The sequence below is a fragment of the Ningiella ruwaisensis genome (assembly GCF_004798935.1).
GTDB lineage: Bacteria > Pseudomonadota > Gammaproteobacteria > Enterobacterales > Alteromonadaceae > Glaciecola > Glaciecola ruwaisensis.
Map to the genome: position 1 here is coordinate 57672 of NZ_RAHT01000007.1, position 115343 is coordinate 173014.

Annotated in this window: 100 protein-coding genes (2 of these 100 cut by a window edge); 44 read left to right on the top strand and 56 right to left on the bottom strand. The window is 42.7% G+C overall.

Going from position 1 to position 115343, the window contains the following annotated elements; all coding sequences use genetic code 11:
- Both serC and gyrA read right to left on the bottom strand, forming a co-directional pair.
- Nucleotides 1–1024, bottom strand: partial view of a 3-phosphoserine/phosphohydroxythreonine transaminase gene (serC, locus tag D6V41_RS14390; RefSeq protein ID WP_136252239.1) — the 5' portion only. The gene continues 83 nt to the left of window position 1, outside the view; only the first 1024 of its 1107 coding nucleotides appear in the window; it begins with the start codon at nucleotides 1022–1024; its stop codon lies beyond the left edge, outside the window.
- A 96-nt stretch (nucleotides 1025–1120) separates the two neighbouring features.
- Nucleotides 1121–3772: a DNA topoisomerase (ATP-hydrolyzing) subunit A gene (gene gyrA / locus D6V41_RS14395; protein ID WP_136252240.1), complete on the bottom strand. Its 2652-nt coding sequence runs from the start codon at nucleotides 3770–3772 to the stop codon at nucleotides 1121–1123.
- A gap of 467 nt (nucleotides 3773–4239) precedes the next feature.
- Between gyrA and ubiG the strand changes: the two genes are divergently transcribed.
- The 4 genes from ubiG to yfaE all read left to right on the top strand — a co-directional run bounded on the left by ubiG (nucleotide 4240) and on the right by yfaE (nucleotide 9210).
- On the top strand, nucleotides 4240–4968 hold the full coding sequence (gene ubiG / locus D6V41_RS14400) for a bifunctional 2-polyprenyl-6-hydroxyphenol methylase/3-demethylubiquinol 3-O-methyltransferase UbiG (protein ID WP_136252369.1): 729 nt from the start codon (nucleotides 4240–4242) through the stop codon (nucleotides 4966–4968).
- A gap of 498 nt (nucleotides 4969–5466) precedes the next feature.
- Complete coding sequence (gene nrdA, locus D6V41_RS14405) at nucleotides 5467–7788, top strand: class 1a ribonucleoside-diphosphate reductase subunit alpha (protein ID WP_136252241.1); 2322 nt, start codon at nucleotides 5467–5469, stop codon at nucleotides 7786–7788.
- Between the two features lie 19 nt (nucleotides 7789–7807).
- A complete protein-coding gene (nrdB, locus tag D6V41_RS14410) occupies nucleotides 7808–8938 on the top strand; it encodes a class Ia ribonucleoside-diphosphate reductase subunit beta (RefSeq protein WP_136252242.1) in 1131 nt (376 codons plus the stop codon).
- Between the two features lie 35 nt (nucleotides 8939–8973).
- Nucleotides 8974–9210, top strand: a complete 237-nt coding sequence (gene yfaE, locus D6V41_RS14415) for a class I ribonucleotide reductase maintenance protein YfaE (protein WP_241664554.1) — start codon at nucleotides 8974–8976, stop codon at nucleotides 9208–9210.
- A 59-nt stretch (nucleotides 9211–9269) separates the two neighbouring features.
- Here the strand turns inward: yfaE and purC are convergent, their stop codons facing one another.
- Genes purC through dapA form a run of 3 tightly spaced genes read right to left on the bottom strand, consistent with a single transcriptional unit; the run spans nucleotide 9270 to nucleotide 11968 of the window.
- Nucleotides 9270–9983 (bottom strand): phosphoribosylaminoimidazolesuccinocarboxamide synthase, encoded by a 714-nt coding sequence (gene purC, locus D6V41_RS14420; protein WP_136252243.1) that lies wholly within the window; start codon nucleotides 9981–9983, stop codon nucleotides 9270–9272.
- A 12-nt stretch (nucleotides 9984–9995) separates the two neighbouring features.
- The gene (gene bamC, locus D6V41_RS14425) at nucleotides 9996–11084 is read right to left on the bottom strand and encodes an outer membrane protein assembly factor BamC (RefSeq protein WP_136252244.1); all 1089 of its coding nucleotides are present in this window, start codon (nucleotides 11082–11084) and stop codon (nucleotides 9996–9998) included.
- On the bottom strand, nucleotides 11084–11968 hold the full coding sequence (gene dapA / locus D6V41_RS14430; protein ID WP_136252245.1) for a 4-hydroxy-tetrahydrodipicolinate synthase: 885 nt from the start codon (nucleotides 11966–11968) through the stop codon (nucleotides 11084–11086). The genes bamC and dapA overlap by 1 nt, the downstream gene beginning before the upstream one ends.
- A gap of 138 nt (nucleotides 11969–12106) precedes the next feature.
- On the opposite strand from dapA, the gene D6V41_RS14435 reads away from it, so the two are divergent.
- The gene (locus tag D6V41_RS14435) at nucleotides 12107–12661 is read left to right on the top strand and encodes a glycine cleavage system transcriptional repressor (protein WP_136252246.1); all 555 of its coding nucleotides are present in this window, start codon (nucleotides 12107–12109) and stop codon (nucleotides 12659–12661) included.
- Nucleotides 12639–13106 (top strand): thioredoxin-dependent thiol peroxidase, encoded by a 468-nt coding sequence (gene bcp / locus D6V41_RS14440; RefSeq protein WP_168711050.1) that lies wholly within the window; start codon nucleotides 12639–12641, stop codon nucleotides 13104–13106. Before D6V41_RS14435 ends, bcp begins: the two co-directional genes overlap by 23 nt.
- Before the next feature lie 110 nt (nucleotides 13107–13216).
- Here bcp and D6V41_RS14445 read toward each other — a convergent pair whose 3' ends face one another.
- Nucleotides 13217–14323, bottom strand: coding sequence for an AI-2E family transporter (locus D6V41_RS14445; protein WP_136252248.1), 1107 nt, complete (start codon nucleotides 14321–14323; stop codon nucleotides 13217–13219).
- Between the two features lie 138 nt (nucleotides 14324–14461).
- Here D6V41_RS14445 and bepA point away from each other — a divergent pair, with 138 nt between their 5' ends.
- Nucleotides 14462–15934, top strand: a complete 1473-nt coding sequence (gene bepA / locus D6V41_RS14450) for a beta-barrel assembly-enhancing protease (RefSeq protein ID WP_241664555.1) — start codon at nucleotides 14462–14464, stop codon at nucleotides 15932–15934.
- Here the strand turns inward: bepA and D6V41_RS14455 are convergent.
- Complete coding sequence (locus D6V41_RS14455) at nucleotides 15924–16412, bottom strand: TlpA family protein disulfide reductase (RefSeq protein WP_136252249.1); 489 nt, start codon at nucleotides 16410–16412, stop codon at nucleotides 15924–15926. The two genes, bepA and D6V41_RS14455, sit on opposite strands and share 11 nt — an antisense overlap.
- A gap of 41 nt (nucleotides 16413–16453) precedes the next feature.
- On the opposite strand from D6V41_RS14455, the gene arsC reads away from it, so the two are divergent.
- Genes arsC through D6V41_RS14470 form a run of 3 tightly spaced genes read left to right on the top strand, consistent with a single transcriptional unit; the run spans nucleotide 16454 to nucleotide 17856 of the window.
- The gene (arsC, locus tag D6V41_RS14460) at nucleotides 16454–16810 is read left to right on the top strand and encodes an arsenate reductase (glutaredoxin) (protein ID WP_136252250.1); all 357 of its coding nucleotides are present in this window, start codon (nucleotides 16454–16456) and stop codon (nucleotides 16808–16810) included.
- A gap of 6 nt (nucleotides 16811–16816) precedes the next feature.
- On the top strand, nucleotides 16817–17410 hold the full coding sequence (gene wrbA / locus D6V41_RS14465; protein WP_136252251.1) for an NAD(P)H:quinone oxidoreductase: 594 nt from the start codon (nucleotides 16817–16819) through the stop codon (nucleotides 17408–17410).
- Nucleotides 17395–17856: a DUF2069 domain-containing protein gene (locus D6V41_RS14470; protein ID WP_136252252.1), complete on the top strand. Its 462-nt coding sequence runs from the start codon at nucleotides 17395–17397 to the stop codon at nucleotides 17854–17856. Before wrbA ends, D6V41_RS14470 begins: the two co-directional genes overlap by 16 nt.
- A gap of 12 nt (nucleotides 17857–17868) precedes the next feature.
- Here the strand turns inward: D6V41_RS14470 and hda are convergent, their stop codons facing one another.
- A complete protein-coding gene (gene hda / locus D6V41_RS14475; RefSeq protein ID WP_136252253.1) occupies nucleotides 17869–18717 on the bottom strand; it encodes a DnaA regulatory inactivator Hda in 849 nt (282 codons plus the stop codon).
- A 29-nt stretch (nucleotides 18718–18746) separates the two neighbouring features.
- The gene (locus tag D6V41_RS14480; protein WP_136252254.1) at nucleotides 18747–19994 is read right to left on the bottom strand and encodes a DUF2066 domain-containing protein; all 1248 of its coding nucleotides are present in this window, start codon (nucleotides 19992–19994) and stop codon (nucleotides 18747–18749) included.
- A 161-nt stretch (nucleotides 19995–20155) separates the two neighbouring features.
- On the opposite strand from D6V41_RS14480, the gene purM reads away from it, so the two are divergent.
- From purM to fadE, 4 genes are all read left to right on the top strand, one after another.
- Nucleotides 20156–21220 carry a phosphoribosylformylglycinamidine cyclo-ligase gene (gene purM, locus D6V41_RS14485; protein ID WP_136252372.1) on the top strand — a complete coding sequence of 355 codons (1065 nt, stop codon included), beginning with the start codon at nucleotides 20156–20158 and terminating at the stop codon, nucleotides 21218–21220.
- Nucleotides 21221–21240: 20 nt separating this feature from the next.
- Entirely contained in the window at nucleotides 21241–21897 is a 657-nt protein-coding gene (gene purN, locus D6V41_RS14490) for a phosphoribosylglycinamide formyltransferase (RefSeq protein ID WP_421907814.1), read from the top strand.
- Complete coding sequence (locus D6V41_RS14495) at nucleotides 21878–22597, top strand: DUF3108 domain-containing protein (RefSeq protein WP_136252256.1); 720 nt, start codon at nucleotides 21878–21880, stop codon at nucleotides 22595–22597. Before purN ends, D6V41_RS14495 begins: the two co-directional genes overlap by 20 nt.
- Before the next feature lie 187 nt (nucleotides 22598–22784).
- The gene (gene fadE / locus D6V41_RS14500) at nucleotides 22785–25259 is read left to right on the top strand and encodes an acyl-CoA dehydrogenase FadE (protein ID WP_136252257.1); all 2475 of its coding nucleotides are present in this window, start codon (nucleotides 22785–22787) and stop codon (nucleotides 25257–25259) included.
- 70 nt (nucleotides 25260–25329) lie between these two features.
- Here fadE and D6V41_RS14505 read toward each other — a convergent pair whose 3' ends face one another.
- The 5 genes from D6V41_RS14505 to D6V41_RS14525 all read right to left on the bottom strand — a co-directional run bounded on the left by D6V41_RS14505 (nucleotide 25330) and on the right by D6V41_RS14525 (nucleotide 29300).
- Nucleotides 25330–26337, bottom strand: coding sequence for a PDZ domain-containing protein (locus D6V41_RS14505; RefSeq protein WP_136252258.1), 1008 nt, complete (start codon nucleotides 26335–26337; stop codon nucleotides 25330–25332).
- A 16-nt stretch (nucleotides 26338–26353) separates the two neighbouring features.
- Nucleotides 26354–26956 carry a hypothetical protein gene (locus D6V41_RS14510; RefSeq protein ID WP_136252259.1) on the bottom strand — a complete coding sequence of 201 codons (603 nt, stop codon included), beginning with the start codon at nucleotides 26954–26956 and terminating at the stop codon, nucleotides 26354–26356.
- On the bottom strand, nucleotides 26943–27515 hold the full coding sequence (locus tag D6V41_RS14515; protein ID WP_136252260.1) for an RNA polymerase sigma factor: 573 nt from the start codon (nucleotides 27513–27515) through the stop codon (nucleotides 26943–26945). The genes D6V41_RS14510 and D6V41_RS14515 overlap by 14 nt, the downstream gene beginning before the upstream one ends.
- Before the next feature lie 154 nt (nucleotides 27516–27669).
- Entirely contained in the window at nucleotides 27670–28665 is a 996-nt protein-coding gene (gene add, locus D6V41_RS14520; RefSeq protein ID WP_179952562.1) for an adenosine deaminase, read from the bottom strand.
- Entirely contained in the window at nucleotides 28665–29300 is a 636-nt protein-coding gene (locus D6V41_RS14525) for a response regulator transcription factor (protein ID WP_136252261.1), read from the bottom strand. The genes add and D6V41_RS14525 overlap by 1 nt, the downstream gene beginning before the upstream one ends.
- A gap of 210 nt (nucleotides 29301–29510) precedes the next feature.
- Between D6V41_RS14525 and cmoA the strand changes: the two genes are divergently transcribed.
- The 6 genes from cmoA to D6V41_RS14555 all read left to right on the top strand — a co-directional run bounded on the left by cmoA (nucleotide 29511) and on the right by D6V41_RS14555 (nucleotide 36262).
- Nucleotides 29511–30266, top strand: coding sequence for a carboxy-S-adenosyl-L-methionine synthase CmoA (gene cmoA, locus D6V41_RS14530; RefSeq protein ID WP_136252262.1), 756 nt, complete (start codon nucleotides 29511–29513; stop codon nucleotides 30264–30266).
- 2 nt (nucleotides 30267–30268) lie between these two features.
- On the top strand, nucleotides 30269–31261 hold the full coding sequence (gene cmoB / locus D6V41_RS14535; RefSeq protein ID WP_136252263.1) for a tRNA 5-methoxyuridine(34)/uridine 5-oxyacetic acid(34) synthase CmoB: 993 nt from the start codon (nucleotides 30269–30271) through the stop codon (nucleotides 31259–31261).
- A gap of 165 nt (nucleotides 31262–31426) precedes the next feature.
- Nucleotides 31427–32326, top strand: coding sequence for a kinase (locus D6V41_RS14540; RefSeq protein WP_241664556.1), 900 nt, complete (start codon nucleotides 31427–31429; stop codon nucleotides 32324–32326).
- Nucleotides 32311–33156 carry an HAD-IIB family hydrolase gene (locus D6V41_RS14545; protein ID WP_179952563.1) on the top strand — a complete coding sequence of 282 codons (846 nt, stop codon included), beginning with the start codon at nucleotides 32311–32313 and terminating at the stop codon, nucleotides 33154–33156. The genes D6V41_RS14540 and D6V41_RS14545 overlap by 16 nt, the downstream gene beginning before the upstream one ends.
- A 15-nt stretch (nucleotides 33157–33171) precedes the next feature.
- Nucleotides 33172–34398 carry a glycosyltransferase family protein gene (locus D6V41_RS14550; RefSeq protein WP_136252264.1) on the top strand — a complete coding sequence of 409 codons (1227 nt, stop codon included), beginning with the start codon at nucleotides 33172–33174 and terminating at the stop codon, nucleotides 34396–34398.
- A 64-nt stretch (nucleotides 34399–34462) separates the two neighbouring features.
- Nucleotides 34463–36262: a sugar phosphorylase gene (locus tag D6V41_RS14555; protein WP_421907813.1), complete on the top strand. Its 1800-nt coding sequence runs from the start codon at nucleotides 34463–34465 to the stop codon at nucleotides 36260–36262.
- A 17-nt stretch (nucleotides 36263–36279) separates the two neighbouring features.
- Here the strand turns inward: D6V41_RS14555 and D6V41_RS14560 are convergent, their stop codons facing one another.
- Both D6V41_RS14560 and D6V41_RS14565 read right to left on the bottom strand, forming a co-directional pair.
- Complete coding sequence (locus D6V41_RS14560; RefSeq protein WP_136252265.1) at nucleotides 36280–37083, bottom strand: DUF2189 domain-containing protein; 804 nt, start codon at nucleotides 37081–37083, stop codon at nucleotides 36280–36282.
- 103 nt (nucleotides 37084–37186) lie between these two features.
- A complete protein-coding gene (locus D6V41_RS14565) occupies nucleotides 37187–37717 on the bottom strand; it encodes a hypothetical protein (RefSeq protein ID WP_136252266.1) in 531 nt (176 codons plus the stop codon).
- 155 nt (nucleotides 37718–37872) lie between these two features.
- Here D6V41_RS14565 and D6V41_RS14570 point away from each other — a divergent pair, with 155 nt between their 5' ends.
- From D6V41_RS14570 to D6V41_RS14595, 6 genes are all read left to right on the top strand, one after another.
- Nucleotides 37873–39105 (top strand): pyridoxal phosphate-dependent aminotransferase, encoded by a 1233-nt coding sequence (locus tag D6V41_RS14570; protein ID WP_136252267.1) that lies wholly within the window; start codon nucleotides 37873–37875, stop codon nucleotides 39103–39105.
- A complete protein-coding gene (yfbR, locus tag D6V41_RS14575) occupies nucleotides 39102–39737 on the top strand; it encodes a 5'-deoxynucleotidase (RefSeq protein WP_136252268.1) in 636 nt (211 codons plus the stop codon). Before D6V41_RS14570 ends, yfbR begins: the two co-directional genes overlap by 4 nt.
- A gap of 7 nt (nucleotides 39738–39744) precedes the next feature.
- Nucleotides 39745–41094 (top strand): anti-phage deoxyguanosine triphosphatase, encoded by a 1350-nt coding sequence (locus D6V41_RS14580; protein ID WP_136252269.1) that lies wholly within the window; start codon nucleotides 39745–39747, stop codon nucleotides 41092–41094.
- Between the two features lie 92 nt (nucleotides 41095–41186).
- Nucleotides 41187–42188, top strand: a complete 1002-nt coding sequence (gene msrP, locus D6V41_RS14585) for a protein-methionine-sulfoxide reductase catalytic subunit MsrP (RefSeq protein ID WP_136252270.1) — start codon at nucleotides 41187–41189, stop codon at nucleotides 42186–42188.
- A 69-nt stretch (nucleotides 42189–42257) separates the two neighbouring features.
- A complete protein-coding gene (locus D6V41_RS14590; RefSeq protein WP_136252271.1) occupies nucleotides 42258–42875 on the top strand; it encodes a protein-methionine-sulfoxide reductase heme-binding subunit MsrQ in 618 nt (205 codons plus the stop codon).
- A 136-nt stretch (nucleotides 42876–43011) separates the two neighbouring features.
- Entirely contained in the window at nucleotides 43012–43506 is a 495-nt protein-coding gene (locus D6V41_RS14595) for a hypothetical protein (RefSeq protein ID WP_136252272.1), read from the top strand.
- 105 nt (nucleotides 43507–43611) lie between these two features.
- Here D6V41_RS14595 and dps read toward each other — a convergent pair whose 3' ends face one another.
- From dps to yceD, 15 genes are all read right to left on the bottom strand, one after another.
- Nucleotides 43612–44124, bottom strand: a complete 513-nt coding sequence (gene dps / locus D6V41_RS14600) for a DNA starvation/stationary phase protection protein Dps (protein ID WP_136252273.1) — start codon at nucleotides 44122–44124, stop codon at nucleotides 43612–43614.
- A 215-nt stretch (nucleotides 44125–44339) separates the two neighbouring features.
- Complete coding sequence (locus D6V41_RS14605) at nucleotides 44340–44930, bottom strand: pyridoxamine 5'-phosphate oxidase family protein (RefSeq protein WP_136252274.1); 591 nt, start codon at nucleotides 44928–44930, stop codon at nucleotides 44340–44342.
- Entirely contained in the window at nucleotides 44927–45718 is a 792-nt protein-coding gene (locus D6V41_RS14610) for a TatD family hydrolase (protein ID WP_136252275.1), read from the bottom strand. The genes D6V41_RS14605 and D6V41_RS14610 overlap by 4 nt, the downstream gene beginning before the upstream one ends.
- 31 nt (nucleotides 45719–45749) lie before the next feature.
- A complete protein-coding gene (locus D6V41_RS14615; protein WP_136252276.1) occupies nucleotides 45750–46775 on the bottom strand; it encodes a DNA polymerase III subunit delta' in 1026 nt (341 codons plus the stop codon).
- Nucleotides 46776–46799: 24 nt separating this feature from the next.
- A complete protein-coding gene (gene tmk / locus D6V41_RS14620; protein WP_136252277.1) occupies nucleotides 46800–47435 on the bottom strand; it encodes a dTMP kinase in 636 nt (211 codons plus the stop codon).
- Nucleotides 47436–47469: 34 nt separating this feature from the next.
- The gene (gene mltG / locus D6V41_RS14625; RefSeq protein ID WP_136252278.1) at nucleotides 47470–48516 is read right to left on the bottom strand and encodes an endolytic transglycosylase MltG; all 1047 of its coding nucleotides are present in this window, start codon (nucleotides 48514–48516) and stop codon (nucleotides 47470–47472) included.
- The gene (pabC, locus tag D6V41_RS14630; protein ID WP_136252279.1) at nucleotides 48509–49399 is read right to left on the bottom strand and encodes an aminodeoxychorismate lyase; all 891 of its coding nucleotides are present in this window, start codon (nucleotides 49397–49399) and stop codon (nucleotides 48509–48511) included. The genes mltG and pabC overlap by 8 nt, the downstream gene beginning before the upstream one ends.
- 78 nt (nucleotides 49400–49477) lie before the next feature.
- Nucleotides 49478–50716, bottom strand: a complete 1239-nt coding sequence (gene fabF, locus D6V41_RS14635; protein WP_136252280.1) for a beta-ketoacyl-ACP synthase II — start codon at nucleotides 50714–50716, stop codon at nucleotides 49478–49480.
- A gap of 76 nt (nucleotides 50717–50792) precedes the next feature.
- Entirely contained in the window at nucleotides 50793–51032 is a 240-nt protein-coding gene (acpP, locus tag D6V41_RS14640; protein ID WP_136252281.1) for an acyl carrier protein, read from the bottom strand.
- Between the two features lie 355 nt (nucleotides 51033–51387).
- Nucleotides 51388–52131: a 3-oxoacyl-ACP reductase FabG gene (gene fabG / locus D6V41_RS14645; protein WP_136252282.1), complete on the bottom strand. Its 744-nt coding sequence runs from the start codon at nucleotides 52129–52131 to the stop codon at nucleotides 51388–51390.
- Nucleotides 52132–52154: 23 nt separating this feature from the next.
- Nucleotides 52155–53072, bottom strand: a complete 918-nt coding sequence (gene fabD, locus D6V41_RS14650) for an ACP S-malonyltransferase (RefSeq protein ID WP_136252283.1) — start codon at nucleotides 53070–53072, stop codon at nucleotides 52155–52157.
- Nucleotides 53073–53133: 61 nt separating this feature from the next.
- Complete coding sequence (locus tag D6V41_RS14655) at nucleotides 53134–54108, bottom strand: beta-ketoacyl-ACP synthase III (protein WP_136252284.1); 975 nt, start codon at nucleotides 54106–54108, stop codon at nucleotides 53134–53136.
- A 5-nt stretch (nucleotides 54109–54113) separates the two neighbouring features.
- Nucleotides 54114–55130, bottom strand: a complete 1017-nt coding sequence (gene plsX / locus D6V41_RS14660) for a phosphate acyltransferase PlsX (protein WP_136252285.1) — start codon at nucleotides 55128–55130, stop codon at nucleotides 54114–54116.
- 16 nt (nucleotides 55131–55146) lie between these two features.
- Entirely contained in the window at nucleotides 55147–55317 is a 171-nt protein-coding gene (gene rpmF, locus D6V41_RS14665; protein ID WP_136252286.1) for a 50S ribosomal protein L32, read from the bottom strand.
- Nucleotides 55318–55326: 9 nt separating this feature from the next.
- Complete coding sequence (gene yceD, locus D6V41_RS14670; protein ID WP_136252287.1) at nucleotides 55327–55848, bottom strand: 23S rRNA accumulation protein YceD; 522 nt, start codon at nucleotides 55846–55848, stop codon at nucleotides 55327–55329.
- A 49-nt stretch (nucleotides 55849–55897) separates the two neighbouring features.
- Between yceD and D6V41_RS14675 the strand changes: the two genes are divergently transcribed.
- Nucleotides 55898–56584, top strand: a complete 687-nt coding sequence (locus tag D6V41_RS14675; RefSeq protein ID WP_136252288.1) for a Maf family protein — start codon at nucleotides 55898–55900, stop codon at nucleotides 56582–56584.
- On the opposite strand, the gene D6V41_RS14680 is transcribed toward D6V41_RS14675, so the two are convergent.
- Nucleotides 56565–57707: a hypothetical protein gene (locus D6V41_RS14680; RefSeq protein WP_136252289.1), complete on the bottom strand. Its 1143-nt coding sequence runs from the start codon at nucleotides 57705–57707 to the stop codon at nucleotides 56565–56567. The two genes, D6V41_RS14675 and D6V41_RS14680, sit on opposite strands and share 20 nt — an antisense overlap.
- Before the next feature lie 260 nt (nucleotides 57708–57967).
- On the opposite strand from D6V41_RS14680, the gene D6V41_RS14685 reads away from it, so the two are divergent.
- A complete protein-coding gene (locus D6V41_RS14685) occupies nucleotides 57968–61198 on the top strand; it encodes a PAS domain-containing protein (protein WP_168711051.1) in 3231 nt (1076 codons plus the stop codon).
- Nucleotides 61199–61228: 30 nt separating this feature from the next.
- On the opposite strand, the gene D6V41_RS14690 is transcribed toward D6V41_RS14685, so the two are convergent.
- From D6V41_RS14690 to D6V41_RS14735, 10 genes are all read right to left on the bottom strand, one after another.
- Nucleotides 61229–63367 (bottom strand): hypothetical protein, encoded by a 2139-nt coding sequence (locus D6V41_RS14690; RefSeq protein ID WP_136252291.1) that lies wholly within the window; start codon nucleotides 63365–63367, stop codon nucleotides 61229–61231.
- 123 nt (nucleotides 63368–63490) lie between these two features.
- Complete coding sequence (locus D6V41_RS14695) at nucleotides 63491–64720, bottom strand: nucleoside recognition domain-containing protein (RefSeq protein WP_136252292.1); 1230 nt, start codon at nucleotides 64718–64720, stop codon at nucleotides 63491–63493.
- A 108-nt stretch (nucleotides 64721–64828) separates the two neighbouring features.
- Nucleotides 64829–65953 carry a pyridoxal-phosphate-dependent aminotransferase family protein gene (locus tag D6V41_RS14700; RefSeq protein ID WP_136252293.1) on the bottom strand — a complete coding sequence of 375 codons (1125 nt, stop codon included), beginning with the start codon at nucleotides 65951–65953 and terminating at the stop codon, nucleotides 64829–64831.
- Between the two features lie 670 nt (nucleotides 65954–66623).
- Entirely contained in the window at nucleotides 66624–67148 is a 525-nt protein-coding gene (locus D6V41_RS14705; protein ID WP_136252294.1) for a gamma carbonic anhydrase family protein, read from the bottom strand.
- A 10-nt stretch (nucleotides 67149–67158) separates the two neighbouring features.
- Nucleotides 67159–68025: an acyl-CoA thioesterase gene (locus D6V41_RS14710; RefSeq protein ID WP_136252295.1), complete on the bottom strand. Its 867-nt coding sequence runs from the start codon at nucleotides 68023–68025 to the stop codon at nucleotides 67159–67161.
- A 61-nt stretch (nucleotides 68026–68086) separates the two neighbouring features.
- The gene (locus tag D6V41_RS14715) at nucleotides 68087–69937 is read right to left on the bottom strand and encodes a protein kinase domain-containing protein (protein WP_136252296.1); all 1851 of its coding nucleotides are present in this window, start codon (nucleotides 69935–69937) and stop codon (nucleotides 68087–68089) included.
- On the bottom strand, nucleotides 69934–70845 hold the full coding sequence (gene rlmJ / locus D6V41_RS14720) for a 23S rRNA (adenine(2030)-N(6))-methyltransferase RlmJ (protein ID WP_136252297.1): 912 nt from the start codon (nucleotides 70843–70845) through the stop codon (nucleotides 69934–69936). The genes D6V41_RS14715 and rlmJ overlap by 4 nt, the downstream gene beginning before the upstream one ends.
- Nucleotides 70846–70938: 93 nt before the next feature.
- Nucleotides 70939–72684 (bottom strand): dihydrolipoyllysine-residue acetyltransferase, encoded by a 1746-nt coding sequence (locus tag D6V41_RS14725; protein WP_136252298.1) that lies wholly within the window; start codon nucleotides 72682–72684, stop codon nucleotides 70939–70941.
- A 32-nt stretch (nucleotides 72685–72716) separates the two neighbouring features.
- The gene (locus tag D6V41_RS14730) at nucleotides 72717–73694 is read right to left on the bottom strand and encodes an alpha-ketoacid dehydrogenase subunit beta (protein ID WP_136252299.1); all 978 of its coding nucleotides are present in this window, start codon (nucleotides 73692–73694) and stop codon (nucleotides 72717–72719) included.
- Entirely contained in the window at nucleotides 73694–74893 is a 1200-nt protein-coding gene (locus tag D6V41_RS14735) for a thiamine pyrophosphate-dependent dehydrogenase E1 component subunit alpha (protein WP_136252300.1), read from the bottom strand. Before D6V41_RS14735 ends, D6V41_RS14730 begins: the two co-directional genes overlap by 1 nt.
- Nucleotides 74894–75233: 340 nt before the next feature.
- Here D6V41_RS14735 and D6V41_RS18485 point away from each other — a divergent pair, with 340 nt between their 5' ends.
- The gene (locus tag D6V41_RS18485) at nucleotides 75234–79472 is read left to right on the top strand and encodes a S8 family serine peptidase (RefSeq protein ID WP_168711052.1); all 4239 of its coding nucleotides are present in this window, start codon (nucleotides 75234–75236) and stop codon (nucleotides 79470–79472) included.
- Here D6V41_RS18485 and D6V41_RS14745 read toward each other — a convergent pair.
- The 4 genes from D6V41_RS14745 to D6V41_RS14760 form a co-directional block, all read right to left on the bottom strand.
- Nucleotides 79445–80461: a hypothetical protein gene (locus D6V41_RS14745; protein WP_136252302.1), complete on the bottom strand. Its 1017-nt coding sequence runs from the start codon at nucleotides 80459–80461 to the stop codon at nucleotides 79445–79447. The genes D6V41_RS18485 and D6V41_RS14745 overlap by 28 nt on opposite strands.
- A 199-nt stretch (nucleotides 80462–80660) precedes the next feature.
- A complete protein-coding gene (locus D6V41_RS14750) occupies nucleotides 80661–81800 on the bottom strand; it encodes a hypothetical protein (RefSeq protein ID WP_136252303.1) in 1140 nt (379 codons plus the stop codon).
- A gap of 65 nt (nucleotides 81801–81865) precedes the next feature.
- The gene (locus D6V41_RS14755; RefSeq protein WP_136252304.1) at nucleotides 81866–83920 is read right to left on the bottom strand and encodes a GumC family protein; all 2055 of its coding nucleotides are present in this window, start codon (nucleotides 83918–83920) and stop codon (nucleotides 81866–81868) included.
- The gene (locus tag D6V41_RS14760) at nucleotides 83904–84110 is read right to left on the bottom strand and encodes a hypothetical protein (protein ID WP_136252305.1); all 207 of its coding nucleotides are present in this window, start codon (nucleotides 84108–84110) and stop codon (nucleotides 83904–83906) included. The genes D6V41_RS14755 and D6V41_RS14760 overlap by 17 nt, the downstream gene beginning before the upstream one ends.
- Nucleotides 84111–84373: 263 nt before the next feature.
- On the opposite strand from D6V41_RS14760, the gene D6V41_RS14765 reads away from it, so the two are divergent.
- The 7 genes from D6V41_RS14765 to D6V41_RS14795 are packed head-to-tail and all read left to right on the top strand — an operon-like array spanning nucleotide 84374 to nucleotide 91725.
- Nucleotides 84374–85549: a glycosyltransferase gene (locus D6V41_RS14765; RefSeq protein ID WP_136252306.1), complete on the top strand. Its 1176-nt coding sequence runs from the start codon at nucleotides 84374–84376 to the stop codon at nucleotides 85547–85549.
- Complete coding sequence (locus D6V41_RS14770; RefSeq protein WP_136252307.1) at nucleotides 85546–86751, top strand: glycosyltransferase family 4 protein; 1206 nt, start codon at nucleotides 85546–85548, stop codon at nucleotides 86749–86751. Before D6V41_RS14765 ends, D6V41_RS14770 begins: the two co-directional genes overlap by 4 nt.
- Nucleotides 86748–87365, top strand: coding sequence for a sugar transferase (locus tag D6V41_RS14775; RefSeq protein ID WP_136252308.1), 618 nt, complete (start codon nucleotides 86748–86750; stop codon nucleotides 87363–87365). The genes D6V41_RS14770 and D6V41_RS14775 overlap by 4 nt, the downstream gene beginning before the upstream one ends.
- Nucleotides 87362–88003, top strand: a complete 642-nt coding sequence (locus tag D6V41_RS14780; protein WP_136252309.1) for an acetyltransferase — start codon at nucleotides 87362–87364, stop codon at nucleotides 88001–88003. The genes D6V41_RS14775 and D6V41_RS14780 overlap by 4 nt, the downstream gene beginning before the upstream one ends.
- A gap of 21 nt (nucleotides 88004–88024) precedes the next feature.
- Nucleotides 88025–89203: a DegT/DnrJ/EryC1/StrS family aminotransferase gene (locus D6V41_RS14785; RefSeq protein ID WP_136252310.1), complete on the top strand. Its 1179-nt coding sequence runs from the start codon at nucleotides 88025–88027 to the stop codon at nucleotides 89201–89203.
- Complete coding sequence (locus tag D6V41_RS14790) at nucleotides 89200–91137, top strand: polysaccharide biosynthesis protein (protein ID WP_136252311.1); 1938 nt, start codon at nucleotides 89200–89202, stop codon at nucleotides 91135–91137. Before D6V41_RS14785 ends, D6V41_RS14790 begins: the two co-directional genes overlap by 4 nt.
- A 60-nt stretch (nucleotides 91138–91197) precedes the next feature.
- Complete coding sequence (locus tag D6V41_RS14795) at nucleotides 91198–91725, top strand: polysaccharide biosynthesis/export family protein (RefSeq protein WP_136252312.1); 528 nt, start codon at nucleotides 91198–91200, stop codon at nucleotides 91723–91725.
- A 120-nt stretch (nucleotides 91726–91845) separates the two neighbouring features.
- On the opposite strand, the gene D6V41_RS14800 is transcribed toward D6V41_RS14795, so the two are convergent.
- From D6V41_RS14800 to D6V41_RS14815, 4 genes are read right to left on the bottom strand one after another with little or no spacing between them, the layout of a single operon-like run.
- Entirely contained in the window at nucleotides 91846–93210 is a 1365-nt protein-coding gene (locus D6V41_RS14800) for an MATE family efflux transporter (RefSeq protein WP_136252377.1), read from the bottom strand.
- A 58-nt stretch (nucleotides 93211–93268) separates the two neighbouring features.
- Nucleotides 93269–94000: a pseudouridine synthase gene (locus tag D6V41_RS14805; protein ID WP_136252313.1), complete on the bottom strand. Its 732-nt coding sequence runs from the start codon at nucleotides 93998–94000 to the stop codon at nucleotides 93269–93271.
- Nucleotides 94001–94028: 28 nt separating this feature from the next.
- On the bottom strand, nucleotides 94029–95207 hold the full coding sequence (locus tag D6V41_RS14810) for a vWA domain-containing protein (RefSeq protein WP_136252314.1): 1179 nt from the start codon (nucleotides 95205–95207) through the stop codon (nucleotides 94029–94031).
- Nucleotides 95208–95209: 2 nt separating this feature from the next.
- Nucleotides 95210–96055, bottom strand: coding sequence for an AAA family ATPase (locus D6V41_RS14815; RefSeq protein WP_136252315.1), 846 nt, complete (start codon nucleotides 96053–96055; stop codon nucleotides 95210–95212).
- A 252-nt stretch (nucleotides 96056–96307) separates the two neighbouring features.
- Here D6V41_RS14815 and cysK point away from each other — a divergent pair, with 252 nt between their 5' ends.
- Nucleotides 96308–97273, top strand: coding sequence for a cysteine synthase A (cysK, locus tag D6V41_RS14820; protein ID WP_136252316.1), 966 nt, complete (start codon nucleotides 96308–96310; stop codon nucleotides 97271–97273).
- A 93-nt stretch (nucleotides 97274–97366) separates the two neighbouring features.
- Here cysK and D6V41_RS14825 read toward each other — a convergent pair whose 3' ends face one another.
- On the bottom strand, nucleotides 97367–99409 hold the full coding sequence (locus tag D6V41_RS14825; protein WP_421907815.1) for a TonB-dependent receptor plug domain-containing protein: 2043 nt from the start codon (nucleotides 99407–99409) through the stop codon (nucleotides 97367–97369).
- A gap of 240 nt (nucleotides 99410–99649) precedes the next feature.
- On the opposite strand from D6V41_RS14825, the gene D6V41_RS14830 reads away from it, so the two are divergent.
- The gene (locus D6V41_RS14830) at nucleotides 99650–100102 is read left to right on the top strand and encodes a hypothetical protein (protein ID WP_136252318.1); all 453 of its coding nucleotides are present in this window, start codon (nucleotides 99650–99652) and stop codon (nucleotides 100100–100102) included.
- Between the two features lie 96 nt (nucleotides 100103–100198).
- On the opposite strand, the gene ggt is transcribed toward D6V41_RS14830, so the two are convergent.
- Nucleotides 100199–102037 carry a gamma-glutamyltransferase gene (ggt, locus tag D6V41_RS14835; RefSeq protein WP_136252319.1) on the bottom strand — a complete coding sequence of 613 codons (1839 nt, stop codon included), beginning with the start codon at nucleotides 102035–102037 and terminating at the stop codon, nucleotides 100199–100201.
- Between the two features lie 149 nt (nucleotides 102038–102186).
- The gene (locus D6V41_RS14840) at nucleotides 102187–102939 is read right to left on the bottom strand and encodes an enoyl-CoA hydratase (protein ID WP_136252320.1); all 753 of its coding nucleotides are present in this window, start codon (nucleotides 102937–102939) and stop codon (nucleotides 102187–102189) included.
- A gap of 163 nt (nucleotides 102940–103102) precedes the next feature.
- Here D6V41_RS14840 and rrtA point away from each other — a divergent pair, with 163 nt between their 5' ends.
- The 4 genes from rrtA to D6V41_RS14860 all read left to right on the top strand — a co-directional run bounded on the left by rrtA (nucleotide 103103) and on the right by D6V41_RS14860 (nucleotide 108897).
- On the top strand, nucleotides 103103–103738 hold the full coding sequence (rrtA, locus tag D6V41_RS14845; RefSeq protein ID WP_168711053.1) for a rhombosortase: 636 nt from the start codon (nucleotides 103103–103105) through the stop codon (nucleotides 103736–103738).
- A 221-nt stretch (nucleotides 103739–103959) separates the two neighbouring features.
- Nucleotides 103960–104874 carry a tetratricopeptide repeat protein gene (locus D6V41_RS14850; protein ID WP_206663267.1) on the top strand — a complete coding sequence of 305 codons (915 nt, stop codon included), beginning with the start codon at nucleotides 103960–103962 and terminating at the stop codon, nucleotides 104872–104874.
- A gap of 68 nt (nucleotides 104875–104942) precedes the next feature.
- Nucleotides 104943–106127, top strand: coding sequence for a serine hydrolase domain-containing protein (locus D6V41_RS14855; RefSeq protein ID WP_136252322.1), 1185 nt, complete (start codon nucleotides 104943–104945; stop codon nucleotides 106125–106127).
- Between the two features lie 82 nt (nucleotides 106128–106209).
- Nucleotides 106210–108897: a helix-turn-helix transcriptional regulator gene (locus D6V41_RS14860; protein WP_136252323.1), complete on the top strand. Its 2688-nt coding sequence runs from the start codon at nucleotides 106210–106212 to the stop codon at nucleotides 108895–108897.
- Between the two features lie 417 nt (nucleotides 108898–109314).
- On the opposite strand, the gene D6V41_RS14865 is transcribed toward D6V41_RS14860, so the two are convergent.
- On the bottom strand, nucleotides 109315–111876 hold the full coding sequence (locus tag D6V41_RS14865; RefSeq protein WP_136252324.1) for a S9 family peptidase: 2562 nt from the start codon (nucleotides 111874–111876) through the stop codon (nucleotides 109315–109317).
- A 248-nt stretch (nucleotides 111877–112124) separates the two neighbouring features.
- Between D6V41_RS14865 and D6V41_RS14870 the strand changes: the two genes are divergently transcribed.
- A complete protein-coding gene (locus D6V41_RS14870; RefSeq protein ID WP_136252325.1) occupies nucleotides 112125–112682 on the top strand; it encodes a glutathione peroxidase in 558 nt (185 codons plus the stop codon).
- 128 nt (nucleotides 112683–112810) lie between these two features.
- On the opposite strand, the gene D6V41_RS14875 is transcribed toward D6V41_RS14870, so the two are convergent.
- Nucleotides 112811–113422, bottom strand: a complete 612-nt coding sequence (locus D6V41_RS14875; protein WP_136252326.1) for an FMN-dependent NADH-azoreductase — start codon at nucleotides 113420–113422, stop codon at nucleotides 112811–112813.
- 109 nt (nucleotides 113423–113531) lie between these two features.
- Nucleotides 113532–114764, bottom strand: a complete 1233-nt coding sequence (locus D6V41_RS14880; protein ID WP_136252379.1) for a cystathionine gamma-synthase family protein — start codon at nucleotides 114762–114764, stop codon at nucleotides 113532–113534.
- A 191-nt stretch (nucleotides 114765–114955) separates the two neighbouring features.
- On the opposite strand from D6V41_RS14880, the gene D6V41_RS14885 reads away from it, so the two are divergent.
- A protein-coding gene (locus D6V41_RS14885; RefSeq protein ID WP_136252327.1) for an NRDE family protein crosses the window boundary here: on the top strand, nucleotides 114956–115343 show its 5' portion. It continues 392 nt past the right edge of the window; the window shows 388 of its 780 coding nt (coding positions 1–388); it begins with the start codon at nucleotides 114956–114958; the stop codon falls past the right edge of the window.

Genomic DNA, 115343 nt, shown 5'->3' on the forward strand with positions numbered 1-115343 from the left:
CTCGCATTCCTCCAACAAATCGATGTCCTTTTAATGCCAGCAAACCCGCTTTTTCAGACTGCTCCAGAAAGGCTGCATCCAGTCGATTGTCTGCCAATTGAAAGCAAACGTTCATCTTTGAGCGGTTTTCATCACACACTTTATTGCTGTAAAAATCAGAGCTGTCGATGCAGTCATAAAGCAAGGCGGCTTTTTGGGCATTAACTTTACTGATCGCATCTACGCCACCTTGTTCCAATAGCCATTCAAAAACCAATCCCGCTAAATACCATGCAAACGTGGGTGGCGTGTTGTACATGCTATCGTTATTAGCTTGCTGCTGATAATCAAATACAGCAGGGGTATCAGGGCGGGCCAAACCTATGAGGTCTTCACGAACAATAACAACAGCCAAGCCGGACGGCCCAATGTTTTTCTGCGCGCCGGCATAGATGATCCCAAAGTCGCTCACGTCAACAGATTTGCTTAAAATATTAGAGGACATATCAGCTACGATGGGCACAGAATCTGACTTGGGTACCCAATTTATTTCAATCCCATCTACCGTTTCGTTAGGGCAATAATGAAAGTAAGCGGCTTTAGGGTTAATTTCCCAATGTTCCTGGGTGGGTACCCACAATTTATCATCTTTTGTTTGCGTCTTTGCCAAGACTTCGGCAGTCATATATTTTTCTGCCTCAGCAACTGCGATCTGCGACCATTGTCCAGAGACCAAATGCTGTGACAAGTCACCGCGCTTGGCCAGATTCATTGGAACAGAGAAAAACTGCCCTCTGCCACCGCCTTGCAAAAACAACACTTTGTAATTGTCAGGCACCTTCATCAATTTGCGAAGGTCTGCTTCTGCTTTTTGAGCGACAGCCATAAAGGGCTTACCACGATGGCTAACTTCCATCACAGACGTGCCTTGTCCGTTCCAGTTTAATAATTCGTCCTGAGCGCGTTTAAGTACAGGGCGTGGAATAGCGGCTGGTCCGGCACTGAAATTAAATACAGACTCGCTGATTGTTGATGTGTTTGACATAAAGCGTTACTTTCGAGTTAGTTATTGTTGAACAAACATAAAACAAGCGGCTTTGTTTTGCCGCTTGTTCATCTCTTTTAAATCATAGGCTCACAATTAAGCGTCAGCATCACCTGGTGCAGAATCGTCATTGTTTACATCGCCAGGGGCATCTTGTGCACTTTTATCTTCGATTTCTGCAACGACAAGCGCTTCGCCATTTTCATCCAGCTCAATGGCTTCTTCAACTTCCTCAATGCGTTGTAAACCAACTACATGCTCACCCGTTACTGTTCTTATTAAGCGAACACCTTGGGTATTACGACCGACTTTGGAAACTTCCGAAACGCGCGTTCTCACCAGTGTACCTTGGTCAGAAATAAGCATTATTTCCTGACTCTCTGTCACTTGAACCGCACCAACTACCGCACCGTTTCGCTCAGATACCTTGATTGACACAACACCTTTGGTCGCTCGACTTTTTGCCGGATACTCGCCAATAGGGGTGCGTTTACCAAAACCGTTTTCAGTTGCTGTAAGAATATCGCCTTCATCATTTGGTACGATTAAGGACACGACGCGTTCAGTTTCCTGAATACGTATTCCGCGCACACCGGTAGCTGTTCTGCCCATCGGTCTGACTTGTTCTTCACTAAAGCGCACCACTTTGCCCGCATCTGAAAACAGCATAATTTCACTGTTTCCGTCCGTCAGATCAGCACCAATCAGTTCATCGCCTTCAGTCAAATTAACCGCAATAATCCCGTTTGCGCGAGGACGAGAATACTGTGTCAATTCCGTTTTCTTCACTGTACCCTTTGCTGTCGCCATAAACACGAAGTATCCGGCAGCAAACTCTTGAATCGGTAAAATTGTTGTTATTCTTTCGCCGTCTTCAAGCGGCAATATATTTACAATCGGTCGGCCTCTCGCGTTTCGGCTGGCAAGGGGGAGTTGATACACTTTCAACCAATACAAGCGGCCGCGCGTTGAAAAGCACAAAATATGATCATGAGTGTTTGCCACCAATAGCTTTTCAATAAAATCTTCATCTTTCATCTTGGTCGCAGACTTACCCTTTCCGCCGCGACGCTGCGCTTCGTAGTCAGACAGTTTTTGATATTTGACATAGCCCTCGCGAGACAAAGTAACGACCACATCTTCACGTTCAATTAAATCTTCAATATCGATATCATGAGAAGCCGCAGTGATCTCGGTTCGACGCTCATCACCGTATTCAGCGCGAATGGCCTCGAGCTCTTCTGAAATAACTTCCATCAAACGCTCGGAGCTTGCCAGGATTTTCAACAATTCTGCAATGGCCTCTAAAAGGTTGCGATATTCTTCAAGAATCTTATCGTGTTCAAGACCTGTCAGTTTATTTAGGCGAAGATCCAAGATGGCCTGGGCTTGCTCTTCAGTTAAATAATATTCACCATCTCGGATGCCATATTCTGGCGCAAGCCAGTCAGGACGAGCAGCATCATTTCCAGCGCGAGAAAGCATTTCTGCCACGTCGCCTAAAGCCCAGCCGCGAGCGATTAGCGATTGTTTTGCATCAGCAGGACTCTTTGACGCTTTTATAAGCTCAATCACCGGGTCGATGTTGACCAATGCAATGGCGAGACCTTCCAAGATATGCGCTCGGTCGCGCGCTTTTTTCAATTCAAATACGGTTCTGCGAGTCACCACTTCCCGTCTATGCAGAACAAAGCACTCTAATGTTTCTTTGAGATTAAAGACCTTTGGCTGATTGCGGTCCAGCGCCACCATATTGATACCAAATACCGTCTGCAGCTGTGTATTGGCATATAGGTGATTAAGTAAAACCTCAGCTGATTCACTGCGTTTTACTTCGATAACGATACGCATACCTTCTTTGTCGGACTCATCGCGAAGTGCAGATATGCCCTCAATGCGTTTTTCTTTTACCAGCTCTGCGATTTTCTCAATCAGTTTTGCTTTGTTAACCTGGTAGGGAATTTCGTTAACAATAATGGTTTCTTTACCGTTTTCTTCCTGCTCGATAATGGCTTTAGCACGCAGGTAAATTTTACCGCGCCCTGTTTTGTAAGCACTGATAATCCCTTGACGGCCACTAATGGTGGCAGCTGTTGGGAAATCTGGGCCGGGTATATGCTCAATCAGTTCTTCGATTGTGATATCAGGATTTTCAATTAAGGCTAAACAACCGTTAATCACCTCTGTCAAATTATGCGGTGGAATGTTTGTCGCCATTCCTACTGCTATACCTGAAGAACCATTTACTAATAAATTAGGCACACGCGTTGGCAATACTTCCGGGATTTGCTCCGTGCCATCGTAGTTAGGCACAAAATTAACCGTTTCTTTTTCTAAATCGGCAAGCAATTCGTGTGCGATTTTTGCCATTCGCACTTCGGTGTAACGCATTGCGGCGGCTGAGTCACCATCTACCGAGCCAAAGTTACCTTGACCGTCTACAAGCATATAACGCAGTGAAAAAGGCTGAGCCATACGAACGATTGTATCGTACACCGCTGAATCACCGTGAGGGTGATATTTACCAATCACATCCCCTACTACACGTGCTGATTTTTTATAAGGCTTGTTAAAATCGTTTTTAAGTTCGTTCATCGCAAAAAGTACGCGACGATGAACCGGTTTCAAACCATCGCGCACATCGGGCAAGGCTCGGCCAACGATAACGCTCATTGCATAATCTAGGTAGGAGTTTTTAAGCTCTTCTTCAATATTGATCGGGGAGATTTCTTTGGCATTGTCAGTCATAAACTTCAATGATCCTTATTTGTGTAGCAGTAGCGTCTGACCATTCTCATCATAAAAATGAGTCTGTAGTCTGATTATGTAATTGACTGGAACTTTGTAAGCAACAGTCAATAAATCACCAATCGATACTTGTAATCGATGCTTCCAGCCACTTTGTTTTTATCATCATATTATCAACCGCCGATAGTAGCACTATGCTTCAAAAAAATGTAGCGCCTTATGCTTTTCAAATCATATTTATTTTCTGAGTGTGTTTCATTAGGGTCAGTTGATTTTTGCTGTATGATTTTCGGCGCTTGAGAAATACAATCACAGTTAAGGCTTTTGCAGCATCCCGTTCGCCTATTATCAATGCACTTAAAGCATGCCATAATGGGCACTTGGCGGCTTTCATTTTTTTTTAATTAAATCAAATTGAGGATATTTGCTACGTGAGCAATCAAACTCATCAAACCGGCTATGCCGAAGTGTCTGACTCTAAAGATTCCAATGACACCAATATAGATGTAAACGAATTAAACAAGTTTTCAGAACTTGCCTCACATTGGTGGGATCGGAATGGCGAGTTTAAATCACTTCATGATATTAATCCGCTGCGAGTCGATTACATAGAACAACAGTGTGATGGTTTGTTTGATAAAGCGGTTTTAGATGTTGGCTGCGGTGGTGGCATTCTTTCTGAAGCCTTAGCAAAAAAAGGCGCTAAGGTTACCGGCATTGATATGGTGCAGGCTTCACTAGACGTTGCCAATTTACATCGCCTGGAGTCGGGCGTGAATGTCGAATATTGTCTAAGCACCGCAGAAAACTGGGCGCAAAAAAATGCCGGAAGATATGATGTGGTGTGCTGTTTGGAAATGCTTGAACACGTACCGGAGCCTGCTGCGATTGTAAAGGCATGCGCGAAACTGGTAAAACCGGGTGGTCGCGTCATCTTTTCAACCCTTAACCGAAACACGAAGTCCTATTTAATGGCGATTGTTGCAGCCGAATATTTGTTAAATATGGTGCCTAAAGGGACTCACGATCACAGCAAGTTTATCAGACCTGCTGAGCTATGCAGAATGATAGATGAGACTTCGTTACAGGTAGATGAGATGATTGGCTTGCATTTTAATCCGCTTAAGCAAGATTATTATTTATCAGAGCAAAATGTGGATGTGAATTATTTCGTGTCATGCCACCTGAATGCTTAGAGTGTTTTAGCTCCTGCAATTTCGCAGCAATATCGTAAAACAACGTTTTAGTTTACTGAAAATCAGCGCAATTTTTATTAAGTAAATTTTTAAGCGCTTTTGTTACTAAAAAAGCAGTTTTTAGACGAATTTATTTTTGTGCTTTTTTTTAAAAAGCTTGCATAGGCGAAAAGCCACCACTGCTCTTTGGTATTGAGTAAGTTGCTACTAACCCTTCTACCTGTTACTTAAACTTGACAGTAAAACACTACATATAGTGGTTGCAATAGTCACCAAGACTCATTATCTTGTGCTTATTGAAATATGGTGACGATTAAATAGCGAGCGAATCTCGTGCTAAATTTAATCACTCTCAGTACTCTCTGCCAATTTTCAATGCGCTAATAACAAAAAATGGACAAGATAAGACGTCTCTAGTGGTGTGCGTTCTCTAGTTGTGAACTTTGCACGAGACTCAGCTTTGAATGAATCAGCTACAAATTAAAGAGCATAACTATAATGAATAATGATCTTTTAGTCACCAAACGCGATGGGACGCAAGAGCCTATCAACCTCGATAAAATCCACAAAGTTGTTACCTGGGCTGCAAAAGACTTAGACGATGTATCCGTTTCTCAGGTTGAGATTAAGGCACAGATACAGTTTTACAACGGCATTAAAACCGCTGAGATCCATGAAACACTCATCAAGTCAGCCGCTGACTTAATTTCTACAGAAACGCCAGATTACCAATACCTCGCAGCACGGCTGGCGGTGTTTCATCTACGTAAGAAGGCCTATGGACAGTTTGAACCTCCAGCGCTTTATGATCATGTTAAAAACCTTGTAGCTCAAGGCAAATACGATAAGCATTTACTGGAAGACTACAGCCCGGAAGAGTTTGCCGAGTTAGATGCATACATTGATCACCAGCGCGATATGAACTTTAGCTACGCCGCTGTTAAACAACTGGAAGGTAAATACCTGGTTCAAAACCGGGTAAGTGGTGAAATATACGAAAGTGCGCAATTTTTATATGTGCTCGTTGCTGCGTGTCTGTTTGCCAAGTATCCACGCGAAAACCGGCTTGACTATGTAAAACGTTTTTATGACGCGGCATCCACATTTAAACTGTCATTGCCTACGCCAATTATGGCAGGCGTCAGAACCCCTACCCGCCAGTTTAGCTCGTGCGTTTTAATTGAAACCGGTGACAGTCTGGATTCTATTAATGCCACAGCAAGTGCGATTGTTAAATATGTTTCTCAACGCGCCGGTATAGGGATAAACGCAGGCCGTATCCGTGCGCTTGGCAGCCCAATTCGCGGAGGTGAAGCCTTCCATACAGGATGTGTACCTTTCTATAAATACTTCCAAACGGCTGTCAAAAGTTGCTCGCAAGGTGGAGTGCGCGGTGGCGCTGCAACGCTTTTTTATCCCATTTGGCATCTTGAAGTCGAGTCATTGTTAGTACTTAAAAACAACCGAGGGGTTGAAGAAAATCGTGTCCGCCATTTGGATTACGGTGTGCAGTGCAACAAGCTTATGTACACACGGATGATCAAAGACGATTATATTACCTTGTTTAGTCCCTCTGACGTACCTGGTCTTTACGATGCTTTCTTTGCTGATCAGGAAGAGTTTGAGCGTTTATATGTACAATACGAAAATGACGACAGCATTCGCAAGAAGCGTGTAAAGGCCATTGAATTATTCAGCCAATTTATGCAGGAGCGCGCAAGCACTGGACGTATTTACCTGCAGAATGTTGATCACTGCAATACGCACAGTCCTTTCGACCCATCTGTTGCGCCTGTTCGCCAAAGCAACCTCTGTTTAGAGATTGCGCTGCCAACTAAACCTCTGCGCAACGTCGATGATGCTGAAGGTGAAATCGCGCTTTGCACCCTTTCTGCTTTCAATCTGGGCGCCATTGAAAGTTTAGATGATTTTGAAGAACTGGCCGATTTATCAGTACGAGCATTGGATAGTTTGCTTGACTATCAGGATTACCCGGTACCGGCAGCGCACACTGCAACAATGGGCCGCAGAACCCTGGGTATTGGTGTGATTAATTTTGCCTATTATTTGGCGAAAAACGGTGTTAAATATTCCGACTTTAGCGCGAATCCATTAATCCACCGCACCTTTGAAGCGATGCAGTATTATTTATTGAAAGCGTCAAATAATTTGGCAAAAGAAAAAGGCGCATGCCCCAAATTCAACGAAACCACCTATTCAAAAGGCATTATGCCAATTGATTCATATAAGAAGGACCTTGATAAAATTTGTGATGAAGCCTTGCATTATGACTGGGATGCATTAAGAGAAGACATTGTAAAATATGGCTTACGTAACTCTACCCTCTCTGCCTTAATGCCATCTGAGACGTCTTCACAAATTTCAAATGCAACAAACGGCATTGAACCACCACGTGGCCATATAAGTATCAAAACCAGTAAAGATGGTGTTCTAAAGCAGGTTGTTCCTGAGTATAAAGCGCTCAAGGACAAGTACGAATTGCTTTGGGATATTCCATCTAATGATGGGTATTTGCAGCTCGTGGCAATCATGCAGAAATTTATTGATCAAACGATTTCTGCCAATACCAGCTACGACCCGGGCAAATACGAGGGTAATAAAGTACCGATGAAACTATTGCTTAAAGATCTGTTAACGACTTATAAGCTCGGTATTAAAACGCTTTACTACCATAACACGCGTGACGGTGCTTCTGACAAGTCAGACGCTGAAATGAGCAACGTAGTTCAAGAGCCTCAAGCACAAACTGCCATCATAGAAGAAGATGACGACTGTGCTGGCGGTGCCTGCAAAATATAATGCATTTGGGATGTAATTAATGAAATATACGACCTTTAATCAAAAAACAACGGACACCATGAAGGAGCCAATGTTTTTCGGTGATCCGGTAAATGTGGCGCGTTACGATCAACAAAAGCACCCTATTTTTGAAAAGTTGATAGAGAAGCAAATATCATTTTTCTGGCGACCAGAAGAAGTGGATGTCAGTAAAGATCGTGTGGATTTTCAAAAACTAACTGATGCTGAAAAGCATATTTTTACCTCTAATTTGAAATACCAGACGCTTTTAGATTCGGTACAAGGACGAAGCCCTAATATCGCGTTTCTGCCGATTATCTCATTACCAGAGTTGGAAACCTGGGTGGAAACCTGGTCGTTCTTTGAGACTATCCATTCTCGTTCCTATACACACATCTTAAGAAACCTGTTTTCAAACCCGAGTGAAGTGTTTGATGATATTGTGGTGAATGAGGAAATTAAGCGTCGTGCAACGGACATCTCAAAGTATTACGATGACCTAATTTTTTACACGCAGCTTTATCAAACGCGTGGTGAAGGCGTATACACTATTGATGGTGAAACCCACGAGGTGAATTTAAGAGTGCTCAAGAAAAAGCTTTTCTTGTGCATGAACTCTGTTAACGCGCTTGAAGCCATTCGTTTTTATGTATCTTTTGCTTGTACCTTTGCTTTCGCGGAACGCGAATTGATGGAAGGAAATTCAAAAATCATCCGTTTAATTGCACGTGATGAGAATATCCACCTTACTTCTACTCAACATATTCTTAATCTGTGGATGAAAGGAAAAGACGACCCTGAAATGGCAGAGATTGCAAAAGAATGTGAGCAAGAAGCAAAAGACATTTTTTTACTGGCAGTTAGCCAAGAAAAAGAATGGGCAAAGTACCTGTTTAAAGATGGCTCAATGCTTGGTTTAAACGAAGAAATTCTTTGCCAGTATGTGGAATACATTGCTAACCAGCGTATGGCAGCCATCGGCATGGGGCAACCTTTTAATGTGAAAGGCAATCCCTTACCATGGATGAACAATTATCTCACATCAGACAATGTCCAGGTTGCTCCTCAAGAAACCGAAATCAGCAGTTATCTTGTAGGTCAAATTGACAGCGAGGTCGCTTCGGGTGACTTCGAAGAGTTTGAACTATAGCAGTGATTGTTAAAAACGAAAAAGTAAGCGTGTGCGTGAATGACAGCACACGCTTTTCTTTTAACAATGAAGATAGCCTGCTTATCGCAATGGAAAAGCAACAAATTGACGTGCATTTTCATTGCCGAGAAGGTTTTTGCGGTGCATGCCGAACTAAACTACTCTCAGGAGAGGTAGAGTATAAAGTCGATCCGCTCGCCTGCATCGATGATGATGAAATTTTAGCGTGCTGCTGCATTCCCATAAGTGACGTTGAAATTCAAACGTATTAACATTCTTTACCAATAAAAAAGCCAGCTCACGCTGACTTTTCATTAAATCCTTGATTGAATCAAAGATCTAAACCAATACGACTCGCTACTTCAATGTAGGATTCAACTACCGAACCTAATCCTTGTCTGAAACGATCTTTATCCAGTTTTTTCTTTGTTTCACTATCCCACAAACGACAGCCATCGGGAGTAAATTCATCGCCCAATACAATATTACCCTGTGAGTCGGTACCAAACTCTAATTTAAAGTCTACAAGCAACATTCCACCTTTCGCAAACAAAGGGCTTAGCACTTCATTGACTTTAAAGCTTAATGTTTTCATTTCATCAATTTGAGCCTGTGTGGCCCACTCAAATCCAACAATGTGCGACTCATTCACCATTGGATCATGTAGCGCATCATTTTTAAGAAAGAACTCAAAGGTAGGTGGATTAAGTATCTTCCCCTCTTCTACGCCTAAGCGTCTGCAAAGCGAACCAGCCGCATAATTTCGAACCACACACTCAACAGGGATCATTTTCAGTTTTTTAACAAGACTTTCTGTGTCAGACACCAAATTTTCAACCTGTGTTTTTACGCCAGCCGATTCCAATTGCTGCATGATGAAATGATTGAATTTGTTATTTACTTCGCCCTTACGTTCCAGCTGTTCTATCTTTTCACCGTCAAATGCAGATGTATCGTTCCTGAATTCCAAGATCAACAGATTCGGATCATCTGTAAAAAATACGGTTTTTGCTTTACCACGGTAAAGCTCCTCACCCTTTTGCATGCACTGCCTCTATTAGATATCTAAATTGCTTTCTGCCATGTAGTCAGAAAAGACGGAAAATAAATCGGTTGCCTGTTTTACTTCAAATGCCTGGTTATCACTATCGCGGAAAGTAACCGCCGTTCGTTCTCCTACAGGTTGAACCTGTAAACGGTAATTCACCTTTTCTAAATCCAGACCATCGTCAGAAAATACATCATACCAAGGTTTGTCTTCACCATTATATTTGACGAACATCAAACCTGATGCCTGATCCAAATCGATAACGTCGAAGCCCATTTTTCTTAGCACTAGTAAAAGGCGTGGCCAGGTATTAGCATACTCAGCATCTACGATAAAAGCAGGGTCGCCATCAGGATTAAAGCCAAGCTCTGAGTTAAATCCATCCCGAATAAGCGCGATTCGCTGATTTTCTGCCAGACGAAGTCCAAAATCGTATTCCTGAATAATATAGTTAAGAAAGTTAACTTCATTTTCACGAAGCACGAAAGGACTGAGACCTGCCAGCTGTGATTCGCCATTCTCATCGATATACGCGATTTTCTCTACGCTGAGACTTGCAGTACGCCCGTGAGGCGCCACATCTACAGTAAGCTTGAACTTTTTCGCCCGCTCAATTACATCACCGCTAAACTCGTACCAGCTTTCATCCAATTCTTCTTTACTCACTACCCAGTCAGTAATTAAGGTATTGTTTTCGCGATCAAATTCTTCTACGCCGATGCCTTTTAACTCAAGATAGGCAAGAACGGTATCCCACACGGTTTTGTCCAGAGCTTCAGCATCATTAATCTGGTCAAACATGACCTTTGCTTTACTTGAACCTTCCTCTACGTGTGAGCCGCTAACGAGTGGTAGCACGAGTCTGGGTGAGTGAATTAGGACCTCAGGTCCAATAATCTGATGATTGGCATCAACAGGGGGCAGTTCGTAGCGATTTGACACAGGAGGAGCGTCCAGTTCTTCAGGTACTTTTAGCATTTCGCCTTCTTTGACTTCAAGATAACTAAAGTCGCCAGAAACCTGTTTCCGCGTTTCAGAACTAGAACATGCGCTTAATAAAACGGTTAAACAAATTGTAGATAATAAATGTTTTTTCATTACGGGTGTATCAATCCTAGTTGGCTAAGCCTTTGTTCGATTAATTTTTGACTATTTAGTTCCGGCAAAACCATAGGAAGCCTTAAACACGGGTCTTTAATTTTTCCCATTTTATATAGCGCCCATTTTGGCATAACTGGATTAGGTTCAACAAACAATTCCTTGTGCAAGCCGACAAGTTTTTCATCCAGTTTTTTCGCCAATGCAAAATCATTGGCTAATGCAGCATCACACATTTCAGACATCGTTTGCGGAACAATATTAGCGGTAACTGAGATAACGCCATGTCCGCCCTGACACAGGTAATCACACCCGCTACCATCATCCCCACTGAAAAGGGCAAAATTATTGTCAACCACTGCTTTTGTTTCAGCGAGACGATTTAGGTCACCGGTTGCATCTTTTAAACCAACGATATTCGCGTGTTTTGCGAGCTGGGCCACAGATTCCGTTTTTAAATCTGCCACCGTACGCGAAGGAACGTTATATAGCAAAAGTGGTAAATCTGTCGCGCTGGCAATGGCTTCGAAATGCGCAATCATGCCTCGCTGCTGTGGTTTGTTGTAATAAGGCACAACGGATAAAAAGCCGTCAATTGCAAATTTAGCCATTTCCTGGCTGAGAAAAATCGCCTCGTCAGTCGCGTTTGCGCCATTCCCGGCAATGACTGGGATTCTGCCTTGCGCATAATCAACGATTAGCTTAACGACTTCAATGTGTTCGTCCATCGGCAAGGTCGCTGATTCGCCCGTGGTGCCAACTGCCACTAAACCATGGCTGCCAGACTCAATATGCCATTCCACAAGGTTTTGCAAACTATCTTTATCGATTTCGCCCGACGCAAGCATCGGCGTTACAAGTGCTACAAAGCTTCCCTTAAACATTTACCCCCCTTAAAACCAAGGCGCAATAGTATTAGTCTGAACTAGTAAAAACAAGTAGCTTGCCTTATATTGCTCTCATCTTTTACAGAATTAACACTTTCGGTATCTGCATAGGGTGTATTCAAGGATTACGCGTAAATGAAAGCTCAATTAATTATTAATGTCTTAGGCGCTGATAAATTAGGTATTTTAAGCGTAATTGCGGGTTGTATAAGCGACAACAACTGCAATATTTTAGACTCACGGCATGCGATTTATGGGCAGGACTTCTCTGTTACCATGATTGTCAGTGGCTTGCAAAACGATATTGCTCGATTAGAAGTGAATTTGTCGAGCCTGTGCGTAGAGCATGAGTTGCTCTGCATGATGAAACGCACTAGCGGCCACATAAAACAAAATATTGAACAGCTTATTTTGCTGAAGTTTGCAGGCACAGACGCCAGCGGCGTATTGCAAACGGTCACTAAATTGCTTGCGGATGAACACGTATCGGTTAATGCTGTCAGACAAAAAGTGAGCGCGAAACAAGATGCCTGCTACATGGAATGTAAGATGATTTTATCTGCTCCTTCTGATCTGGATCTGGTTGAATTCGATAGTAAGGTAAAAGAGGTTCTTCATGGCCTGGGTTTATCAGGCCGAATTAGTCATCAACAAACAAAGGAAGACAATGAATACATTGAAAGCTGGTGATAAAGCACCGTCATTTTCACTTCAAGACCAAAACGGTAACACAGTAAACTTGACTGACTTTAAAGGTTCAAAGGTCATCATTTATTTTTATCCCAAAGCGATGACGCCAGGTTGTACAGTGCAAGCTCAAGGCTTGCGCGATCATAATGATCAACTCCATTCAGCGGGTGCGGTGGTGTTAGGTATTAGCCCTGACCCAGTGGCTAAGTTGAAAAAGTTCGCTGACAAAGAGTCGCTTAATTTTACGCTTCTATCAGATGAAGATCATGCTGTAGCGGAGGCTTTTGGCGTTTGGGGCCTCAAAAAGTTTATGGGTAAAGAATATGAGGGCATTCATCGTATCACCTTTATTATTGATGAAGTCGGGAATGTCTCGGATGTACTGGATAAATTTAAAACCAAAGACCACCATCAGGCAGTTATCGACGCTATCTCTAAAGGATAAGTGTACGGTCAAATTCAAAACACAAGGCGAGAGTTTGACCCTCTCGCCTTTTTATTTGTAACAGCAACGTAGGTGCCAAGAAATTATTTACACAGAATTAATGTGTAAACTTACGACGCATTTTCCATTGTTTCGCTTACTTCAGTGCCACTGCTTTCATCAGTAAGACGCTTTGGTGTTGACCAGGCAGTGATCAACGCTTTAACCAAGGTTGCCAGCGGAATTGCAAAAAACACGCCCCAAAAGCCCCACAAGCCACCAAAAAGTAATACGGCGATAATAATGTAAAGCGGATGAAGACTGACGGCTTCTGAAAATAAGAATGGTACCAGGACATTTCCATCTAGTGCTTGAATAATGAAGTAAACCAGCATGACATAGCCAAATTCTGCGCTCAGTCCAAATTGAAACAGTGCGACTATTGCAACAGGGATGGTCACTACCGCAGCGCCAATGTAGGGAATAAGCACAGAAAAACCAACCAGCACGCCAAGCAGAAGGGCAAATCTTAAATCAAGAATTGTAAAAGCGACGCTCGTAACTGCACCTACAATAATAATTTCAATTACTTTACCGCGTATATAGTTGGCGATTTGCGTGTTCATTTCTTCGCCAACCTGACTAATCAGCCTTCTTTCTTTGGGAAGCAGTGTGGAGATGCTTTCAATGAAAAAGCGCTTGTCATTTAGCATGAAAAACACCATCAAAGGCACCAGAATAATGTAAATCAGTAAGGCGGCTAAATTACCAATACTGCTTACAGACGCGGACAGAACCTGCTCCCCTACTCCTACAATGCGTTCGTTAACGCCAGCCATCATCGATTTGATGTAGGTCACTTCAATGACACTGGGATACTTCTCAGGCAAGGTTGCTAGCCACAATTGCGCTGAGTTCCAAATTAAGGGGACTTCTTTTATCAGATTAACACTCTGTTTTGAAATAATCGGGATAAGGGCAACAGCGGTAATAAAACACATGAAAAAGAATACAATGAGGGTAAAGCTGGTTGCTAGGGAACGTCGAATACCCATCTGCTCAAGCTTTGTGACTGGCACATCCAAAAGATATGCAATTACAATAGCAACTAATACAGGCATCAAAATCCCGCCAAAAACATATAAAATGGCAAAAGAAATGATGATGAGCAGCAGCAACATCAAGGAATTTGGATCGGAAAACTTACGTTTGTACCATTGACCGATAACACCTAGCATCAAACTACCCTTCTGTTAGTGATAAAAATGAGTGATAAATATATGATATTGTATTGTTTTAAAACAAAGAAACTTAAGCAAGCCAAATTGGTCTACGTGTAGTATATATTAATTAGTGGTTTGACAAGCAAGGTAATCATGCAGTTTTTTAAGATCAAAACTTTAGCCATGTGTGTTTTGTGTACATTTAGTTTCGCAAGCCAAACACAAACACTTCAAACGCAGCAGAACGATCGCAATCAACTGCCTGAAATTGGTGTCGTCGCGTCCGATGCTATCACAATAGAAAAAGAAAAAATCATTGGCGATGCCATTATGCGTCAACTGCGAGGACAAGCCCCGCTTATTCAGGATCCTGTCTTACAGGAATACGTACAGGACATCGGCAATCGCTTGGTTGTTCATGCGGATAATACCAAGTTTCCCTTTACCTTTTTCATTATTAACAATCCTGTCCTTAATGCATTTGCGTTTTATGGTGGGCATATTGGCGTACATACTGGCCTAATCGCGCAAGCCGAAACGGAAAGTGAATTTGCTTCGGTTTTAGCGCACGAAGTAGCTCACGTCACTCAGCGTCATCTTGCGCGCAGATTACAATCGCAGCAACGCTCAGGCCCGCTTCAGTTAGCCAGTATGATTGGCTCGCTGTTAATCGCGATGGCCGACCCCAGAGCAGGCATGGCCGCTGTCTCAGCCTCTATGGCGGGGAGTCAGCAAGCGGTTATCAATTTTACCCGAAACAATGAACAAGAAGCAGATAGCATCGGGATAAATATTCTATATCGAGCGGGATTTGACCCGATGGGCGCCCCGGCTTTTTTTGGTCGCCTTTCCGAGCAATATGGCCTTCGCTCTACGCAACTGGCATTTTTACAAACGCACCCGCTTCCAAACGACCGGGTTGCTGAAACGCTTACCAGAGCGCGATCCTATGGAGAAGTTTACACACCTGAAAGTTTACATTTCCATTTGGCACGGGCTCGCATCCAGTCAAGGTACATGAGCACCAATGAACGTAATCTCGGTTTTTTTGAATCCCAGATAAATCGCTTGCAGGGGGTCAAAAAAACAGCCGCGCTTTATGGATATGCATTAAGTGTGTTCGAAGCTGAAGAGTATAAACGCGCAGAAGACCTCATCAACACGCTGCTTAAAGATGACCCAGAAAATTTATTTTATCTGGATTTAAAAACAGATATTTTGATCAAACAAAATCGTCACAATGAAGCGGTTCAAATGCTCAAACCCTTGTGGCAACACAAGCCACAAAATTTAGTGCTCGCGCTTAATCTGGCCAACGTATACCTTACTTCGGCCGACTACGAACCAGCAATTCAAATCTTAAGAGATTTGTTATTGGTTGATAAACAAAACATTTTGGCGTACCAGCTTTTAAATGATGCCTATCAGCGTTCCTCTCAAAAGAAAGAGGCACATAAAACACAGGCTGAAATATATTCTCTGATTGGCGCTTATTCGCTTGCAATAGACGAGTTACAGTTTGCCTATAATTTTGCTCGTGATGACACCATAGAGAAACAGCGAATTTTAGGTCGTATCGACCAACTTAGAAGTGCGCAAGCAAATGCACAGAGGCTCAGTTTGTAGAAGGCGCTGCAGCCGAATTGCTATCGCTTAGCACACTCAGTAAGTTCTCTGCTGTCTGTTCGCCAAAAAGCTGGCCTTTGAGGCTACCATCAGGATTGAGTATATAGGTAGCAGGCAAAAATTCCGGTTTATCAAAGGGAAACGGCTTATCTATTTTGTTGATGAGATCAAACTGCATATTATACTTTTCTTTGATCGCTTTAAGTTTTTCATCCGTTAGATTGTCATAACTAATGGCAAATAGTTGGGTGTTGTAGGGTTTAATTTGATTAAAACGAGACAGCTCTGGTACTTCTTTAAGACAAGGAGCACACCATTCAGCAAAATAATTTACAACAAGATACTGACCGTGATAGTCCGAATGCTTGTGTTTTCTGCCATCGAGCGTGGTAAAATCGTATTGCTGGCTTTGAAAAACAATATAACCCAAACTTGCAGCGAGTACTGCGAATAAGCCATACAACCAACGAATTTGCATAGTAAAATATCCCGAAAATTTAAATAAAAAGAGTTTAAATAATGCCTAACGCAATCTTGTACCACAACCCCAGATGTTCGAAAAGTCGTGAAGCAAAAGCTTTTGTTGAGCAGCACATTGATAATTTACAGGTAATTGAATACTTAAAGCACCCTTTGAGTAAGCAGGAGCTTGAAGCTTTGTACAATAAAATGGACTTACAAAGCGCTCATCAAATGCTTCGGCCAAAAGAAGATGAATATAAACTTGCCAAGTTGAGTGAAACATCATCAAACGACGAAGTGTTTGAAGCTATTGCAAATTATCCTAAATTACTCGAACGTCCAATTCTAGAATACGGTGACAAGGCGGCGATAGGCCGTCCACTGGATCATATTATTTCTTTGCTGCATGCCTGAGGTCAGATGAATAAGGTCCTTGTTCTATTTTACTCACGTCACGGAGCGACCCAGGCGCTTGCTGAATCTATCGCAAGAGGTGTGGAAGCCAGTGGATGCGAAGCACTTATAAGAACGGTAGCGCCTGTCAGTGATAATCTCGATGCACAGGCCTCCTCCATCCCTGAGCAGGGGTATCTATTTGTATCGAAACAGGATCTCATCGACTGCGATGGATTGGCGATGGGTAGCCCAACTCACTTTGGCAACATGGCCTCACCGCTAAAATATTTTATCGATAGTCTAACGGATGTTTGGCTTAAGGGACATCTTATCGATAAACCTGCGTGTGTTTTTACGTCAAGCGCCAGTATGCATGGAGGTCAGGAAAGTACGCTACTATCCATGATTTTACCGCTTATGCATCACGGAATGTGTATATTAGGTTTGCCGTATTCCGAAAGCAAATTACACAGTACACAAAGTGGCGGAACGCCTTATGGCGTATCCTGCGTTTCTGGAGAAGGGTTTAATGGTCTTAGCAATGATGAAAAAGCGCTTAGCATCGCAATGGGCCAACGCTTAGGCAATACGGTGAAAAAATTATGTCAGAAAAAGTAAAGCGTTATCGATATTTAGCCCTGATTTGTCACATTGGTTTACTCGCCTGGATGGCACTGTGGTATCTAGTGCTGGAAACCAGTATGGACTATTCACTCATTTTTATATTTTTAGTCTACCTCTTGCCCTTGCTTTTACCCTTATGGGGTGTCATTAAAGCAAAGCCCTACACGCACGCGTGGGCTTGTTTCATAGTATTGCTCTATTTTTTACACGGTATTACAGTTATTTACGCAGAGCCCCAATATTGGCTATATGCCTCAATTGAGCTTTTGCTAGCATCTGGGATGTTTATTGGGTGCAGCGTATTTGCGCGACTTCGCGGACAGGAATTGGGCACTAGCCTCCCGAAACTGAGTAAAGTTATGGAAGATGAAAAAGCGTATTTCGAAAAGCAACATCACAAGCGCAAACAATCGGATGCCAACAATGAGGATGCAAAATAAGCGCAAATCGGCTTACAAGGCGAGTGCATCCTTTAGAAAGGGAATAGTAAGCTTTCTCTGATTTTGTAAAGACAAACTATCGAGTTTATCAACCATCTTCATCAAGCGATGCATATCTCTGGGTGAGCGTTTCATTAAAAATTGAACCGCATCATCTCCCATATTCATTCCTCGTTGGTGAAGATGCGTTTTAAGCGCCTTGAATTTATCTTGCTCTGACAATTCAGATAATTTGTAGGTTGTTCCCCAGGTAAGCCTTGAAGCAAGATCTGGAAGAGAAAACTGACATTGCGAGACACTGGCGTTGGCACTAATAATAAATGCCCGTTGTGACAATCGTCCAGCTTCAATAAACTGATTGATTGCATCGAAAATAGCAATCTGCCAGTCTCTGTTGTCTGCAATACATTGAATGTTGTCTACGGCAATTAGGTCTAGTTTTCCAATGCCCTCAATGATCTGTGATGGCATTGATACGAGCTGTGTCAAATCAATATATTGATTGCGTAAACTTTTGGCTTCAGCTGCTTTACACGCCCCTAGAAGTAAATGCGTCTTCCCTGTTCCTTCACTGCCATGCAAATACACAATCTGTTGATTCACAGATGAAAGCGATACGTCCTTGTTATTTGGACTTGATGACGCGTATTTATCGCTCTTTTGTGCAGACACATTAACAGGTTCTTTTTCAGACGCGCCTACTGATAATAATGTGCGTACATGTGTAAGCAGAGCAATGTTCTTGCCTGCAATAAAGTTTTCTAATAGCAAGTCATTTTGCTGGCGAACAGGAAGCACGAGTTGCTCAACTGCTTTACTTACATTTTTTTGACTAAGGTCCTGTTTAATAGGCTTTTGCATTAGCAATTTTTATTCTTCTGGGGTTTGAATTAAGGCATCCATCTAAAAACAATTTCTTGCGTTTTTGTGCTATCCGCAACAGATGCATTCTCTGCCATCGTTCCATCAAGTGGACTCGAAAGTCGCTTATCGAGTTTTAACACGCTTAATAAGCCTTCAACACTACCATTAAGCGAAACCTTAACTTGAACGCTACTACCATTAAGGCCAACGATTGAAGCGCTATTGACTTGAGGCGCATTGCTTAAGGCCTGAAGTGCTCGACTGGCATCGACAAAAGAGCGGACATTATTAATAGTAATCAACTGAGATGCCACCGAAGCGTTGGAGGACGTGTCAACGGCATACTGAGCCACCAACCAACTGACGTATTCATCGATGACTGTTTCAGCAATATTGTCTTCATTCTCGAAAAATCGCTTTCGAATTTCTATCTGTGTTCCGTTGCTAAAAATCAGATCCATTTGGAAATTATCACTTGGGGCGGGAAAATGACGCTCTAGAGCTGCATCACTGCTTGGCTGCGCATTGCTCGAAGGAAGTCCATTGGGTTGATTTAGTAAGGCATTAAGCTGGGCTTGTTGCTCAGAAAATTGCGCTTGCTGCTCATATTCTTCTCTCATATTGACAGAAATGGGCTTAACTGCGGCGCTGATAATAAATTCCGTTCCATATCGGCTATTTTGCTGCAGCAATTTGGGCGAATTTTGGGTAAATACATCAAAGTCCGAAATCGCCATTGCATCATTTAAGTCGCCAAGAGGAAGCAGAACGTTTACACCCGACTCAAAGGCTGTTTGCTGAAGTTTTTGATTGAATTCAGTGGCGTTGTTTTGATTTAGCCACTCAATATCTTTTGACGGTGTTTGAATAGCTAACCATAAACTTGCGCTCGGTCTTATGCTCGGCCATATCGGTAAATTTGAACCGCGAATTAAACCAACGAGTTGCTCCTGATTAAAGCGTGCTTCGAAATAACGCTTATCATTAATTTGCAGATAACTGGATGAAATTAAATACTGCTCAAAATTATTTATCGCTCGCTTGATAATGGGATCATCTAACACAGATTCAGCCCCGCTCAATTTAACAAACACCTGCGCCAGTGCCTCCCTGCCCGCCCTCTGCTGAGCATTGACGCTTTGGTCTTCAATGACTACTCGCCCTACATTTACGTGAGACACTTCTGCTGCAAGCGTGTATGTCGGTGACAGTAGAATGTAAATGCCTAGCATGAATACAAGCAATGAATTTACTGCGCTAAATGGCAATCTCATTAAATAGCCGAGCCTTATTTCTTTAACCTGAATCGTATTGTCTGATATTTAGCGCTTATTTGCATCTCTAATTTTTGATACAAATATGATCACAAAATTGATACTATCCGTCGCGTTTATATCCGTAGCATCCAAAAGGAAATTCTGTGACCGACAAACACGTGGCAAACCCATCCGATAATCAATCCGCTGAACAAAAACCGTCATTAAGCTATAAGGATGCCGGAGTAGATATTGATGCCGGAAATCGACTCGTTGAACGCATTAAATCAGTTAGTAAGCGCACTGCCCGTCAGGAAGTAAGAGGCGGCTTGGGTGGCTTTGGTGCCTTATGTTCTATTCCGCAAAAGTACAAGCAGCCTTTGTTGGTATCAGGTACTGACGGTGTTGGTACTAAGCTACGCTTGGCAATGGACACGAAAAGTCACGACAGCATCGGCATTGACTTAGTAGCAATGTGTGTAAATGACCTAATCGTACAAGGTGCAGAACCGCTTTTCTTCCTTGACTACTATGCCACAGGAAAACTGGACGTAGATACTGCGGCTGACGTCATTAGCGGCATCGGAAAAGGCTGTGAACTGGCAGGCTGTGCGCTAATTGGTGGCGAAACTGCCGAAATGCCAGGCATGTATCATGGTGAAGATTACGATGTTGCCGGATTTTGTGTAGGCGTAGTTGAAGCAGAAAAGGTGATCGACGGCAGCAAGGTCAAAGCCGGAGATAAGATTATTGCCCTGGCCTCCTCCGGCCCTCACAGCAACGGTTACTCACTGATCAGAAAAATAATCGAGCTTGCCAAGCTGGATCTTGAGCAGGAATTAATGGGTCGTAGCTTAAAAGCGCATTTGCTCGAGCCCACTCGCATTTATGTGAAATCGGTCTTGAGCTTAATAGAAGCATTTGAGCTTAACGCCATTTCACATATAACAGGTGGCGGATTTTGGGAAAACATTCCACGCGTTTTACCTGACAATCTCAGCGCGCATATCGACGCTGGAACATGGGAATGGCCAGAAATTTTTTCATTTTTACAATCTCAAGGAAATGTGAGTACGCAAGAGATGTATCGCACATTTAACTGCGGTGTCGGTCTGATGATTATTGTAGATGAGAATATCGCGCAGGATTGCGTTGAACGCTTGAACAGTTTGGGCGAAACTGCCTGGGTAATCGGCGAGGTAAAAGACAAGACAAGTGATAAGCAAGTCTTCATTAATTCCTAATTAATCGCCTATTTCTGATTATCATGAAAAAACGAATTGTCATTCTGGTTTCAGGCAATGGAAGTAATGCCCAGGCAATTATTGATGCGTGTGAAGCAAACAAAATCAATGGTGAAGTGGTAGCGATTATTTCCAATAAAGCGGAGGCCTATGCATTAGAACGCGCTAAGCACCATCAAATAGCGACTGAAACCATCATCCATAGTGAATATCCAGATAGAGCAAGCTTTGATAAGGCCTTGCAAACGCGTATTGACTGTTACCAGCCAGATTTGATCGTGTTAGCAGGCTTCATGCGCATTTTAACGGCTGATTTTGTGCATCAATATCTTGGCAGAATACTGAATATTCATCCCTCTTTACTTCCCAAATACCAAGGCTTAAACACTCATCAGCGCGCCATTGATAACGGTGATGAGGTACATGGTTGTAGCGTTCATTTTGTGACTGCTGAACTTGACGGAGGCCCTATTGTCATACAGGCACGTGTGTCAATCGGAGAAAATGACAATGCAAGTTCCCTTGCCTCAAAAGTTGCCAAACGAGAGTGGCAAATTTATCCCATCGCTGTAGAATGGTTTTGTAACAATAATTTAACACTTGAAAAATGTCAGGTGATCCATAATCATCAAGTACTACCTAGCAGTGGGATCTTATATGACGAATTGTCAGACTAAAAAGTACAAAAATAGTCTTTTTATGGGGCTTGTTTATGCGGTGCTTTTTATAATCAGTTTTACAGCTCAAGCGAAACTTTTACCATTTACCTCAAAGTATGTCGCTTACTATGACGGAGATGACGTTGGTGAAGCGCAACTTGAATTAAACGTATTGGACGATGAGCGTTACGAACTTAATTACCAATCCAGTGTGTCTAAATTTTTTCTCTCCGACCGTCGATTTGAAACCAGCATTTTCACCACGGAAAATGGAAAGCTTATCCCTATCCGATATGAATATCAGCGCGAAGGCACAGGAAGAAACAAAGCATTGATAGTCGAATTTGATGCAGACAGCGATAAAATCATCGTGAATGAAGAGGCGCGATATGATTGGAATAATGAGTTTGATAATCAGTTGTTTCGCGTCGATTTACCGCAGCGCTTAAAAGACGGCGAAACAAAATTTGATTACTACTTTATCAACTATCGTGGAGAACGCCGCCACTACCAGTTTGAGCTTTTAGGGGATGAGAACGTGCAGTTGCCCTATGGTCAACTAAGCGCACTTAAAGTCAAAATTAACCGGGAATCGAATCGTCGCGTCACCTATGCATGGTTTGCACCTGATCTCAATTATTCACTTGTTCGCCTTCAGCAATTTAAAGAAGGAAAAGAACAAGGCGATATCAAATTAAGTGCTTACACCCGCCCCTGAGATTTCGTACGTTTGGTCGAAAGCGCTATATAGATCGTATCAAAATCCACAGTGCAGTTGTTTTCGCAAAACGCTTACCGATGTAAATCGTGACTTGAGGACAACTGTCCTCTTTTTTCTTAAAAACTTGATATTTTAAAGCAGAAATTATAGCTTACAATTATCTGGTCAGACCTTTGGAGTGTTTATGTCCGAACTTTTTTGGATTTTAGCATTAATTGCAGCGATTGGCGTGGTGAGTTATAAACGCTACGCCCTTAACACGAGCCTGTTTATAGTAGGTGTCACACTTGCATTAGGAACCTTGCTCGGACCTTTTGGCTTTTTTAGCTGGCTAATATTTGCGCTCATTGCAGTGCCATTAGCATATGAACCCATCAGAAAAGACATCATCAGCACTAAACTTTTAGCGTTTTATAAAAAAGTGTCGCCTGAAATGTCTCAGACAGAACAAGAAGCCATTGATGCCGGAACTGTATGGTGGGATGGTGAGTTGTTCAGTGGCAAGCCAGATTGGCAAAAACTTCATGGAATCGCTAAACCTCGTCTCACGGCCGAAGAACAAGCCTTTTTAGATGGGCCATGCGAAACTATTTGCGGCATGGTCGATGAATGGCAAATCAATCACATTGACGCCGATTTGCCGGATGAAATCTGGGACTATCTGAAAGAACATAAATTCTTTGCCATGATCATCGAGAAAAAATATGGTGGTTTGGAATTTTCAGCATACGCACAGTCTCGCGTACTGCAAAAGCTTGCTGGCGTCAGTGCGGTACTTTCAAGTACGGTTGGTGTACCAAATAGCTTGGGCCCTGGCGAACTACTTCAGCACTATGGCACGCCAGAACAGCAAGATTACTATCTACCGCGTCTAGCTAAGGGTGAAGAGATACCATGTTTTGCCTTAACTAGCCCTGAAGCTGGTTCGGATGCTGGTGCAATTCCGGATGTTGGAATTATCAAAAAAGGCACATTTAATGGCGAAGAAGTGTTGGGAATGTCCCTTACATTTTCCAAGCGTTACATTACACTTGCCCCGGTTGCGACCGTTATTGGCCTTGCATTTAAACTTCACGACCCTGATGGGCTGTTAGGTGATAAAAAAGACTTGGGTATTACCTGTGCGCTGATTCCCAGAGATACAAAAGGTCTGGAAATTGGCCGCCGTCATTTCCCGCTTAATGTGCCGTTTCATAATGGTCCATTAAAAGGTGAAGATGTATTCGTTCCCTTAAGTTACATTATTGGCGGTGAAAAAATGGCAGGTAAAGGCTGGCGTATGCTGATGGAATGTTTGTCAGTAGGCCGATGCATCACATTGCCCTCTTCTGCTGCCGGCGGTGCAAAACAACTTGCACTTGCTACAGGTGCCTACGCGCGAATTCGAAGACAGTTCCGTTTACCTATTGGTCAGATGGAAGGCGTAGAGGAAATGCTTGGCCGCATAGGCGGAAACGCATATTTAATGGATGCGGTTACTACATTCTCAACAGCCGGCGTTGATCTTGGCGAAAAACCCTCGGTTATTTCTGCTATTTGCAAATATCACTTGACCGAAAAACAGCGTACAGCTATCAACGATGCAATGGATGTCCACGGTGGTAAAGGGATATGTTTAGGTCCGAACAATTATCTCGGTAGAGCCTATCAGGGTACACCTATATCAATCACTGTAGAAGGTGCGAATATCCTGACTCGCAATATGATGATATTTGGTCAGGGAGCAATGCGTTGTCATCCTTATGTTCTTGACGAAATCTACGCTGCTCAAATAAAAGATAAAAAAGAACAGCTCAATGCTTTTGATAAAGCGGTTTGGGGACATATTGGATTTGCTTTCAGTAACACTTTACGCTCCTTATGGTTTACCATAAGTGGCAACATGACCAGTTCTACTCCATTTAAGGACGAAACGTCCAAGTATTATCGTGCTCTGCAAGGATATAGTTCAAATCTTGCATTGCTTACTGATATTAGTATGGGAGTTTTAGGCGGCTCTTTGAAGCGACGTGAACGTCTTTCTGCCCGCTTGGGTGACATACTCAGTCACTTATATCTGGGCAGTGCTGTATTGAAACGCTACGATGAACAAGGTCGATTGAAAGAAGATTTACCGTTGGTACATTGGGCGATGCAGGATTCACTTCGACAGATTGATGTTGCCATCGATGACTTTATCAGAAATTTTCCTGTTCGTCCGGTAGCATGGGTGCTACGTGTATTGGTGCAACCGTTTGGAAAACGTTTCGATAAGCCAGCAGATGAAATTGAGCATCAAATAGCACATATGCTTCAAAACCCATGCAGTGCCAGAAGCCGCCTGGGTGAAGGACAGTATATAGCGCGCATCGAAGGTAGCTTGTTTGGTGACTTAGAGCAGACGCTGGATGATATTATTGCGGCTGAGCCAATATTTGAGCGCGTTTGTAAAGCGTTGGGCGAGAAACTGCCAATGACACAACTTGACAAGTTAGCCGATAAAGCCCTGGATGCGAAATTAATCAGTGAGGATGAAGCAAACTTGTTAAGACAAGCTGAAGCAGGCCGTCTACGCACAATTAATGTGGATGACTTTGACCCTCAAGAGTTATTAATGTCTACAAGCGAAAAAGTAACTAAAAAAGCAACGGCTAAAAAACGTTCGGCCAAGGCGGCTTAAAGTTAAGTTGTTGAATGTAAGTTGTTGAATACTGAAAGCCAGACTTGCGTCTGGCTTTTTTTTACGCTTTTTAAAGTTCACAAGGACTTTCTGTCACTTTCCAGATTACTGGTTCCCAATAATCTCCAGAACTTTCATTAAATGATTCTCCAAATAAAAATTTGGCTGCAAGGTAATATCTTGAATTAGGCTCTACATTTACTTCAATAGCCTTGGCACTTCTTGGACCTCTGTGACGACGAGTCATTAAGGGATCGTCTATGTATTCATGAAGATATATTGTGTAGTTACCGGGTGCAAGCTTGATGCCACGAGGAGCTCTGTTAAAATCGTTGACTGTTTTGCTATTGCCATCTTCTACAATACGTTGAATAGCTGCTGGATATAATCGCCTCGCTTCTGGTGGTTTGAACGCGGTAGATATAGCACCACACTCCCCTTCCGCATCTTGCATAAGCTCGGACTTAGCTGTGTCAATTTCTTTCCCAATTTCCAGTCTGATTGCAGGCATAAATTGACCGCTTATAAGTGTTTCGTGCGAAATAGTCGTCCCATTTTTATTTAAAACCAGCCGTAATTTTTCACCAGGAAGACTATTTTGCAACTCCTCAAAAGCATCTGAGTTATCGTCAGCTGCGCTTACTGAATTGACAGACGTGATTAGATCACCTGCAACTATTTCCATTTTATCTGCAAGACTGCCGGGTGTGACAGAAAGTACCTTATATCCTCCATTTTCACTCTCAAGATCAAGAACTAAGCCTAGATTGCTTGAGTGAAAAGCAGGTAAATCGATAAGGATATGCAAATCTTGAGCGTTTTTCCCGGCCTGTCGCTCAATTTGGGCTATCGTTGCTACTGTGACTTTGATTTGATTTTGCAAATCTTTAATCAATTGTTCTGAGGCTTCACTCAAGTCTGATGCATGAGCCACGGGTACAGATATCAACGAAATCGACATCAAGCTAATACAAGCAGACTGGCAGAAACTATGCTTTAGTTTTTGGCAAGGTAATGCGTTTTTCAGAACCTCTTTGACATGCAAATGTTGCGGTATTAATTTTTGAATGTTAATCATATTTTCTCCATCTCACCTAAACAACCTCAGTTCTTGTTTTTTGATGTCCACCCATCTTTTCAATAAAACGCAAAAGCAATTGCTTTCGTGATTCCCAAAGCTGTAGCTTTTCTGTTTCTGAAACATCCTCCAGATAACTCAGTTGAATTTGCTGATCTAAATCTTGAAGTTTTAACTTAAGTGTTTGGTGGTTCAATAGCTGGTAAGGACTTTTTGGCGTAACGAGCGACAGGCGCTCCTGCAGATTCTTGTTTTCTTCAATACTCAATTTAATTTTTGTTTTAACATGCGAGGATTCAAGCGTGTTGATGAGCGAGGGACTTATTACAACTATACACAAGCTTGCAGCAAAGGCTATGAGAAAATGTTCCCATTTTTCGGCTAACCTTGGTTTGGGCTTATCCATGTCATTGTCACCGTTCATATTCAGTTCGCTTTCAAGCGCTTCCCACTTCGGTTCAAATTCCAACGAGTCATAAGTCTTTGCAAGTTTTTGCGTAAACAATAAGCGATTTTCATATCTTTTTTGACACGCTGAACAGTTATGTAGATGCTCACTTTCACTATTGCTTTTCACGGCGTTTTTTAGTGTCAGCATTTCTAAATCAGTCAGATGCATTTTTTAGCTCCTTGATCGCACTCATCGCTTTTAACTGAGCGAGCGCTCTAAACAGCATCTGCTTTGAAAAGCGTTCTGATTTGTCAAACAAGTGGGCAATTTCGCTATGGGTTAACCCTTCTACCTCATGCAAAAATAGAACGGCTCGTGCGTTAGGACTAAGTTTCGCTGTTAGCTTTTCCAAATCACGTATTGATTCCCACCACTGATGTTCAAAGTAATGATGAGTTGAAATAAGCTCGTCCACGGTTTCAGTTTCAGCATTTGAACGAGAGTTCCGTTTGATATAATCGACCGCTTCATTCAGAGCAATTTTACGCACCCAGCCAGAAAAACTGCCCAATAGCTCAAACTGCTTTATCTTTTTTAAAACCTTGAGAAAAACCTCATGAACAATATCCTGTGAGGCTTGTGGGTTTGCTGTTAGACGCATCGCCATTTGGTAGCAGGGCTTTGAATAACTAAGATAAATCACTTCCATCGCAGCACGTTCCCCATTTTGCGCTTTAGTAATTACAGAAGCGTCGATTGCCTGTCCAAATCCTTTGTATTCGCTCATAACTACCAAATTACTCTCATTCTTACTTGATAAGACGATATACAAGACAAAAGCGTTACAAACTTTTTGACTATATTTGCGCAAACGTGAAATAACTTATTGAGAAGATGCAGCGCCATGTGATTTTCAGACACTCATCACTTGTGAAAATTACCTAAAACTTAGATAAGCACGCTTGTTTAAAAGCAGGTTCCGCGTAAGAAATATTGATTGCATTCTTTAAAAGCTGCTGACACTGCAAGTCACTCAAACCAACGGTTGTTTTAGCGATATCGAATTCATCATTAAGTCGGATGTTCGACACGCCGGGATCATCTGTATTTAAACAAACCCTGATACCTTTGCTTAAAAACAATTTAACTGGATGGTTTTTTGTATCCAGCCAAGTCCCGGTCTGATAGTTCGAGGTTAAGCAACTTTCGATGCCTATTTTTTCCGACGCAATATAATCAAGGAGAGATTCGTCTTCTATCGCTCGTACGCCGTGTCCAATTCTATCGGCATGTAGATGGTGAATCGCATCCCAAACACTTTGCGCACCAGAAGCCTCGCCAGCGTGGATAGTAAAGCGCCAGTCAGTCTTTGACTTCGCAATATCAAAATGCGATTTAAACATAGTGGCAGGGAAATTATATTCATCACCCGCCAAATCCAAACCTGCAATTTTTTGGTGGTACGCTAAAAGTGCTTCTAACTCCAGCATACACGCTTCAGTACCGAAGGTTCGACTGAGTATACCAATAAGATTAAATGGCATAGAAAGGGTTTTGGAAGCGGCTTCACAGCCTCTAACAACTGCGCCTACCACCTCTCGCATATCTAGTTGATGTGCTTTTGCCATGTAAAAAGGAGAAAAGCGCAACTCAACATAAGTGAGCCCTTCAGCATGGGCATCCGCGATATTTTCATAGGCAATTTGTTCGCAGGCTTCAATATCGGCCAGCACCGATACGCCCACGTCTAACTTTTCAAGAAAAGCAAGTAAGTCGCTTGTTTTGTCTTGAATGAATACGTTTTGTTTCAAAATTTCTTCATCAAAGCTGGGAAGGGAAATTTGGTGTTTTTTCGCTAAAGAAATAATCGTTGAGATACGCACATTGCCGTCTAGGTGTCGATGCAAATCAAAGAATGGCAATGTGGCTATAGACATTATTCAAACTGTAGCTTTTCAATAGCAATAAGAATTTGTGTGCGTGATTTTACATTAAACTGCTTGAAGATAGAACTAATATGCGCTTTCACTGTTGCTTCGGTAACATTTAACTCTGCAGCAATTTGCTTGTTCATCATACCTTTACGCACAAGTCGCAACACTTTAAATTGCTTAGGCGTTAATGCTCGCACTTGTTCTGCAACGTTTAAGATCTCACCTTGAACTTCAGCTACGCTGTTTTTCAACCCTTCTGGCAACCATTCATTGCCTCGTAAAACCTGCTTAACTGCATCAATAATATCGGCTGTGCGAGTCGTTTTTGGAATATAGGCACTTGCACCAAATTCCATGGTTTGAGAAATAACACTCAAGGTCTCTGTCGCAGATACAATTGCTACAGGGATATCCGGGAATCGTTGCCTTACTCTCAGTAGGCCGTAATAGTTTTCACAGCCTGGCATTGTCAAATCCAGCAAAATAATTGACATTGAGCGGTTTTTGTTAAGGGTATTTAGGGTCGAGTCTAAACAGTCAGATTCAAAATAACGCGCTTTTTCAAATTCAGTGCTTAATGCTGCTATAAGCGCTTCTCGGTATAAAGGGTGATCGTCAGCGATTAAAAACTTCAACATATGATTATTGATTTCCTTTCCTTTATACTCAGCACTTGTTTGTGCCTTTATTTTTATCTAGTAACGCGACAGATAAGCAAACTATACATGCTATCCATCTGTTAGAAGAGTGTTAATCGTTAATGTGGGAATAGCTAATTAACTGCTATTAAACTAAAGACTAGAATATTAAATATTTGTTAACTTATCTACTAACCTTAAGTATATAAAATGAATAAAAACTCAGCAGACACACATATAGATAGATTGTTTTTTGAACAAAAGCAAGACTTGCCTCCCTTTTCCTTTAATCAGGCGGTTGTTGATGTATTCCCTGATATGATCAATCGATCGGTGCCGAGTTATCAAACCATTATTGATGGTATTGGACGAATTGCGGCAAAGCAACTTAGTGAAAATGCGCAAGTATACGACTTGGGTTGCTCTTTAGGCAGCGTATCATTAAGTATTGCAAAACACTGCTCTGCTAAAGGTGTTAAGTGCACCAATATTCGCGCAATTGATTATAGTCATGAAATGGTAGCTCGTTGTAAGCAACATCTAAATGCGTTTAATTACAGTGCAAATATTGAGGTGCATCAGGCGGATATAACAGAAGTTGAGTTTGAATCTTGCGATTTGGTGGTGATTAACTTCACCTTGCAATTTATCCCAGTGGAAAAACGACAAGGTATCATTGACAAGATTTTCACAGCATTAAAACCGGGTGGCATTCTCATAATATCGGAAAAAATTCGTTCGCAAATATCTGAGATAGACACATTGTTAGTTGAGCTCCATCACGACTTTAAGCGAGAAAATGGCTATTCAGATTTAGAAATCAGCCAAAAGCGTAGCGCACTGGAAAAGGTAATGATTCTGGATACTTTGGAAACGCACAAAGGAAGACTGACACAGTCAGGGTTCACAAAGGTTGATACCTGGATGCAACACTTCAATTTTCTGTCTCTAGTCGCGGTAAAATAAGAATGACAATAAAAAACGTGCCCCTTCAAAATTGGAAATCACAATTTTATAGCAGCATTATTGATTCACCCCTTGAAGCCTTTCTTGGTGATTTTTTTGCACTCATTAATGAATGGGATGGCAGTAAACTGCACGCAGAGGCCAAAAAATGGGAAAAACAAGTTTCTGCCCTCCCCGGCCCTGAGTTCGGTAATTTGCGGATTGACGACACGCTATATATTGAGTCAACAAGCGTGAGTGAAAATGATAAAAAACGCATAACGAGTATTTTGAAGCAGTTCATGCCATGGCGCAAAGGTCCTTTCTCGTTTTTTGATATTTTTATTGACACTGAATGGCGTTCAGATTGGAAATGGCAGCGTGTTTCACCACATGTTGGAAATCTTTCTAATCAACGTGTCCTTGATGTAGGTTGTGGCAGTGGTTATCACCTGTTTAGAATGCTTGAGCAAGGTGCTTCACAAGTAATCGGTATCGACCCTACCTTGTTGTTCTTTTACCAGTTTCATTGCGTAAAACGCTACGCGCAAGAATTAAATGTGCACTATTTACCTATTGGCATAGAGGATATGCCGGAAACGCATGGTTTTGACACGGTATTTTCAATGGGGGTGCTGTACCACCGACTCGATCCTCTCGCGTTTTTAAAGCAGCTAAAATCCCAAATTGCTAAAAATGGACACTTGGTGCTGGAAACTCTTGTTGTTGAAGGCGATGAAAACACGGTTTTGCTTCCTACAGAACGATATGCACAGATGCGTAACGTGTATTTTTTACCAAGTATTCCTGCAATGTTGCGCTGGTTAGATAAGCTTGGTTTTAAAAATGCGCGTTTAGTGGATGACTGTATTACTTCTTGCGAGGAACAAAGAAGCACAGAGTGGATGACCAATATGTCATTAAGCGACTTCCTGGACCCAACTGACGCAAGCAAAACGATAGAGGGTTATAGTGCGCCTCGCCGGGCTACTTTTATTGCTCAAGTATCACGATAGTCATTTGAGCTAATCGGCACGAATCGGCACAAATTGGTACGAACTTTTACAAACTGGCATATATCCTGAAATAAGATCTACTATAAAATCAATCAGGCAATATAAACTTGCTAAAAATGTTTGAAACCAAGTAACGTTATAAGCGCAATAAATGAGGTGTCATTTTTGGATTTTCGCCAAACGATCCAGCAATTCATTGACGATGAGTTATTGCCCTCAACTTATCTAAGTAGCGTACAGCAGTGGTTTATTCCGCTGTATCATAGGTTGCTCAAAAATGTAGCGGCGCACCAAAACAATGCAAGAACCCCCTTATTTGTGGGCATTAATGGCGCACAAGGAAGCGGTAAAAGCACTTTATCTTCTCTTTTATGTAGACTATTTAATGCACATAGCGATTATAATGCGCTCTGTGTCTCGATAGATGATTTTTACCACACCCGGGCGACACGCCTGAACTTGTCAAGGTCAATTCATCCATTACTTGTTACTCGAGGCGTGCCCGGAACGCATGATACTGCATTGATGCAGTCTACATTTGAGAATGTCTTTCGCGGTGAAGCCTGTCAAATACCGGTATTTGACAAATCCATAGACGACAGAGCATCAGAAACACAATGGCACAGCGTCAGTACAAAATTAGACCTTATCATCCTGGAGGGATGGTGTGTTGCCTCACCTGCTCAAAAACCCGAACATTTAAAAAAGCCTGTTAATACACTTGAGGCAGAAGAAGACCCAGACGCAAAGTGGCGAAGCTATGTTAATGAAAAGCTTGCAAATGAATATCACAGCATTTTCGCTTCAATTGACCATCTCATTATGCTGAAGGCCCCTTCATTTGCGCAGATTTATAAGTGGCGCTGTGAACAAGAACATAAGATGCAAACAAAAAACAAACAGGCGGGACTTGAGCCAGGAGGCATGAGCGACGCAGAAATTAAGCGTTTTATACAGCATTATCAGCGCATCACCGAACATGGACTTAAAGAACTTCCCGCTTTATGTCAGGATGTATTTATACTAAACGAACATAGAAGTATTGTTGAATGTCTGCAGCCATAAATAAGCATCTAATTATTTATTCCGACCTGGATGGTACCCTTTTGGATCACTACAGTTATTCGTTTGAGCCGGTTATCCAAACACTCAGTGACTTAAAAGCAAAAAATATTCCGGTTATCTTAAATACGAGCAAAACCGCTGCAGAAGTCAAAGAAATTCACAAAAAATTGAATTTAGATACACCTTTTATCATCGAAAACGGTGCCGCTGTGTATGTTCCAAAAAATGCCTTTAAAACCAAGCCAAAATCTGCCGTTTGGCAAGATGGATACTGGGTGAAGACTTTTGCACCTAAACGCAGCCATTGGAAAGGATTATTATCAAAATTATCCAGAGACTATGCGGGTGAATTTGAAGCGTTTTCAGATATGTCTATTAATCGTATTTGCGAAGTTACCGATTTGCCTGAAGCCGATGCCAGACTAGCGTCCAAAAGACTGTTCGGCGAACCCTTACTTTGGAAGGGCTCCGATGCGCGGCAAGGCGAGTTCATTAAAAAGGCTGAAACCTTAGGTGCCAAGCCACTTCGTGGTGGACGTTTTCTACATATAAGTGGTGATACTAATAAAGGTAAAGCGATGGAGTGGCTCAGTGAAGAATATAAAAGGCAATGGCAAGCCAGTAAAGTCACTACTATTGCTTTAGGTGATGGCAACAATGATGTTGCCATGTTAGAGGCAGCGGATATTGCCGTTCGTATTTTGTCTCCCGTCCATCCACCTGTACAGTTACAGCGGACAGACGGAGTAATCACAACAAGCAAACACGGGCCAGAAGGCTGGCGAGAAGCCATTGAACCTCTCGTAGCGCAAAGCACAACAAACCATTAACAAGGGAAATATACTATGGCTGATTTTTATCAAAACGGGATTATCACTACGCTGCATAATTTAGAGTCGCGTAATATAGATGATTTGGAAGCTGAGTTATCAAGTTTCTCTAGCAGACGGCCAATGGGTTTGATTTTGCCGTCTTTATTTTCAGAGTTAGAAGGCAAAGCACTGCCTAATATACTTAAACATATTGCACAAGTGCCCTATTTAAGCCAAATCGTTATCGGTCTTGATAGAGCAAGTGAGGCGCAGTATCAGCATGCGCTGAAGTTTTTCGACACGCTTCCACAAGAACATACCGTATTGTGGAATGATGGCCCTCGTCTGAAAGCTTTGGATGAAGAATTACAGCGTCTTGGTTTGGCGCCAAAGGAAATGGGAAAAGGCAGGAATGTCTGGTATTGCATGGGTTATATATTGGCGTCAAACAAAGTTGAGAGTGTGGCGCTTCATGATTGCGATATCCTTACCTATGACCGTTCGCTGCTTGCCAGACTCATCTACCCTGTTGCAAATCCCCAGTTTAACTACGAATTTTGCAAAGGATTTTATGCCCGAGTTGCCGATGGAAAAATCAATGGCCGTGTATCACGCTTGCTCGTAACGCCCTTATTAAGAGCGCTTAAGCATACGGTTGGTCATAACGATTATCTGGAATATATGGACAGTTTTCGCTACCCACTGGCAGGGGAATTCTCATTTAGGCGTGATGTACTTAACGATATCCGCATTCCCAGCGATTGGGGTCTTGAAATTGGCGTACTGTCTGAGATGCACCGAAATTATTCTCACAATCGTTTGTGTCAGGCTGACATTGCACATATTTACGATCACAAACATCAGGATCTTTCTGCCAATAACGACCAGGGAGGCTTATCTAAAATGTCCATAGACATTACAAAAGCCCTGTTCAGGAAGCTCGCAACTCAGGGCACGGTGTTTAATACAGAAACATTTCGTACTATCAAAGCCACCTACTTCAGGATAGCGCTGGATTTTATAGAAACCTATCATAATGATGCCATTATGAATGGCCTGGATTTAGACATTGATTCGGAAGAACGCGCGGTAGAACTGTTTGCGCAAAATATTATGAAAGCAGGCAGCAGCTTTTTAGATAATCCGATGGAAACGCCATTTATCCCGAGCTGGAATCGAGTCGTCAGCGCAAAACCTGACGTGCTTGAGTGTTTAAGAAAAGCCGTTGAAGAAGACACAGCGGAATATAAGGCAAGTTAATACTGGAGCGACGAAAGGTCTTCTTTTGTATTGATGAAAAGAAAATTAAAAATAGGTGCGCACTATGACAGCTATGCAAGAACCCACATTGGCACTGCTAACGGATAAAATCGTACATCAACTAGACTTCATTTATAAAGATATAGCGCTTGATAAAGACCATGAAACCATTGCAAAGGAATTGCTGGCGTCCATGCGAATATACTCAGATGAGGATGTGCATTTTGTCGAACCGCATAAAAATCTGTGGGATGAGCAGGATGTTGTCTTGATTACCTACGGCGACAGCGTGCATTTACCTTCAAGTGATTTGTCCAGTGGACCCAATGAAGTTCCCTTAAAAACCTTGCATCGTTTTCTAAATCGCTATTGCAGCCATGCCATCAACCATGTGCACATACTGCCTTTCTTCCCCTATAGTTCAGATGATGGCTTTGCCGTTATCGATTACTCCACAGTAAATGAATCTCTGGGCAGTTGGGAAGATGTGAGCGCCATATCCGAAGACTTTAGCCTGATGGTCGATTTAGTGATCAACCACTGTTCTTCACGAAGTGCATGGTTTCAGCAATTTATTGAGAACAAGGCGCCCGGCAATGCCTTCTTTTTTACCGCCGATTTGACCGATGACATATCCCAGGTTGTTCGTCCTCGAACCTCTCCTTTGTTGCGCGAAACTGCGACTTATCATGGGGTCAAGCACGTATGGTGTACCTTTTCTCACGACCAGGTCGATTTTGATTTTCGTAATCCAGATGTGCTTAAAGCCTTTGTAGAAATCATTAGGCTCTATTTGGATAAAGGCACAAGGATTTTTCGATTTGATGCTATCGCCTTTTTATGGAAAGTGGCTGGTACAAGCTGTATAAACTTACCAGAAACGCACGAATGCGTCAGATTGCTTCGCACTTTGATTGAAAGCGCAGCGCCTAATGCACTTATTATTACCGAAACCAATATTCCCAATCGTGAAAACCTGACCTACTTTGGAAATGCTAACGAAGCCCACGCCATTTATAACTTTTCATTGCCACCATTGTTGCTTAATACACTGGTAAGCGGCTCAAGTCGCTATCTGAAAAGCTGGTTGATGAGTATGCCGCCTGCGCAAAACGGTACATTTTATTTTAATTTTATCGCCTCTCACGATGGCATTGGTTTGCGTCCAGCAGAAGGGCTATTGTCTGATGAAGAAATCAATGAGCTGGTAAATTGTGTGCTCAAATTCGGCGGGCGCGTAAGTTGGCGAAGCGCTGATAGCGGCAAACAAAAGCCTTACGAACTGAATATTGCGCTCATAGACGCATTGAAAGGTACTATCGATGGTGAGGACCAGTGGCAAATTGAACGCTTTATTTGTGCGCACGCAATTATGTTTGCTCTGGAAGGCGTACCCGGCCTGTACATCCACTCGCTGCTGGGAACCACTAATGATGAAGAAAAAGTCGTTAACACCGGTCAGAACCGCTCAATCAATCGGCATCGATGGGATTACAACAAGTTGGTAAAAGAACTGGATGACGTGTATTCATTGCATCATCAGGTACTAACTCAAATTACGCAGTTACTGCATATTCGACGCGCACAAAGCGCTTTTCATCCTAACGCAACGCAATTTACCTTGCAGTTGCGCGATGAATTATTTGGTTTCTGGCGGCAAAGTTTAGACCGAAAACAAAGTATCTTCTGCATTTCCAATATTACTCGTACTGAGCAGTCTTTATATTTGTCTGATATTAATTTGATTGGAACAGATGAATGGACAGATTTAATTTCGCAGGAGCATATAAGCGCAGAAGATATTGAGATAAAACTGGCGCCCTATCAAAGCATTTGGCTTACCAATCGCTTTGACAGGGATTAAAATAATGAAAATAAACGTTACTCGAAATTACGTGCTCGTTTAGTTTCAATTGTTGCTATGTAACCATGCCATGATGCATAACCAATAATTGGCATGATCACTAAAAACGCTGCAAAATATGTAACAAAGCCAAGAAAGACTGAGAACACAATCACACAGGCCCAAATGAACATGGGTAACTTATTTTTCCATACGGCGTTCATGCTGGTTAGCACTGCCGTAGCAAGGTCTACTCTTCTCTCTAACAAAATGGGTTGGGTAAAGGCGGTAATAAAGTATACAAGCGTTGTGAATCCTACCCCTACGATAGTTCCAAGAAGCAAAAATTGCCATGCGTTACCAATACTAAATTCAAGATAAGGCGGATATAACGCGTGGATTAAAGAAGCTACGCGTAACCAAAATATCATTAAAATCATTAATAAAATGCCAAATCCCCACTCATTCACCGCATTGCGAGACATGGCTTTGATAGAGTGTCTAAAAGAAGGTTTGTTCTTTTTCTCAAATTGCCAGGCAACATCGTAAAGACCTGCTGCTAAAAACGGACCTAACAACATAAAGGCAATCATTGCCGGGAAAATAACTAAATGCCATTCTGTTGCCAGAACAAGAAAATAAATGGCCAGCGGGAGCGCGGTAAAAATAGCGCCATAGGTAAAACTGATGAGTTTTGCATTTTTAAAATCGTTAACTGCTAATGCAATCCAGCGAAAACAGGCAAATTTATCCAACGTTTTGCTTGGAATGACCCGAGCAATACCGCTTTGTTCAATTGCTGTTGCTTCTGAGTCAACAGCTGGTTCTATTTTCTGAGACATAGCATCCCCCTAGTGAGAATATAAGCGTTTCTTTTTTTACAATATTTTTAAAATATTGTTAACTCTTATACTAATTAACTTAACACTTGAGGTCAAAAATTGATCACAAATTATTGATGTCGGTCAAACGCCAGTCTATTGCTGTATTGAAGTGACGAGAGAGAAAAGTGTTCAGATCACTGAAACTGGTGACATCGGTCGGATAGCCCGCGATCATTTCAGCAACAAATTTATGGCAATTCTGTCGAAGAAGATGGTAATCATAAAGTTGAAATAGTTGCGAACGAGCCCGTTCAATTGCAAAGCTGTCAGACAAAGCCTTGCCATTCATATTGCTGGCGACATAAATTTTTTCACCACTTCGTTTATCCAAAAATCGCCGCGGATTAACGCACCTCACTAAACCTGCCCCGCTAAGCTCATAAATATTACCGTCAATCCAAATGCCGGTATGGTCAAGGACTTCATAAATGCCACAAGTGACAATACTGCCGTTAACGGGTGACACCGCTTGTTTGCATACACCAGGCATTCTTTCGACGATCCTTTTATGGCGCAAATGCGCGGTATTAAGCCTGTTTCCGGCATATAGCGAAACAGCGGCAGCTCCGAGCCAAATTAAAGGGGCTGGCATAAACGAATCTCCAACGTAAAACCTTTATCGTAGTGAATAAATATTTAAAATTTAAGTGAAATTTTGTGACAAAACATGTCATTTTTGGCTTAACAGTAAAGCCACTATGCTTTACTCTTAGAGTATCTAAATATTGTTCAGTTCAGTCTCACTTCATGCATCCAATTTTACAAGCTAAAAAGCTCGAAAACGTATGTTACGATATTCGAGGTCCTATTCTTGCTACCGCCAACAAGATGGAAGAAGCTGGCGAGCGTATCTTAAAGCTAAATATCGGCAATCCGGCCCCCTTTGGTTTTGACGCACCCGATGACATATTAAAGGACGTTATTCGCCAACTTCCCACTGCACAAGGCTATTCTGACGCGCAAGGTATCTACAGTGCTCGTGTTGCGGTTATGCAGTATTATCAGCAAAAAGGCATAGAACATATAGCTATAGAGGATGTATATCTAGGCAATGGTGTGAGTGAGCTCATCACAATGGCAATGCAGGCCTTGCTTAACAGTGGTGACGAAGTGTTAATTCCGGCACCCGATTACCCTTTATGGACAGCAGCAGTCAATTTATCATCGGGAACTGCAGTACATTATATGTGCGATGAACAATCGCTGTGGTATCCGGACATGGCTGATATTCGCGCTAAAATTACATCCAAAACAAAAGCCATTGTACTCATTAATCCTAATAACCCAACCGGAGCGGTCTATAGCCCTGAAGTCCTTCAAGATATTGTCAATATTGCTCGAGAATATAATTTGATAATTTTTAGTGACGAAATTTACGATAAGGTTTTATACGATGATGCAAAGCATACCTGCATAGCATCGCTCGCACCGGATGTGTTTTGTGTCACTTTTGGCGGTTTGTCTAAAAATTATCGGGTAGCTGGCTTCAGAGCTGGCTGGCTTTTGGTAAGCGGAAATAAAAAAGCCGCTGCAAGTTACATCGAAGGTCTAACCGTGTTGTCGTCAATGCGCTTGTGCTCTAATGTACCCTGCCAATACGCCATTCAAACTGCACTAGGTGGCTATCAAAGCATCAATGACCTTGTTAGCGGAGACGGTCGATTGCTGACCCAACGCAACCTCGCCTATGAAAAACTCAACCAAATGACTGGCGTAAGTTGTGTAAAGCCTATGGGCGCAATGTACTGCTTTGCCAAAGTCGACCCTCAGCAGTTCGATATTGATAGTGACGTTAATTTAGTGCTTGATCTATTAAAAGATAAGAAAATCCTTGTTGTGCAAGGTAGCGCATTCAATTTACACCAGGGCCTGTATTTTAGAGTTGTATTTTTACCTCATAAGGATGTTTTGCTGCCTGCGCTTGAAAGTATGCAGGAATTTTTTCTTAGTAGATCGCGAAAAGGTGCACAAGTTAAATGAAAAAACCGGCTTTAAATAAAGCAAAGTCAATTACTAGCAGTCCTTTTTTAGCCTGGATTTTGCGAATGCCACTGATTAAACGGTGGGCGCTTATGCATTCAGTTAAAGAAGAGAATGTTGCCGAACATAGTCATCAAGTAGCGGTCATCGCGCATTTATTAGCGAGTATTCGAAACACTTATTTTGGCTCTGATATTAGTCCAGAGCGAGCCGCAACCGTTGCGCTTTATCATGAAGTATCTGAAACAAAACTTCAGGATATCAACCACGTGACCAAGTATCATAATCCTGACTTAACACGAGAATTTAAAAAGATTGAAGAAATGGCAGAGATTGAATGCTTGCACACGCTCCCTGAAAAACTTCAATCGCAATTTTCTAGTCTGCTCGTCCAGAAGAATGTCGATCCGGTCTACAAACGGATTGTAAAAGCCGCAGATTTAATCTCAGCCTATTTGAAAGCCTCTGATGAGCTCAGCTATCAAAATAAAGAGTTTGCGCATGTTAAAACGCGCTTAGAATCAATGATTGCCGAATATTCTAACGAAATGCCCGAAATTGCATTGTTTTTGGCACTATTTGAAGAAAAATGTTTAGTCAACGTAGACGAACTAACACAAAAGATGGAGTAGTTGCAGGATGTCGCAATGGGAAGAACGAAGACTAGAACGCAACCCAAAGCGAGACGGTGACCACCGTAGCGCTTATCAACGCGACAAAGCAAGGATCATGCACTGCGCCTCATTCAGACGCCTACAGGCGAAAACGCAGGTTGTGGGTGTAGGGATTGGTGATTTTTATCGTACACGATTAACACATTCGCTTGAAGCGGCTCAAATAGGCACCGGGATCAGTGCACAGTTACAGCAAAAGTATTCAGAACTGACCGATTATTTGCAATTAGACGAGCATTTAATTGAAACAATTTGCCTTGCGCATGACATTGGTCATCCCCCATTTGGTCATGGAGGGGAAATTGCGCTTCATTACATGATGTCTGATTACGGCGGATTTGAGGGGAACGGCCAGACCTTTCGTATTCTCACAAAACTCGAAGCTTACTCTCCTAATGACGGGATGAATCTGGCTCGCCGTTCGCTTTTAGGCGTGTTGAAATACCCTAATTTTATGTCAGCGCTAAGCAATCCCGCCTGTCATCCAATAAAACCCACTCGTTTTTCTCAAGTGAAAGCCAGCGAGTGGCATCCACCTAAAGCGCTCTTCGACTGCGACAAAGATGCATTTGATTGGGTCCTTTCGCCTTTAAGTGCAAAAGACAAAGCGCATTTTATGGCGTTTGCATCAAACGAGGACAAACTGGCCGACCAACAAGCCAATAAAGAGCATAACAAAACGCAGTATAAATCCATTGATTGCTCCATAATGGAATTAGCTGACGACATTGCATACGGCATTCATGATTTAGAAGATGCAATTGTGATGGGATTAATTAGCCAAGCTCAATTTTCAGAAGAAGTTAGCACGCCATTATCGACAATGGAAATTCCCTTTTTATCGGATAAGGCCTTTGATATTGAAACACAACTGTTTGCCAGTGAAGCCTACGCGCGCAAAAATGCGATAGGCGCATTGGTTAACTGTTTTATCACCGCTATCGAAATTCAAACGCTTAACGATTTCCAAGACGCGTTGCTAAAATATAACGCTAAACTTCCTCAGCCGTATCAGGCTGCTTTACAAACCTTCAAACGCTTTGTATTTGCGCATGTGATCAAGAAGCCCGAAATTCAGCTATTAGAATTTAAAGGGCAACAAATTGTAATGGCATTGTTTGAGGCATTTGCAAGCGAACCTTTAAGGCTGCTGCCAAAAAATACAGCAAAGAGGTGGCAAGTCGCAAAAGAAGAAAGTGATGAACTTAGCATGCGAGTGATAGCAGATTATATCTCCGGGATGACAGATGAATACGCGAATCGTGTTTATGCCAATTTGTTTTTGCCCAAGTCACATCGAATAACAGACAAATAAGTACTGAAACCGTTGAAACATTTTGGTGTTTATCAAGGTCTGTATAAATGAACGGCTTAAAACGCGCACACAGCGATACCCAATAGGACATTATGCTTATTCAACGTTGGCAAAAAAATCGAATTAAAGAGTCTGAGGTCACCGATGAGGCCGTATATAGAGATCGTCGCAGAATACTGAAACAGTTAGGCTTTTTAGGGGCAATGAGCGCTCTGTCACAATCTGCTCAGGCCGGGCCTTTCGATTTGTTTAAAAGCGAAGAAAAGCCAGAATTCGAGCGTAGGCCGCTTAATTTTAAAAAAGCGGATTCAAACGTGGCGTCTTTAACCGAAGAATCCACTGCCACCAGTTACAATAACTTTTACGAATTTGGTACAAGCAAAAGCGACCCGAAAGACGAGGCGCAAGATTTTAAGGTCGACCCTTGGACGCTTCAGGTTGATGGAATGGTCGAAACCCCCATTACTTTAAATTACGACGATATTTATAAGCGATTTACGCTTGAAGAGAGGATCTATCGTTTACGCTGCGTTGAAGCATGGTCGATGGTTATTCCCTGGATTGGGTTTTCTTTGGCAGATTTACTCAAAGCGGCCAAGCCTTTATCCAGTGCGAAATACGTCGCTTTTCAGACGCTATACGACCCTAAGCAAATGCCCGGACAACGCAGTCGTTTTGTGGGTGGTGGAATAGATTATCCTTATGTTGAAGGACTGCGTATAGACGAGGCCATGCATCCCCTCACCCTTATGAGCGTGGGTATGTATGGTCAAACGCTCCCCCCGCAAAACGGCGCTCCCATTCGATTGGTTGTGCCATGGAAATATGGCTTCAAAAGTATAAAGTCTGTGGTGAAAATTTCCTTAGTCGACAACGAGCCTCCTACCACCTGGAATATCTTGGCACCAGACGAATATGGATTTTATGCTAACGTTAATCCTAACGTTGATCATCCCAGATGGTCTCAGGCACGCGAGCGCCGAATTATGGGGAGTGGACTTAACGCCATGCAAAGAATCGATACGCAAATGTTTAACGGATACGATGAAGTGGCTTCACTATATTCCGGTATGGACTTGCGCAAACTTTATTGATGCTCCTAACATACACTAAGCTTTACTTTTTTTATAAAAGCGCCACTTTAGCGTTGGTGTAAATTATCTATGATGAATCTTACAACGCCAGTACGAGTGCCATCATACGGCATCAATGCTTTAAGGTATGCAATTCATGTTGTTGCATTTTGCTGGCTTGCCTGGGTGTATTACCTGGCGCTAAACGGAAGCTTAGACGGCGATCCTGTACAATATCTTCTTGACTTTAGCGGTATAGGAACCTTGCATCTGTTGATGCTAAGTTTACTTGTAAGCCCGATTGCAATGCGATTTAAATTCGCACAATTGATGCAAATTCGTAAGACGCTGGGCGTATATGCTGCAAGTTATGCACTTTTCCACTTTTATGTTTTTACTGCTTACGAGTTGCAGTACGAATGGAAACTTATCCTAAGCGAAATTGTTGAGCGCCCTTATATAACTGTAGGCATGGTAGCGCTTTTGATCTTAAGCGCTTTATTACTTACATCCCTTAATAAAATTAAGAAGCGAATGGGGAAAAACTGGCAAAAGCTTCATAATTTTACTTACCTGGCTCTCATTTTAGGATGCATTCATTATTTGTGGTCGGTCAAATCAGATTGGTATGAACCTGCTATTTATATAGTGCTTGCGACCATATTGCTGCTGTTTCGACGAAAAAAAATACAAAAAATCATCAAATAACACTTGCATGTTTATTTATACAGTATTACTGTTTACCTATACAGTATTTACTGTATGAATATCAAAAGCCCCTTTTTAGTTTTCATTTGTGAGAATTCTAAAAACAAGGGCACTAAAACAGGCCAGAGGTGGTGAGATGAGATTAACTAATTCAATCAGCAAAGCAGCAAGTCATGATCAAAACAATGCCAGTAAACTGCATGTTGAGTTATCTAACGTGTGTGCAGAACAGCTTAGTTTGCCGACAATGCAGAGTGTTTTACCCCTTGAAAATCAGCCAAAACAGTCTTACAAGCTTAAAGAGAAAGCCAGTTCTTTTTCTAAAATAGGTTTTTCAAACAAAGGCGCAACTATACACACCGCCAGCAAAGCTCGCTGGATATGTAATGTGTCAGAACATGTAAAATTGGCAAAAGGTGTCGAAAGAGCAATCAACATTAGCGGTAAAGGTAAATTCAGCCAGTATGAATTAATGGTAAAGTTGTTGAAAGCTGAAACTTGCGATGTCATTTATTTTGATTGTCAGCTAAGCGCTCAACAAATAGGTATATTGAAAATGCTGCAAGTGTTTTCGAAAACAGAACTCAAAAACGCACGCCTTGCAATGCAGTTTTCCAAAGCGGCGAGTTAAACTTATGCATCAAGCATAATGATTTGGTAGAGAAGTTGCGAGCTTTTTCCTTGTTGCTGATACAAAGCTCGCAATTTTCTTAAAGCAGCACAGTGCTTTCTGTACTTACTTTTTAAGATCGCCTGAAGCTGATTCCAGATGCGCTCTGACGAACCATTGAAATTGCTCTAGGTCGGCTAATTGGCTTATCAGCATATCTTCAGAAACAGGATCTAAATCACTCAATTTCTCAGCCGCTTTTCGGTGATCTTCATTCACGCCGTTGTATACCTCATCGAGCGCAGCTAAATGGTCATTGACCAACGCTTTTCCTAAGGAATAATCTTCCCAGCGACGACGCTCGACAATTGATTTTGGTGTGCCTACTGGCACCCCTCCAAGTGTTGCAATTCTTTCTGCAATGACGTCTGTCATTTCACGAACTACTTCAACCTGCGGGTCCAACATTTCATGAACGCCGATAAAATTAGGACCGACGACATTCCAATGAATGTGCTTGAGGGTTAGTTGAAGGTCGATTAAGGCAACCATTCGGTCATCTAATAATTCGATCGTTTTTTCTGCTTTTTTATTTGTCATACCGGGGGCGGTAAAGGATGCTTTTTTCGGCTTAGCCATGTTTTTCTCCTTCTGTTGTGTTCGCCAAAGTTGTCTGGCATAAGTAATTTCCACAGTGAGAGCAAAAGCTGTTCCGCTTAAGCAGAATTAAAGCTAAACGCTATAGCCCTTAAGTAGAAAGAAATTGGTGTTTTAATGAACGAAGGAGACTTGAATTTACCCTACGAAGGTACAGTAAATAATTCAAATATTTGTAAGTTCTACCCAAAGCATATTTAAGGGTTCACCGCTTTGCTTTGCCATGAAGAGTTGTAAAGTTCAGACAATACGCGTGTATGAGGTGTGGTTTTCAAATCCAGATAATCCACTTCGTAAGGTGAAAATAAACAAAGTGCAAAATGTGGACTGATTTGTTGATTGCTAATGTTTTGAACAGAATTTTCCCCGTCCTGATTGCCCGTTTTATCAGTTTTGGGCTCTGGAACAAAAAAGCCCTCCTGCGCACTTTTTGAAAGTTGCTGCCAGGCTTGTGTGATAAGTGCTTGATTTGATTCGCTTTGCGCGTCTTCTTGTGCGGTGAGGATTTGTACGTCGCAACTAAGGCGATATTGTTCTCGCGTTTTTACAAAGTACCAATGAAGTTCCGCTTTAGGCTGTATCTGCCAATGCTTAATCTTGTCACTTCGACAATCCGAAACTGCGCTCAAGGTATTGCTATTATCTAAAAAGCGCCTGAAAACCATAGTTCGCAGGCATGGCAAACCTGCCGGACTAACTGATGCAACCTGCATATACTTCGCTTCTGGTTTACTGCGACAAACATGTAAACTTCTGACTAAATCCTGACGCCAGCCGGGATAGTTCATGCGCGATTTTCCAATGGTCGTTTATTTATGCGATCAAATAACTGATAAAAGTTAGCGGTAGTTACCTCTGCCAACTCATCAACACTTATACCCTTGAGCTTTGCAACAAATTCACCAACTTCTTTTACATACTTAGGCTGGTTTTCCTTACCGCGATGAGGTACAGGCGCAAGCCACGGCGAATCGGTCTCAATTAAAAGCTTCTCAAGCGGGATGGCTTTAACGGTTTCCTGAAGGGCTTTCGCTGATTTAAATGTCACAATGCCTGAAATGGAAATATAAATACCCATTTCGATAGCGGCAAGCGCCATCTCTGTCGATTCGGTAAAGCAATGAAGTACCGCTCCGGTGCTTGTTTTGTAATGCTGATTGAGTAAAGCCAGCGTATCTTCTTGCGCGGCTCGGGTATGAATGATCAGCGGCTTTTCAACTTCGTTAGCAACTTGAATATGATCTATAAACGACGCTTTTTGAACAGACTTGGTATCTGCGCTGTAGTGATAATCTAAGCCAGTCTCTCCCACTGCAACCACATCCTCTCTTTGACAATGCGCAAGCAAGGTTTCAATATCACATACATCTTCATAATGAAGTGGATGAACGCCACAACTCATGGACACGTTTGGATAGTGTGATACGGTTTTTCGCATTTGCTCAAATTCTTTTACCGAAACTGCTACACATAGCATGTGCTCAACACCCGCGCTATGTGCATCGCTTACTATTGTGTCAAGTTGTGTACTCGCTTCTTTGAGCCGGTCTAAATGACAATGAGAGTCAACAAACATAGCACTCCTATATCAAATGCATTTTAAATTGTTAATTGGGTAAACTTGCAAACAATGAGGACAAAATTAACACTCGATTGAGCCCTGCTTGCCTGAGCTTTTTCGACGACTGTGTGGCAAGATCATAAACCCGCATCCACTGTGAGCCACTAACTTCCTGCCTGGATTTGTTAGATTGAATACTGACTGTAGCTTTGCTTTGATCAATACTTTGTTTTACTGCATTTGCAAAGGCTTGCATGCTCAATTGGGAAGTCCAGTTCACCGCATTAACCGCATGGTCTTTCCATTTATTTGCAATGTCTTCAACACTTTCGGTTTGCGCTAACAAGGCATTAAAATCACGTCTGAATGATTCAAAGTTCATTTTTTCATCGTCAAAATTCGCAAGGTATAGCAACGGAGACCCTTTATAGGCTTGCAAAGTGGCCTCATCAGGTAATGGAAAGCTGAGATTGTTGGCAGTCTGATATTGCTTTAAAAAGTTCAGGCTCTGCTCGTAGCTCGGCATATTTAAGCGAATTTTTTCGCAGCGACTTTTGATCGTTGCCAGTAAATACTGCGGCGCTGTTGTACTTAAAACAAGAAAAGTATGTTTTGATGGTTCTTCCAGTGTTTTAAGCAAAGCATTACTGGCAGACTCTGTCATGCGCTCTATCCCCTGAATCAACACAACCTTGTTTGCGCCAAGCTGAGCAGTTTGATTCACCTGTTCGATGGCTCCTCTTACTGCATCAACACCAATTTGCGTTGTGTCTGTCGTTACTTCATGAAAATCAGGATGGGATAGCGCTTCAAACAGCAAGCACGCCTTACACTTAAGGCAAGCATTATGATGACTTAGTTGCTGACATAATATTGATTTTCCCAGCGCTTTGGCAAGTAGCTGTTCACCACTTCCTCCCTCCGCCACCAATAAAATGCCGTGGTGCAACTGATTATTTTCAAGCCTCCCAACAAGCTTGTGTAAAGGACTTTTCAACCATTCACATGCATCCAAAGTGATGCCGGAATTATCCGATGTTAAGACAGTTTCTGATTCGATTGTTTTAGGCATATTCGACGATTTGTAAGCAACTATTTAAGTATGCAAACCCTTATCTGCTAAAAAGCCGCCAAGCGCACTCAGTGCATTAGCCTGAACGGTATTAATATCTTCACTGGCATCAATCGTAACAGCATTATGTAATTTGGCGATTTCGCTTTGATAGGTCTCGCGAGCACGCTGAAAAAACGCAAGTCCCGCCTGCTCAATTCTATCTAACTCACCCCGCCCGCGAGCACGTGATAGCCCCAGTTCAGGCTCTATGTCCAAGTATAAGGTAAAGTCAGGGCAAAAATCACCCAAGGTCATTTGTCGAAGTGTGGAGAGCGTAGCAAGGCTAACGCCGCGGCCACCGCCCTGGTAGGCAACTGAAGATAGGTCGTGGCGATCGCCCACCACCCATTTACCGGCCTTAAGCGCTGGTTTAATCACATTTTCAACGAGTTGACTTCTCGCAGCATACATCAATAGCAATTCCGTTTGCTGAGTGACCTTCTCTTCATCCCAGTTTTGCTTTACACACTCTCGAATCGCTTCTGCCATGGGCGTGCCGCCTGGCTCTCGGGTTGTGATGACTGAAAGTTGATGCGCCTCTAAATGCTTAACGAGCGCGCCAATCACGCTACTTTTGCCAGCACCCTCTAGGCCTTCTACAACAATAAATGCACTCAATGCTGCATCCTTATATTTAATTTGTATTTTATATTTAATTTGTATTTTGTTTTCGTTTCAACTGATAGAGCGAAACGGCTTGATTGTGCTCTTCCAGCGTTTGTGAAAATTCATGACTGCCATCGCCCTTTGCAACAAAGTAAAGATAATCGGTCAAATCCGGTTTTACTGCCGCTTCAAGTGAGGCAAGCGATGGCATTGCAATAGGTGTTGGCGGCAAACCATCAATTCGATAAGTATTGTATCGTGTCTTTTCACGCAAATGGGTGCGAGTAATATTTCCATCAAACGCTTCGCCGCTATCTATAATTCCGTAGATCACCGTAGGATCGGTCTGTAGTCTCATACCCAGTTCAAGTCGATTACTAAATACTCCAGCAATCAGTCCCCGCTCCGCGTCTACTGCCGTTTCTTTTTCAATTATTGAGGCTAAAATAAGCGCTTCATAGGGATGTTCAATGGGAATATCCTGAAATCGCTCTTGCCAAATGCGATCAAGATTTGCGTCCATGGCCTCAAAAGCCCGCTTTAAAATAGATAGTGCTGAATCATTGAAGGCATAAAAATAGGTGTCAGGTAGCAAGCAGCCCTCCAAGGAGGCAGACGGGTTTTCACAAAAATTGCTATCTCCCGTTTTTAGCTTTGAATATAACTCGTTAAACGGCGGAAGATCCTGATGAAGATTCACAGTTGATTCAATAAAAGCAAGCCATTGGTTTAACGTTAGCCCTTCAACAAGAGTGATACTAAATAGCGTTTCATCTGCCTTAATAATGCGTGTAAAAATCTCTTCAACTGTAGAATCTGGCGCAAATTCGTAATACCCCGCTTTAACTCGGGCGTATTCAGGCTGCATTTTGCGAAACACTCTAAACCACAGACTTTGTGCTTTGTCTACAGAAATGGGTAGCATGCGCCACACACTGCTTGCTGTCTGACCCGGTTTAAGGTGGATCACCAGCGCTTCATCAGGATTTGCAATTTTATCAGGTATTGCGCCTGCTTTATAAAAAACAAATGCAAGCGCGACTAAAAATAAACAAATCAGTGCCCCCAGGGCTATAAGCAGTTTTTTAAGCAAAATTATCACCCAGAATCTTATCGTAAAAAGGATGCACTATATCGTTAGAGAGAGTTTCCAGGCTTTCGGAAAGGTCAATGAATCGCTTTTGCTCGTCACCGCGCAGAGGTTGCTTAACTGCTTTCTGTAAACTTTTCACTAAACGCACGCCTTTTACTGCATTACTTAATAGCATCGCGTCAACATATTGAAATTGTGATTTGTGATGAGTAGCCTCAAAAACTGGGATATATTGCTCCTTCATAAATCTCATTAGCGCGTCTCGCATAATGCCTTTAACGCCAAGTTCCCTCATTGGCGGAGTATACCATACGCCACCAAGTCGATAGAAAATGTTTGCGCTACTGCATTCAATAACGTGGTCGTTCACATCGCATAATAAAAGCTCGTTGTACAGCACGCCTGCTCTAGCATTTTGATCGCTTGCTCGCACCTGGGTGAGTCTATTAGCGTGTTTAACGCCTTTTAATCCATCGTCAAATAAGGTCACGTCGCTAAAACCGAGCGTAAAGAGCGTTTTAGGCGGTAAAATAGCTTCGGTTGCATGCGTACTGATAATACATTGAGGGTGTTGTTTTGGCGGAGGCATATAGCCTCTGCCCCCTATTCCACGGGTGATCATGACTTTGATCACTGTTGGCGCCTGTACTTCCTTCTCGCATTTTGCAATTTCGTTTTGTAACAGCAGCCAGTCTTCGAAGGCGATTGCCAAAATGTCGCATGCATATTGAAGGCGTTGGATATGCTCAGGCAATAATAAAATTTTGCCGTCTTGGGCATACATACTGGTAAAACACGCATCACCATACTGCAAGGCTCTGTCTGCAGCTGGTATATGACTGGGATTAATTAAAATATTGCTACGATTTTTTGTATCAGGCATTCGCTGCTAAATGAAGTGATAAGAATTACTGCTGGTATTTAACCATAAAAAAGGCCGTAGTTAACGGCCTTATTTTACTTAGATTCGTTTAAACAGAATCGAACCATTGGTGCCACCAAAACCGAATGAATTACACAGTGCAAAATCGCCGCTAATATCGGCTGCCTTGTGAGGTACAAAATCCAAATCACAACCCTCGCCGGGTGCATCCAGATTAATAGTAGGTGGCGCTTTTTGGTCCCTCAGCGCCAATATAGCAAAAATGCTTTCAACCGAACCGGCAGCCCCTAGCAAATGGCCTACCATGGATTTAGTTGAGCTAACCTTGACTGTGGAAGCATGCTCGCCAAACACACGCTTGATGGCGTGAACCTCTGCCACATCGCCAGCGGGTGTCGATGTGCCGTGGGCATTAATATAGACCACATCTGCACACGAAACGCCGGCATCGTTTAATGCGTTTTCCATGGCATCCGCTGCGCCTTCGCCATCGGGAGGCGGTGAGGTCATGTGATAGGCATCACCACTCATGCCAAATCCTGCTATTTCAGCGTAGATTTTAGCACCGCGCGCCTTTGCTGCCTCATATTCTTCAAGCATGACTACCCCTGCTCCCTCGCCCATCACAAAGCCATCTCTGTCTTTGTCCCAGGGTCGGCTTGCCTGCTCAGGTGCGTCATTACGCGTCGATAATGCTCTAGCTGATCCAAACCCGGCAATAGCGAGCGGCGTTATCGACGATTCTGCCCCGCCGGCAAGCATGGCGTCTGCATCGCCGTAAGCAATAATGCGTGCCGCCAGACCAATATTGTGCACACCGGTTGTACAGGCAGTAACCACATTCAAATTAGGACCCTTTAAGCCTTCCATAATGCTTAAAAAGCCCGAAATCATGTTGGTGATAGTAGAAGGTACAAAAAACGGCGATACGCGTTTTGCGCCACTTTCAATTAACTTGCGATGATTTTCTTCAATTAATTGCAAGCCACCAATTCCTGAACCAATCGTCACACCAACGCGCTTCGCATTCTCAGTGGTAATTTCAAGACCAGAATCTTTAAGTGCCTGCATTCCCGCCGCAATACCTAATTGAATAAAGCGGTCCATTTTTTTGGTTTCTTTTTTTGGAATGTATGCCTCTACGTCGAAGTCTTTAACTTCGCCCGCAAAATGTGTATTAAAACTTGATGCATCAAAATGGGTGATTGGGCCGATACCACTTTTGCCGGCAAGAATGTTTTGCCAAGTGCTATCAATATCATTACCTAATGGTGATAGCATACCTAAACCGGTCACTACTACGCGACGTTTCGCCACCACGGCCTCCTAACTCAAACTAATCTTATAGAAACGAAAAAACGGCTCCCGAAGAGCCGTTTTCTTAAAATGGTAATTACGCGTCTTTATTAGCGTTAATATAGTCGATTGCCGATTGTACTGTGGTGATTTTCTCGGCTTCTTCATCAGGGATTTCTGTATCGAACTCTTCTTCAAGCGCCATTACTAGCTCAACAGTGTCCAAAGAATCAGCTCCTAAATCATCTACGAACGAGGCTTCTGGCTTCACTTCGTCTTCTTTTACGCCTAGCTGTTCAACAATGATCTTTTTTACGCGTTCTTCGATGTTACTCATAATTACAGGTTTCCTTTACATACCTTGTTTTTAAAATTATCTCGGCTAGTTTATTGCCCAAACCGAGACCATGCAAGTCTAACCTCCAATTTACCCGGTGGTCAAACCACAAAATTTCGACTAATGGTGAATAAGTGTGCGAATTAGATAACCTTTAATCAAAATATTTCCCGCCAATCTTTACAACTGTCTCTACGACGTTTTTTACTACAATAATATAGTGCGATATTTACGACACTGCAAAATGCCAACATACATGCCTTAATGCTTTCTGTCGAGTCCGAATTGTCATATCTTGACTTACAAGCTCTTATCCTAAAATTCGTTATTCCGCATCAAGCCCATGCAACAAGCCTTAAGCCATGTGCATGCCGCCGTTTACATGGATCGTTTCGCCAGTAATATAGGCAGCGGCATCAGAACATAAAAACCCGACTGTCGCCGCAATCTCTTCTGGCTGACCTAAGCGATTGGCAGGTATATCTTTAAATATAGCGGATTTTTGTTCTTCTGTTAGGCTTCGCGTCATATCGGTATCAATGAAACCGGGCGCAACAACATTCACGGTAATACCTCTTGAAGCAATTTCGCGTGCCATTGATTTACTAAAACCGATGACTGCCGCTTTTGCTGCTGCATAATTCGCTTGTCCGCCGTTCCCCGTTGAGCCCACAACTGAACCAATGGATATGATGCGACCATTTTTCTTTTTCATCATGCCGCGCATCACCGCTTTTGAAAGCTTAAACACAGATGTTAAATTGGTTTGAATGATGTCATTCCACTCGTCATCTTTCATGCGCATTAATAAATTGTCTCGGGTAATGCCGGCATTGTTAATTAATACATCTGGTGCACCAAATTCTTCATTGATATTCGCTATGACCTCAGCAATAGAAGCATCGTCAGTGACATTCAACTTTAAGCCTTTACCCTTGCCAGTGGATGAAATGTAATCTGAAATGGCCTGTGCGCCATTGTCACTGGTCGCTGTACCAATTACTGTGGCACCCTGTTTTAATAATTGTTCCGCAATGGCTTTACCAATGCCACGGCTGGCGCCTGTTACCAATGCTACTTTTCCAGTTAAATCGAACATAATATGCCTTTATCTTTTTAAAGTTATAGATCAGATGGGGCGCTAAATGAAGAAAGCACCAAAGATTTATCGATACGTTTATTTAAACCTGTGAGTACCTTGCCAGGCCCTATCTCAACTATCTCTTCCACGCCTTGCTTAACGAGATACTGAACCGTCTCTGTCCATCTGACCGGGCTGTAGAGTTGTTTTACCAAAGCCTGTTTGATCGCATCTGCCGTACTTTCAACATTAACATCTACATTGTTTACGACAGCATACTTTGGTTCATGAAAGCTTATTTGCGCCAATCGGGCTTCAAGTGCATCGGCAGCGGGTTTCATCAATGCGCAATGCGATGGCACGCTTACAGCAAGCGGTAAAGCGCGTTTTGCACCAGCCTCTTTACACGCCTCGCCCGCCAGCTCAACCGCTTCTTTATTACCTGCAATGACGATCTGTCCCGGAGAATTAAAATTCACTGGCGATACGACCTGAGAGGTTTCTTTGGCAACTTGGGCACAGATAGTTATGATCTTTTCGTCGTCCAAACCGATTATCGCATACATCGCCCCCGTGCCACTGGGTACCGCGTCTTGCATGTATTTACCACGCGCTTCAACGAGCGACACTGCATCTTCTAAAGACAGAACTTCACTCGCGACTAAGGCCGTGTACTCACCAAGTGAATGACCAGCGAGGTATTTTGGCGCTAATTCTTTTTCATGTTGCAAAACCCTAAACGCTGCGATACTGGCTGTTAACAATGCAGGTTGAGTAATGTGGGTTTGATTAAGCTTTGTTCCATCATCGTCTTGAGTGAGCTTCCAAAGATCATAACCTAAAGCGTCAGACGCCTGTTCAAAGGTTTGAGTAACAGAAGAAAAATTGTCAGCTAACTCTTTTAACATTCCGACCGACTGCGAGCCTTGTCCGGGAAAAACGCAAGCTAATTTACTCATGGTTGAGTTCCTTTAATCATATATGGCATAAAGCCATGTCGAATTTATTATTGTATGAAAGTCAGTATTTTACGAGAGCGGACGCCCAAGCAAAACCACCACCAAATGCTTCAAGTAAGAGATGCTGGCCCCGTTGAATTCTGCCGTCTCGAATTGCTGCATCCAAGGCAGTAGGTACCGTTGCTGCAGACGTATTTCCATAGTTTTGCAGCGTAATAACCACCTGATCCAGCGACATATTTAATTTTTTCGCGGTCGCTTTGATTATTCTGAAATTTGCCTGATGGGGTACCAACCAGTCAATATCTGATTTTTGCAGATTATTTGCTTCAAGCGTTTGTTCAACAATTTCGCTCAACTTTGTTACGGCAACTTTAAACACTTCATTACCTTTCATAGCGCCCCAATTCTCATGAACAGAGGCCTCGTCTCCATGTTGAACGTGCCCAATTTGCAATAAATCGCCATAGGAACCGGCAGCATTGATATGGGTGGATAAGATTCCTGGCTCCTCAGATGCTTCAATAATAGTAGCACCTGCGCCGTCTCCAAATAAAATAATCATGCTTCTGTCGGCAGGGTCAATCATGCGTGATAAACAGTCAGTTCCCACAACCAATATGCGTTTAGCCATACCGCTCTTGATATACTGATCAGCAACACTCAGCGCATAACAGTAACCGGCACAGGCAGCCGCCACATCAAACGCCGGAATATTATCTACGCCTAAAAACTTTGCGATTTCACAGGCTGAACTTGGTAACGCGTAACGCCCGCTGGTTGTTGCACAAACAATCATATCAATGTCGCTAGCCTGCATATTTGCGGCATCAAGTGCGTGTTTTGATGCTTCATAGCCCATAGTGGCAGCGGTTTCATTTTCACCTATGATGCGTCTTTCTTTAATACCGGTTCTATCGGTTATCCATTCATCTGAGGTATCTACCATCGACTCTAGATGCGCATTTGTGCGCACTTCGCTTGGAAAATAACTACCTGTGCCGACAATTCGAGAATAAGTAGGCGCTGCTGGCATGAATTTTAGTGCTCCATTAATTCGTGTTCGATTTTTGTTTTTATTTTATTTGGCACATCTTGTGTGACCTCAGCAATGGCTTGTTCAATTGCATAAAAGCACGCATCCGATGATGCATTTCCGTGACTTTTAACCACTGTGCCGCGCAATCCTATCAGACTCGCTCCGTTATACTGGTCGGGGTTCATTCGTTGATAAAGATTTTTAAGTATTGGAAGCGTAAGTTTGCTTAACAAACGAGCAAGCCATGTTTCTTTAGTGATCGCTTTTATTTCATTCACAACAAGTTTCGCAATACCTTCACTGGCTTTTAAGGCAACATTGCCGGTAAAGCCATCAGTCACCACAACATCGACATCTCCGGAAAATATTGTATCCCCCTCAACATAACCAATGTAATTAACCGATTTGCACTGATTAATGAGTTTGTCAGCGTGTTGGATAAGACTATGCCCTTTAATTTCTTCCTCACCCACGTTTAACAATGCAACGCGTGGTGCTTGCACGCCTTCTACTTCTTGCATCAACACCGAGCCCATTACCGCGTACTGAAGCAAATTTTCAGCGTCGTAATTAACAGATGCGCCCAAATCAAGCAAGAGCACCTTGTGTTTAGCCTGTGTAGGCAGCGCTGATACTAATGCAGGTCTAGATACGCCGGGGATCGTTTTAAGAACATAGTAAGCCATTGTCATCAATGCACCGGTGTTGCCGCAACTGACGCATGCGCTGGCTGCGCCCTGCTCAACCAAATCGAGCGCCACTCGCATGCTGGAGTCTTTCATTTTTCGCAAGGCAAGTGTGGGTTTGATATGCATGTCAACAACCTGCGAACAGTGTCGAAATTCAATGCGGGATTTATGCTGAGAATTGATGTGATCTGATATAGAGTCTAAAGCGCTTTTGTCACCACAGACAATGAATTGAAGTTTTGGGTGAGCGTGTAAAGCGCGTTTTATAGCGGGCAAAAAAACATGGGGGCCGCGATCGCCCCCCATGATATCTAACGCTATGGTTATCATTAAAAAGACCTAAGCCTTATTTTTCGATAACTTTCTTACCTTTGTAGAAGCCATCGGCTGTCACATGGTGACGACGATGAGTTTCACCAGAGGTTGAATCAACAGACAAAGTTTCTGCTGTTAGCGCGTCGTGAGAGCGACGCATACCGCGTTTTGCTCTCGTTTTACGATTTTGTTGTACCGCCATAGGTTACTCCTAGTCTCGCTTAAGCTCTTTTAAAACCGCAAATGGGTTTTCTCGCTCAGGTTCCGGTTCAATCTTTCCAAAGCTCATATCTTTTGCTTTAACTGCGCAATCTTCTTCTGCGTGAAGTGCAACAATCGGCAAGGATAAGATAGCTTCATCTTCGATTAGTTCGAACAGATTGATTTCTCCATGGTCATTGACCTCAACCGGCTCATAAGCGTCGGGTAACAAGTCTGTTTGTTCACTCCCCTGCACGGGAGAAAAACAAAACGACGAATCCACATCATATGGATACGCTTGATTACACCTTTGACAAATAAGCTTTACCTGTACTGCTAGTGTACCATGAAAATAAGTAAGACCCTGCGCGTCTTTTGCAAACTCAACTTTCACTGCTACATCAGATAAAACTGAATCTACTGTTTCCTTAAATCGTTTCATGTCTTGAGCGACATAAACCCCTTCATAAGAAGAACGTTTTTGTGCACTTTTAACTGGATCGAGGCGTTTTGGTAGTTTCACATTTGTCATAGCGCGCGCATAATATAGACTTAAGTCCTTTTAGTCAAAGAATTTCATTATGAAAACGCAACAAACGCCTACCAAAAATTTGCACAATGCTTCTTACAATAGTGAGCCAAACAATCCTGCTATTGTTTTAGCTTCGTCTTCTCCCTATCGTGCTAAGCTACTCGGGCAACTGGGACTGGTATTTGAACAACTCTCGCCAGATATCAACGAAAATCCGCATCCAGATGAGGTGCCAGAAGTTTTGGCCAAAAGATTAAGCGCTGAAAAAGCGCAAAAGGTGCACTCAACTATGCCTGAGTACATTGTTATTGCGAGTGACCAAGTCGCTTCTATAGAGGGCTCAAATTATATTCTCAACAAACCTCAAACTATGAGCAAAGCTGAAGAACAGTTAAGTGCCTGTAGTGGCAAAACTGTTCACTTTTACACGGGCTTGGCTGTTTTAGCGCCACCACAACTTGCGCACAGACAAAAATGCAATGCGCTTCAAGTTTGCGTAGAACGCTATAGCGTGACTTTCAGAAAATTAAGTGAAACGCAAATACGTAGTTACATAAATAGAGAAAACCCTCTAAATTGCGCCGGAAGCTTTAAAGTAGAGGGTTTAGGGATTGCGCTATTTTCTCATATGGATGGTCGCGACTATAACGCCTTAATTGGCTTGCCTTTAATTGCTTTGACAGATGCACTAAATCGCCTGGGCATAGATGTTCTTACTATGGCTTCTCAAGCGTAAAGGTTTCTGTTTGATCAAACTTCGCAAACAGACTGTCAATGACGATATTCACCTTATAATCACCTTCAAGGAAAGGTTCATTGCCCGGCGTTTCAAATGTGATTCGATTAATCGTGCGTCCGGAAACGCGTTTGCGCGCGATAGTATCACCCTGAGGGTCAATAAGGCTGACTAGCATGCGTTCACGCGGATTAAAATTAAACACCGCTCTGATATCAATACCTTCCACACAAACCCAGTTTCTGTCAAAACGACGATCACAATAATTTGGCTGAACTTCAAATTGTTCAAAAGATAAAGGACCGGTAGGTTCTAATTCATCTAATAGTTCTTCTTGTTTGACCTGAAGCTCACTTAACAAATTATTTAAGCGCTCGTTTTCTGCTTCACTAGCAAGCAATTGTGCTTGTAAATCTGCTAATAATGGCTGATTAGTATCGGTCGAAGTTGTGTCAGCGGCATCATTGAGTGATGCAGCTATACCCGCCCCTAAAACAGCCTCTGCGCTTTGCAAGCCTGCCACTTGCGTTGTATCGTTAGCAGCGTTTTCTTGCAAGGCGGCAATTTGTAAGTTGGCCTCCTCTACATTAGCTTGCAAGTCTCTCACTTGTGCTTCAAGGGCTTGCTTTTCAATTTCAAGCGCGTCAATTGATGCCTGAAATTGATTAGTTGATGCATTACAGGCTTGGGCATCAGATTGCGCAAGGTTTAATGCGGATTGCAGACGGCTTACCTCAGCGGGCAAGCCTTGATTGTCATTTTCAAGCTCAGGACAAGATACTGACGCGTTGGCCTGATTCATCTCCATTTCCTTTTCTCTTATCTTTGCTTGAAGTTGTTCAATACTGCTTTGCTTTTCGCTGATGCTTGCGCTTAATTCAGTTACTTGCTCTTTAAGAATATTATTTTGTCTTTCAGTTTCAGATAGTCGGGAAGCAAGATCTCTATTGTCTTGTATCAATTCTTTTGACTCGGTATTGCTATCAGAATTGACTGCGCTAGTTTGACCCGCCAATATAAATAAATATATTCCCGCTATCACCAGCAAAACAGCCACACCTAGTGCGTACTTGGCTATACCGGGCAAAAGGCTTGGTGCAAGATTTTGTGAAAGTTTATCCATGGTTGTAAACCTATTTAAAACATTGTGCTCACTCAGTGAACAAAATTTACCATTAAAAGCATGTCATAAGGCACTTAAAAATATATAAGTTATAAATTAAGACACCTAAAAAGTGCAGGCTTGATGCTTAAATTGTGCGAAAATTCATCCAAAGTTAATATTGTTTAGGCATAAGTAAATGAGTAAGATAGCTGTCAAAATGGATGCAGGCCATATGTCTGGTTATCGTCGTCATAACACCTTTGTTTATGGATACTAAAATGGATTTACGCATATTTAAATATAACTTTGCTCTTCGCATCTTCACGCTTGTGACTCTCATATTTACGAGTAGCAAATCTTTTGCAGTAAGCGATTTTTTGAGCTCGCAAAGCCCTCAGTTTTTAATGTCGCTTGTTTATGTCCTTATCGGCATGATGCTAATTTTATTAGCAGTTCCGATTGCTCTTATCTATTTTAATGCTGCAAAAGTGAAAAAGCATGAGCAAGAGCGAAACGAGCATTGTCGCATCCTGGATTTGTTTAATACCGGCGCCATTTACGTCGACAATGACGGCAAAGTTATTTACAGCAACCGCACTGCCAATAAGCTTTTTGGTCAAAGCGCGCAAGGCATGTATAACCATTATTTTGCAAATTTTATTGATAAAGATTCAGTTGATAATGTTAAAAAGGGTTTATTCTCAAAACCGTCGTTTATTGATGCCAAAATTAAAAACAATGAAAAAGTTATTAGCATTTATTTTGGTGAGTCGCTACAACTGGGTAAACATTCCAGTCGAATCTTGACGATTAGAGAAACAGACTCGCTGAATTTAATGGAAGCGAATTCTGCATCAAGCGCCCCACAAGATGCTGCCATGAACCAAACGCCGGCAACTCAGGATGTCAATATCGGACTTGACGAGCTTGCTAATAAACAAATCAATGACTTATTGACCCTTTCTCCCGTCGCTATTGGCACACTTAATGGGGACCATGAAATTACCAGCGCGAATCCGGTAATGATTGAACGCCTCAAATACGATGAAAAAGAACTCAAAAAGGGTAATATTTATAAACTCTTTTTTGACCCAGAAGAAGCGGGTACCACTGCCAAACACTTGAATACGCGGCAGGAACTCAATGATTTTCATGTAAAACTCAAGGGCAAAGACGGCAAAGTTTACCCAGGGGAACTGACGGTTAAATGTGTAGATGAAGATAATCAGCAGTTTTTGTTCTGGATCATCAACCGCTCAGACGAGCAGTTCCAGCATGACAAATTTGAGTCACTGCTTCAACACAGCAAAATGCCTATGGCGATTTTGACCAACGATGGTTTTTCCAAGGTAAACGAAGCAGCTTGTGCGTTTTTCAATGTAGAAGACGAAAAACAGCTTCTTGGTGTTTATCCCCATTCAACAAAGCTTAACAAGGGAATCAATCAGGCAAACGAATTAGCCAGTTTGCTTAATGACGTTAAATCACAAAACGAAGTAAAACACTTAACCTGGACGCATGTTATTAACGAACAAGACGTGCCTTGTAAGATAACCTTTATCCCAATATTTAAAGATAACGCCTTTGATTCAATATTGTGCACCTGGCATGACCTGAGTGCGCTTTACAAAGCAGAAGTTGCAGCGCAAGAAGTTTTTTCCAAACAGGAAAAACTGCAGTCATCTCTTACTGAAGCGCAGGATATGCTCACACAAAGTCAGCGCACATTAAAAGAAAAAACCGCCTTGATCGACCGTTTGGAAACTGAATTGGATCAGGTACAAAATCAAGCAGAGACTCTTGAGTCTTCTTTATCTGAACTAAAAGCACAAGCCGGAAAAAGCGATGAAAGCAGACAACAGCTTGAGCAAGAGCTTAAGGAACACAAAGATAAGGCGCAGTCACTTATTGAGGAGCACCAGAAAACGCAACAAATTATAGATGCGCTTAATCATGAAAAATCACAGTTTGCTGCTCAGGCAGAGCAGGCCCGCATGCATGCAGAAGAAATTAAAAAAGAACAGCAGCAAACGCTTGAGCGCCTAACAGCAGAAAAAGAAGAAACTATTGGCCAACTGGAACAAGAAAAACAATCCTTGAGTGAGCAACTTACTCACTTGCAAGAGGAGCTTGAAGACAAGCAATCAGCTTGGTCAAGTGCAGAAGATAAAATTGTGGCCTTAAAACAATCTTATGAAGATGAACTATCGCAGCTTCGAAGTGAGACAGACACTCAGCGAGAAGAAATTGAACAGCAGATAAGAGCAGACTTCGAAGCGCGTATTCAAAATGTCACTGAACAAGCAGAATCAGAAAAAGCGCGCATTAAAGACGAACAGGCAAGTCTTGAGATTAAGATAAGTGAGCTTAACAGCGCACTTGAAGCAAAGTCAGAAGCCTTAGAGTCTCTTAATCAAACACTGGATGAAAAAGACTCTCAGCTTTCTGCAAAGGAGCAAAATCTAAGCGAATTGCAGCAGCAGCTTGAACAATCCAGAGAACAACTTGAAGAACTTCATGAACAGCTTGATAAAGAGCGTCGAACTGCACAAGAGTCCATTGGTCAACAGCAAACCTTAATTGAGCAGGAAGACGAGCTGAAAGCTGAACTTGAAGAAAAAACACAACTGATTAATGACCTACAAATTCAGCTCGAAGCAATAGCCAGTGCTTCTGAGCAAGAAAAAGCCGCTATTAGTCAAGAGCAGGCAGAGAAAGCCTCTGCGCAAAAAGCCGAGTTAGAAAGCGCTTTAGAAAGCGCTCAAAAGGAAAATCAATCGCTTCAGGAAAAGCTTAACGAATATGAGTCATCGGTAAAAAAAGCTGATGCAAAGCTGCAGCAGCATCAGTCTGAGCAAGCTCAGCTTGAGTCTGCCATTGCGCATGTGCGTCAGCAAGTAGCGAGATTAGAAGAAAATCTTGCTGATACACAACGGGAAAAAGAGAGCCTCAGTGAAAAACTTAGCGCCTCTGAACAACAGGCAAATGAAAAGCTAACAAGCTTAAAAGCGCAGCTTGATGAAGCTAAAAAAGCGCAAGCGGCAAGCAAAGAAGAAAAAGTTCCGGTTATCGAGCGGGGCATAGATATGCAAAAGCAGGCAAAAGAACAGGCTGCGGCTGCGTCTCCTACTCACCGTCCAGACATCGAAAAGCTCCCCTTGCCTAATCGGCCTGAACTTTGGTTTGATATAAAAAGCTATTTAGCGACTCAAGGTGCCGTCACCACCCTTACCTCTTCGCTACTGTCGCTGATGAAGGAAATCGAAGACTATATAAAACACGAAGAGGCAATGATCGACGCAAACAATACCGCGGGTATCATTGAGTCTTCAAAGCAGTTGCTTGGTTTGGCGAAGAAAATCAATTCAGTTCCATTGCTTGAGTTAGTCGAAAGCCTAAACAAAGACTGTAAAGAAGGAATGATAGATAACGTGACTATTCGCTGGCCTGCAACCAAGCTAGCCTTGCAGCGCAGCTTACGAGCGATTTATCAGCAGTTGAAAATATAAAACTTACTTATAAAGCTTATAGAGACGTCGTTAAGTGTCCTGAGGTATGTTCGGAAAGGTTTTTTTCAAAAACGCATCAACCGTAGATTCAAACTCAGGATGCTCATTAACACCATTGTACATGGGCGAAGTCCTCAGCATTAATTCAGTTCCAAATGTTTGTCGGTCGAGGTTTTTCAGCGAGTTTTTGAAGTAATCAAACTGTTGTTCGGCGCTCAAACTTCCGTCTAAATAGAAGAGGATCGGGCAATGCGGCCAAGCTTGTCCTTTTGAGCGAAAGCACTCTTTAAGTTGGATCGGTCTCGTTGAATAGTCCATTGCGGCCTCTGCTAATGCTGGCTCACCTTGTTTCTTCAATGCTGATGCGACATATAATTTGTCGTAAGGATATAAACCGCTCGCCTCCACCAATTCATTAAGTGGTAGATCAGCCCAGCCAAATTGATTCATATAGGGCGAAGCGTCACCGTTTAGTAAAGCCCACACGGACTCGGTCGTTTGTTTAATGAAGGGGCTTACCGGTAATGCGTTAAAACGCTCTTTTTGCTGAGAGCTAAGTTTTTGTTGCTCTTTTAATCCGTACAACAGCGAATAGGCATTTACAAACGCACCAATATTAGGATTTGGCAGCGATAGCTGCTCATCAATTAATGAAATGGCCTTATCGAACTCGCCATTTAATACAACGAAGCTTAAGTAAGGCTCAAGATAATTTTGATGTTGTTCTCCATCGTACTGCTCATAAAGCCGGGCGATTTTTGCGACATTTTGCTCAAGCGGATAGGTAATTGCCGTTTCTACAAACAGCGCCATCCATGAACCTGGTGCGACTTTCTTTACTTTATCCTTCAGCTCATACAATTCGTCTATTTTGCCTAAGTGTAAATATATAGAGGCGAGGCTGCCATAATTCGACAAACTTTTCGGATCGATTTTAAGCACCTCTTCTCGCAGTTCCATTGCCTCAAGAACTTTACCAAAAATGCTGAGCAAAATTGCGTAGTTGTGGGCAATAAAGGGCTCACTCGGTGCCGCTTCATGTGCCTGACGATAAAGGGAAAGTGACAAATCGTAGGAAAGGTCGTCAGGGGCATCGTATGTCGATTGCAGCGCTACGGCCGCAAGTTTAAGCGGAAAATTGGGACTGTCTTGTAGCTCCCAGAAAGTTCTTTCCATTTTTTTCGCACTTTCTTCACGTGTAAAGCCACCATAATAGGTAGATAGCTGATAACCCACGTAAAGCTGCGATCTGGCCTGATGGAAATTCCTATCTAATGCAAGCGCTTCAAGTAAAAGCGCCTCAGCCTCTATCAATGCATCAGCTGAACGCTTGTATTGCAGTTCGCGCGCTTTAATAAACAACTCATAGGCATTGGGATTGTTTGTCATTCCAACTTGTTGAGAAATGTCCTCAGGCAAAAGATTAAGTTTTAGTGCTTCAGTAATCGATAACGTAAGCTCGTCCTGCAATTCAAAAATGCTGGTCATTTTTCGATCGTAGGTCTCAGACCAAATATGCGCACCTGAAGAAACATCAATTAACTGTGCGGTGATCCGCACATTATCAGCATCTTTTCGAACACTCCCCTCAAGTACATAGGCAACATTAAGAATATTGCCAATATCACGAATATCGATACGCTCGCCTTTAAATGCAAAAGATGATGTGCGAGAGATCACCACCAGTTGCTTTAGACGCGCAAGCGCATTAAGCAACTCCTCTGCCATGCCATCACCAAAATATTCCTGTGATTTGTCAGGGCTCATGTCATCAAAGGGCAACACCGCGATAGAAACGCTTTTATCTGCAACGCTTGCAGGTTCAGTCTGCCAGAACTGTTGATATCCTATAAACGCGACAGCGACTATTAGAAGTGAAGCCAGAAGTATATTGAGTTTCGAACCACCTTGATTAAGCTGTTGCTCCGCTGAATCTGCATCGGTCGTTAGTTTCATTCCTTCGGGAGTGAGCTCAAACGCCCAAGCAAATATGAGGGCAATAGGAAATCCAATACTTAAAAGAACAGTGACAATGGTGGCAAAAACATTGGGTAAATGAAGTGGCTCAGAAATGACAGAAATAATTTGAATAATTAACCATGCGGTCACTAAATAAACACTGGCCACCTTAAAAACATTGCGACGCCTTAGCTCGTTGAAGATCTTCATTCGCTATACCCATGCAAACTGGCTTTATGTGAGAGTAAAGCAAGCGCATTGTTCAATCAAGCGTCACTTTTTGGTTGTTTGTTAAGCTATTTCAATCTAAATACCTCAATTGAAGTTAATCTATCAAGCAAAAAACCAATAGCTAACAAAAATAGCAGCCAGTATTCCGGCTAAATCGGCTGCCAAACAGCATCCTACAGCATAGCGACTATGCTTGATTCCCACTGCACCAAGGTAAACCGCAAGAACGTAAAATGTGGTTTCAGTTGAGCCTTGCATCACCGACGCTAGCCTGCCAGCAAAGGAGTCTGCACCATGAAACTGCATGGTTTCAATCATCAGAGCACGAGCGCCAGAGCCACTGAGGGGCTTCATAAGTGCAGTAGGCAGAGCATCTACAAACATGGTATCAAGCCCGACCATCGCAACTAAAGAGGCAATACCGCCAGTCACCAGCTCCATCACGCCAGAAGCTCTTAGCATGCCAATGGCAAATAACATGGCAACTAAATACGGAATAATCATAATTGCCACATCAAAGCCCTGCTTGGCTCCTTCTACAAATTGTTCGTAGGTATTCTGTTTTCTACGGTAGCCAGCCAAAAGCACCACTACGATAAACAAAAATAGCGCAAAATTGGCGATCAGCGCCGATTGCTGCGCAAGCTGCTCAGAGGCAAGGCGTGAAAAATAAAGAATAACAGCGGCTAAAAAGCTAAAGATTCCGACCAGGTAAATCAGCACCACTTTATTAAAGAGATTGACCCGCTGAACGGTGCAAGTCACAAACAATCCTACTAATGTTGAGCAACTGGTGGCTAGCAAAATAGGGATAAAAACGTCGGTAGGCTGCGCGGCCCCCTCCTGAGCGCGATATAAAAAGACCGCAATCGGAAAAAGCGTCACTGACGAAGTGTTAAGTACGAGAAATAATATTTGAGAGTTGGTAAGCGTATCTTTAACAGGAGCAAGGGTTTGCATATCCTGCATCGCCTTGATGCCAAAAGGAGTAGCTGCATTGTCTAAACCAAGGATGTTGGCAGACATATTCATGGTGATGCTTCCAAGCGCGGGATGCCCACGCGGAATATCGGGCATTATACGGCATAAAAAAGGCTCTAATAAGCGCGAAAATTTAGATATTAGCCCAGAATTCTCGGCCACCTTAAAAATACCTAGCCAAAATGCAAGCAAGCCAATCAAACCAATGGCGATATCTACGCTGGTTCGAGCCATGGCGTTAACTGCCTGCATAACCTCCTGAAAAGAGCCTAAGTTTCCGTTAACAAATACGCTGTAACATGTCGCAATAAAGGCGCTTAAAATAAAGCCAAGCCAAATTTTATGAAGCATGTGTCCTCTTATTATTCTTAAAGAATTATTATTTTTAAAGGAATAATTATTTGGAATGGTTTAAAGTATGCAGGTAAACCAAACTATGCTTCGAGTGTACGTGAATTTTTAACGATTTAAAACGCGCCCCAGCGATTGAATACAATAATCGACATTTTTTTGTTTGCAGGCGTAGCCCATCAAACCAATACGCCATACTTTACCGGCGAGTTCGCCAAGCCCTGCTCCAATTTCCAAATCGTATTCATTTAAAAGCCTTGAGCGCACCTGAACATCGTCGATTCCTTCCGGAATTTTTACCGCATTAAGTTGAGGTAGTCGATATGCCTCATCAACAGCCATTTCAAGACCAAGCGATTCAAGTCCGGTTTTTAAGTGCTGATGCATACTTGCATGACGTTGACAGCTATTTTCCAGGCCTTCTTGCGCAAGCATAACAAGTGACTCGTGAAGCGCATAAATGCTGTTTACCGGAGCAGTATGGTGATATGCACGTTTCTGGCCTTCCCCCCAATAGCCAACGATTAAATTCATGTCTAAAAACCAGCTTTGCACCGGAGACTTGCGCTTTTGAATGGTTTGAACGGCGTGTTCACTAAATGAGATTGGCGCCAAGCCTGGTACACAAGAGAGGCATTTTTGTGTGCCTGAATAAATGGCATCAATGTGCCATTCGTCGACACAAAGCTCAATACCGGCAAGTGAGGTAACGGCATCAACAATTGTCAAACAGTTAAATGACTTGGCAATTTGACATAAGGTCTTCGCATCATTTCTTACACCTGTAGATGTTTCTGCGTGTACAAATGCAACCGCTTTGGTGTCTGGATGTTGACGCAAAGCACGCTCGAGCTTTTCTGGTTTAGTTTGCTCTCCCCAGGGATCATCTATGCAAATCACTTCAGCCCCTACTCTCTTCGCGTTTTCTTTCATGCGATTGCCAAACACACCATTGATGCACACTATCACCTTATCCCCTGGCTCAAGTAAGTTGACAAACATCGCCTCCATACCGGCCGAACCGGGTGCAGATAAAGGCATTGTAAGTGCATTGTCCGTTTTAAACGCATATTGTAGTAAAGATTTGGTTTCATCCATGAGAGAAATAAAATCAGGATCAAGATGCCCTAGCGTGGGGCGAGAGAGTGCATGTAAAACACGTTCACTCACATCAGACGGACCTGGCCCCATAAGTGTTCTGGTTTTGGGTATAAACGAAGAGTATGTCTGCATAACTTGCTCCTTATTACAACATCACAGCGTGTCGCAGTGAAAACGATTCAGATTGATAATTGTGTCAGCATTCACGATCTTTAGCACATCACAAATATTGTCAGTGAACATAAATACTGAAAATAATTATCATCAAACCCATTTGCTTAAGATATGAACAGTCGTTTACGAACCTCCTACTTTTCACCAGTCTAATCATGAGCGATTGTGGATAAGTCTGTTAAAAGACCGTGTTTTTGCTCTTGATAAACTGGTAAAACCTGTGGAGAAAATTGTTATAAAGAGCACATTTTTACTGACCTTACGAAGCTTTTGAGCGAGCTAAGCCTTATAAAAATATGACATTTTTACGAAATTTTTTAAAAACTATTTATTTTTTGTTAATTATTGCGCTATAGTATCTAACCCGATAGCGTTTTATAGTATCTAACTAGTAAACGTGTCGTTGTGAGTAAGAAATTTGTAAACGCTTCTCCCGATCATGGATGTGATTGACGGATGATAGCTGTAAAGGTCTTGAGCGGGGCCTTTTAATCTGACGTTTGTACTTTTGGAAAGTTAGCGCACGGCTCAGCAATGAGCCATTCCCCTAAGCCTGGAACTTTTGTTCCGGGCCTTTTTCCTTTAGCACCCATGATTTTTTGTAGCCATTCGAAGCTGGCTTTTTGCTTCAAGGTTTTTGTTCAGCCAGTGATTTTGCAAATCGTTTCGCATTCTCTTGATAGTGTTTTGCAGACGCTTCTAGCTGCTTTTGCTGTTGCTCACTCAACTGTTTTATTATTTTCCCCGGTGAACCTAGCACCAGAGAATAATCAGGCACGTTCATATTTTCAGTGATTAGTGTGTTAGCACCGATAACGCAGTATTTGCCAATTGTCGCGCCGTTAAGGATCACAGAGTTGATGCCTATCAGCGAGTAATCGCCAATTGTGCAACCGTGGAGCATGACCTTATGTCCTACGGTTACGCCCTTACCCACTTTTAAGGGAAAGCCAAAATCAGTATGAAGCATTGATAAATCCTGAATATTTGAGCCTTCTCCAATTTCGATTAGGTCGCAATCACCTCGTATTACGGCATTAAACCAAACACTACTATTCGCTTTTAATTTGACCTTGCCCATCACTTGAGCACTTGGCGCTACATAAGCGCTCGCATCCAAATCGACTTTATCCTTTCCAATCGTGTAAAGCATTACAGGCTCCTTAATCTTCTGTTTTTATTTGCCGCATCAAACCTTCTTGGACAGAGGTTGCAAGCAAAACACCTTCTTTGCTATAAATTTTTCCTTGAACCAAAGCACGTGAATTTCCGCTGAAAGGGCTTTCCATTTCATACAACAGCCAATCATCAAATTTAAAAGGCTTGTGAAACCACATTGCATGATCAATTGTTGCCATTCTAAGCGACTTATCTTGCGCAGCGAGGCCATGAGCTTGCAATGCGGTAGATAAAAAATGATAGTCTGAAGCATATGCCAGAGAAGCCTGATTAATCGCCAGGCTTTCTTCGATGGGGTCGCGTCCGCGGAGCCAAATTGTCCGCTTGGGCTCTCGCTTTACCGCTCTAAAACTATGGGCGCCACCAATGGTACGAATATCTACCGGGCGATGATAACTCAAGGCTTGTTTCATGCGTTGCGAGAGTTTATCAATGTTATCGTCGTAATACTGGATGTCTTGCGCTACTTCCTCTGGTGGCGGCGCCGGTGGCATGTCGGCATACTGATGAGATAGCCCTTCTTCCTCTACCTGAAACGAGGCAGTCATATAGAAAATGTTTCGCCCGTTTTGTATTGCTTTCACCCGTCTGGTTGAAAAACTTCGCCCATCCCTCACATCCTCTACGTCATAAACCACAGGCTTACTTGCATCACCAGGCAATAAAAAGTAGGAATGAAAAGAATGAATTACGCGGTCTTTTGGAACAGTTTGATAAGCTGCCATAACTGACTGCCCTAAAACCTGCCCTCCATATAAAGCCCTAAAACCAAGGTCCCACGAATCTCCCCGATACAAGCCTGCTTCTAAAGGCTCTAAATCAAATAAATGAGCAAGGCGTACGTCTGACAATGTTGTCTCCTTTCTAACATGTTAGCGCTAGATAATTGTTTAACTGAATATTTGCTTGGCATTAATCTGCAGTATTGACCTCACGCGCCTGGGCATGAGGATTTCGTGGATAATAATTCTCTGGCAGGCTCTGCTGATATGAAAAGGTACGTGTGTCTTTATAAGGCAGTTTCATAAATCCTGAAATACCCAGCCCAACTATCTTTGGAACCTGCGAAATAATCTGATCTAACAATGACGCAAACTGTGCCTCCTGCTTATGGTCAAGGAGAGTGTAATAATTATGAATTTTTAAATGCTTAGGCAAGGCTTCAAATATAATACAGCCAGTGTGATGAATATTGTTGAGCGATTTTATACACGAAAGCAACGACTCTGGAAGTTTAAGCAATTCATCCGGATCATCCCCATCTTCAAAATAGGAATGCATACGGGTTTCGTCTTCCTCAATCGATACTTTACTCAATTCATAAGGTATTTTCACATGCTTATCGGGAATAAAGGCATCTTCTTCGCGCTTCCGATAAAAATGCAGCGTGTTTTTTGCATCAAACATACAGCTTTTAAAAATCCCGGAGCGATTAATGGCGCGCGCAAAAATGACCAGATTATCAACAGCGCGGTCAAAGGCGTTTTGTAAAGCAGGATCGTAGAGTTTTAGACTGGAATCCACATAAATTCCGTCTTTTTCCCAACGAATAGCAAGCCCACCTACTACGGGATATTTGCCTAAACGACTTACGGCAGAGATAAAGGCTTTTTCAGTCTCTCCCATGCCCTGCAAATAGTTTTTATAGTAGCGTTCAAACTGCGCATCATTCAGGTAATTTAAATGAGCAGAATCGACACCCGACTGCTGTCGCAAAAATGATTTACGCGACGAGTACACCACCGTTTCAATGTCTTTTTTTGTGCCGCTGATCCACGTGGGGAGCATACATATTTTTGTATCCGGTTTTGGCGGCGCAAACACCATATGTTTAAAGTATTTGTAGTTTTTTAATAGCCAATCTCCACCTTGAATGCGTTGTTGCGCGTCATCGCTCATCATGGCATTAAGACACTGGGCTAAGGCTTTGGGAAGCCCCAGAGTTAATGGCGTAATCACTTTTCGTCCAAATCGCGAGGATGCACCACTGGCAAGCGCATAAATTGTGCTGGCCAGGCCTTGTTCATCAAAACGGGGTGATGATAATTCACCGTTTAGTTGATCATCTCCAATAAAATAAACGTCCCCCAAACGAGCATTGGTTTGCTGCAAATCACCCGACATAAGATCCATCACATTATCTGCCACATATTGTTGATTTTCATCAACTTGAGCAAATACACAAGAGCCCCAGTCTATAAGTGATAAGATTTTTCGGTGTGGTTCCCAAACCAGATTCGAGGGTTTAACATCACCGTGCACAATGGGCTTTGCGCTTCCGTTTTCGGTATTTTGCCGAAGCGCCATTAATATGTCGCAAATTTGTATGAGTATATCGATAAGTTCCGGAATTGGCAGAGGCCCTTTTTCGAGCGAATACTGCTCAAGATCTACTCCCGGGGCACGCTGCATCACCAAAATAGACTGACGTTTGATTTTCTGAAATTCAATCAATTGCGGTACAAGCGGATGCTGAACCAATGAAAGCATGTACGCTTCTTCTTCCAGTCTATCTTGTATATGCTGGGGTAAGGTAATTTTTGAAAATTTAAACACATGCGCCTGGCCAAAGGGTGAAATACCGCTAAAAGCAAAGCCAAAAGCGCCTTTACCGATTAGCTCAATGTCTGTGTAACCCAGTTTTTCAAGCTGAGATTCACATAATTTAAACCAGTTTTTGAGCTTTTTCGCATCTTTGTGTGAAAGCAAATATAAGCTTTGATCATCTGGTATATAAAAATGCTTAAGGGCCAATTCGGTCATTGAGCTATTTGCCACCATTTTATATTCGATGAAGAGGAGTTGTTGTCTTTAGCAATTGTAGTTTCTAACACGTTTAAACAGTTTCGCAAGCTTTCTTCAATTTTAAAAGGTGGATTGATGATGCACATTCCCGACCCATACATGCCCACGTTCTCAGTGGCTTGTTGATAGGCGAACTCAAGACTTAACATACCGCCTGTAACATGCGTTTTGCTCAAATCAGACAATTGTTCCAGCATTTGATTCGCCAAATGTGCCTTTGGCGATGCTTCTAGCTCTCCCGAGCGGTGGTTAATGCGTTTTGGCGATAAAAGCGGATACCAGATTAAATAAATCCCGTTATGCCATTTTTGTATTGATTGCGAAATGGCCTGCACCACTTGCTGATATTCTTCCGCTTGCTCATAAGGCGGATCAATGATTAGCATCCCGCGGTTTGGCGATGGCGGAATTAAGGCTTTTATCGCTTCGAAAGCATCACGATGATGCACTTGTACACGGGTATTATCATAAAAGTACCTTGTAATATGGCGATTTAACTGATTGGCGATTGGACCCGATAATTCGTTTACCTGAATATTATCAAACTCTCTAGCCAGCTTTGAAACAATAAATGGCGAACCTGGATAAAACCCATTTTCAAGGGATGCTTTTACTACTTCAATATAATATTGAAGCGCTTGTTCCGTTTTGTCGTCTGTTGGCAAGCCAAGCAAATGTTCAAATGCAGCAGCATCGGCTTTTTCAGAGCGATGCGAAAGCATATACAAGCCCTCTCCCGCATGAGAATCCAATACGAAATAAGGCTTGTTTTTCTTATTTAGGGCAAGTTGAGTCGCAATAATAACAAGATGTTTTAACACATCTGCATGATTGCCCGCGTGATAAGCATGTTGATAACTGAGCAAAGCCTTTCCTGTTGTAAGCCGCTAAACATTGATTATGCTTAGCATTATAGGCGCTTTTTATGCCTTGCTCTATACACAAAACAACTTATGTTTTTATCTCAAATCAACCAACATCTTTTGCGGATTGGCCAGATAATCCATCCATAGATTATTAAATTTAACCATCGTCGCGCCATCAATAACGCGATGATCTCCAGACCAGTTCAGCATCATGACATTAGTTGCGTAAACTTCTCCGTTGTCATCAAAACGCGGTAGTTTTTGCGTCTTACCTAATGCAACAATGGCCACCTCCGGTTTGTTGATGACTGGCGTAGCCGTAATACCGCCCAATGTTCCGATGTTAGAAATACTAATTGTGCCGCCGCTCAAATCTGCATTGCTAAGTTTTCCATCTCTCGCTGCGTCAATGATTCGGTTTACTTCAATCGCCACCTCTTTCAAACTCAGGTGCTGCACATTTTTAATATTTGGTACAAGCAATCCAATTTTTGAATCAACGGCCATTCCTATATTGTGACTTGCCAGGTAAGTAAGCTCGCTCCCGTTCTCATTTAAGCGGCTATTTACAATAGGATAGTGACTGAGAGCAAGCGACAGCGCTTTAATAAAAAAGGGCATAAAACTCAGCTTAATGCCTTGTTTTTCAAAGTCGGGTTTTAATTGTGCTCGCAAGGCAATTAAATTGTCCATGCTAAGCTCATCGCTTACGCTAAAGTGCGGGATAGAGCTAACACTTGCCATCATTTGTTTTGCCATGGCCGCACGAATGCCTTTTACCGGTTCAACTCTGTCTTGTTCTGAAGCTCTGGCATGCTGAGCTTGCCGATTGGCTTCGTTATTTTCAGTATTGGTAGCAGCGTTATTAGTTGAGCCTTCACTGTGGTCAGACGCTCTTTCCCTAGTTCCATCAGCTTTAAGAACGTCTGCCTTTACAATCCGGCCCTTCTTGCCGCTACCGTGAACACTTTCTAATTGAATACCTAATTCTTTTGCCATTCTGCGCACCGCAGGACTTGCAATTGGGCGTTTACTAACAACCGGCGCCTCAAAATTTTCACCTTGTTTGTTATCACTATACGACTTGGCAGTTGGCCTTGATGCTGAGTTTTTATTATCAGCCTTATATAATGAATTTCCGTTTTCTTTTGATGCTGAAGGCTGAACAGCGTCATGTTGACTGCTGCCCGTTTCAGGCGAGTGGACACCTTCAAGACTAAGATCAAATAAGGGGGTGTGAACTTTTGCAATTTCGCCCTCCTGATAATGCAGTTTAGCGATAGTACCAGCGTGTTTCGCTGGAATTTCAACAACGGCCTTATCAGTCATGACCTCGACAACGACCTGGTCTTCTTCAACGCTGTCTCCCTCTTTAACGCTCCATTTTACAATTTCGCATTCAACGATACCCTCGCCAATATCGGGAAGGAGAAATGATTCGGTCTGTTCATTTTGAGAGCTTGCTTCGTTTGTGGAGCTATTTTGACCGGGATTTCCAGCCTTATTCTCTGATTCGGATAATTGCTCAGATTTAATGTTTGAGTCAGCGCTTGAGTTTGCATTTGAGCCTGTGCTCTGTGACGCACTCTCTTTTGCACTCTCTTTTACACTCTCCATGGCAAAAAGTGGTTCATGCACTTTTGCGATATCGCCTTCTTTGTAATATAGTTTTTTTACGACTCCATCGTGCATCGCCGGGATCTCTACGGTCGCTTTGTCAGTCATTACCTCAGCAACAGGCTGATCTTCTTTGATAGTGTCGCCTTCAGCGACTAACCATTTCAATAATTCGCATTCAACAATACCTTCGCCAATGTCAGGTAAGATAAAATCTGTCATTTGTTTTCTCCTATACCGTCGCTTTATCTACCTTAGTAATCCATCGTACGCTTAATTGCTTCAAACGTTTTTAGATGATCTGGCATATACTCTTTTTCATGAGCTAATGGATATGGCGTATCTAGGCCGCATACCCGAGCGATAGGTGCTTCCAGATACAAGAAGCATTCTTGTTGAACCGTTGCCGCAATTTCGCTTGCAAAGCCACCCGTCAGAGGTGCTTCATGGTTTATAAGTAATCGACCGGTTTTGTACACAGAGTTGATAACAGTTTCTGCATCCCAGGGAAGAATGCTTTGTAAATCAATAATCTCACAGGAAATGCCCTGCTCTTCAGCCAGCGCGGCGGCTTTTTCTACAATTTCAACTTGCGCGCCCCAGGCTAACAAGGTGATATCGCTACCTTCTTTAACGGTATCTGCTTTGCCCAAAGGCAGTTCGTAATCGGTTTCTGGCACTTCGCCAACGGCTGCACGATATAATCGCTTTGGCTCCATAAACAGCACCGGATTATCGTCTTTAATTGAGGATATCAGTAAACCCTTTGCCTGATAGGGATTGCGGGGAATAACAATTTTCATTCCGGGAATGTGCGCAAAAAAGGCCTCAGGTGACTGTGAATGATAATGCCCTCCGGCGATCCCGCCGCCATAGGGGGTTCGAATTGTTAGCGTTCCGCAGCTAAATTGACCACCTGAGCGATAGCGCCATTTTGCGGTTTCATTCACAATTTGGTCAAAGGCTGGAAAAATATAATCACCAAACTGAATTTCCGCCACAGGAACCGAGCCCTGTGCGGCAAGACCGTTGGCAAAGCCTATTATCCCTTGTTCGGTAAGTGGCGTGTTAAAGCAGCGCGCTTTACCAAATTTTTGTTGCAGGTTTGATGTTGCCCTAAACACACCACCAAAGTGACCAACATCCTCACCAAACACCATCACACGTTCGTTCTGTTCCATCATGGAAATCAGCGCACTGTTTATTGCTTGTAGTAAATTCATTTTTGCCATTAGTTAGCCCCCTTTTTATCCCTGTTCGCTGTTTTAGGGTAATGCTCCGGGTATTTGTTGATGTGAGCTTTTAATTCATCCAATTGTTTTTGAAGGTGCCAGGGCGGTGTGTCATACACATCCTCAATAATGTCTTCAATGGGGCAAACCGGCACTTTTTCGGCAACCTTTAAGGCGTTCAGAATATCGGCACGCGTTTTATCTTTAAATGCTTCAATGGCTTTTTCATCCAACCAGCCTTTAGTCTGCATCCAGGCTTCAAATCGAGTGATCGGATCTTTTTTCGCCCACTGTTGTTCTTCTTCTTTACTTCGATAACCGGTTGGATCATCTGAGGTAGAATGCGCAGACAAACGGTAGGTCATGGCTTCAATCAATACCGGACATTTCTTCTCAAGCGCCATTTCCCGCGCAATTTGTGTTGCAGCATATACAGCAAGAACATCGTTACCATCCACTCGAATCGTATTCACACCGTAACCAATACCACGTGAAGCAATACCATCCCCGGCAAACTGTTCTTCAGCGGGAGTAGAAATTGCATAGCCATTGTTTCGGCAAAAGAATATACAGGGGCAATTTAATACCGCAGCCATATTCAAACCGGCATGAAAATCCCCTTCAGATGCCGCACCTTCACCAAAATAACAAATTGTGATGGCGTCTTTTCCTGCCATTTTCTGCCCATAGGCATAACCAGAGGCCTGAGGTATTTGCGTTCCTAAAGGAGAAGATATAGTCATAAAATTGAGCGCTTTATCGCCATAATGAATGGGCATTTGACGCCCTTTGTTCGGATCTTCCTGATTGCTGAACATCTGATTCATAAATTGCTGCGTCGTATATCCACGAAATACTAATGCGCCCTGCTCTCGATACTGTGACATGATCATATCGTTTGCATCTAGCGCAACTGCGGAGGCAACGGTTGCCGCTTCCTCGCCGCGGCTAGCTAAGTAAAAACTGATCCTGCCTTGACGCTGTGCGCCAATCATTCGCTCATCGAGCAAGCGAGTATAGTGCATGGATTCAAGAATTTTTTGTGCCAGTTCCTGGTCTATTTTAGGAAGTTCAGAATCTTTTGTGGGTTTGCCGGTCTCATCCAGCAACTGCAGCATCGGAATGTCGAGTAGACCATTAGTAATTACCTTTGCTTTGTGAGTCAACTTCACATGAGAAAGATGGTTTCTATCTTGCATAGCCTATTCCAGTGTTAACACTTAATGAATTGATATGAGTACTATAGTAGTCAAGCTTAGTTCACTACGTATTGCTAAATTTAGATAAGGCTGGCAATTAATAGAAATAGATGTTTCATTTTGCAGTTTTAAATAGAATGCACATCCTATTTGTAACGATTTTGTATCGTTAATCATACATTTTATTAAAATTATACGGTGTTTTGTTTTCTTTTTTTGGCAATTCTCTGTATTAAGTTTTAAGTTCGTTTTTATGCAAAACACGAGCATTAAAAATAAGTATGCAAAAACTCTCCGCTGTCTTGTGGCATTGCAAGCAGTGGTTTTACGGGAGAACTCAATGATAAAACTTGCCTGTGCACTTGGCCTTGCTTTAGCGCTTCAAATGCCAATACTTAACGCATATTCAAGTCCAAATACTGCACCTAAGCAATTCAGTGATACAGATGCTACCGTTGCAAATAATTTTGTAGGCGCTGAAAACTATGTGGTCAAGCAGTATATCAACCCCGAAAAAGCCACTCGTAACGCTCAGGATGTGTTTCAATTTGAAGCAAACCTGCCGCCTGGTGAATACATCTATATTATCGAATTATCTATGTCAGCGGTGGCACAAACACCAGAATTTCAGCGCAAGCTTCAACAAAAACTGCATTTAAAACGCTCAAGAATACATGGTCTCAATGCTTCACACGATCAAGCGCGCGCCAGTATTGACGATTATGTCGCCCTAGTACACAACGAACAACGCTCATTTTTACAAGCTGCAAATCAAATCATTGGCTCAAAAAAACTGCTGGCGCAATATGAGTATGCCATCAATGGCGTGGCTTTGCGCATCACACAGGATGAAGCTGCCAAACTTGCAGAATTACCACAAGTTTCGCGTATCACCCGAGAAAAAATATACACGATCAATACCGATGTTGGCCCAAGTCTGATTGGCGCTCCGTCTCTGTGGGAGGGAGATATTCCTTCACTTGTGCAGGCGCAAGGCGAAGGTGTGATTGTCGCTGTTATTGATACCGGCATAAATACTGATCATCCATCCTTTGCTGAAATAAGCGGTGATGGATATTTGCACACTAATCCGCTTGGCGATGGAGTATATTTAGGCGACTGTGCAAATGGTTTTGTAGAGCTTTGTAACAACAAGCTTATTGGCGTATATAGCTATCCACAAATCACTGGCAATTATTCAGATACTGAAATCTTCCCACCTAATTTGCCTCGAAACGGTGAAGATTACGGTGGTCATGGGTCACACGTTGCTGCAACAGCAGCAGGCAATGTATTGTTTGATGTTGCAGAAGTGCTTCCTGAGTTTGGGCAAGAGGAATCTTCAGGTACGCCAACCGGATTTGTGTTTGAACAACTTTCAGGTGTTGCTCCTCGTGCCAATATCATATCGTATCAGGCTTGTTTTGGCGGGCGCTCTGACAGTGGAGACACTTATGCCGACTGCCCTAGTTCAGCACTCATTGATGCGGTAAATGACGCCATTGCTGATGGTGTAGATGTTATCAACTATTCTATAAGCGGTGGCGGTGACCCTTGGGTAGCAGTAATAGAACGTGCCTTTTTAAGCGCACAAGCTGCCGGAATCTTTGTGGCAACCTCAGCCGGTAATTCTGGCCCAGGTGTATCTTCTTCTGAAAAACTAGCGCCTTGGTACACCTCTGTTGCAGCCAGCGAACATGGCAGGCAAAATGCCTTCGTTAAAGAAATTCGCGGCTTTTCAGGCGGTGGAACCCCACCACCGGTTATCGTTGGACAAAGCAATACTGGAAGCATTACCGCTCCTATTGTTTACGCCGGTGATTTCACTAATCCTAATGACCCTGCAAACGACCCTGCACAGTGTTTACAACCGTTCCCGGCGGGTACTTTTAATGGGCAGATTGTAGTGTGTGACAGAGGAGAAATTGCGCGTGTTGATAAGGCGCAAAACGTCCAATCTGGAGGTGCTGGAGGCTTTGTTTTAGCGAACGTGCAAGGCGGCGAAACGTTTTTAGCGAATGATATTTATGTTATTCCTGGTATCCACATTACCGCAAATGACGGCGACAGGCTAAAAAGCTGGTTAGCAACAGGTATCAATCATCGAGCAACGATCACTGAAGGTCGCGCCTCACAAAACATCGACGAAGCAAGGGTAGATGTGCTTGCAAACTTTTCTTCTCGCGGGCCAAACACCTTCATAAGTACTTTAAGCCCCACCGTTACCGCCCCAGGCGTTGATATTTATGCAGCGTACGCAGATCAGCGTTTTGGCCATGATGGTCATGAACCTTCCGCGAGTGATTTTAACTATTTGTCTGGCACATCGATGGCAAGTCCGCATGTCGCAGGTGCCGCAGCTTTATTGAAATCAATCCATTCAGACTGGACGCCCGATAACATACGCTCTGCTCTTGCAATGACGGCCACAACGGATGTATTAAGAGAAGATGCCATAACACCTGCTGACTACTTTGACAGTGGCTCAGGACGTATTCGTGTTGATTTGGCAGCACAAACTGGTTTAGTTATGAACGAAACAGAAGCCAATTATCTACAAGCAAGACCGTCAACAGGTGGCGACCCACGTAGCCTGAATCTACCCAGCATTACAGATACTGAATGCCTTTCTGTTTGCACATGGTCGCGAACCTTTACCGCAACAAAAAGCGGTACATGGACAGCAAGTGGAGAAGGCTTTGACAATGGAATGCAAATTAACATTCGCCCTGCTGAATTTTCATTAGATGCGGGAGAATCCCAAACAATTGAAATTGAGATTGACACCATTGAATCAGAAAAAAACGTCTATTTATTCGGACAAGTGACGCTAAGTGCCGCAAATTCTCCTGAACTCAAATTACCGGTGAGCGTCATTTCGTCTATCGGTGATATTCCAACCGAAATTCAAATAAATGCCAAACGCAATCGGGACAGTGAATTAATTGAAGGTATTGAGGGTATTACCTTAAATAACTTTGTGCTAACGCCTTACCGCTTAACAAAAGCAATAAAAGTCGAAGACACGATTGCTGAAGATTCTGACAATAGTCGTTATACGGATGACTTGGATGATGGCGTTGTGATTACTTCAATAAATGTTGGAAATAATGCCAAACGTTTAATTGCTGAAATTGTTGAATCAAGTGCAAGCGATTTAGACCTGTTTATTGTGTTTGATAGCAACAACGACGATGAAATATCTGCCTTTGAACAAATCGCGCAGAGTACCTCTTTTGACTCAACAGAATATATCGAAATTATGCGACCTCAGGCCGGGCGCTACTTCATCGTTGTACAAAGTTTCTTAGGGTCAAATTCGCAACCAGATAGCTTTGAAATGCGCTACGCTGTTGTTGATTCTCAAGTTGGTGATAATCTTCAGGTAGAGGCGCCAAGCTCATTAGATATAAACGAACCGTTTGATATGCGCTTTATATATGACCTTGAAAATGCTGAAAAGGACGATGATTACTATGGCGCAGTTGACATGGGAACGAGCGCTTCGACTCCCAGAAATTTGGGCTTTATTTCGTTGGATATTAATCGCATTGCTGACGATGTTTATCTTGATGCATCACCTGCTCGAGTAAATGTTGGCGAGCAGGCACCCTTAAGCGTTATTGTTGAAGGAAACAACACGAGCGAATCAAGACAATATGAGATTAACATTATTACCCCCACTGGGACGCGTTTTGTTAACGTTGGAGAGGGCGAGCTGCGTGAAGAAGATGGCACAACTTTATTGGTTTACAACGTGTTCAAAGAAGCAGGCGATCTTATAGATACCAGAATTGATTTTGATTTATTGGTAGAAGAGTCGCTTCCGGCTGGTCCAATCGAAATCAATCTGCAAAGTGAATTGCTAAACAGGAGTTTTACGTCGAATCAAACCGGTGAACCGTTCAGGGACATACAGATAGAGGGACCACCAGAAATTACGTTTAATGGTGTTCAAAACCCTCGATTTTCAGTGTTTGAAACTCGATCGTTTATTTTACCAATTAGCATCAGCGACCCTAATAACGATGCACTCAACATTGTGTATGAGCAAACGTCAGGACCTCTGGCAGAAATTATAGAAGACGAAAATACCGTCACTATTGTTGCGCCACAAGTCGATTCCGATTCAGAGCTACAATTTGACGTTGTGGTGAGCGATGGTAATACCTCGCCAGTAACTGCAGAATTTACAGTCAATGTGCTAAATAATGAAGCGCCGAGCATAAGCAGTATTAGCGCGCCAAGCGCTGCTACGGCAGGCTCTAATGTGACTATTACTGTTGTTGCCAGCGATCCGGAGAGCGATCCACTAACCATAAGAGTGAACGGTATTGAAGGTAGCAGTGTGACATTGACTACACCAAGTAATTTAAGCTCAGTGTCTTATGAAATTGCAGTAAGTGATGGCATTAATACCGTCACCGACAGCGTCACTATCACGCTTAACTCACCACCCCCTCCTCAATCTGGTTCGGGCGGAGGCGGAAGTTTCAGTTTGTTGATGCTGTTCAGTTTATTGGGAATGGTGCTGTGGCGCCGACAAACAAATCAAAATCTATGTTGCACTGCGAAGTAGAGCCTTCCGCGTTGAGAGATCATTACGAGCAGAATAAAAATTACCATGCAATACATAAAGGCTTTAAAAAGGATTAAAGACTCACCTCGAATAGCATAAATGAAGTAAAAAAGTGAATAATAGGTGAGCAAAGTAGCGACGGGAGTCCCCTTTAAAAATCCCTTATAAGTCCATGCCAAAAAGCAAGCGATGATAGAGAACAAAAAGGGAATACCAATCAAACCAAAATTGATTAGGGCTTCACCTTCGATGGAGAAACCAAATGCGCCATCATTTACCGCTGACGAGTATTTTTGACTAAACCAAATAGAAAGTGGTGTCACCAGCTTGACTGCCCCCAGTGTTATCATATTTACAAAACCAGCGAAGTATGACATTCCCCACATAAGATTTTGTTCTTGCTCTATCCATAATAAAATATTTGATGTCACCATTAAATTACTTCCCTGATTAAGGAAGGAGGCTAAACCACTCCCGTCCATTTCGCTTGAACGCCCTGCCGAAAGTGCCGTAAATAAAATAGCGGCTATAGGAACACCAACAAACATCCTGAACACGGGAACAGGTCTGTCTTTGTAATACCAAAATAGCAGGGGCAAACTTATTAGGGCAAAGTCGCGCTCCTCCATATACAAACAGTATGCAAAGTAAACTGTTACTACAGATGAGAAGAGGATCCCTTCTGAAAGATTCATTTTGCTTCTCGGTGACACTGTCATATAACAGAATAAAACAACGGGCCACAGAGTAAGTAAAACGTAGTGAAATTTGCCCATGACCGCTATTCTTTCGACTTTATTGAGAGGCGCAAGCCCGATTTTCATAATCGCGATGGAAAACGCAATCAATACAGGGATACTTAAAAGGATAATGGTAGTCTGTCGAATAAAAACAGGCTCCTTTACCACAAGTGAGTAACGCGCATTGAGCCTGGCAATATAGTTTGAGGGAAATAGGCTTAAACTTGCAATTGCAACAAAAAAAACCATTGCCGCTTCTTTTAAATAGTCTTTTTGGATACCACTGTATATTTGAAATCCTAAACTATGGGCTAAATATGGACCAAAACAAAAATACAGATAACAAAAACAATAGATTGCCAGGGGGGAGATGCGTCCCTTAAACGTGACAAGTTCGGCAACGATTTTATAAATTACCAGGGTGATCGATGCATAAAAAAATAAATGTTCAAACGGATGCACGATGTATATATTTCCATAGACGAAATGATGACACGATAAAATGGACGATGCCACTTATGGCTACCATACCTAGCAATCCAGCCATGCCCAAATAATCAGAAAACAACCACCCAAAGGCTCCACAAAAGACGGTATTTATAAATGTCAGCAATAACAAAAACCTGCCTTCCTGAATTAAAATCAGCAAATAATTTGAATACGAAAAAAGCAATGAGCCAAATGACAAAACTAACACAAGATGGTACGTCGTAATGAGACTAGGATCATTCTCGTGGATATTGTCGTGGATACCCCAATAAAAATCTCTGAATGGAGCAAGATGAAATAGCTGTAAAACGACATATAAGGCGACGATGAAAAGCAAAGAGCCGGCATATATTTTCATCACGGCTTTCGAGGATTTCAAAGCCTCCCGCCACGACGACATCATAGTTTGACAGGCTGTATTTAAGACGACCAAAACTAACATCAACAGAAAGCTACTGACAGTAAAAATAGCGAGCTCATTCTCCAGTCCTTGTAAGCCAAGAATATATCGAGGAACAAAGAAATAGATAGAAAACAAGAGTGCTGAAAGCGCAACAGAAAACGACGTGGAAAAGATTGAAGCTACCTCTCCTGTTGGCCTCACCTGTTCTGTTGCCCTTATCGCGTCAAGGAAGAACATAACGCCTAATACAATTAATCCTGTTTCAAGAGAGTCTGTCAGCATTGTAACAAGGAGCGCAATAAGCACCAGTAACACTTTTCTAATACTGGCCAAAAATAGCTTTTTATCGTTTTTTTGCTTTAAAAACGCGGTGATAGGAAGGTCGTAGTAGTATTCAAAATTTTTGCATACAAAAAGCGCTACAGACAACAACAATACTTCGGCAATCATGCCATAAGCGATGGTGACCAGAAGGCCAAGAATACTCAGGATCAGTCTAAGCTTAAGCACTGGATTTAGAAAAACACGGTCTTGGCTTAACAAGTAGTTTCTGGATGGACAGGCCAGCAACAAAGCTATCGGAGTGATTAAGGCTAACAGAAGGCTAAAATCCGCAACCGATTTAATATCTTCGTTATTAGATAACCACATCAGTGCAAACCACGGAACTAAAAAGCTTACAAGCTGAAAAGACATAAGTACGACTGTATTCTGCACCCGTGGACGAATCTCTCTAAGAAACATTAGCCTGAAGTATCCATTTACTTATCAACATAGGGGACATTGACCAATACCACCCCTAAAACAAACGTTTTTGAAATGGAAAGCTGTTCTAATGCCTCCATTAATCCTCGTACTTTTGTTTTTTCAACATCGCAAAACAAAATCAAAGCGTCTGTTTGTTTAGCTACAACAAATACATCGCTTGATTCAAGTATGGGCGCAGTTGTAACAATCACACGTTTATATGCCTTTCGTATTTTAGTCATTACCTCTGAGAACTTTTCTTTCGCAAAAAAGCTCGTAGCATCAACATTCAAACTTCCGGCCGATAATATTGTTAGTTTGTTATTTTCTGTTTGATAGGAAGCTTGACTAAAAGGTGTATTCAGATTTACCAGGTCAGTAATGCCTTTTTGTTCTTTATCCAACATAAGTTGATTAGAAAGTGGTCGGTTTCGCAAGTCGGCCTCAACCAATACGGTTCTTTCAATGCGCGCATGAGAGCTTGCAAAACGAATGGCCATATCGGTAATCGCCTTATCATTTTTAACACTTGTGAATGCAAAGGACTTATAACTGTTGTCTCGGGTTAAAATCGATATAAGCGTGTCGAATGATCGAACGGAATCCTGTAAGAGCTTGGCCGTTTTTTTCTTCCCTTTAAAAAGATCCAGCGCTGGCTTCTTCGGAAACTCTGCAAGAACGGCGATGCCATGTTGTTTCGCTACCCTTTTATACAAGGTGTGGCTGTCGTGCGTTAAATGCTGTAAAAGAAATAAGGCTACGCTTATCCCAAAAGAAAGTATGGACAGTACAATGAGAGACAAGGCCATTCGCGGTGAGCTCGGTCGAATTGGTACTTTCGCTTCATCAACCACAACGTACTCAGCCTGGTTGCTAGATGTGCTAAATATTTCTGCTTCTTGCACCCTTGACAAAAATACAGAGTAAAGCTTTTGGTTTCGTTGAACTTCGCGCGTCAAGTTGGAAAGTTGTATTTCGAGCAACCCTAAACTTGATTGCCTTTCTCGAAGAGACTCAATCTGCGAGTCAATTTTTATTAAACGTGCCTGAAGCGATTTCAATTCTTTTTCCAGCACGCGCTCTATTTCATCAATTGTTTCGGACAACTGATTCTCAGCTAGTTCCAGAGCTGATTTTGCTGCCTGATATCGATGATGTTTATACTTGTATCGTTGCGATACCTCTTGGTAAATCGTACGCTTTTGCTGAATGGTACTGAGCAGCAATCTTACCTGATTATTGCTGGCAATTATGGGGAGTTGCATTTTTTCGTTTGTGTTATCCCCTACCTCATCAAGTTGCTTCACTTTTACTTTCAAATCATCAATCTGCTCACTCGCCAATGCTTTTTTCTCAATGAGGCTAACGAGCTGCCTTTTCAGGAGTTCCATTTCGACGTTTAAATCAACAATGTTATTTGTGAGTATAAAATCTTGCAGCAAGGATTCAGAGTGAACTAAATCCTCGAATATTCTTGATGTTTTTTCATTTAGGAGTTTCGATTGCGTCGTCGCTTGCTCTCTTTTTTGGACTTTTAAGAATTCAAAAAACGCTGTACTAATTGTGTTGGCAACATAAGCTGCGACTTCAGGGTCGTGCGCGACAAAAGATAAGGAGAGCATGTCGGTATTGGCGATTGATGATACCGATAAGTCTTCACGTAAAATCTCTACCGTATGATCCAGAGACGCTTTGCTTTCTGTTGTGTTTTTAAAAAGGTGAAACTCAGGCAGCAAGTGAAGTTTGTAATCATCGGCAAACACTCTCAAAAACTTTCTTGAGCGCAAGGTTTCTATGTGAACAGCTTTATTTGAAGGGCTTCCAAATCCTATTGAAGAAATATCAGGTGTTTGAATACCAGAAGACAGTTCTGAGTCACTGACTTTGATAATACTCGTAGCCAAGTATTTTTTGGGCATATCATTAAGCGCTAGCGTGCCAGAAACAAATAAAAAAAGTGTGAGTAGAATTATCGAGAGCTTTTTTCGCCAAAAGAAAGAGAAAAAGTCTGACAAATCAAAGTAGACCTCTGTGCGCTCAAGTGACTGATAATTATCTTCGGATTTCATTAATCGCGTTACTTATAGCAACTGCAAAAGCAAAAGCAATCGCCACACGTTTTGAAAACAATGCGAAACCAAAAGCTTTTAGTAAACAAAAAACTTTTAGTAGAAACACGACAACACCTTCCCTATCTTGAGATAAAGGTAGAGATTGATATGACGTGTTCATGATTGCCCTTTTTAATTTCAGTTGCATCTATCTTCCATTTTTTGTCATCAGGGCTTGCCTCAATGACTGCTTTATACGAATTGCCTTTATGTGCGTCAGAAAGATATCGGCAAATAGCTAATTTCTTTTAACAAAACAATTTCGTGGCTAAACGCTATCAGGAATAAAAATGCTTTTGTGCAATGCAAGAGGAAAACACGCCCAGAAATGGAGAATGAGCTTGTATTTACTAGAGTATTTCGAATTATCGCCGACAACCTAAATGAGCCAGTGTCAGTTAAGGAAAAATAGTGAACGTTGACGTAGTTTTAGAGCAACGCTTTTATCGATGTGCCAATCACCAGTATTGGACTGAAAATGCATTCCCGAATGCGTTTTGGCATCGTTATTTATCCGTTTTCCAGTCGGTGACAATCGTGGCTAGAGTTGCTTACATAGACCAACCCGATAAACAATGGCATAGGGTCGATAGCAATCGGGTATGCTTTCTAGAATTACCCATTTATATAGGGCCTCTCGGATTCATTGAAAATTTACCACGCATTGTGCGGCAACTTAAAACAAGGCGTCACGTAAAACGGGCTGTTGTGCTAAGGGTGCCCGGTATACTTTCGACAATGTATCAATTATTTGCGATGAAAAGCGGACAAACTTTTGCGGCAGAAATCGTGGGCGACCCTCAAGATACATTTTCTGCTAATGCTAGCAAACATCCGCTTCGCCCCTTTATTGCGTATTTTTTTACGCGCTTACTTAAAAATCAATGTGCTCAAGCAAGCGCTACGAGTTATGTGACTGAAAGAAGTCTGCAAGAACGCTACCCACATCACCCCGCAAGGTTTTCAACCCATTATTCATCAATTACGCTTTCAGAGGCTGATTATAAAAAGGTTGTTCGCTACCAAATTGATTCCCCCTTACGCATTGTGTGTATTGGTAATTTATCTCAACCGTACAAAGGGTGTGACGCGATGCTTAAGTGCATGGCAATCATCAACAAAAAAGAAACCGTCGCTAAGCTTTCTTGGATTGGAGGCGGCTCTTTGCAGAGTGAAATGCAGGCCCTGTCGGAAGAATTACACATAGCTGAGGCAGTAAACTTTATTGGCAATGTCGCCGCACGAGAAGATATTCGCTCACTGTTAGATGATGCTGACGTCTTTGTACTATGCTCGAGACAAGAGGGGCTTCCGCGTGTATTAATTGAAGCTATGGCGCGGTCTCGTTTGTGTATTGCAACTAATGTAGGCGGAGTCAAGGAGTTATTGGAGCCATCTTATATTATCGAACGAGACGACATCGACGCTTTGCGCGCTAAGTTACACTTCATACAAACTCTAAGCGAGGATGAGCGGATACAAGTTGCCAGACGCAATTATGAAAAAGCGAGGGAATACGATGACACTACGTTGCAAGCAAGACGCAATCAAATGTACCAAACAATTTATGAGCTAAGTCAATCATGAGTTGTCGTGCAACTAAGAACACAAGCATAAAGGTCTTGCATCTACTTAAAACCTCAATAGGTGCAAGTTGGGCATTGAGACAAACCAGAGAGTTGGTAAAACTCGGAGTTGAGGTTCATGTCGCATTGCCGGATGGGCCAATGGTTAAAAAATATGAAGATGCAGGTGTTATCACACACATCATTGACCCTGCATTGTCTATTCGCTCTTTTCGTAAAAATCAAGCGCGTGCAGCATCGCTACGCTCATTGGTAGATACCATTAAACCCGATTTGATCCATAGCCATTTTGTCGCAACGACGCTACTTATGCGTTGGGCATTACGGCATAAAAACATTCCTCGTATTTTCCATGTTCCAGGCCCCTTGCATCTAGAGCACCGTCTGTTCAGGCAGATCGATCTGCTTTCTGCAAAATATTGTTCACAAAAATCTGGTTCAGACTATTGGTTGGCATCATGTAAATGGACAAGAGATAAGTATCGCAGTGTGGGGATAAACCCAACTCGCGTTGGTTTGGCTTATTACGGTGTAAACGAAGAAGACTTTACTGCCTCTGCCCCCTCATCGTTTTCCATCAGAAAAGAACTCAACTGTGATGAGCAAACTTTTGTTATTGGTATGGTTGCTTATTTTTATAAGCCAAAGGCCTATTTAGGACAAACAAGAGGTCTAAAAGGTCATGAAGATCTTATTGATGCAATGGCCATCGTAACTCGCAAATATCCCAACGTTAAATGCGTTTTTGTGGGTGGACCGTGGGCGGACGCGCGTCAATACTTCAATAAAGTGGTCTCTTACGCTGAAAAGACTGCACCAGACGTGTGCTTCTTTACCGGATTCCGCTCTGATATACCTACAATTTACCCTCAGTTTGATTTGGCTGTGCATCCTTCTCACTCAGAGAATGTGGGAGGCGCAGTTGAGTCGATGTACGCTAAAACCCCCACCTTAGCAACCAACGTAGGCGGCTTTCCAGACCTCATTAAGCATAATGAAACAGGCCTGTTATCAGCCGCAAAAACCCCAGGCGAATTGGCAAATCGCATCTTATTTGCCATCGAGTACCGCGATAAATTAAAAGCCTTTGCAGATAAAGGCTTTCAACAAGTAAAGAAAGTCATGAATGTCGAAAACAACGCTCACGAGGTACTCAACTTTTACCAGCACATATTAAAAGACTTTGGGAATAAATCGATATGATCAAACGACTTATAGATATTTTCATTAGCTTCTTTGCACTGCTTATTCTTTCGCCACTCATCGTTCTTATCGTCATTTTGGTAAAAATCAACTTAGGTTCTCCTGTTTTGTTCACACAAAATCGACCAGGTAAAGACGGTGTTGTGTTTAAGCTGTTTAAATTACGGTCAATGACCAATTTGAAGGATGCAAAGGGACAACTGCTACCTGATGATCAAAGGTTAACTAACTTTGGTCGTTTTTTACGCAGCACGAGTTTAGACGAATTACCAAGCCTATTAAATGTGTTGAAAGGTGAAATGAGCTTGGTCGGTCCAAGGCCATTGCTTGTTGAGTATTTACCGTTATATACACCCTTTCAAAAACGCCGGCACGAACTGCGACCCGGTATTACGGGTTGGGCGCAAGTCAATGGTCGAAATAGTTTGTCATGGGAAGAAAAATTTAAGTTCGATGTTTGGTATGTCGATAACCAATCGATGAGACTGGATTTAAAGATTTTATGCATGACGGTATTTAAAGTAATTAAGCGTGCTGATATCAATGAGCGAGACACCGCCACAATGACTAAATTTACGAGCACACTAAATAGCGACATTGAGCAGAAGCAATGAGACGTACGTTATGCATCATAGGTGCTGGCGGACATGGCAAAGTGGCTGCTGAGACCGGACTTGAATCAGGTAAATACGATGAAATTATCTTTCTTGACAAACGAGTGGAGGTAGACAAGACACAAGCCAATCAGATGCTTGAACATTGGCCGATAGTCGGTACACCCGAGGAGTGTACAAAATTTTCATCACAAACAACGGATTACTTTGTTGCTATTGGGGTTAATGACACACGACGTAAGATTTTTAGTTTATTGAAGTCCTACAAGCTCAGTATTGTCAGCCTGATCCACCCTCGTGCTTACGTTAGTAAGCGCGCTGATGTGGGGATTGGGTCACTTATTTGTGCAAATGCATCTTTGATCGGATTTTCAAGCATTGGTCAAGGTTGCATTATCAATACTAATGCAAGTGTCGACCATGATTGTCAGCTAGGTGATTTCGTTCATGTGGCGCCGGGCGCTAATGTAGCAGGCGGAGTAACAATAGGTAGTGGTTGCTTGTTAGGCATAGGCTCAGCAGTACTACCAAATCTTACAGTGGGCGCAAATACAACGATTGCTGCTGGTGCGACGCTAATAAAGAGTACAGCGTCAAACTCCATCATGACAGGAACACCAGCAAAATCATTACGATGAACTACTTTATGGGAAACGCAGATGCTAAACGGACCTTTTACACCATGGCCATATTACTGTGATGAAGAAAAAAATGCAGTATTGGCAATTTTAGACTCTAATAGAGTCAATTATTGGACTGGTAACTCGGGTAGAGAGTTCGAAAAGGAATTTGCACGTTTTGCAGATAGTGAATACGCGGTTGCGGTGGCGAATGGCAGCGTTGCACTCGACTTAGCTTGGAAAGCGCTAGATATGCCACCCGGTTCAGAAATAATAGTCACTTCTCGAACGTTTTTGGCCTCTGTTTCTTCGATCGTCTTAGCGGGTTACGTGCCCGTTTTTGCAGATATTTCTCGAGACTCACAAAACATTACTTACGATACAGTGAAACAATGTATCACCGAAAAAACTGCCTGTATTTTGTGTGTTCACCTGGCAGGTTGGCCTTGCGAAATGGACGACTTACTGAAGCTAGCAAAAGAACATCACCTTTATGTAGTAGAAGACTGCGCGCAGGCGCATGGTGCAAAATACAAAGGACGATCAGTAGGCAGCATTGGTGACATAGGCGCTTGGTCTTTTTGCCAAGATAAAATCATATCTACCGCAGGTGAAGGCGGTATGGTAACAACAAATAACAAATCCTATTGGGAAAAGATTTGGTCGTACAAAGATCATGGCAAATCTTATTCTGCTGTCTATGAACAATCGCATCCGCCTGGATTTAGATGGTTGCATGAGTCGTTTGGCACGAATTGGCGCATGACTGAGATACAATCAGCAGTTGGCCGTGTTCAACTTCAAAAAATGCATACTTGGATATCAAAACGCACGCATTACGCTGAAGCAATATTTGACGTTGCACGAAATTTTTCGGGGATCCGGGTTCCTGAAATACCTGATTACATAGAGCATTCGTTTTATAAATGTTACGTCTTTGTTGAGCCTGAATGCCTACAGAGAGGCTGGGATCGCGATAGGATAATGGATGAAATTAACCAGCGCGGAGTGCCTTGTTTTTCGGGATCTTGCTCAGAGGTATATTTAGAGAAAGCGTTTGAAAATACAACGTACAGACCGAAAAATCGTCTTCCTGTAGCAAAAGAGCTGGGAGAGACTTCGCTTATGTTTTTGGTTCACCCTACCCTGACTGAAGAGGAAATTGAGAAAACCTGTATTGTAATCAAAGAAGTCTTTTCTGAGGCATGTCAGCAATGAACCTTACAAAAAGATTATTTTTACTCTCGAGTTTTAAAAAATTATGCTTAAGTCTTTTATGGGACTCTTTCGCAATCATCACATCCCTCTTGCTCTCCTACGTTATCCGCTTGGGCGTTGAAGGTCTTGATTTCAAGAAAGAACAATGGTGGTTATCTTTATTAGTGGCAGGATTCATTATTGGCATTTTATGGTTAGATGGATACTATCGCCAAGTTGTTCGTCACATAGGGCATAGAGAGACCTATAAGGTATCAGCGATACTCCTGGCAGCAAGTCTGTTTTTGTTAATTGTCAATTTAATTGAGCTTGCATTTATACCGGCTAGTGTACCCTTTATATTTTGGGGCCTTGCTTTTTTATCATTAACGGTGCCTCGCTATTTATTACAACTGCGTCTTCAATCGCAAAGTTATAGAAACAGAGAAAAATGCATCATTTTTGGCGCAGCCGAAACAGGAAGAGCACTAGCGCTCGGGCTGCTTGAAGGAAGAGATCTGGTGCCTGTCGCTTTTATCGATGATAAAAGCCAATACCATAAGCAAGAAATTGCAGGAATACCGGTTAAAAAACGAGAAGATATTCCACATATAATCGAAAGCCATGGCGTCACAAAACTTCTATTTGCCGTCAACAATAGTTCGATTGAACGGCGTAAACAATTACTGAGTGCCTTAGAGCCTTATGCAATTGAAATTTTAAGTGTCCCCAATATTGCAGACATACTTTCTGGCAAGCATAAAGTTGATGAACTGCATGAAATTAAAATAGATGAACTACTTGGTCGAGAGCCAGTACCTCCGATTGTTGAACTGCTTGAGAAAAATATATTTGAGAAGAATGTTTTGGTCAGTGGTGCAGGCGGTTCAATTGGTAGCGAACTATGCCGGCAAATTGCTCGTGGAAAACCAAATAAGTTAATCCTATTTGAAGTGTCAGAATACAACCTATATAGCATTGAAAATGAGTTAAAAAATAATTTTCCAGATCTACAAATAGTGCCCGTGCTTTCTACCATCTTAGACATCTACACGCTGCACGACACGATTAAACAACACAAGGTACAAACTATCTATCACGCTGCTGCATATAAACATGTGCCAATGATAGAAGCCAATCCAATTATTGGTATTCGAAATAATGCTTTTGGCACTGCAAATATTGCGCAAGTTGCCTCGGAGTGCGCAGTAGAAAAATTTGTGCTGATATCTACAGACAAAGCCGTCAGACCCACAAATATCATGGGAGCAACGAAGCGACTTGCTGAATTATATATACAAGGGATAGCGGAACTCAGTCCTAAAACCGAATACGCGATCGTGCGGTTTGGGAACGTACTTGGCTCTTCAGGCTCAGTCGTTCCTTTGTTCAAGTCGCAAATTGAGCGCGGCGGGCCTATAACAGTCACTCATCCGAACATTACGCGATATTTTATGACAATTCCCGAAGCGGCACAGTTAGTCATTCAAGCCGGTGCCATGGGCAAGCAAGGCGAAGTGTTTGTGTTAGACATGGGTGAACCTGTTAAAATTATTGATTTAGCGTTAAAAATGGCCCATCTAATGGGTAGGACAATCATCTCAGACACTAATCCGGATGGAGATATCGAAATCGTATTTAGTGGCTTACGGCCGGGTGAGAAACTGTATGAAGAATTGCTATTAAATGACTGTGATGTCAAAACACAACATCCGAGGATCGTGGCCGCAGATGAGACGAAAATTCCATTTGATGACGTGCTAAGTCTCTTGGCTGAAATGAATATATTACTGTTAGAAAACAACATAGAACGTTCAATTGAATTATTAAAAGAAGCCCCCCTTGCGTACGCTCCTTCGATACATGTAAGGAGTGCGATAAAAAATTCAGATATCCACGAGATAGCCGATATCAACAATGATCCTGTGCAATCAAATGGCGTAAAAGTCGCTTGATTTGTGCGGTGAGGATTTGTTTGCGATCAGTTGACAAAAATTAATGGTACGGTTTTGAATATGAGAAAGACGCTTTCATACTTTTTAATTAGTATTTATTTATGCATTGCTTCAACAAGCGGTTATGCAAATCAAAATGAGTTTGTAATCGGTGTTGGCGATACCTTAGCCATAAGTGTATACAACGAACCCGACCTTTTTGTAAACACTAAGGTAGATAGCTCTGGTTTGATAAAAATGCCATTGTTAGGAGATTTAAACGTAGCGGGAAAAACAGCTAAAACAATAAGTAAAGAGCTTGAAGCTATGTTTGCTGATGGGTACTTGGTCAACCCAAATGTGTCTGTGACAGTAGAGTCCTTTCGTCCCTTTTATATAAGAGGGGAAGTTACCCGGCCAGGTGCTTATGAAACTAGTTTTGGAATGACGGTTGAACAAGCATTTACTATTGCAGGTGGCCTCACTGACAGAGCATCGAGTCATAATTGGCTAATACTCAGAGAAGGACAAAATGAACGTATCAAAGCCAATAAAGACACTTTCGTGATGCCAGGCGATACGGTTGAAATAGGCCAGAGCTTTTTTTAAGGGCATCTCAACACGTTTTTTCCAAGCCCTTCAGACTGATACGCCACCTGAATACCAACAAAATAACACCATTTCTGAACAATTTGAGCTTTAACTGCTCTTTTACCACTATCGTGCTAATTAACGTTGAAGCGACTCTGTTCTCAAGAGTCGCTTTTGTATAATCAACACGCGAGTGGTCATCATTATCGCTGCACTACTTAAACCTACGATAAAGCCAATCCAAAAGCCTTTTGCCGACATGGCAGGAACCAGGTGGTCAGTCAGGCCCAAAATAATGCCAGTGGGAAAGCCAATAAACCAATAGCAGAAAATACTGATGATCAGCATGGCTTTTGTATCTTTATACCCTCTGAGCGCGTTAGCAGAAACCACCTGGATGGCATCCGAAAACTGAAAAATGGCGGCAAAGGTTAATAGCATGCTGGCATATTCGATAACGGCCTGTTCAGTGGAGTAAAGACTGGCAATCGCATCACTGCCTAACAGTGTGATTGTTGCGGTGAAGGTCACCGTGCTCACTGCAAGCGTTAGTGCCGACTTATACGCAACTTGAGCAATTGGTGTGCGCTGCTCACCAATTAAATAACCGATGCGAATAGCGACAGATAGGCCTATGCTCATGGGGATCATGAAAATCAGCGACGAAAAGTTCAGTGCTACCTGGTGAGATGCGACGGTAAGTGCACCAAGTGGCGCCAAAAGAATAGCAACTGCTGCAAAAAGACTCACTTCGGCCAAAAAAGTAAAGGCTATAGGAATGCCCTGCTTCGCCACAGCAAGTATCATGGAAGTGTCTGGCTTGATCCAGGCAAAGTACAGCTTATAGGCTTGAAGTGAGGGAGCAAATACCGTGTAGCAATAGGTCGCAATAGCCATCACGTATAAAACCAGCATGGTAGCAAGCCCACTGCCTGCTCCGCCCATTTCAGGCAAACCAAATTTACCGTAAATAAAGGCATAATTAGCCGGTATATTGACCAGTAAACCAATGAGCATGATAACCATGGTTGGCCGTGTTTTGGATAAACCCTCACAGTAATTACGCAAGGTTTGATAGACCGCAAATGCAGGTGCTGCTAACAGCACATAAGTCACATATTCGAGCGTTTCTCGCCGCATCATGGTATCCATATCCAGCAAATCGAGAACACTGGGCATAACAAAAATGCCCAACATCACTAGCAGTGCCAGTGATAACGACAAGTACAGCGTTTGCCAAACAGGATGAGACACTTGATGAGGCGTTTTCGCGCCATCAAAGCGAGCCACAATCGGCGACAATGCCAAACAGATCCCCTGCATAAAAATAAGAATAGGAAAGACCAGACTGTGCCCTACTGCCACTGCCGCCATATCTAATGAATCGTAACGTCCTGCCATTATCGTGTCGGCAACGCCCATCGCGGTTTGCATCAACTGTGCAAGTAATAAGGGCCATGCGATAGTACAAAGCGCTTTAAATTCGCGAGAAAAGTCCTGCATGTTTGTCACATGTGTCCTTGTAACACGTATTTTAAGGCATCAAAACAAGCAGCGCGTATCATTTTGAAGCAACTTTGCTGGAATGCTGGACGGCCTGATTAAGTTTGTTTAACTCCTCAGCGCTTAGTTCACGATATTGACCTGCCTTTAAACTTCCCAAGCTAATATGCATAATGCGTTTTCTAACGAGCTTGGTGACCTCAAAACCCAAGTATTCACACATTCTTCGGATTTGCCGATTCAAGCCTTGAGTCAGCACGATGTCAAAACTGGTTTTGCCAATTTGCGTTACCTTGCAAGGTAAGGTAACTGTATCAAGAATTGGGACGCCACTTGACATGCGCTTGATAAAGCGCGGCGTGATAGGCTTATTAACATTAACGCGATATTGTTTTTCATGTGCATTCTCCGCCCGCAAGATTTTATTCACAATATCACCGTCATTAGTCAAAAGAATGAGGCCTTCCGAAGGTTTATCCAAGCGCCCTATGGGGAAAATACGCTGCTTGAAATTGACTGCATCAACAATGTTGCCTTTGACTTTACGCTCTGTGGTACAGATAACGCCGACCGGCTTATGATAGGCCAGATAGACGCGGTCGCTTTTGTTTTGCGGTACAGCCCTTACGGGTTTTTTATCAACCGATACGATATCGTCTTCGCCAATTTTGGTGCCCAATTCAGGTGCTTTGCCATTTACAAGGACCCGACCTTGCTCGATTAATTTGTCGGCTTCCCGGCGTGAGCAAAATCCGGTATCGCTGATGTATTTATTCAGTCGTTTAAGCATTTAACCTGCTTTTGTTTGTTTTTATGCGCTATTTTTTTAAGAGCGCTTTAATGCCGTCGGTTATACCCTCTAGTGTAAGCGGATACATCCTGTTTTTCATGATGTCTTTCATTATTTGAATGGACGCGTGGTAATGCCAATAGGCTTTAGGCTGTGGATTTAACCAGATACAGTATTCAAAATGGTTGAGCATACGTTGCATCCATACACTGCCCGGCTCTTCATTCCAGTGCTCTACGCTGCCGCCCGGATAGGTTATCTCGTACGGGCCCATAGTTGCATCGCCAACAAAAATCACTTTATAGTCACTGCCGTACTTATGCAGAATTTGCCATACCTCTGTATCGCCGTATCCTCTGCGCTGGTTATCCTGCCACACGTTTTCGTACAGGCAATTGTGAAAGTAAAAAAACTCAATATGTTTAAACTCAGTGTGAGCGGCAGAAAATAACTCTTCACATAATTTTATATGCGCGTCCATTGAGCCACCAACGTCAAAAAAGAGCAAGAGCTTAATTGCGTTTCGTCGCTCTGGCGCCATTTTAATATCAAGGTAGCCTGCATTTTTAGCCGTAGAAGCGATGGTATCTGCTACGTCTAGCGTGTCTGATGCGCCGGTGCGGGCAAATTTTCTAAGGCGTCTTAAGGCTACTTTTATGTTACGCGTACCCAATTCAACATCCGAAGATAAGTTTTTGAACTGACGCTTATCCCACACTTTCGCCGCTGAGAAATTCCTGTTTTTATCCTGCCCGATGCGCACACCTTCAGGATTGTATCCATACGCGCCAAATGGCGAAGTCCCGCCCGTACCAATCCACTTATTTCCCCCCTGATGTCGCTCCTTTTGTTCTTTCAAACGCTCTTGCAAGGTTTCCATCAGTTTGTCTAAGCCGCCTAGCGATTCAATCTTTTTCTTTTCTTCATCGCTCAATATTTTTTCGAGCTCTTTACGCAACCACTCTTGAGGAATGCTTTCATCAAACAAGTTGACTTGCTGAACCCCTTTGAAGTATTCGGCAAAGGCTCTATCAAATTTGTCATATTGACTTTCGTCTTTGATTAATAACGCGCGCGAAAGATAATAAAACTCATCCATATCCGCATATACCACCTCATTTTTAAGGGCAGCCATTAAATCCAGATATTCGGTTATGCTGGTTTTAACTTTGTGCTTGCGAAGGGTAAAAAAGAATTGCGTCAACATGACTAATTAGCGCTTCTGCGAGCCATAAACATCAACTTTTCAAACAGATGAATATCCTGTTCATTTTTGAGTAAAGCGCCGTAAAGCGGTGGCAACGCGTTTTTTGCGTCTTTATCTGCAATCGCCTCAGGTGGAATATCATCTGCGACGAGTAATTTAAGCCAGTCAATTAACTCCGACGTGGATGGCTTCTTTTTCAATCCATTAATTTCTCGAAGCTGAAAAAATGATCGTAGTGCGGCATCGAGCAGCGACTTTTTCAAGTTAGGGAAATGCACATCGACAATTTGCTTCATTTCATCTTCGCCAGGAAACTGAATATAGTGAAAAAAGCAGCGGCGCAAAAACGCATCAGGGAGTTCTTTTTCGTTGTTAGAGGTAATGATCACAATCGGACGTTGCCTGGCTACCACTCGCTCTTGCGTTTCATACACAAAAAACTCCATTTTATCGAGCTCAAGCAGCAAATCATTGGGGAACTCTATATCCGCCTTGTCTATTTCATCAATCAACAGAACGGGACGTTTTTCAGCGGTAAATGCTTCCCAGAGCTTTCCTTTCACTATGTAGTTGCTGATATCTTTTACCCGTTCATCACCGAGTTGAGAGTCGCGCAAACGCGAAACTGCATCATATTCATACAGACCTTGCTGCGCTTTTGTTGTAGATTTGATGTGCCATTGAAGTAGATGGGTATCGAGTGCGATTGCTAACTCTTCGGCCAGCATGGTTTTTCCTGTACCTGGTTCACCTTTGATCAATAATGGTTTTTCAAGCGTGATTGCTGCATTAACAGCGAGTTGAAGCTCTTTACTTGCAATGTAATTTTTAGTTCCGGTAAATGCCATGCCACTCTCTTTCATTCCGATAAGTTACTTAATTGTAAATAGACCCAGGATATGCCCTAATAAGATATATCAAAAAAGCACTTTGTTTTTTTGCCTTTTCCGTAATAATGCTTAGATAAGTAGGGTCTACTGGTTTACGAATGTGACGTCCGTATGATGAACATCTCGTATGATAGTAGACTTACGATTAACACAACACTAAAGTTTATCAATATCCATTGATAAAACATAACGATAATAGGATGCTGCAAGATGACTGTATTTGACGACGCCTCACTTTCCATCGGAAATACTCCACTAGTAAAGCTTAACCGCGTGGTTTCGGGCAATGTATATGCAAAAATTGAAAGCCGCAACCCAAGTTTTAGCGTCAAATGTCGTATCGGCGCTAATATGATTTGGGACGCCGAAAAAAGAGGCATATTAACCAAAGATAAAGAAATTATTGAAGCGACTAGCGGGAATACCGGCATTGCTTTAGCCTTTGTTGCAGCATCTCGAGGGTATAAAATCACGCTGACTATGCCTGCAAGCATGTCACTTGAGCGTCGCAAACTCTTAAAGGCGCTTGGCGCGAATCTAGTATTAACTGAACCGCCTAAAGGCATGAAAGGCGCTGTAGGTAAAGTGCAGGAGTTGATGGACGCAAACCCTGGCAAGTATGTTCCTATGCATCAATTTGAAAACCCTGCCAACCCTGAAATTCATGAAAAAACCACCGGTCCCGAAATTTGGGATGCCACCAATGGCGAAATTGATGCGTTTGTTGTGGGTGTAGGCACAGGCGGTACCTTAACGGGGACATCTCGTTACATCAAACATACCAAAGGTAAAGCCATAACAACCGTAGCCGTTGAACCAGAAGATTCACCCGTTATAACACAAGCTTTAGCCGGTGAAGATTTGACCCCTGCTCCTCACAAAATTCAAGGTATTGGCGCTGGCTTTATTCCGGGCAACCTCGATTTAAGTCTCATAGACGAAGTGGAGCGCGTTAGTAATGAAGAATGCTTTGAAATGTGCCGTCGCTTGATGAAAGAAGAAGGGATTTTGGCCGGTATATCTTCAGGTGCAGCCGTTGTTGCCGCAAAACGCTATGCAGAGCGTCCTGAGAACAAAGATAAAACCATTGTGGTATTACTTGCTTCAGGCACAGAGCGTTATTTAAGTAGCCCGCTTTTTGCCGGAGAGTTCTCAGAGCTTGAAGAAGTACAATAACTTCGATTTGCCAAAATAAAACAGTGCTTATGAAAGCTCAAAACGCTAGCCGTTTTGAGCTTTTTTATTATCTACACCCTCGATATACAGCCACTAATGAGCACCAAATCGAATTCTCACGCCTGCATTCACAATAAAACCGTCATTTCTGGACCAGATATCAGTTGTCCATTGCCCATCAGCTGAGCGCATTGGCAAGACAAGCGGGTTTTCTTTTGTCTGGCGAATATTCAACAAGTTCTCAAAGTTAATAAACCAACTGAATTGACCAAAGGTTTTTTCGCCTAACAAGCCTAAATGCCAGTATGCTTTGCTTTTATCCCGATAAGGATTATTTTCAAGGCGCTGTGTACCCGTGTAATAAGCTTCAAATCCGACCCTGAATTCACCATGCCTTTCCCACATTGCAACAAAGCCGGCAGAGTGTTTTGGACTAAGCTTGATCTCCTGTCGTTGACCGAGCGTTTCATCATATTCAGTCGCATCTAAAAACAAATAACTGGCTGTGACTTTAAAGTCTTGGTACTTATATCTCAGTAACAACTCGCTACCATGAATGCGCGACTCTCCCTGAGCGTTTATAAGGCGGACGCGATCAAAGCTTGCTTGATCATTGACAGAAACATCAGAAGAAAATGCTTCGAGTTTGGTGACCCCTTCAATGTTTGATGCAAAAAAACTTAAATGCGTCTCTAGCTTGTCAAACTGATAGCTAAAATCAAGCGAAGCTGTATCGGCCTCTTCAGCTTGCAAGCCCATCAGTGGTGCAAGCCGAGATAAACCTGCTGCCTCTATTTCTTCAACAAAAGGGGTGGGAGCGAAATACCCTTGCCCATAAGAAGCTCGTATTGCCAAATCATGCGGACTGTATAAGAGCGACACGCGAGGGCTAAATTGAGAGCCATATTCACTATGATCATCGAAGCGGGCACTAAGCGATGCAGAAACATCGTCAAACAGGGCATAGTCTGTTTGACCGAAAATACCCGGAACATCGTAGCGATAGTTAAACGCAGGGTAGACTTCAGACTCAAAACGCTCTGACTGCATCGCTACTCCCAGTATCCATTGCATCTTGTCGGTATAGCCCGATACAGAGCTTTCAAGCAAATAACTCTCATGCTCATCTTTATCATTTGCTTCTCCAAATTGCTTTTCATGTTGCTGAAGCATTGCAGAAGCACGGGCATTCCAACTTAAATTTTCAGTTAGCGCACCAGATGCGATTAGCCCCGTGTCGAACCTCTCACTGTCCTGATTTTGCTGAAAGGCACTACCTGCTGGAGTCACTGCGCCATCTAATGCTCCACCGCGACGATTCTCTCGCATTACGCCGGCCGTTACATAAACATTCGTTCCATTATCACCTTCCCAAAAGAGGCGAGGACGCGCAGTGTAGCGTTCATATCCTGCCATATCTATCCAGCCATCGTCGTCGAAGTCTTGAACAGCTTGATGATGGGCCCCTGCTGTAATCGAAGCCCCAGTAGTATCAGAAAGCGGCGAAGCAAAATAGGTCGTAAAATCCTGTCCATCTTCCGTGGTAGCGTTAACAAGCACTTCACCTTCTGCATCATCAGAAGGTTTGCGTGATATCAGATTAATTACTCCCCCCATGGCCGAACCACCATATAAAGAGGATGCAGACCCTTTGATAATTTCTACTCTTGCCAGGTCGGTCGGCGGGATTTGCAATAGCCCAATAGATGCAGCCTGCCCGCCATAAAGCGGTAGACCGTCATTCAACAATTGCGTATATCGGCCATATAAACCCTGCAAGCGAATATTGGCACTGCCGAGCGCCGGAGAGGTAGTTTGCACTCGAACGCCGCCTGTTTCGGCCACTAACATCGAAATATTTCCCGGTCGCATCATGGCCTTTTCTTGCAGCTCTTCGCTATTAATTACCTCTACACGAACAGGCTCATCGCTGACATTGCGTCCGCTTCGAGTAGACTCAACCCGTATGGTCTCTACACCGTGTTCATGCTCGTGTTCATGCTCATGTTCGTGCTCATGTTCATCGCTCGCTTCGTGTTCATGCTCATGTGTATTTTCTTTGAGCTCAGGCGCTTTTTCAGGCTGATTTGCACAAACGGGAGTAAAATAAAATAAAAGTAAAACAAAAATCGCTATTGCACGCAAAATAAAAATCACCCTCTATATTACTAAAGCCATTATTTAGGCGCGTAGCCTAGCATATTCATAGTAAAACCTGAGAATTTTCATGCACAGAAAAATCAGAAGATTTTATCGCCTTTTTTTCACCTTCTTATGCCTTTCATTATTTGACTTCTTCCTAATTTTTTCTAAAACTAAAACTTATACTTTTACCTGCCCTGTCGATACCTTATTTAAGAAGAGGTATTGCCATTTATGAAACAATTTTTTTTACTGCTTTTAGGCGGCATTTTTTTAAGTGCATGCACAAGTGATGAAGACGAAGCCATATCAGCTGGGCGTTATGGCATGATGAGCACAGAAACACCACAATACGCGGCAGTTATTTTTGTGCGTTCTATTTATAATGATAAAACACTCGACCGAGCGATTAATAACTCTACCGAACACTTCGGCAAAATCATTCGAAATCATCACACCCCTAAAAATGTCCAACGGCATGTTCTAAACCTTCGCCTCGACAGCATGAATGTTGAGCCGATGGCAGGTGGCACATTAATTTACTCAGACCAAATCAAAGAAGCTGAAGTGGAAGTGAAGATTACCGGTGAATTTAACCGAGAACCAAAAGTGGATTTAAAAACGATTTCCATGGTGCGTGAGTCGGGGAAGTGGTTGGTTTCAGATGTGCGTAACACTATTCCTTAGTCGCTTACTTCCTGAGAAATAAGTCACAGAAGCAATAAGTTACAGAAGAAACAAGAGTCGCTTTATAACACAAAGCGGCTCTTGTATTTCGATTACTCACTCACCCGAGGCTAAGCCTTCCCTTCTTGGATCAGCGCCACCAATAAGCGTATCAGTTTCAGTGTCAATTTGAATACCATGAATGCCACTATTTAAATCAATGATACGAACATCATGGCCAAGCTCAGTCAACGGGGCTTCAAGTGGTTCAAGACCGCTGCCTTTTTCAAGCGCGGTATAGTCATTGCGATTTGTGAATCGCGCAAAGCTAATCGCCTCCTGAATATCCATATTATAATCCAATACGTTAACAATGGCTTGCGCCACGTAATTAATGATGCGACTGCCGCCTGGTGAACCGATTACCAGACTTAACTCACCCGCTTCATCAAAAATCATAGTAGGTGACATGCTGCTGCGAGGGCGTTTACCAGGTTGTGCTCTGTTAAGAACCAATTGTCCGTCTTTTTCAGGGCTTAATGAAAAGTCGGTAAGCTGATTGTTAAGCATAAAACCTTCAACCATGATCCCAGAGCCGAACATAAACTCGATACTTGTCGTCATTGAGACCGCGTTTCCTTTTGCATCAACTATCGCAATGTGGCTGGTTGAATTAAGTTCGTATGCATCGTCTTTAGCTGGCGTTAGCGCATACGCTTTGTAGGGCTCACCCGGCATGGCTTGTGAAAAGCTTTTATCCAAACCTATAAGGCTTTGTCGTGCCTTAAGATAATCGTCAGCCACCAAAGGCTGTGCAGATAGTCCTAAATAGTCTAGATCGGCCAAATAAACGGAGCGATCAGCAAAAGCCAATGCACTGGCCTGACTAAACAGATGCACAAATTCAAGGCTGTCTGGTTCATATTTGCTAAGTTCGAATTGCGAGAGCCCATGAAGAATTTGATAAACACTTACTCCGCCTGAGCTTGGTGGCGCCATTCCACAAACTGTATGGGTACGATACCCATTGCACATGGGTAATCGTTCGATTGCCTGATAATTTCTCAAGTCGGAAGTACTCATCATCCCGGGATTAGTGGGCGCCAAACGCACCGCTTCAGCAATTTTTTCGGCCAGGGGACCTGAATAAAAATAATCAGCGCCCTGCTTTGCTATTTCTTTCAAGGTGCTGGCTAAGGCCGGATTCTTACGAATTTGCCCTGCTTTTAAAAATTCGCCATTGGGTTTAAAGTACTGAGATGTTTGCGCAAACTCATTTACGGCAGGATGTAAGTCTCGTGCCAGAAGGCCTGCAAGCCGAGGCGATACTTCAAACCCGTTTTCAGCCAGCGCAATGGTATCAGCAAACAAACTTGCCCATTTTAGTTTTCCATGCTTTTGGTGCGCTAAATCCAAAGCCTTTAATACGCCCGGTACACCTACAGATTTACCGCCAACCACCGATTCGCGCCATGACATCACCTCACCATTTTTGAAAAAGACATCTGGCGTAATATTTTTTGGCGCAACTTCCCGCCCGTCGTAAGTATGAAGCTGTTTGCTTTCGTTATCCCAGTAAAGAATAAATGCGCCACCACCAATACCAGACGACTGAGGCTCAACGAGCGTTAACATCGCCTGAACGGCAATGGCTGCGTCAATAGCACTTCCACCTTGCTTAAGTACCTTAACACCGGCCTTAGTTGCATGAGGGTTAGCCGCCGACACCATGAAGTTATCGGCACGAGCTGCTTTCTTTTGGTAACGTCCTGTTGCTGCCTCAGGCTCTCTATCTTCCCACACCTGCTGCTGTGCATTAACTGTGGTGATACTTACACAAAATGACAAAGAAACCGACAGCAACACTGAGCTAAAGCAAGCAGTTAGGCTCTGATTTAAAGAAGATTTTTTAAAATCTGTTAACGTTGGCAAAAAGGTTAACGATTTTTTAGTCATAGTTATATTCCTTGCATATTAGCTGTCATATTATTATGTATAGTTCGATTTTTGAAATTACCTTGAATACTTGAGTAACCTAAACTCAAGGCTTGATAGCACACATTCATGTGCCCGGCAAAACATCTTTATGAGGTAAAAATACAACGCTATTTAAACTTTTTCATATCAATTGGGCGCTTTTCTAAAAAGGCAGAAAAGGCTTCTTTAGCAGCTTCACTCTGCATCGCCTTAACAAACCACTTTAACTCCTCGTCAATATGCGCTTTGATATCTGCCTTGTTGTACTTTAACAATGCTTTGGTTTGCCGTAAGGCTTCACTCGGTTTAGCGGTCAGTTTTGCCAGTAAATCTGCAGTTGCATCGCCTAGCTCGTCTGAATAGATACCATTGATAAGCCCACATTTAAGTGCTTTTTGTGCATCAAATACTTCACCAAGCATTAGTAATTCAGAAGCCAATAAATGACCACCAATTCGCGGAATGATGTAACTGGATGCATACTCTGGCACTAAGCCCAGATTGATAAACGGCATAGCAAATTTTGTATTTTCATGTGCTAGCACAAAGTCACAGTGCAACAGCAGTGTTGTTCCAATACCAATTGCCAGCCCTTCTACTTTTGCAACCACCGGAATTGGACAATTCAACAATGCCAGCATAAAACGATAGGTTTCATTAACCTCACTTTTGTCACTTGCCTGAACAAACTCACTTACATCATTACCCGACGTAAAACAGCCACCGCTACCTTTAATTAAAACGGCTTTTACGTCGCTATCTGGTGCATTTTCTAATGCAATTGCCATATCCTCATACATTTGAGGTACAAGTGCATTTTTCTTTTCAGAACGGTTGATACTGATTATAAGGATTTGATCTACAACTTGAGTATTTATCATGCTTGCCTTTAAACGCTTACAGTTGGAAAAAATTAAGGTAAAGTGTAGCGATATGCTAACCAAAAGACACGTTTATTCTTTTCGTTATTGTTTTCTTAATATGCTAATTTAACCAGTGACCAAGATCCCAAATACATCAAAGCATCAAGTCAAGCAAAGAATATTGCCGTCTCGTCTACCTCATCGTTCATGCGCGGCAAATTACGCGACATTTGCGGTGGCTGTTGCGCTTGGCGCTTTGTGTATCGTGCTTTTTTATTTAAGTCATTTTTTCAATGTACTGAACATTGAGCAACTTGCGCTACGCGCTGACGCTATTACCAACGGCAGATACTATCAATTAGTCACGGCGCATTTTATCCATACCAATTCCTGGCACTTGCTGTTAAACATGGGTGGACTGGCTATCACCTATTTATTGTTTTATGAGCACTTACGGCTCGTGCGCACTTTATTTGCTATTGCCTTTTGCACAGTGGGCCTGTCTATATGCTTGCTTGCTTTTACCGATATTACTTGGTATGCAGGTTTGTCGGGAACCCTCCACGGACTGTTTACCTTTGCACTGGTATTTGATCTGCAATCAAGGCGAGTATCAAGCTATGCACTTGCGGGTATCGGTCTCGCAAAGCTTTTTTATGAGCAGATGGGAGGCTCTACAGCCGATACCGCAGCATTAATTGACGTTAATGTAGCCGTCGATGGGCATTTGTATGGCGCGATTTGTGGGTTTATTGCGGGGCTTATTATATCCGCCTCGGTGTCTATCCAAACCAATCAATTCAATCGCAGGAAATGATTCTTACAAAGCTTTGGCTATTTTTTCAACTAAGTGCAGCAAAGCAAAAATATAGTGAAGCGAGTAAATTCTGTCATTTTCAAAATCGAAATTCGCCAAAAGTGAGTATGACTGTTAAGACTTTAAATGTTTCTGGTTTATTTCCTTAACGTTCATTATTGTATTGTTAATTGCTGTATTGTTTATTAGTTAAGTTAGGGCCGCTTGATAAAGGAAAACTCATGCAACGTTTATATCTCATCTGCGCCAGTACGCTATTTGTTATTGTTTCGTTATTTTACACAAACGTTTCAACGGCAGGCCTCGCTCAACAAAAATACTGCCAAGACGATGCATGCAAGGCTGAAATGCGCAACCTCACAGAACTTGCTCGAAATGGAAGCGGTCGAGCTGCTGCTTTTGTTGCAATGGCCTACGCCTCAGGTGACGGATTAGAGCTGAATCATGAAAAAGCCGAGCATTTTGTAAAATCGGGCGTTCGTTTTCGAGATCCGGTGGCTACGTACCTAATGGCCGACTGGTTAAACAGCGGCTTTGTATTAGAACAAGATATCGAAGAGTCTCAGCGCTTATTATCCCGCGCTGTTGATTATGCTTACGCACCAGCAATGTATCAGAAAGCCCTGCAAGCTCTTAATTCAGAGCAAACAGGAAACTTGTCTGGCGCCATAGCTTTGCTTGAAAAAGCTGCTGAGCAAAAGCATATGGACTCCATGTTTTTATTGGCAAGGCTTAAGCAAAGCGGCACGGTTACTGAACAAGACTTAAGTGGCGCTGGAAAGTTATACAAAGCCTTAGTGATGGCGCGTCATCCAAAAGCAAAAGATTATTTAGTACAAGTAATAGAAGAGCTAGACAGCAAAGATCTAAATAGAGACCTAGTTGCTGATTTGAAAAGCGTTGAAGATATTGAAGTGATTGAAGTAGAAGGCCAAAAAATTGAACTAGCAAACATGCTAGATGGCCTTGTGGAGGATTTGAACGAAAGCGGAAAATTTAATCGAAATTCAGTTGGCAGCAGAATACGTGGAGTGAGCTGTGCAGAAAGCGGGTTATGCGCGTCTAAGTCACCAAGTGACGATCCTCAGGCAAGTAGCGTAACTGAATTAATGAGCGGAGCGAAATCGAGCAGATAGTAAGTCTATTTGAGATTTTGGTTAATCTCGTCTAATGTGACACTAGTCTTGTGCTCTTATGGATGCCTATGCACAACCGTAAATTGTCAAACCTCGGGAAAAGCTTCTTATTATTTTTATTTGTGTTGATTATATTGTTAGTCAGCAAGGCTTCATTTGCGCTATCACCGAATACTAGCGAATTGCGCTCACTCATTGCAGAAAAACTACCTGAGAACGAGCCTGGTTGTTCAGTGGGTGTTTTTGAAAAAGGCGAAATTCTGCTCCAGCAAGGATTTGGCCTGGCCAATGCAGAGCTCAATGTACCAATGTCAGCTAACAATGTGCATAGGATGGCCTCAGTATCAAAACAGTTTGTTGCGATGGCGGTTTTGCTTTTGGCGGATGAAGGTAAAATCAATCTCTTTGACGACATTCGAAAATATGTGAAAGACTTACCCGACTACCAATTTCCAGTGACAATCAATAGTATTATTGGACATACCGCTGGCATGGGCGACTATGATCTCATATCGACTTACGGCATCGAAAACGACGATGATAAACCTTCCAATTCCCTTAATCTTAAAGCCGTTTCAGGTCATCCGTTTCGAATTGGTAATGAAGACTATTTAAGCGTTGCTGAGTTTCACGATATCGTTAAAACGCTACCACTTACGCATCAGCCAGATACCAAATGGCAATATAGCAACATGGGGTACGTGCTGTTGGCAATTTTAATTGAAGAAGTTACTGGCAAAACCTTAAGAGAATTTAGTCATGAGAAAATATTCACACCTCTTGGCATGAAAGATACTTTCTTTGCAGATGATCCCAACGAACTGGTCACAAATCGTGCTTACGGTTATATCAAAAATTCAGATGGCGAATACGAGAACAATATGACCAATTTGTTTTGGGTGGGTGACGGTGGATTGCATACAACAATAGCGGATATGTATATCTGGGATTCGCAGTTTTATTCACCTGTTCTTGGAAAGGAACCTCACTCTCTCATGCAGTCCTTTATGCAAAAAAACACGGAGTTGCCTGTACCCAACGAGCGCGATCAAAAAATCTTTTATGCCAATGGGCAATTTATTACCAATAGCGAATACGGCCAGCGGGTTTATCATTCAGGCGGATGGCTAGGGGCTATGATTTTATATGAACGTTATCCGGAACACGAGTTCTCCAGTATTATTATGTGTAGCAACGTATCTGCTGATCGTAGCATCAATACAATAATCAAAAACTGGTTTTTTGAAGACTGATTAGGGCGTGTTGGTAAATATTTAAAAATTTTGATGGATTGATGAGTAGAATGTACTCAACACACTACACGATAGAGCCACTATGCCGCTATTAGAGCGCGAGCAAGCGCTTAGCCAACTGTCTAACATTGCTCAAGATCTGCAAAGGTCTGGGAAAGTTGTTCTATTAAGTGGCGAGGCCGGAGTTGGCAAAACATCCCTTCTGGAACAGATGCGGTATCGCTTATCTAGTGACATTAAAACGGTATGGAGCGGTTGCGATCCGCTGTTTACACCAAGACCATTTTCTCCCCTGCATGACCTGAGTCATGTTATTTTAGGAAAATGGAGTGAATTACTCGAAAGCACAGCTAATAATAAACAAATAAATGCATTATCAAGCAAGTTAGCTCACGCCTTATATGAGGAGCTTGAAAAACTCGAATCACCTATGATTATTGTGATTGAGGATTTACATTGGGCTGATCATGCCACATTAGACTTACTTAAGTTTCTGGTAAGAAGAATTGCATTTATGCCTTGTTTGCTGTGCTTGAGTTATCGAGACGAAGCCATTACGTCCGAACATCCATTTCGTACTTTGCTTAATCTTTTCCCCTCTGCCCACACTAAACGAATATTGCTAGAGCCTTTAAGCCTCAAAAGCGTTGAAGAATTAGCGCAAAGCAGCGGTCATGATGCCAAAAATTTGTATCAGGTCACGGCTGGCAATCCGTTCTTTGTCACCGAAATTCTGGCAAATACCGACACAAGTCCAAACAGCATCCCCTCTTCGGTTTGCGACGCCATTGTTGAACGCGTCAGTCATTTATCCTGTAAAGAACAAGCTTTTATTCAAACGCTGAGCCTTATTCCCTACGCCGCGCCACTGGCTTTGTTAGATCATCTTTTCGAAAATCAGGCACAGCGCCTGTCAACTGCCTGTATTGAGCGAAAAATTCTGCAGTTTGACAGTAAAGGGGATCTTCGATTTGTGCACGAGCTAGCTCGATTAGCGACGCTAGAAAAACTCTCCTTACACCAACAAAAAGCGTTGCATAAAAAAATACTATCGAGTCTAGAAGATTTAAAGCTTTTAGATAATTTAGCCTGGCTTACGCATCATGCAGAAGGCGCGAAAGATGCAACAAGTATGCTTAAGTACGCTAATTTGGCCGCAGCCAATGCCGCAAGCTTAGGTGCTCATAAAGAAGCCGCCTCTTACTATGAAAAAGCGCTGCGATTTGTTGAATATGCTGACACGCAACTTGCGGCGGAATTATATGAAAACTGGGCGTACGAAACAGGTCTTACCAAGCATTTGAACGAAAGTGTAATACAGGCAAGACGCAGTGCAATCACATTATGGCGGGCTTTAAATCGTATCGATAAAATTGGCGAAAACTTGCGCTATTTATCGCGTTTGTATTGGTATCAAGGTAAAGCAGAACGTGCTGAGCATTACGCTAACGAGGCTATACAAACCTTTGAACAACTTCCTGCCGGAAGCGAACTGGCAATGGCGTATTCAATGCGCTCTCAGCTCGATATGCTCAATGAACGCACCGAAGAGGCCATACTATGGGGGAATAAGGCCCTTGAATTGGAAAGACGCTTTAGGCAACCCTTAGTCAAAGTACATGCGCTCACAAACATAGGCACTGCACTTTTAATGACAGGCGATGTTAAGGGAGAAGCTTTAATTCAAGAGAGTTTACAACTCGCTAAACAGCATGCTATGCACGAGGAGGCAGCACGGGTCTACACGAATTATGCCGACTACAGTGTGCGCTTTAAACGCTTGGCACTTGCCGAAAGTATTATCACTCAAGGCATTCAGTATGATGTGTCTCACGATCTCAGCGCATGGACATATTATCTGGTAGGAATTCAGGCACAGCTTCGTCTTGAAGAAGGTCGTATAGTGGATGCACAAACCATTGCGGCAGGTGTTCAAGAACTCGAAAACCAAACCATGTTGATGAAATTGCCCGCGCTCATTGTATTAGCAAGAGCAAGGTCTCGTTTAGCGAGTGCCGATGCTGAAAAATTACTTATACAAGCGCATAATAATGCAATGGCAATTGATGAACCTCAGTATTTTATTCCCACTCGACTGGCAATTATTGAGTGGGCATGGCTGAACCAGCAGCACGAGTATGCGGCACAATACATCAAAGACTTATTCAAATTAGCACCTTCAATTATGAATAGTTGGCAACTTGGAGAGCTGCTGGCATGGGCATATTTCATGGGATTGGATATACCAGAAGGCTTTGAAGAAAATAATTTACGCAAAAACCTCCCTGCTGCCTATCAAGCGGAACTGGCAGACGATGCAGAGCTTGCTTTTGACCGCTGGCAGTCTTTGGGCATGCCTTTTAATGCTGCACTGGCATTGCTTAAAGGGCTTATTCGCCAAACTTTAGTACCCAATGCCGAGATCTGCATGCGTTTATCTGCACTGCTTAACAGTATGCATGCTAAAGCGGGATTAATACGCTTAAAACAGCATGCACAGTTCAAGGATTACTATCATTTATTACCAAAAGAAAAACGAGGTCCTTACGCAAAAAGCAGGCAACACCCTATTGGACTGACTGCAAAAGAACAGGCTGTTTTAAAACTTATTGTCGCAGGCAATTCCAACCAGGAAATTGCCAATGCCTTGTCACGCTCTCAACGCACCATTGAAAACCACGTTTCATCAATCCTCGCTAAGATGCAGGTAGAAAATCGCGTGGAGGTTATGCTTCGAGTGCAAAATGAACCTTGGCTTAATTCAGACTAGCGCTTCCGCTGTGTTCCTTATAGAGGTTCCCGCTTTCGCGGGAATGACGAAGTTGGTGTGGGAACTCCCCTCGTCATCACCGCGCAAGCTTTGATCTCATGGGTTTCCCGCTTTCGCGGGAATGACGAAGTTGGTGTGGGAACTCCCCTCGTCATCACCGCGCAAGCGGTGATCTTATGGAGTTTCCCGCTTTCGCGGGAATGACGAAGTTGGTGTGGGAACTCCCCTCGTCATCACCGCGCAAGCGTTGATCTCATGGGTTTCCCGCTTTCGCGGGAATGACGAAGATGGTACGGGAACTCCTCACGTCATCAACTCGCAAGCGGTGATCTCATGGGTTTCCCGCTTTCGCGGGAATGACGAAGTTGGTACGGGAATGACGAAGTTGGTACGGGAATAACGAAGATGGTTCGGGAACTAAAGATTAGTTTCAAACAGCTTGTAGATTCGTCGATACTCATCTAACCACGAGCTAGGTTGCACAAAACCATGCGGCTCAACAGGGTAAATTGCAGTCTCAAAATCCTCTTTTTCAAGCTCTATTAAGCGCTGTACAAGACGAACCACATCCACAAAGAAAACGTTGTCATCCACCATTGGCGCATTGATTAAAAGCGGTTTTTCAAGCCCTTCTGCAAAGTAAATGGGTGAGCTTCTTTCGTAGGCAAGTGGGTCGACACTTGGTGTATTGAGTATATTCGAGGTGTAAGGCGTATTATAATGCGCCCAGTCTGAGACCGGTCGCAAGGCCGCTCCAGCCTGAAAGAGGTCAGGTTCGTTGAAAAGCGCCATAAAGGTTAAAAATCCGCCATATGAGCCGCCATAGGTCCCAATTCTCTCGCGATCAACATTCGCATTCTCAACCAGCCAGTTTACACCATCGCGTAAATCCTGAACTTCAGGTGTGCCCATCTGACGGTAAATCGCAGTACGCCAGTCTCGTCCATATCCGGCTGAAGCTCTGAAGTCCATATCAAGTACAACGTAACCTTGGTCAATTAAAAGGTTATGAAACATAAATTCTCTAAAATAATTTGACCAACCCATATGTGCGTTTTGCAAGTAACCTGCGCCATGGTTAAACACAACCGCTCGGCGTTTTTGACCTGCCTCACCTGCCGATTCCTCGGGTAAATAAACACGCGAATAGATAGGTTGTTCGGTATGGCTTGATTCAATCGCTACAATGCTTGGCGCTTTCCAGTCTATCGATAAAAACGCGTCACTCACGGTATCTGTTAAACGTTCAGGGCTCAGTCCTTGTGCAGCGGCATTTGCGTCAAGCTGCAAGGTATACAATTCAGGAGGCATCGTTAATTTACTATGCGTAAGTAAGAGTTCATCCTCTTCTGGTGACATTATAAAATCGGTCATACCATTTAAATCGGTAAGCGCCATACTCTCGCCGCTTGCCAGGTCACTTCGATAGATTTCGTAAATACCAGGATGCTTTTTATTGGCTTTGTAAAAGGCATATTTATCATCGCGACTAATATACACATCATCTACCACGTAGCGCCCAGAGGTGATTTGTTTAAGAGAGCCATCGAGCGGTTTAAGATATAAATGAGAATAACCCGACTCTTCCGACAGCAGATACAGGGTTTCTGAGTCTTCAAGCCAGCCAAATTGATTGAAACGATAGTTTACCCAGGCATCATCATGCATGCGATGCTGCGTCACAAATCGCTTATCGCCATCTGGATCAAGTGTGACTATCCAGCGGTCTTTATTATCCCAGGCCTCCAGCATTAACGCGACAACTTCACCATTGTCGTGCCATCTAATCGGCATTTCGGTAGCATACCAATCAAACAATAAACCGATATCTCTTGGTAAACGATTCGTTTCGTAGGTCTCTCCCCTCGCTTCTGCATTCTCTCGTTTTTCTGCTTCCAGTACATCTTCGTTATAGCCAGGCAGATTATTGTAAGAGATTTGATGGCTTTCTCCTGTCTGAATATTTACAAGGTGAATATCGTGGGAAACGGGCTGTGCATCCGCTACGCGCTGCCTTACCGCCTGAGCAACGATTCGGCCACTTTCTTCAATATAGTCTGGCATGATGTCACTGTCACTTCGCGAGGGTTTATTTTCACGCGTGACAATAATTGCATAGCGTCCATCAGGTGAGAGACTCGCAAGCACGTTTGTATGATCTTTATTGAAGTAGAATTCTGCAGACATAACCGCATCGTTAGCCTGTTTCAGTGCGTTTTGTAAGTTTTCTCTATCTTGACGATTCTTGCGCTGCACATTTTCATATTCAATGAGCTTTAGTTGCTCCTGAGCGAGATAATCTTCTGGTGCTTTAACTGCTTGAGGTTTTTCCGCAAATTCCCAGCTTAGCACCTGTTTAAATCTACCGCTGTCTACATCTATCGCATAAAAGCTGTTGCCAACTTGGAAGGAAACGCCGTTTTCCTGGCTGTTATTTTGATAATAGGCTAAATTTTTTGCCTGAGCGGTATCACGAGTCAATTGGATAACTTCATCACTTCCACGCTTTTGTGCAAATACATCGCCCTCAAAAATCCAGGCAAAATAATCAAAGTCTTTGTCGTCGATGTACTCGTCATAATTGTACTGATGAATTGTCGCTAACGAGGCCTTATTACCGTTGCCATATCCAGCATTGGTAATAAACAAATCGCGATTGATTGACCCCTCTTGCTTTCGAGCATAGGTGATGTAAACGCCACCAGGTGAAAAAGCAGGGTTTTCCGGTTGCCGACCAAGCCAATCTGGATCGGACATAATTTGCTCAAGGCTTAAAGATACCGCAACTTGCTGGTTAGGTTGATCCAGAGTTTCGGTTTGGGTAATGGTCTGCCTTGGGTGGGGAGAAGTCAACGCAGATTGAGAAGCTTGCGTATTAGCACCAGAAGACGGAAGTCCGTTGCTTGAACTGCTTGTGGCAGTGCATGCGCCCAGTGCGCTAACGGCAAGAAAAATGAGTGATATTTTGGCTGTTTTCATAAAAGCTCGTTTTTATTGTTGATAGATTAATACACGCCTTACATTATCAAATTCTTTTCGTCGGATCTGAAATTTTTACTGTTTTTATGTGCACTTTTATGTGTATTGAGGCTTCTTTTACTCGTGAAGCGTATCAACTGATCTAAATAAAATCGTTTTCATTACTAAAGGGTGCTAAGTTTGTACCTATAATCATTTTCACACGCTTACACTGTTTGTGATTAACCATCAGTTAAAAAGAGACCAACATGAAAAAGATAATTACAGCCGCGGCCCTATTACTTGCTTGTGCAAGCGCAAGCGCAAACGAGTGCCCAGATGTACTTAAGCACATGAAACGTAAATTAAACTCACAAGAAGTTGTCAATCTATGCGAAGCGTATAGCGGCAAAGCGGTTTTATTTGTCAATACCGCCAGCAAATGTGGATTCACTCCGCAGTTTGAAGGATTGGAAGCCTTATACACAAATTTTAAAGACGATGGATTCGTCGTTCTGGGTTTTCCGTCTAATGACTTTGCGCAGGAATATGCAGACGAAAGTAAAACAGCTGAGGTATGTGAACTTACCTACGGCGTGAATTTCCCAATGTTTGAGCCTATTTCAGTACGTGGTGATAACGCTGATCCGCTCTACGCTAAACTTGCAGAAGAAACCGGCAAATCACCTAAATGGAATTTTAATAAATACCTGATGGACAAAAATGGAAAAATTCTTGCGCATTATGGTTCTCGTGTAAAACCCGATGATGAGGACTTTTTAAAAGATGTTACTCAGGCAATAGCGCCCGACAGTGCTTCTGAGTGACAACGACGTTAATAAACATTAAATTCCAAAAGCACCATAAAAAAAGCCCCGCAAACGCGGGGCTATCAACACACTCAACTAGGAACACACTAATAACTGGTAGGAACTACCAATCAGTAGTCATATTATTAGTGTTCAAGTGCTGTATTTGGTTCACTAATTTGTGAAGAAAATTTTTGCCACGCATTACTCGCTGCCTCTTCACCCATCGCAAGTCCTTCAATGTAATGGAATTTTACTTCGCTCATTCCTAAAAATGCCAGGAAATTTTTAACATATTCACTCTGCGTATCGAGTGGCGTGCCTTGATACATTCCGCCTCTGGCTGCAAGTACGGTCACGTTTTTATGCTTTATTAGGCCTTCAGGTCCGTTTTCAGTATATTTAAAGGTGATCCCCGCACGGGCAATGCGATCAAAGTAGGCTTTCAAAGTGGAAGGGATCGCAAAGTTATACATCGGAACAGCAAACACAATATCGTCTGCTTTATTCAAGTCGTCGATAAATGATTCAGAACGAGCTGCAAGCGCTTTTTGTTCCTTATTTCGTTCTGATTCAGGCGTTGACCAAGCCTGCATTTCCTGAGCGGTCAAATGCGGCAAATCAATCGCGCTTAAGTCGAGCCTTGCTATAGTCACATCGCTATCCGCGTAATTTGCCTGAATGTATCGTTCAGCGGCAATACTGCTATTACCGTGTTCACCTTGTAAACTGCTTTTAATTACCAAAACATGCTTCATTTTTTTCTCCAAAGGGTATCTCTCATCAAACTAGACAAAGCTTACACTTCAAGAATAACGAAAAATATTGCAATAACTTTGTTGATTGGTTCTATTAAATAGAAAGGTTTTATAAAGAAGCCAGCGCTTGGTCAATATCTTTAACAATATCTTCAAAAGCCTCAATACCAATACTCATACGGATAAGCTTATCCCCAATCCCCATTGCAGCGCGCTGACTGGCTCCATTTTCATGAAAGATAGTAGTTGCAACTGGTAAGGCCAAGGTTCGAGTATCACCTAAATGTGTTGCGCTTATAATCAGCTTCAAAGCATTTAAAAAGTCGCGCATATCAAGAGTTTCATGCAATTCAAAACTCAGAATGCCGCCAAACTGATGATTGAACAGGTGTTTTGCACGCGCATGCTGCGGATGTTCGGCAAGGCCCGGATAATAAACTTTTTTTACCTGCGGGAGAGATAACAAGTGTCGAGCAACAATAAGCGCATTATCACAGGTTTGTTTTAAGCGCATATTTAGCGTTTCCATGCCAATCGCTATTTGATGACACGCTGCAGGGGCAAGCGTTGCGCCCATGTCTCGTAAGCCTCGCTTACGAATTTGCGTCAAGCCCCACTGACGCGTATCTTGAACTTTATACTTATCATCAATGTTGGCAAAGGCAGCCCAATTAAAATTGCCTAAATCTGTCAGCGCACCGCCAAGCACACTTCCATGTCCTGCAATGTATTTTGTTAATGAGGTCATGACCATTGATGCGCCAAGCGCTTTTGCATCTAACATAGGTGCTGGAGTCATGGTGTTGTCAATGACAAACAAAATTGACCGGCTATGGCAAAGTGATGCGATATGTTCCAAATCACTGACCTGCGTCACCGGATTTGCAATAGACTCGCAAAACACAAGCTTCGTTTCAGGTTTTAGTGATGTTTCAACTGCCTTAACATCTGTAACGTCAACAAAACTAACATCAATGGCAAAATTCTGAAGCGTTTGCATAAAACTGCGCGTATTGCCGAATAAGTAACGGCTCACCACAATATGATCACCGGCTTTAAGCAATGAAAACATTAATGCACTTATAGCCGCCATGCCGGTTGCAAAGGTAACTGAACCCACACCACCTTCTAGCGCGTTTAACATATTCTGTAGCGCAACTGCCGAGCCTGATGAACTGCGCGAATAAACATGCCCTGCCTGTTTACCCTGAAATACTGCCTCTAAATCGGCCACATCTGCAAACTCAAACAATACCGAGTTATTCGTTGACTCGTGGACCGCACCAAACTGAGGCTGATTTAAAAGCCGGTCTGCATGTACTAATTGCGTATTGCTCAACAAACTTTCTAAGGGTTGGCGTTTTTCGCTTGCAGAACTTGCAGAAAACGAAGCGGGTTTACAGGTGTCTTTTTTCACGTTTAGGTACTTAAAATGACTAAGCTATTCATAAATTTGAATTGATGTTAGCGAAACTACTCTCTATTGTATAGCCAGCTTTGTTATTAAATAGTTGTGATTGTTCATATTATTTCATGTGTATTTTATTTATCGCTGTTGACCAGCACCCTGATTATCCATTAATTGTTGCAGCGAATCGTGATGAGTTTCATGCACGCCCCACTCAGCCATCAGGCTTTTGGGAACAGTATCCGCAGGTTTTGGCAGGGAAAGACTTGCAGGCAGGTGGTTCATGGATGGGCGTGTCGCGCGCCGGTAAACTTGCCGCGTTAACTAACATCCGTTCCTCGGGTAAAGAGCGCGAACAAGCGATCAGTCGTGGTGAATTGGTCATGAATTACTTAATCGACGATATGAGCGCCAGCGACTATCATAAAGTCCTTTCGCAAAGTGCAACACAGTATAACGGCTACAACCTATTGTTCGGAGAACTTGAGCACTTACAGGTATACAACAATTTTG

Excerpts from the sequence above, each read along its gene's own strand:
- gyrA (WP_136252240.1), bottom strand. The coding sequence starts at position 3,772 with ATGACTGACAATGCCAAAGAAATCTCCCCGATCAATATTGAAGAAGAG.
- nrdA (WP_136252241.1), top strand. The coding sequence starts at position 5,467 with ATGAATAATGATCTTTTAGTCACCAAACGCGATGGGACGCAAGAGCCT.
- nrdB (WP_136252242.1), top strand. The coding sequence starts at position 7,808 with ATGAAATATACGACCTTTAATCAAAAAACAACGGACACCATGAAGGAG.
- purC (WP_136252243.1), bottom strand. The coding sequence starts at position 9,983 with ATGCAAAAGGGTGAGGAGCTTTACCGTGGTAAAGCAAAAACCGTATTT.
- bamC (WP_136252244.1), bottom strand. The coding sequence starts at position 11,084 with ATGAAAAAACATTTATTATCTACAATTTGTTTAACCGTTTTATTAAGC.
- dapA (WP_136252245.1), bottom strand. The coding sequence starts at position 11,968 with ATGTTTAAGGGAAGCTTTGTAGCACTTGTAACGCCGATGCTTGCGTCG.
- D6V41_RS14435 (WP_136252246.1), top strand. The coding sequence starts at position 12,107 with ATGAAAGCTCAATTAATTATTAATGTCTTAGGCGCTGATAAATTAGGT.
- bcp (WP_168711050.1), top strand. The coding sequence starts at position 12,639 with ATGAATACATTGAAAGCTGGTGATAAAGCACCGTCATTTTCACTTCAA.
- D6V41_RS14445 (WP_136252248.1), bottom strand. The coding sequence starts at position 14,323 with ATGCTAGGTGTTATCGGTCAATGGTACAAACGTAAGTTTTCCGATCCA.
- bepA (WP_241664555.1), top strand. The coding sequence starts at position 14,462 with ATGCAGTTTTTTAAGATCAAAACTTTAGCCATGTGTGTTTTGTGTACA.
- D6V41_RS14455 (WP_136252249.1), bottom strand. The coding sequence starts at position 16,412 with ATGCAAATTCGTTGGTTGTATGGCTTATTCGCAGTACTCGCTGCAAGT.
- arsC (WP_136252250.1), top strand. The coding sequence starts at position 16,454 with ATGCCTAACGCAATCTTGTACCACAACCCCAGATGTTCGAAAAGTCGT.
- wrbA (WP_136252251.1), top strand. The coding sequence starts at position 16,817 with ATGAATAAGGTCCTTGTTCTATTTTACTCACGTCACGGAGCGACCCAG.
- D6V41_RS14470 (WP_136252252.1), top strand. The coding sequence starts at position 17,395 with ATGTCAGAAAAAGTAAAGCGTTATCGATATTTAGCCCTGATTTGTCAC.
- hda (WP_136252253.1), bottom strand. The coding sequence starts at position 18,717 with ATGCAAAAGCCTATTAAACAGGACCTTAGTCAAAAAAATGTAAGTAAA.
- D6V41_RS14480 (WP_136252254.1), bottom strand. The coding sequence starts at position 19,994 with ATGAGATTGCCATTTAGCGCAGTAAATTCATTGCTTGTATTCATGCTA.
- D6V41_RS14495 (WP_136252256.1), top strand. The coding sequence starts at position 21,878 with ATGACGAATTGTCAGACTAAAAAGTACAAAAATAGTCTTTTTATGGGG.
- fadE (WP_136252257.1), top strand. The coding sequence starts at position 22,785 with ATGTCCGAACTTTTTTGGATTTTAGCATTAATTGCAGCGATTGGCGTG.
- D6V41_RS14505 (WP_136252258.1), bottom strand. The coding sequence starts at position 26,337 with ATGATTAACATTCAAAAATTAATACCGCAACATTTGCATGTCAAAGAG.
- D6V41_RS14510 (WP_136252259.1), bottom strand. The coding sequence starts at position 26,956 with ATGCATCTGACTGATTTAGAAATGCTGACACTAAAAAACGCCGTGAAA.
- D6V41_RS14515 (WP_136252260.1), bottom strand. The coding sequence starts at position 27,515 with ATGAGCGAATACAAAGGATTTGGACAGGCAATCGACGCTTCTGTAATT.
- add (WP_179952562.1), bottom strand. The coding sequence starts at position 28,665 with ATGTCTATAGCCACATTGCCATTCTTTGATTTGCATCGACACCTAGAC.
- D6V41_RS14525 (WP_136252261.1), bottom strand. The coding sequence starts at position 29,300 with ATGTTGAAGTTTTTAATCGCTGACGATCACCCTTTATACCGAGAAGCG.
- cmoA (WP_136252262.1), top strand. The coding sequence starts at position 29,511 with ATGAATAAAAACTCAGCAGACACACATATAGATAGATTGTTTTTTGAA.
- cmoB (WP_136252263.1), top strand. The coding sequence starts at position 30,269 with ATGACAATAAAAAACGTGCCCCTTCAAAATTGGAAATCACAATTTTAT.
- D6V41_RS14545 (WP_179952563.1), top strand. The coding sequence starts at position 32,311 with ATGTCTGCAGCCATAAATAAGCATCTAATTATTTATTCCGACCTGGAT.
- D6V41_RS14550 (WP_136252264.1), top strand. The coding sequence starts at position 33,172 with ATGGCTGATTTTTATCAAAACGGGATTATCACTACGCTGCATAATTTA.
- D6V41_RS14555 (WP_421907813.1), top strand. The coding sequence starts at position 34,463 with ATGACAGCTATGCAAGAACCCACATTGGCACTGCTAACGGATAAAATC.
- D6V41_RS14560 (WP_136252265.1), bottom strand. The coding sequence starts at position 37,083 with ATGTCTCAGAAAATAGAACCAGCTGTTGACTCAGAAGCAACAGCAATT.
- D6V41_RS14565 (WP_136252266.1), bottom strand. The coding sequence starts at position 37,717 with ATGCCAGCCCCTTTAATTTGGCTCGGAGCTGCCGCTGTTTCGCTATAT.
- D6V41_RS14570 (WP_136252267.1), top strand. The coding sequence starts at position 37,873 with ATGCATCCAATTTTACAAGCTAAAAAGCTCGAAAACGTATGTTACGAT.
- yfbR (WP_136252268.1), top strand. The coding sequence starts at position 39,102 with ATGAAAAAACCGGCTTTAAATAAAGCAAAGTCAATTACTAGCAGTCCT.
- D6V41_RS14580 (WP_136252269.1), top strand. The coding sequence starts at position 39,745 with ATGTCGCAATGGGAAGAACGAAGACTAGAACGCAACCCAAAGCGAGAC.
- msrP (WP_136252270.1), top strand. The coding sequence starts at position 41,187 with ATGCTTATTCAACGTTGGCAAAAAAATCGAATTAAAGAGTCTGAGGTC.
- D6V41_RS14590 (WP_136252271.1), top strand. The coding sequence starts at position 42,258 with ATGATGAATCTTACAACGCCAGTACGAGTGCCATCATACGGCATCAAT.
- D6V41_RS14595 (WP_136252272.1), top strand. The coding sequence starts at position 43,012 with ATGAGATTAACTAATTCAATCAGCAAAGCAGCAAGTCATGATCAAAAC.
- dps (WP_136252273.1), bottom strand. The coding sequence starts at position 44,124 with ATGGCTAAGCCGAAAAAAGCATCCTTTACCGCCCCCGGTATGACAAAT.
- D6V41_RS14605 (WP_136252274.1), bottom strand. The coding sequence starts at position 44,930 with ATGAACTATCCCGGCTGGCGTCAGGATTTAGTCAGAAGTTTACATGTT.
- D6V41_RS14610 (WP_136252275.1), bottom strand. The coding sequence starts at position 45,718 with ATGTTTGTTGACTCTCATTGTCATTTAGACCGGCTCAAAGAAGCGAGT.
- D6V41_RS14615 (WP_136252276.1), bottom strand. The coding sequence starts at position 46,775 with ATGCCTAAAACAATCGAATCAGAAACTGTCTTAACATCGGATAATTCC.
- pabC (WP_136252279.1), bottom strand. The coding sequence starts at position 49,399 with ATGCCTGATACAAAAAATCGTAGCAATATTTTAATTAATCCCAGTCAT.
- acpP (WP_136252281.1), bottom strand. The coding sequence starts at position 51,032 with ATGAGTAACATCGAAGAACGCGTAAAAAAGATCATTGTTGAACAGCTA.
- fabG (WP_136252282.1), bottom strand. The coding sequence starts at position 52,131 with ATGTTCGATTTAACTGGAAAAGTAGCATTGGTAACAGGCGCCAGCCGT.
- fabD (WP_136252283.1), bottom strand. The coding sequence starts at position 53,072 with ATGAGTAAATTAGCTTGCGTTTTTCCCGGACAAGGCTCGCAGTCGGTC.
- D6V41_RS14655 (WP_136252284.1), bottom strand. The coding sequence starts at position 54,108 with ATGCCAGCAGCGCCTACTTATTCTCGAATTGTCGGCACAGGTAGTTAT.
- plsX (WP_136252285.1), bottom strand. The coding sequence starts at position 55,130 with ATGATAACCATAGCGTTAGATATCATGGGGGGCGATCGCGGCCCCCAT.
- rpmF (WP_136252286.1), bottom strand. The coding sequence starts at position 55,317 with ATGGCGGTACAACAAAATCGTAAAACGAGAGCAAAACGCGGTATGCGT.
- yceD (WP_136252287.1), bottom strand. The coding sequence starts at position 55,848 with ATGACAAATGTGAAACTACCAAAACGCCTCGATCCAGTTAAAAGTGCA.
- D6V41_RS14675 (WP_136252288.1), top strand. The coding sequence starts at position 55,898 with ATGAAAACGCAACAAACGCCTACCAAAAATTTGCACAATGCTTCTTAC.
- D6V41_RS14680 (WP_136252289.1), bottom strand. The coding sequence starts at position 57,707 with ATGGATAAACTTTCACAAAATCTTGCACCAAGCCTTTTGCCCGGTATA.
- D6V41_RS14685 (WP_168711051.1), top strand. The coding sequence starts at position 57,968 with ATGGATTTACGCATATTTAAATATAACTTTGCTCTTCGCATCTTCACG.
- D6V41_RS14690 (WP_136252291.1), bottom strand. The coding sequence starts at position 63,367 with ATGAAGATCTTCAACGAGCTAAGGCGTCGCAATGTTTTTAAGGTGGCC.
- D6V41_RS14695 (WP_136252292.1), bottom strand. The coding sequence starts at position 64,720 with ATGCTTCATAAAATTTGGCTTGGCTTTATTTTAAGCGCCTTTATTGCG.
- D6V41_RS14700 (WP_136252293.1), bottom strand. The coding sequence starts at position 65,953 with ATGCAGACATACTCTTCGTTTATACCCAAAACCAGAACACTTATGGGG.
- D6V41_RS14705 (WP_136252294.1), bottom strand. The coding sequence starts at position 67,148 with ATGCTTTACACGATTGGAAAGGATAAAGTCGATTTGGATGCGAGCGCT.
- D6V41_RS14715 (WP_136252296.1), bottom strand. The coding sequence starts at position 69,937 with ATGACCGAATTGGCCCTTAAGCATTTTTATATACCAGATGATCAAAGC.
- D6V41_RS14725 (WP_136252298.1), bottom strand. The coding sequence starts at position 72,684 with ATGACAGATTTTATCTTACCTGACATTGGCGAAGGTATTGTTGAATGC.
- D6V41_RS14730 (WP_136252299.1), bottom strand. The coding sequence starts at position 73,694 with ATGGCAAAAATGAATTTACTACAAGCAATAAACAGTGCGCTGATTTCC.
- D6V41_RS14735 (WP_136252300.1), bottom strand. The coding sequence starts at position 74,893 with ATGCAAGATAGAAACCATCTTTCTCATGTGAAGTTGACTCACAAAGCA.
- D6V41_RS18485 (WP_168711052.1), top strand. The coding sequence starts at position 75,234 with ATGATAAAACTTGCCTGTGCACTTGGCCTTGCTTTAGCGCTTCAAATG.
- D6V41_RS14745 (WP_136252302.1), bottom strand. The coding sequence starts at position 80,461 with ATGGTTTTTTTTGTTGCAATTGCAAGTTTAAGCCTATTTCCCTCAAAC.
- D6V41_RS14750 (WP_136252303.1), bottom strand. The coding sequence starts at position 81,800 with ATGTCTTTTCAGCTTGTAAGCTTTTTAGTTCCGTGGTTTGCACTGATG.
- D6V41_RS14755 (WP_136252304.1), bottom strand. The coding sequence starts at position 83,920 with ATGAAATCCGAAGATAATTATCAGTCACTTGAGCGCACAGAGGTCTAC.
- D6V41_RS14760 (WP_136252305.1), bottom strand. The coding sequence starts at position 84,110 with ATGCAACTGAAATTAAAAAGGGCAATCATGAACACGTCATATCAATCT.
- D6V41_RS14770 (WP_136252307.1), top strand. The coding sequence starts at position 85,546 with ATGAGTTGTCGTGCAACTAAGAACACAAGCATAAAGGTCTTGCATCTA.
- D6V41_RS14775 (WP_136252308.1), top strand. The coding sequence starts at position 86,748 with ATGATCAAACGACTTATAGATATTTTCATTAGCTTCTTTGCACTGCTT.
- D6V41_RS14780 (WP_136252309.1), top strand. The coding sequence starts at position 87,362 with ATGAGACGTACGTTATGCATCATAGGTGCTGGCGGACATGGCAAAGTG.
- D6V41_RS14785 (WP_136252310.1), top strand. The coding sequence starts at position 88,025 with ATGCTAAACGGACCTTTTACACCATGGCCATATTACTGTGATGAAGAA.
- D6V41_RS14790 (WP_136252311.1), top strand. The coding sequence starts at position 89,200 with ATGAACCTTACAAAAAGATTATTTTTACTCTCGAGTTTTAAAAAATTA.
- D6V41_RS14795 (WP_136252312.1), top strand. The coding sequence starts at position 91,198 with ATGAGAAAGACGCTTTCATACTTTTTAATTAGTATTTATTTATGCATT.
- D6V41_RS14800 (WP_136252377.1), bottom strand. The coding sequence starts at position 93,210 with ATGCAGGACTTTTCTCGCGAATTTAAAGCGCTTTGTACTATCGCATGG.
- D6V41_RS14805 (WP_136252313.1), bottom strand. The coding sequence starts at position 94,000 with ATGCTTAAACGACTGAATAAATACATCAGCGATACCGGATTTTGCTCA.
- D6V41_RS14810 (WP_136252314.1), bottom strand. The coding sequence starts at position 95,207 with ATGTTGACGCAATTCTTTTTTACCCTTCGCAAGCACAAAGTTAAAACC.
- D6V41_RS14815 (WP_136252315.1), bottom strand. The coding sequence starts at position 96,055 with ATGGCATTTACCGGAACTAAAAATTACATTGCAAGTAAAGAGCTTCAA.
- cysK (WP_136252316.1), top strand. The coding sequence starts at position 96,308 with ATGACTGTATTTGACGACGCCTCACTTTCCATCGGAAATACTCCACTA.
- D6V41_RS14830 (WP_136252318.1), top strand. The coding sequence starts at position 99,650 with ATGAAACAATTTTTTTTACTGCTTTTAGGCGGCATTTTTTTAAGTGCA.
- ggt (WP_136252319.1), bottom strand. The coding sequence starts at position 102,037 with ATGACTAAAAAATCGTTAACCTTTTTGCCAACGTTAACAGATTTTAAA.
- D6V41_RS14840 (WP_136252320.1), bottom strand. The coding sequence starts at position 102,939 with ATGATAAATACTCAAGTTGTAGATCAAATCCTTATAATCAGTATCAAC.
- D6V41_RS14850 (WP_206663267.1), top strand. The coding sequence starts at position 103,960 with ATGCAACGTTTATATCTCATCTGCGCCAGTACGCTATTTGTTATTGTT.
- D6V41_RS14855 (WP_136252322.1), top strand. The coding sequence starts at position 104,943 with ATGCACAACCGTAAATTGTCAAACCTCGGGAAAAGCTTCTTATTATTT.
- D6V41_RS14860 (WP_136252323.1), top strand. The coding sequence starts at position 106,210 with ATGCCGCTATTAGAGCGCGAGCAAGCGCTTAGCCAACTGTCTAACATT.
- D6V41_RS14865 (WP_136252324.1), bottom strand. The coding sequence starts at position 111,876 with ATGAAAACAGCCAAAATATCACTCATTTTTCTTGCCGTTAGCGCACTG.
- D6V41_RS14870 (WP_136252325.1), top strand. The coding sequence starts at position 112,125 with ATGAAAAAGATAATTACAGCCGCGGCCCTATTACTTGCTTGTGCAAGC.
- D6V41_RS14875 (WP_136252326.1), bottom strand. The coding sequence starts at position 113,422 with ATGAAGCATGTTTTGGTAATTAAAAGCAGTTTACAAGGTGAACACGGT.